The 114,417-nt window shown below is 59.7% G+C and carries 101 protein-coding genes and 1 tRNA gene (2 of these 102 running past the window's edge); 45 read left to right on the top strand and 57 right to left on the bottom strand.

The features are described 5' to 3' along the window. Positions 1-112, top strand: partial view of a cell envelope integrity protein CreD gene (gene creD / locus ACA058_RS28475; RefSeq protein ID WP_497636876.1) — the 3' end only. 1,259 nt of this gene lie to the left of the window's left edge; the window shows 112 of its 1,371 coding nt (coding positions 1,260-1,371); its start codon lies beyond the left edge, outside the window; the stop codon is at positions 110-112. A 217-nt stretch (positions 113-329) separates the two neighbouring features. Here creD and ACA058_RS28470 read toward each other — a convergent pair whose 3' ends face one another. Continuing rightward, positions 330-1,199: an RHS repeat-associated core domain-containing protein gene (locus ACA058_RS28470; RefSeq protein WP_497636875.1), complete on the bottom strand. Its 870-nt coding sequence runs from the start codon at positions 1,197-1,199 to the stop codon at positions 330-332. A gap of 103 nt (positions 1,200-1,302) precedes the next feature. Further along, positions 1,303-1,932, bottom strand: coding sequence for a glutathione S-transferase (locus ACA058_RS28465; RefSeq protein WP_497636874.1), 630 nt, complete (start codon positions 1,930-1,932; stop codon positions 1,303-1,305). A gap of 668 nt (positions 1,933-2,600) precedes the next feature. Between ACA058_RS28465 and ACA058_RS28460 the strand changes: the two genes are divergently transcribed. Continuing rightward, a complete protein-coding gene (locus ACA058_RS28460) occupies positions 2,601-3,596 on the top strand; it encodes an IS110 family RNA-guided transposase (RefSeq protein WP_497634894.1) in 996 nt (331 codons plus the stop codon). Positions 3,597-3,686: 90 nt separating this feature from the next. Continuing rightward, a protein-coding gene (locus tag ACA058_RS28455) for an IS3 family transposase (RefSeq protein ID WP_497636873.1) occupies positions 3,687-5,239 on the top strand; the annotation gives its coding sequence in 2 pieces (ribosomal slippage) (positions 3,687-4,149 and positions 4,149-5,239; 1,554 coding nt in all). A gap of 116 nt (positions 5,240-5,355) precedes the next feature. On the opposite strand, the gene ACA058_RS28450 is transcribed toward ACA058_RS28455, so the two are convergent. The 8 genes from ACA058_RS28450 to ACA058_RS28415 form a co-directional block, all read right to left on the bottom strand. Next, positions 5,356-5,535 carry a hypothetical protein gene (locus ACA058_RS28450; RefSeq protein ID WP_497636872.1) on the bottom strand — a complete coding sequence of 60 codons (180 nt, stop codon included), beginning with the start codon at positions 5,533-5,535 and terminating at the stop codon, positions 5,356-5,358. After that, the gene (locus tag ACA058_RS28445; RefSeq protein ID WP_497636871.1) at positions 5,532-6,662 is read right to left on the bottom strand and encodes a PepSY-associated TM helix domain-containing protein; all 1,131 of its coding nucleotides are present in this window, start codon (positions 6,660-6,662) and stop codon (positions 5,532-5,534) included. The genes ACA058_RS28450 and ACA058_RS28445 overlap by 4 nt, the downstream gene beginning before the upstream one ends. A 72-nt stretch (positions 6,663-6,734) precedes the next feature. After that, entirely contained in the window at positions 6,735-9,164 is a 2,430-nt protein-coding gene (locus ACA058_RS28440) for a TonB-dependent siderophore receptor (RefSeq protein ID WP_497636870.1), read from the bottom strand. Positions 9,165-9,558: 394 nt separating this feature from the next. Then, positions 9,559-10,617, bottom strand: coding sequence for an IS110 family RNA-guided transposase (locus ACA058_RS28435; RefSeq protein WP_497640017.1), 1,059 nt, complete (start codon positions 10,615-10,617; stop codon positions 9,559-9,561). 219 nt (positions 10,618-10,836) lie between these two features. Beyond that, on the bottom strand, positions 10,837-11,811 hold the full coding sequence (locus ACA058_RS28430) for a FecR domain-containing protein (RefSeq protein ID WP_497636869.1): 975 nt from the start codon (positions 11,809-11,811) through the stop codon (positions 10,837-10,839). Then, complete coding sequence (locus ACA058_RS28425; RefSeq protein ID WP_497636868.1) at positions 11,808-12,326, bottom strand: RNA polymerase sigma factor; 519 nt, start codon at positions 12,324-12,326, stop codon at positions 11,808-11,810. Before ACA058_RS28425 ends, ACA058_RS28430 begins: the two co-directional genes overlap by 4 nt. A 187-nt stretch (positions 12,327-12,513) precedes the next feature. Next, on the bottom strand, positions 12,514-13,221 hold the full coding sequence (locus ACA058_RS28420; RefSeq protein ID WP_497636867.1) for a 3'-5' exonuclease: 708 nt from the start codon (positions 13,219-13,221) through the stop codon (positions 12,514-12,516). Further along, on the bottom strand, positions 13,218-15,158 hold the full coding sequence (locus ACA058_RS28415; protein ID WP_497640016.1) for a putative nucleotidyltransferase substrate binding domain-containing protein: 1,941 nt from the start codon (positions 15,156-15,158) through the stop codon (positions 13,218-13,220). Before ACA058_RS28415 ends, ACA058_RS28420 begins: the two co-directional genes overlap by 4 nt. Positions 15,159-15,411: 253 nt before the next feature. Here ACA058_RS28415 and ACA058_RS28410 point away from each other — a divergent pair, with 253 nt between their 5' ends. Next, positions 15,412-15,855, top strand: a complete 444-nt coding sequence (locus ACA058_RS28410) for a response regulator (RefSeq protein ID WP_497636866.1) — start codon at positions 15,412-15,414, stop codon at positions 15,853-15,855. A 386-nt stretch (positions 15,856-16,241) separates the two neighbouring features. Further along, the gene (locus ACA058_RS28405; RefSeq protein WP_497636865.1) at positions 16,242-17,150 is read left to right on the top strand and encodes an EamA family transporter; all 909 of its coding nucleotides are present in this window, start codon (positions 16,242-16,244) and stop codon (positions 17,148-17,150) included. Positions 17,151-17,212: 62 nt separating this feature from the next. Here ACA058_RS28405 and ACA058_RS28400 read toward each other — a convergent pair whose 3' ends face one another. Continuing rightward, a complete protein-coding gene (locus ACA058_RS28400) occupies positions 17,213-19,417 on the bottom strand; it encodes a malate synthase G (RefSeq protein ID WP_497636864.1) in 2,205 nt (734 codons plus the stop codon). A 618-nt stretch (positions 19,418-20,035) separates the two neighbouring features. Here ACA058_RS28400 and ACA058_RS28395 point away from each other — a divergent pair. Beyond that, positions 20,036-20,554, top strand: coding sequence for a glycine cleavage system transcriptional repressor (locus tag ACA058_RS28395; RefSeq protein ID WP_497636863.1), 519 nt, complete (start codon positions 20,036-20,038; stop codon positions 20,552-20,554). A 215-nt stretch (positions 20,555-20,769) separates the two neighbouring features. Here the strand turns inward: ACA058_RS28395 and rarD are convergent, their stop codons facing one another. From rarD to ACA058_RS28370, 5 genes are all read right to left on the bottom strand, one after another. Next, on the bottom strand, positions 20,770-21,657 hold the full coding sequence (gene rarD, locus ACA058_RS28390) for an EamA family transporter RarD (RefSeq protein ID WP_497636862.1): 888 nt from the start codon (positions 21,655-21,657) through the stop codon (positions 20,770-20,772). 184 nt (positions 21,658-21,841) lie between these two features. Then, complete coding sequence (locus ACA058_RS28385; protein ID WP_497636861.1) at positions 21,842-22,816, bottom strand: serine/threonine protein kinase; 975 nt, start codon at positions 22,814-22,816, stop codon at positions 21,842-21,844. A gap of 188 nt (positions 22,817-23,004) precedes the next feature. After that, on the bottom strand, positions 23,005-24,906 hold the full coding sequence (locus ACA058_RS28380; protein WP_497636860.1) for a PhoX family protein: 1,902 nt from the start codon (positions 24,904-24,906) through the stop codon (positions 23,005-23,007). 153 nt (positions 24,907-25,059) lie between these two features. Then, entirely contained in the window at positions 25,060-25,824 is a 765-nt protein-coding gene (locus tag ACA058_RS28375; RefSeq protein ID WP_497636859.1) for a TOBE domain-containing protein, read from the bottom strand. Between the two features lie 63 nt (positions 25,825-25,887). After that, on the bottom strand, positions 25,888-26,628 hold the full coding sequence (locus ACA058_RS28370; protein ID WP_497636858.1) for a ComFC family protein: 741 nt from the start codon (positions 26,626-26,628) through the stop codon (positions 25,888-25,890). A gap of 94 nt (positions 26,629-26,722) precedes the next feature. Between ACA058_RS28370 and bioB the strand changes: the two genes are divergently transcribed. From bioB to ACA058_RS28315, 11 genes are all read left to right on the top strand, one after another. Further along, on the top strand, positions 26,723-27,778 hold the full coding sequence (gene bioB, locus ACA058_RS28365) for a biotin synthase BioB (RefSeq protein ID WP_497636857.1): 1,056 nt from the start codon (positions 26,723-26,725) through the stop codon (positions 27,776-27,778). A gap of 137 nt (positions 27,779-27,915) precedes the next feature. Then, positions 27,916-29,094 carry an 8-amino-7-oxononanoate synthase gene (bioF, locus tag ACA058_RS28360; RefSeq protein ID WP_497636856.1) on the top strand — a complete coding sequence of 393 codons (1,179 nt, stop codon included), beginning with the start codon at positions 27,916-27,918 and terminating at the stop codon, positions 29,092-29,094. Continuing rightward, positions 29,087-29,818, top strand: coding sequence for an alpha/beta fold hydrolase (locus ACA058_RS28355; RefSeq protein WP_497636855.1), 732 nt, complete (start codon positions 29,087-29,089; stop codon positions 29,816-29,818). The genes bioF and ACA058_RS28355 overlap by 8 nt, the downstream gene beginning before the upstream one ends. After that, positions 29,811-30,623 (top strand): malonyl-ACP O-methyltransferase BioC, encoded by an 813-nt coding sequence (gene bioC, locus ACA058_RS28350; protein WP_497636854.1) that lies wholly within the window; start codon positions 29,811-29,813, stop codon positions 30,621-30,623. Before ACA058_RS28355 ends, bioC begins: the two co-directional genes overlap by 8 nt. Then, on the top strand, positions 30,620-31,300 hold the full coding sequence (bioD, locus tag ACA058_RS28345) for a dethiobiotin synthase (protein WP_497636853.1): 681 nt from the start codon (positions 30,620-30,622) through the stop codon (positions 31,298-31,300). The genes bioC and bioD overlap by 4 nt, the downstream gene beginning before the upstream one ends. A 125-nt stretch (positions 31,301-31,425) precedes the next feature. Then, complete coding sequence (locus tag ACA058_RS28340) at positions 31,426-31,722, top strand: pyrroloquinoline quinone biosynthesis protein PqqE (protein WP_497636852.1); 297 nt, start codon at positions 31,426-31,428, stop codon at positions 31,720-31,722. Between the two features lie 250 nt (positions 31,723-31,972). After that, complete coding sequence (locus ACA058_RS28335; protein ID WP_497636851.1) at positions 31,973-33,778, top strand: phenylacyl-CoA dehydrogenase; 1,806 nt, start codon at positions 31,973-31,975, stop codon at positions 33,776-33,778. Positions 33,779-33,941: 163 nt separating this feature from the next. Then, a complete protein-coding gene (locus ACA058_RS28330) occupies positions 33,942-35,234 on the top strand; it encodes a GGDEF domain-containing protein (RefSeq protein WP_497636850.1) in 1,293 nt (430 codons plus the stop codon). An 86-nt stretch (positions 35,235-35,320) separates the two neighbouring features. Further along, positions 35,321-37,117 (top strand): acyl-CoA dehydrogenase C-terminal domain-containing protein, encoded by a 1,797-nt coding sequence (locus tag ACA058_RS28325; RefSeq protein WP_497636849.1) that lies wholly within the window; start codon positions 35,321-35,323, stop codon positions 37,115-37,117. 190 nt (positions 37,118-37,307) lie between these two features. Beyond that, entirely contained in the window at positions 37,308-39,086 is a 1,779-nt protein-coding gene (locus ACA058_RS28320; protein WP_497636848.1) for an acyl-CoA dehydrogenase C-terminal domain-containing protein, read from the top strand. A gap of 508 nt (positions 39,087-39,594) precedes the next feature. Continuing rightward, positions 39,595-39,753, top strand: coding sequence for a YqaE/Pmp3 family membrane protein (locus ACA058_RS28315; RefSeq protein WP_033050408.1), 159 nt, complete (start codon positions 39,595-39,597; stop codon positions 39,751-39,753). A gap of 9 nt (positions 39,754-39,762) precedes the next feature. Here ACA058_RS28315 and ACA058_RS28310 read toward each other — a convergent pair whose 3' ends face one another. From ACA058_RS28310 to ACA058_RS28265, 10 genes are all read right to left on the bottom strand, one after another. Beyond that, complete coding sequence (locus ACA058_RS28310; RefSeq protein WP_497636847.1) at positions 39,763-41,589, bottom strand: S9 family peptidase; 1,827 nt, start codon at positions 41,587-41,589, stop codon at positions 39,763-39,765. Next, on the bottom strand, positions 41,555-42,727 hold the full coding sequence (gene pqqE / locus ACA058_RS28305; protein ID WP_497636846.1) for a pyrroloquinoline quinone biosynthesis protein PqqE: 1,173 nt from the start codon (positions 42,725-42,727) through the stop codon (positions 41,555-41,557). The genes ACA058_RS28310 and pqqE overlap by 35 nt, the downstream gene beginning before the upstream one ends. Next, complete coding sequence (gene pqqD / locus ACA058_RS28300; RefSeq protein WP_497636845.1) at positions 42,699-42,974, bottom strand: pyrroloquinoline quinone biosynthesis peptide chaperone PqqD; 276 nt, start codon at positions 42,972-42,974, stop codon at positions 42,699-42,701. Before pqqD ends, pqqE begins: the two co-directional genes overlap by 29 nt. Then, a complete protein-coding gene (gene pqqC / locus ACA058_RS28295) occupies positions 42,971-43,723 on the bottom strand; it encodes a pyrroloquinoline-quinone synthase PqqC (protein ID WP_497636844.1) in 753 nt (250 codons plus the stop codon). Before pqqC ends, pqqD begins: the two co-directional genes overlap by 4 nt. A gap of 128 nt (positions 43,724-43,851) precedes the next feature. Next, the gene (gene pqqB / locus ACA058_RS28290; protein ID WP_497636843.1) at positions 43,852-44,763 is read right to left on the bottom strand and encodes a pyrroloquinoline quinone biosynthesis protein PqqB; all 912 of its coding nucleotides are present in this window, start codon (positions 44,761-44,763) and stop codon (positions 43,852-43,854) included. An 81-nt stretch (positions 44,764-44,844) separates the two neighbouring features. Continuing rightward, a complete protein-coding gene (gene pqqA / locus ACA058_RS28285; protein WP_003444522.1) occupies positions 44,845-44,919 on the bottom strand; it encodes a pyrroloquinoline quinone precursor peptide PqqA in 75 nt (24 codons plus the stop codon). Positions 44,920-45,077: 158 nt separating this feature from the next. Continuing rightward, positions 45,078-47,519, bottom strand: a complete 2,442-nt coding sequence (pqqF, locus tag ACA058_RS28280) for a pyrroloquinoline quinone biosynthesis protein PqqF (protein ID WP_497636842.1) — start codon at positions 47,517-47,519, stop codon at positions 45,078-45,080. Positions 47,520-47,567: 48 nt separating this feature from the next. Further along, positions 47,568-48,362, bottom strand: a complete 795-nt coding sequence (locus tag ACA058_RS28275) for a carbon-nitrogen hydrolase family protein (protein ID WP_497636841.1) — start codon at positions 48,360-48,362, stop codon at positions 47,568-47,570. 12 nt (positions 48,363-48,374) lie between these two features. Further along, on the bottom strand, positions 48,375-50,057 hold the full coding sequence (locus tag ACA058_RS28270; protein ID WP_497636840.1) for a flavin monoamine oxidase family protein: 1,683 nt from the start codon (positions 50,055-50,057) through the stop codon (positions 48,375-48,377). Between the two features lie 170 nt (positions 50,058-50,227). Beyond that, complete coding sequence (locus tag ACA058_RS28265; RefSeq protein ID WP_046029956.1) at positions 50,228-50,689, bottom strand: Lrp/AsnC family transcriptional regulator; 462 nt, start codon at positions 50,687-50,689, stop codon at positions 50,228-50,230. Positions 50,690-50,873: 184 nt separating this feature from the next. Between ACA058_RS28265 and ACA058_RS28260 the strand changes: the two genes are divergently transcribed. The 3 genes from ACA058_RS28260 (at position 50,874) to ACA058_RS28250 (ending at position 54,812) form a co-directional block, all read left to right on the top strand. Continuing rightward, the gene (locus tag ACA058_RS28260) at positions 50,874-53,231 is read left to right on the top strand and encodes a glucose/quinate/shikimate family membrane-bound PQQ-dependent dehydrogenase (protein ID WP_497636839.1); all 2,358 of its coding nucleotides are present in this window, start codon (positions 50,874-50,876) and stop codon (positions 53,229-53,231) included. 184 nt (positions 53,232-53,415) lie between these two features. Further along, the gene (locus ACA058_RS28255) at positions 53,416-54,069 is read left to right on the top strand and encodes a glycosyltransferase family 25 protein (protein ID WP_497636838.1); all 654 of its coding nucleotides are present in this window, start codon (positions 53,416-53,418) and stop codon (positions 54,067-54,069) included. Positions 54,070-54,158: 89 nt separating this feature from the next. Continuing rightward, positions 54,159-54,812, top strand: coding sequence for a zinc metalloprotease (locus tag ACA058_RS28250; RefSeq protein WP_497636837.1), 654 nt, complete (start codon positions 54,159-54,161; stop codon positions 54,810-54,812). A 31-nt stretch (positions 54,813-54,843) separates the two neighbouring features. On the opposite strand, the gene ACA058_RS28245 is transcribed toward ACA058_RS28250, so the two are convergent. After that, positions 54,844-55,152, bottom strand: coding sequence for a DUF3077 domain-containing protein (locus tag ACA058_RS28245; RefSeq protein WP_497636836.1), 309 nt, complete (start codon positions 55,150-55,152; stop codon positions 54,844-54,846). A gap of 671 nt (positions 55,153-55,823) precedes the next feature. On the opposite strand from ACA058_RS28245, the gene ACA058_RS28240 reads away from it, so the two are divergent. Then, complete coding sequence (locus ACA058_RS28240) at positions 55,824-56,171, top strand: type II toxin-antitoxin system RelE/ParE family toxin (protein WP_497636835.1); 348 nt, start codon at positions 55,824-55,826, stop codon at positions 56,169-56,171. Here ACA058_RS28240 and ACA058_RS28235 read toward each other — a convergent pair. The 6 genes from ACA058_RS28235 to rpsU all read right to left on the bottom strand — a co-directional run bounded on the left by ACA058_RS28235 (position 56,168) and on the right by rpsU (position 65,201). Continuing rightward, entirely contained in the window at positions 56,168-56,491 is a 324-nt protein-coding gene (locus ACA058_RS28235) for a helix-turn-helix domain-containing protein (protein WP_497636834.1), read from the bottom strand. The genes ACA058_RS28240 and ACA058_RS28235 overlap by 4 nt on opposite strands. Positions 56,492-56,650: 159 nt before the next feature. Further along, a tRNA-Ile gene (locus tag ACA058_RS28230) sits at positions 56,651-56,727 on the bottom strand. A gap of 13 nt (positions 56,728-56,740) precedes the next feature. Continuing rightward, entirely contained in the window at positions 56,741-60,487 is a 3,747-nt protein-coding gene (locus ACA058_RS28225) for a bifunctional diguanylate cyclase/phosphodiesterase (RefSeq protein WP_497636833.1), read from the bottom strand. Between the two features lie 122 nt (positions 60,488-60,609). After that, positions 60,610-62,457, bottom strand: coding sequence for an RNA polymerase sigma factor RpoD (gene rpoD / locus ACA058_RS28220; protein ID WP_497636832.1), 1,848 nt, complete (start codon positions 62,455-62,457; stop codon positions 60,610-60,612). A gap of 67 nt (positions 62,458-62,524) precedes the next feature. Continuing rightward, entirely contained in the window at positions 62,525-64,504 is a 1,980-nt protein-coding gene (dnaG, locus tag ACA058_RS28215; RefSeq protein ID WP_497636831.1) for a DNA primase, read from the bottom strand. A gap of 481 nt (positions 64,505-64,985) precedes the next feature. After that, positions 64,986-65,201: a 30S ribosomal protein S21 gene (gene rpsU / locus ACA058_RS28210; protein ID WP_002551877.1), complete on the bottom strand. Its 216-nt coding sequence runs from the start codon at positions 65,199-65,201 to the stop codon at positions 64,986-64,988. A 199-nt stretch (positions 65,202-65,400) separates the two neighbouring features. Here rpsU and tsaD point away from each other — a divergent pair, with 199 nt between their 5' ends. After that, complete coding sequence (gene tsaD, locus ACA058_RS28205; protein ID WP_497636830.1) at positions 65,401-66,426, top strand: tRNA (adenosine(37)-N6)-threonylcarbamoyltransferase complex transferase subunit TsaD; 1,026 nt, start codon at positions 65,401-65,403, stop codon at positions 66,424-66,426. 23 nt (positions 66,427-66,449) lie between these two features. Here the strand turns inward: tsaD and plsY are convergent, their stop codons facing one another. Further along, positions 66,450-67,019, bottom strand: a complete 570-nt coding sequence (plsY, locus tag ACA058_RS28200) for a glycerol-3-phosphate 1-O-acyltransferase PlsY (RefSeq protein WP_497636829.1) — start codon at positions 67,017-67,019, stop codon at positions 66,450-66,452. A gap of 74 nt (positions 67,020-67,093) precedes the next feature. Here plsY and folB point away from each other — a divergent pair, with 74 nt between their 5' ends. After that, the gene (gene folB / locus ACA058_RS28195; protein ID WP_497636828.1) at positions 67,094-67,450 is read left to right on the top strand and encodes a dihydroneopterin aldolase; all 357 of its coding nucleotides are present in this window, start codon (positions 67,094-67,096) and stop codon (positions 67,448-67,450) included. Continuing rightward, the gene (gene folK, locus ACA058_RS28190) at positions 67,441-67,959 is read left to right on the top strand and encodes a 2-amino-4-hydroxy-6-hydroxymethyldihydropteridine diphosphokinase (RefSeq protein ID WP_497636827.1); all 519 of its coding nucleotides are present in this window, start codon (positions 67,441-67,443) and stop codon (positions 67,957-67,959) included. The genes folB and folK overlap by 10 nt, the downstream gene beginning before the upstream one ends. An 85-nt stretch (positions 67,960-68,044) precedes the next feature. Here the strand turns inward: folK and ACA058_RS28185 are convergent, their stop codons facing one another. The 11 genes from ACA058_RS28185 to ACA058_RS28135 all read right to left on the bottom strand — a co-directional run bounded on the left by ACA058_RS28185 (position 68,045) and on the right by ACA058_RS28135 (position 82,174). Next, positions 68,045-69,274 carry a multifunctional CCA addition/repair protein gene (locus ACA058_RS28185; protein ID WP_497636826.1) on the bottom strand — a complete coding sequence of 410 codons (1,230 nt, stop codon included), beginning with the start codon at positions 69,272-69,274 and terminating at the stop codon, positions 68,045-68,047. A 63-nt stretch (positions 69,275-69,337) separates the two neighbouring features. Continuing rightward, entirely contained in the window at positions 69,338-70,900 is a 1,563-nt protein-coding gene (locus ACA058_RS28180; protein WP_497636825.1) for a SpoVR family protein, read from the bottom strand. Then, a complete protein-coding gene (locus ACA058_RS28175) occupies positions 70,897-72,168 on the bottom strand; it encodes a YeaH/YhbH family protein (RefSeq protein WP_497636824.1) in 1,272 nt (423 codons plus the stop codon). The genes ACA058_RS28180 and ACA058_RS28175 overlap by 4 nt, the downstream gene beginning before the upstream one ends. A gap of 141 nt (positions 72,169-72,309) precedes the next feature. Further along, the gene (locus ACA058_RS28170; protein ID WP_008061555.1) at positions 72,310-74,232 is read right to left on the bottom strand and encodes a PrkA family serine protein kinase; all 1,923 of its coding nucleotides are present in this window, start codon (positions 74,230-74,232) and stop codon (positions 72,310-72,312) included. 295 nt (positions 74,233-74,527) lie between these two features. Next, positions 74,528-74,857, bottom strand: coding sequence for a thiosulfate sulfurtransferase GlpE (gene glpE, locus ACA058_RS28165; protein WP_008061556.1), 330 nt, complete (start codon positions 74,855-74,857; stop codon positions 74,528-74,530). Positions 74,858-74,890: 33 nt separating this feature from the next. Next, on the bottom strand, positions 74,891-75,775 hold the full coding sequence (locus ACA058_RS28160) for a symmetrical bis(5'-nucleosyl)-tetraphosphatase (RefSeq protein WP_497636823.1): 885 nt from the start codon (positions 75,773-75,775) through the stop codon (positions 74,891-74,893). Beyond that, complete coding sequence (gene apaG / locus ACA058_RS28155) at positions 75,775-76,155, bottom strand: Co2+/Mg2+ efflux facilitator ApaG/CorD (protein ID WP_497636822.1); 381 nt, start codon at positions 76,153-76,155, stop codon at positions 75,775-75,777. The genes ACA058_RS28160 and apaG overlap by 1 nt, the downstream gene beginning before the upstream one ends. A 122-nt stretch (positions 76,156-76,277) precedes the next feature. Then, on the bottom strand, positions 76,278-77,096 hold the full coding sequence (gene rsmA / locus ACA058_RS28150; protein WP_008061562.1) for a 16S rRNA (adenine(1518)-N(6)/adenine(1519)-N(6))-dimethyltransferase RsmA: 819 nt from the start codon (positions 77,094-77,096) through the stop codon (positions 76,278-76,280). After that, positions 77,093-78,082, bottom strand: a complete 990-nt coding sequence (gene pdxA, locus ACA058_RS28145; RefSeq protein WP_497636821.1) for a 4-hydroxythreonine-4-phosphate dehydrogenase PdxA — start codon at positions 78,080-78,082, stop codon at positions 77,093-77,095. Before pdxA ends, rsmA begins: the two co-directional genes overlap by 4 nt. Next, positions 78,079-79,395 carry a peptidylprolyl isomerase SurA gene (gene surA / locus ACA058_RS28140; protein ID WP_497636820.1) on the bottom strand — a complete coding sequence of 439 codons (1,317 nt, stop codon included), beginning with the start codon at positions 79,393-79,395 and terminating at the stop codon, positions 78,079-78,081. The genes pdxA and surA overlap by 4 nt, the downstream gene beginning before the upstream one ends. Then, on the bottom strand, positions 79,376-82,174 hold the full coding sequence (locus tag ACA058_RS28135) for an LPS-assembly protein LptD (RefSeq protein ID WP_497636819.1): 2,799 nt from the start codon (positions 82,172-82,174) through the stop codon (positions 79,376-79,378). Before ACA058_RS28135 ends, surA begins: the two co-directional genes overlap by 20 nt. Positions 82,175-82,304: 130 nt before the next feature. On the opposite strand from ACA058_RS28135, the gene ACA058_RS28130 reads away from it, so the two are divergent. Genes ACA058_RS28130 through ACA058_RS28120 form a run of 3 tightly spaced genes read left to right on the top strand, consistent with a single transcriptional unit; the run spans position 82,305 to position 84,761 of the window. Then, the gene (locus tag ACA058_RS28130) at positions 82,305-83,324 is read left to right on the top strand and encodes an aminoglycoside phosphotransferase family protein (RefSeq protein WP_497636818.1); all 1,020 of its coding nucleotides are present in this window, start codon (positions 82,305-82,307) and stop codon (positions 83,322-83,324) included. Next, a complete protein-coding gene (gene murU / locus ACA058_RS28125; protein ID WP_497636817.1) occupies positions 83,321-83,992 on the top strand; it encodes an N-acetylmuramate alpha-1-phosphate uridylyltransferase MurU in 672 nt (223 codons plus the stop codon). Before ACA058_RS28130 ends, murU begins: the two co-directional genes overlap by 4 nt. 1 nt (position 83,993) lies before the next feature. Continuing rightward, positions 83,994-84,761: a DnaJ domain-containing protein gene (locus ACA058_RS28120; protein ID WP_497636816.1), complete on the top strand. Its 768-nt coding sequence runs from the start codon at positions 83,994-83,996 to the stop codon at positions 84,759-84,761. Between the two features lie 110 nt (positions 84,762-84,871). Here ACA058_RS28120 and ACA058_RS28115 read toward each other — a convergent pair whose 3' ends face one another. Then, positions 84,872-85,864 carry an alpha/beta hydrolase family protein gene (locus ACA058_RS28115; RefSeq protein ID WP_497636815.1) on the bottom strand — a complete coding sequence of 331 codons (993 nt, stop codon included), beginning with the start codon at positions 85,862-85,864 and terminating at the stop codon, positions 84,872-84,874. A gap of 73 nt (positions 85,865-85,937) precedes the next feature. Here ACA058_RS28115 and ACA058_RS28110 point away from each other — a divergent pair, with 73 nt between their 5' ends. The 10 genes from ACA058_RS28110 to trpE all read left to right on the top strand — a co-directional run bounded on the left by ACA058_RS28110 (position 85,938) and on the right by trpE (position 98,252). Next, entirely contained in the window at positions 85,938-88,337 is a 2,400-nt protein-coding gene (locus ACA058_RS28110) for a PAS domain-containing sensor histidine kinase (RefSeq protein ID WP_497636814.1), read from the top strand. Next, a complete protein-coding gene (locus ACA058_RS28105) occupies positions 88,338-88,967 on the top strand; it encodes a response regulator (RefSeq protein ID WP_008061576.1) in 630 nt (209 codons plus the stop codon). A 322-nt stretch (positions 88,968-89,289) separates the two neighbouring features. After that, on the top strand, positions 89,290-90,414 hold the full coding sequence (locus ACA058_RS28100; RefSeq protein ID WP_497636813.1) for an ABC transporter ATP-binding protein: 1,125 nt from the start codon (positions 89,290-89,292) through the stop codon (positions 90,412-90,414). A 48-nt stretch (positions 90,415-90,462) separates the two neighbouring features. Continuing rightward, positions 90,463-91,506 (top strand): ABC transporter substrate-binding protein, encoded by a 1,044-nt coding sequence (locus tag ACA058_RS28095; RefSeq protein ID WP_497636812.1) that lies wholly within the window; start codon positions 90,463-90,465, stop codon positions 91,504-91,506. 160 nt (positions 91,507-91,666) lie between these two features. Continuing rightward, complete coding sequence (locus ACA058_RS28090; RefSeq protein WP_459730600.1) at positions 91,667-92,914, top strand: ABC transporter permease; 1,248 nt, start codon at positions 91,667-91,669, stop codon at positions 92,912-92,914. A 12-nt stretch (positions 92,915-92,926) separates the two neighbouring features. Further along, positions 92,927-93,751, top strand: coding sequence for an ABC transporter permease (locus tag ACA058_RS28085; protein ID WP_497636811.1), 825 nt, complete (start codon positions 92,927-92,929; stop codon positions 93,749-93,751). A 231-nt stretch (positions 93,752-93,982) separates the two neighbouring features. Continuing rightward, positions 93,983-95,131, top strand: coding sequence for an iron-containing alcohol dehydrogenase (locus ACA058_RS28080; protein ID WP_497636810.1), 1,149 nt, complete (start codon positions 93,983-93,985; stop codon positions 95,129-95,131). Between the two features lie 80 nt (positions 95,132-95,211). Further along, a complete protein-coding gene (gene rpe, locus ACA058_RS28075; protein WP_008061583.1) occupies positions 95,212-95,886 on the top strand; it encodes a ribulose-phosphate 3-epimerase in 675 nt (224 codons plus the stop codon). Continuing rightward, positions 95,883-96,701 carry a phosphoglycolate phosphatase gene (locus tag ACA058_RS28070; RefSeq protein ID WP_497636809.1) on the top strand — a complete coding sequence of 273 codons (819 nt, stop codon included), beginning with the start codon at positions 95,883-95,885 and terminating at the stop codon, positions 96,699-96,701. The genes rpe and ACA058_RS28070 overlap by 4 nt, the downstream gene beginning before the upstream one ends. A gap of 69 nt (positions 96,702-96,770) precedes the next feature. Continuing rightward, complete coding sequence (gene trpE, locus ACA058_RS28065; protein ID WP_497636808.1) at positions 96,771-98,252, top strand: anthranilate synthase component I; 1,482 nt, start codon at positions 96,771-96,773, stop codon at positions 98,250-98,252. A gap of 66 nt (positions 98,253-98,318) precedes the next feature. Here trpE and estP read toward each other — a convergent pair whose 3' ends face one another. Both estP and ACA058_RS28055 read right to left on the bottom strand, forming a co-directional pair. Beyond that, positions 98,319-100,226 carry an esterase EstP gene (gene estP, locus ACA058_RS28060; RefSeq protein ID WP_497636807.1) on the bottom strand — a complete coding sequence of 636 codons (1,908 nt, stop codon included), beginning with the start codon at positions 100,224-100,226 and terminating at the stop codon, positions 98,319-98,321. Between the two features lie 16 nt (positions 100,227-100,242). Continuing rightward, a complete protein-coding gene (locus ACA058_RS28055; RefSeq protein WP_497636806.1) occupies positions 100,243-100,587 on the bottom strand; it encodes a hypothetical protein in 345 nt (114 codons plus the stop codon). 45 nt (positions 100,588-100,632) lie between these two features. On the opposite strand from ACA058_RS28055, the gene ACA058_RS28050 reads away from it, so the two are divergent. The 4 genes from ACA058_RS28050 (at position 100,633) to ACA058_RS28035 (ending at position 103,920) form a co-directional block, all read left to right on the top strand. Then, positions 100,633-101,226, top strand: coding sequence for an aminodeoxychorismate/anthranilate synthase component II (locus ACA058_RS28050; protein ID WP_020798793.1), 594 nt, complete (start codon positions 100,633-100,635; stop codon positions 101,224-101,226). Positions 101,227-101,235: 9 nt separating this feature from the next. Next, positions 101,236-102,285 (top strand): anthranilate phosphoribosyltransferase, encoded by a 1,050-nt coding sequence (gene trpD / locus ACA058_RS28045; RefSeq protein WP_497636805.1) that lies wholly within the window; start codon positions 101,236-101,238, stop codon positions 102,283-102,285. Further along, positions 102,282-103,118, top strand: a complete 837-nt coding sequence (gene trpC / locus ACA058_RS28040; protein ID WP_497636804.1) for an indole-3-glycerol phosphate synthase TrpC — start codon at positions 102,282-102,284, stop codon at positions 103,116-103,118. Before trpD ends, trpC begins: the two co-directional genes overlap by 4 nt. 100 nt (positions 103,119-103,218) lie before the next feature. After that, positions 103,219-103,920 carry a lipoate--protein ligase family protein gene (locus tag ACA058_RS28035; RefSeq protein ID WP_497636803.1) on the top strand — a complete coding sequence of 234 codons (702 nt, stop codon included), beginning with the start codon at positions 103,219-103,221 and terminating at the stop codon, positions 103,918-103,920. 10 nt (positions 103,921-103,930) lie between these two features. On the opposite strand, the gene crp is transcribed toward ACA058_RS28035, so the two are convergent. Then, entirely contained in the window at positions 103,931-104,575 is a 645-nt protein-coding gene (crp, locus tag ACA058_RS28030; RefSeq protein WP_497636802.1) for a cAMP-activated global transcriptional regulator CRP, read from the bottom strand. A 228-nt stretch (positions 104,576-104,803) separates the two neighbouring features. Here crp and ACA058_RS28025 point away from each other — a divergent pair, with 228 nt between their 5' ends. Continuing rightward, entirely contained in the window at positions 104,804-105,226 is a 423-nt protein-coding gene (locus tag ACA058_RS28025; protein WP_008061600.1) for an OsmC family protein, read from the top strand. A 111-nt stretch (positions 105,227-105,337) separates the two neighbouring features. Here the strand turns inward: ACA058_RS28025 and coq7 are convergent, their stop codons facing one another. The 6 genes from coq7 to hemJ form a co-directional block, all read right to left on the bottom strand. Then, on the bottom strand, positions 105,338-105,985 hold the full coding sequence (coq7, locus tag ACA058_RS28020; RefSeq protein WP_497636801.1) for a 2-polyprenyl-3-methyl-6-methoxy-1,4-benzoquinone monooxygenase: 648 nt from the start codon (positions 105,983-105,985) through the stop codon (positions 105,338-105,340). A 186-nt stretch (positions 105,986-106,171) separates the two neighbouring features. Then, positions 106,172-106,510 carry a histidine triad nucleotide-binding protein gene (locus tag ACA058_RS28015; protein ID WP_497636800.1) on the bottom strand — a complete coding sequence of 113 codons (339 nt, stop codon included), beginning with the start codon at positions 106,508-106,510 and terminating at the stop codon, positions 106,172-106,174. Between the two features lie 80 nt (positions 106,511-106,590). Beyond that, positions 106,591-107,379, bottom strand: coding sequence for an SDR family NAD(P)-dependent oxidoreductase (locus ACA058_RS28010; RefSeq protein ID WP_497636799.1), 789 nt, complete (start codon positions 107,377-107,379; stop codon positions 106,591-106,593). A 61-nt stretch (positions 107,380-107,440) separates the two neighbouring features. Then, positions 107,441-108,388, bottom strand: a complete 948-nt coding sequence (locus ACA058_RS28005) for a DUF805 domain-containing protein (protein ID WP_497636798.1) — start codon at positions 108,386-108,388, stop codon at positions 107,441-107,443. Positions 108,389-108,450: 62 nt separating this feature from the next. Next, entirely contained in the window at positions 108,451-109,419 is a 969-nt protein-coding gene (locus ACA058_RS28000) for an NAD(P)H-dependent flavin oxidoreductase (protein ID WP_497636797.1), read from the bottom strand. A gap of 33 nt (positions 109,420-109,452) precedes the next feature. Continuing rightward, positions 109,453-109,881 (bottom strand): protoporphyrinogen oxidase HemJ, encoded by a 429-nt coding sequence (gene hemJ / locus ACA058_RS27995; RefSeq protein ID WP_497636796.1) that lies wholly within the window; start codon positions 109,879-109,881, stop codon positions 109,453-109,455. 135 nt (positions 109,882-110,016) lie between these two features. On the opposite strand from hemJ, the gene argC reads away from it, so the two are divergent. Together argC and erpA are read left to right on the top strand one after the other, a co-directional pair. Further along, on the top strand, positions 110,017-111,051 hold the full coding sequence (argC, locus tag ACA058_RS27990; protein WP_497636795.1) for an N-acetyl-gamma-glutamyl-phosphate reductase: 1,035 nt from the start codon (positions 110,017-110,019) through the stop codon (positions 111,049-111,051). A gap of 167 nt (positions 111,052-111,218) precedes the next feature. Further along, entirely contained in the window at positions 111,219-111,569 is a 351-nt protein-coding gene (gene erpA / locus ACA058_RS27985; RefSeq protein ID WP_007906865.1) for an iron-sulfur cluster insertion protein ErpA, read from the top strand. A gap of 67 nt (positions 111,570-111,636) precedes the next feature. Here the strand turns inward: erpA and ACA058_RS27980 are convergent, their stop codons facing one another. Both ACA058_RS27980 and ACA058_RS27975 read right to left on the bottom strand, forming a co-directional pair. After that, a complete protein-coding gene (locus tag ACA058_RS27980; protein ID WP_497636794.1) occupies positions 111,637-112,728 on the bottom strand; it encodes an anhydro-N-acetylmuramic acid kinase in 1,092 nt (363 codons plus the stop codon). A gap of 3 nt (positions 112,729-112,731) precedes the next feature. Then, entirely contained in the window at positions 112,732-114,162 is a 1,431-nt protein-coding gene (locus ACA058_RS27975; RefSeq protein WP_497636793.1) for a peptidoglycan DD-metalloendopeptidase family protein, read from the bottom strand. Between the two features lie 213 nt (positions 114,163-114,375). On the opposite strand from ACA058_RS27975, the gene tyrS reads away from it, so the two are divergent. After that, on the top strand, positions 114,376-114,417 hold the beginning of the coding sequence (tyrS, locus tag ACA058_RS27970) for a tyrosine--tRNA ligase (RefSeq protein ID WP_497636792.1). It continues 1,158 nt past the right edge of the window; only the first 42 of its 1,200 coding nucleotides appear in the window; it begins with the start codon at positions 114,376-114,378; its stop codon lies off the right edge, out of view.

Raw genomic sequence — 114,417 nt, 5'->3', positions numbered from 1 at the left:
GCTGTTCGGCTTGCTCGGGGTGTTCATGGTGCTGACCCGCAAATTGGATTGGTACGGGGTCGGACAGAAGGCGACCAAGCCCCTGCAGTTTGATATTGGAGCGGTGGAATGAGCCGGTCGCTGGGGTTGAGGGATGATCAGCGGGAGGGCCGGGTTTTGGCGTTACTAATTGCCGAGCTGTTTCCGGCATTCAGGAAAATGAATAGGATATAGCGAAACGACGGGGAAAATTTATTGATTTAAAATAAATCCGTCCCCTTATTCGCTTATTCGTCCCTTATTCGTCCCTTATTCGTTCTTATCAGTCCTTGTTGCTCAGGCGTCAAGGATTAATAACCGCTCTTATTTGCCCAGCGTTCTTCCTCCTGTCTTTTGTATGCTTTAGTTAACTTAAATTGTGTCTCTTTTTCTTTGCGGATTCTATCCAGGTTATTTTGTACGAGATCGCGTTTATCTCTTGTATTACGAATTGTTGAATGTAATTCTGGGTGATCGTACGGAAGTTTTTGGGTAGTCAGCTTTTTTTGAAGTTGGCCAATGAATTGCATGTCCGAGTGAGAAATATTGTTTAGCGGTCGGATGCTAACGATATTTTGCGTAAGCGAAGCTCCGTTAATTGTCATTACATGATATTCGGAAATTTCGTTTCTCCACTTATCGTACATAAACGATATATTTTTAGATTTGGTTGGCTCTACGTGGCTACTTATATACTGGCCTTGCGTTATGCCGGCTTCACTGAACTTATTAGAAACGAAGAATGTGTGTTTTGCGGGGGTTGGGTGGGAAAATTCGGTCATGTTTGCCGTTGATGTTGTTGATTTTTTAGACTTGCGAAAAAGTCTAGCGATCCACCCAGGTTTATGCCCGTTACGATCTTCCTTATTGATCGGATCACCTGTGCAGTACGCATATGCATTCAATCCACCCTTCCCAAACGGACTCCAACTATCCGGACTATTAAACCGCATCAACACCGGATTGAACTGCCGATAACCATTCCCCAAATGATAATGCCCGGTCAGCGGATCCGGCGGTTCGCCGTTAAACCCGAGCAGGCTGAGCAAGCCGTTTTCCGGTGGGCGAAGACCGTACGCTGTGTAAGCGATGGGATGAGGCCCATGCGCGCTCAGGGCGCTCAACACCGAGCGCTGTTGATCGGTTGCCAGCAAGATTGTATTGCGTGAATGCGTAGACATTGGCTGAAACTCCGAGACAGGTCGATGGAACCGAACCCTCAGCATCGGAGTTTTTTCAGCGTTTGCCCACTATCAGAACTGATAGGGTGCCGGCGCAGCTACATCAAACCTTCGGCATCGTCGACAACATCGAAGACCGCTGACTCACCTCGAAATACCATGCCGCCAGCTGCGGATTTGCCACGCGCCATTGCAGATCCGGATGGCGCAAATCCAGGTAACCCAACGCACACGCCACGCTGATTGCTGCCACATCAAAATGGCTGGTCAGCTCGGCCATCGCATCTTTTTCCAGCAACGCCAGGGCACGGCGGATTTTGTCGCGCTGGCCGTCGAGCCATTGGTCCCAGTGTTTTTCCGGGGCGCGCAGGGCAACTTCGTAACGCACCAGTACCGCAGCGTCCATGATGCCGTCGGCCAGGGAGGCGAGGGTCAGGCGCCGCCAGCGGGCCGAGCCTTCGCGGGGGATCAGCGGGTTGCCGACGTGTTGATGGTCGAGGTAATCGAGAATCACCCGGCTGTCGTGGATGATGGTGCCGTCGGCCAGGCGCAGGGCGGGGATCTTGCTCAGGGGGTTGTCGTTGATCAGCGTCTGGTCCGGGTCGACCGGCGTGAGTACGCAGTTCTGCAGGGCGACGCGGTTCTGTTGCCCGGTTTCATGCAGCAGTACCATGACTTTGCGGACAAAGGGTGAGAGGGGGTTGTGGTACAGGGTCATGCTCGGGGCGGACATGGCGACGTCTCGGTCAGAGGGGGTGTCGGGCAGCATAGCGCGTTGATGCGAGAGCTCAAGATGAGCCCTGTGGGAGCGACCTTGCTCGCGATGGCGGCATAGCAGTCACTTTCAATGTTGACTGAGCGATCGTCATCGCGAGCAAGCTCGCTCCCACAGGTTTTTTGTGGCTTAGCTGACTGGTTGCAGCTTGTGATCCTGCCTGTGGGCCCGGAGCAGCCTGCAGGCTTGAGTTCGCGGGCAACTGTCCAGACGATGAACGCGGCGACGATGTCGAAAATCGCCAAGGTCACGAACAGCGGGGCTGTAGGAGCGAGCATGCTCGCGATGGCCGTCAACGATGACGCTGGAAGGCTGACACCCCGAGGAGCTCTCAGGTTTATCGCGAGCAGGCTCGCTCCTTGTATGTTGACCTTGATTCCATGAGAGAGGTTACGCTCAAGGATTCATTCAACAGCAAGTACGTTTCTGGGGGAGGCCGATCGCTCCTGAAGGCAGGATTTGCTCCTGACCTTGTCTGTAGAGAGGCCCCCCCGCCTCATTGCCCACCACGAAGAGTATCGAGAAGCCGACAAGTCGGACTTCGCATTACAAGGTTGCAGTGGCATGAAGTTCGAGGTCGGGGGAACCAGGTGCAATCTTACCTAAAGCCAAGGAAGTGAAAAGCAATGAATGCGCATGTCGGCATAGATATCAGTGCTCGCAGTTCAGCCATGGGATGGCGGCAGAACGGCAAAGCAGCAGGCAATGGAGACATTCTGCACACGCCCAAAGGTCGCAAGGCCGCTGTGGAAAAGCTGCTACGTCTCAAGCCGCTGAGCGTTGTCATGGAGGCTACCGGTATTTACTACCTGGATCTTGCGATGGAATTGCACGCCGCCGGCTTGCCGGTCTCGGTGATCAACCCCAAAAGCTTCCACAACTTTGCCAAGCTGATGTTGCAAAACAGCAAGACTGACCAGATCGATGCCCAACTGCTGGCCGAATACGGCGAGCGTATGGGGCCTAGGCTGTGGGTCCCGCCCACTGCGGAACAGATGATGCTGCGTGCGATTGGTCGCCACATCAACCGACTGATTGGCCATCGGACGCGAGCCAAGAACGAGCTGCATGCGCTACAAGCGACAGAAACGAGCATCGCACTGCTGATCGAGGATGAGAAAGACGCGATAAGCGCGTTGGACGCTCGAATCGATCGATTAAAACAGGCTGCGCGCGACGCCATCGCCAAATGCCCTGATCTGAGCCTGCAATTTCGCTGCATGATGGCGGCGCCCGGCGTTGGAGAGGCCTCGGCCATCGCCGCACTGGCTGAGCTGACGACCCTTCCAGTGACGCTTAAATCGGCACAGGTAAGCCGCTATGCAGGCCTGGATGTCAGACTGACCCAGTCAGGCACCAGCGTGAACCGGCCAGGACGAATGTCCAAGTGCGGTAATGCTTACTTGCGTGCAGCGATGTTCATGCCGGCGATGACGGCAATCCGTTGTGATGAGAATGTGAAGGCCTTCTACGAGGCACTGGTAGCGCGCGGCAAGAAGAAAATGCAGGCCATCGGCGCGGTCATGCGCAAATACCTAACCGGGTTATGGGCATGCATGCGCTCTGGAGAAGAATTTAATACGGCCAAGCTTTTTAGCAAAAAACATCTCGCGAAAGCTTGACCGTGAACAGAGTATCCCCCGGTGTCAGGATAGTTGTCGCCTCTCCGATTTTTCCTGAAAAAGCATATCGGGGGCGGAAAGAGACTGGTCGTGCCGTACTATTCACCTGAACGCAGAGCCGCATTACTCAAGATGCTGCTTCCCCCGCTGAACCTGTCGATGGCCGAGGTTTCCCGGCGCGAAGGGGTCAGCGAAATGTCTTTGTCCAACTGGCGCAAGCAGCTCAGTTCTGAAGGAAGTGCAGTGTCCGAAAACAAGCCGTTCACCGAGAACTGGTCAGCCGAAACCAAGTTTGCTGTCGTCCTTGAAGCCGCCGGTTTGTCCGAGATCGACCTGGGCGAGTATTGCCGCCGCAAAGGCCTTTACCCCGAGCAAATCACTGCCTGGCGACAAGCCTTCATCACCGGCCAGAAATCGGACAAGGCCCAGCAAAAAGAAGATCGGGAGCAGTCTCGCAAAGATAAGAAACGCATCCAGGAACTTGAGCGCGAACTGCGCCGCAAAGACAAGGCGCTCGCTGAAACAGCTGCGTTGTTGGTGCTGCGAAAAAAGCTCAACGACTACTGGGGGACCGACAACGAGGACAACTGACGTCTTTGCCAGAACGGCAGTTACTCGTTGGCTGGCTGAGCAACGCGGTCGTGGCGGGAGCCAGAAAAATCAGGGCCTGCCGGGAAATCGGACTATCGCTGCGGACCTTGCAGCGGTGGACTGAAACAGACGTTATCCAGGCTGATGCCCGAACGACTGCCACACGGCCAACGCCGCGAAATGCGCTGAGCGAGGCTGAGCGACAGACCATTGTGACGCTGTGCAACAGCCCGGAGTACGCCCACCTGCCGCCGAGCCAGATTGTGCCGCGCCTGGCCGATCAAGGGCGCTATCTGGCGTCGGAGGCAACGTTTTATCGCGTCTTGCGAGCGACGGGTCAACAGCAACATCGAGGCCGTAGTCAGCGCCCCAGGCGGCACGCGGCCCCAACGACGCATGCGGCTGAAGCGCCCAATCAGGTGTGGTCATGGGACATCACGTATCTGCCGTCGCCGATACGCGGCCAGTATTACTACCTCTATCTGATCGAGGATATTTACAGCCGCAAGGCCATGGGCTGGGAGGTCTACGACGCGGAAAGCGGCGAGAAAGCCGCCGTGCTGCTGCAACGCAGCGTGATCGGCGAGCAGTGTTTACACGAACCGCTGGTGCTGCACTCGGACAACGGAGCGCCGATGAAATCGGTGACGCTGTTGAGCAAGATGTACGAACTGGGCATCACGCCCTCGCGGGGCCGACCGCGGGTGAGCAACGACAATCCATACTCAGAGTCGTTGTTTAGAACGCTGAAATACTGCCCGCAATGGCCGCAGGATGGCTTTGCCAGTCTGGACGCCGCACGAGCTTGGGTGAGGGATTTCATGCGCTGGTACAACAACGAGCACCGGCATAGCCGAATCCGGTTCGTCACACCGGCTGAGCGGCATCGAGGACTGGACCATCAGGTCTTGGCCCGGCGACATGAGCTGTACGAACGAGCCAAGGAGAAAACGCCAGAACGGTGGTCGGGTCAGACACGTAACTGGGAGCCGATCGGCACCGTGTTGTTGAACCCCGATCGAGAGCAACAGGTCGAGAAAAGAGCGGCATAGTTAGACGGTTGATGCGACAACTACCTTGAAAAACGCCGGTATCTACAGGGTGAACTGCCCCCCAAAAGTTGGACACCGATCCTGACTTTTGGGGGTCAGTTCAGGGAAATGAGTTACTACCGGCGTTGCCGGAGCCCGCGTAGGGCGAGGACGGCCGGAATGCCTAGCCCAAGCCAGCTCAAGGCATCCCACAGTCCATCGCCAAGCAGCGCGGCAAACAAACCCGCCGCGCTGAACAAGGCGATAACGGTAGGGGTGCTGAACACCTTCCAGAAATTCGATTGCCGGGGCCTCATGCCACGCTCTCCACTTTTTCCAGCACGGGTTTCGCAGCCTTGCGCCGTACCACCCACAGGTAAACGCCACTGCCGAGCACAATGATCGTCAGCACGTCCAGGGTCGCCCAGAGGATTTGCATCGGCATGCCGCCGTAGTCACCGAAATGCAACGGCTGCGACATGCCCATGGCGTCCATGTACCAGGGGCGCTCGGCCACGGCGGTGACTTGCAGGATGCTGGCGTCGATCAGCACCGGCGTCAGCAAGTGTGAGGTCAGGTGAGTGCTGCCTTTCATGAACACCGCGTAATGGTGCTCGCTGGAGAACCGCGTGCCAGGGAAGGCGATGAAATCCGGCTGCATGTCGGGTGCGACTGCTTTGGCGATGTCGAGCAAACGCGTGGCCGGTGCCAGATGCGTCAGTGGTGGCGCGTCGCGGTATGGTGCAACCATCGCGCTCAGGCTGTCGTTGCGCCACGCGGCGATCAGCAGGTCGGCGCAGGCACTGATCACGCCGGTCACGCCGACCACCAAGGCCCAGGTCAGGGTCACCACCCCGATCAGGTTGTGCAGGTCGAGCCAGCGCAGGCGGGTGGACTTGTCCTGGCGCACGGTGGCGAACTTCAAACGGCGCATGAATGGCAGGTACAACACGGTGCCGGACACAATCGCGACGACGAACAACAAACCCATGAACGCCAGCAACAACTTGCCCGGCAGTCCGGCGAACATGTCCACGTGCAGGCGCAGCATGACCATCATGAAGCCGCCATTGGCCGACGGCATCTCCAGCGCTTCGCCGGTTCGGGCGTCGAGCATGAAGGTGTGGGACGAGTTCGGCTCGGTGCCGGCGGTGGCCGCCATGATTGCGATCGCGCCGTTGGGCTCGTCATCGTCGAAACCGAAATACTGCATGACTTCGCCGGGACGATGTTTTTCAGCCGCCTGCACCAACTGCTGCAAATTCAGCTGCGGGGTGTCCGCCGGCATTTGCTTCAACTCGGCGGCATCGCCCAGCAAATGGTCGATCTCGTGATGGAAGATCAACGGCAGGCCGGTTATTGCCAGCATCAGCAGGAAGACCGTGCAGATCAGGCTGGTCCAGGTGTGGACGAAGGACCAGCGGCGAATTGTTTTACTTTTCATTTCGTAGCCTTCAGAAACACCAAAGCCGTCCTCGAAGGACGGCCTGGTCGTTGGGCATGTCAGGTCAAGTGGTTACCACTTGTAGGTGGCACTGGCGACGACACTGCGTTGGTCGCCGTAGTAGCAGTAGAAACTGTCGCAAGTCGAGATGTAGTCCTTGTCGAACAGGTTGGTCGCGTTCAGCGCCAGCGAGGCACCTTTGAGGCTGTTGTCCAGACGTCCCAGGTCGTAATGGACGGCGGCATCGAATACGGTGTAGGCGTCAGCTTTGCCCAGCTCGGTATTGGCTTGGTCGCCGTAGGTGTTGCCGGTGTAGCGAACGCCACCGCCTACGCCGAAACCGTCCAGGACACCGTTGTGCCAGGTGTAATCGGTCCATAGCGAAGCCTGTTGGTTGGGCATCAGTTGCAGGCGATTGCCCTTGAATGCGCCATCTTGGACTTCGGACTTGGCCAGAGTGTAAGCAGCGATGACCTTGAGGTTCTCGGTCACGTCAGAAACGGCTTCCAGCTCCAGGCCCTTGACCTTTACTTCACCGGTCTGGCTGGTGATCGAGACGCCGTCGGAATTGGTCGTGGTGACGGAGACGTTTTTCTGGGTCAGGTCGTAGATGGCGGCGCTCAGCAAGGTATCGCTGCCAGGCGGCTGGTACTTGATGCCCAGTTCCCATTGCTCGCCTTCGGTCGGCTTGAACGAATCGGTCGGCGAGGCGGTGGCATTGCTGGTCGGCTGGAATGACTCGGCGTACGACAGGTACGGCACGATGCCGTTATCGAACACGTAGCTGATCGCAGCGTTACCGCTGAAGTTGGTATCGCGTTCGGTGTTGGTGGCGTCGCCGACGTTGAAGAACTTGGTGCCGGTGTGGACCCAGTCTTCGCGGCCGCCCAGGGTCAGGCGCCATTGGTCGAGTGCCATCTGATCCTGAACGTACAACCCGGTCTGATAGGTCTTCTGGTCGTAGTCATAGAACGCCGCGGAGCGTGGCGGACGCACGATTGGCTGGCCATAGATCGGGTCGTTGACGTTGGTGGTCAGGCCGTCGCCGAAGATCGAGGTGTAGTTGGTGTTGCTGCGCTGGTGATCGAGGCCAAGCAATAGCGTGTGCTGAACATCGCCGGTTGCGAAGTCGGCCTGGAAGTTGTTGTCCACGGCGAACTGGCTGATGTCTTCGTCGACACTCGTGCTCATGCGACCTACGTTGCCATTGGCGTCGACCGGGGTGAACGGGTAGGCACCGACGGTGAGGGCCTGGAAGGACAGGTCTGACTTGGTGTAGCGCAAGTTCTGCCGGAACTGCCAGACATCGTTGAAGCGATGTTCAAAGGCATAGCCCAGCGCGTAGTAGGTCCGGTCGTAATATTCCCAGTCCGGATCGCCCAGGTTCTTGTGGTGGGAAATATCACCCAGCGGCGAATGAATCCTGGTGCCCTGGATCGGCAGGAACTGGCTGGTGATCCCGGTATCGTCGCGAGTGAACTGCGAGAGCAGGGTAAATTTGGTGTCTTCGTCGATGTTCCAGGTCAGGCTCGGTGCAATGTTGTAGCGCTTGTTGTCGATGTGGTCGATCTGAGTGCCGCTGTCGCGCACCACACCACTCAGGCCGTAGAGGAATTGCCCTTCATCGTCGATCTTGCCGGTGCTGGCGAAGTTGATCTGGCGATGATTGTCGCTGCCGTATTGCACCTGGATCTCGTTGCTCGATTCCGCACTGGGACGGCGGCTGACCATGTCCAGCAGGCCGCCCGGCGGGGTCTGGCCATAGATCGACGAAGCCGGGCCGCGCAGCAGGGCCAGGCGGTCGAGGTTCCAGGTTTCCTGTTTCGGGTTGGCGTACACGCCTTTGGGCAGTGGAAGGCCATCGAGGAACTGGGTCGGTTCGAAGCCGCGCACGCGCAACCAGTCGGCGCGGGTATCGCTGCCGTAACTACTGGCGGTAATGCCGGGCATGTAGCGCACGGCGTCGTCGAGGCTGTGCACGCTGCGGTCGTCCATCTGGTCGCGCGTCGCAATCGAAATCGAACGCGGCACTTCGACCAGCGCGGTGTCGGTCTTGGTGCCGGCGGCCGTGCGCTTGGCCAGGTAGCCTTGCACCGGGCCCCAGGCGTTTTCAGTGTCTGCTTCCACACCGATCACGCTGGTCGCCGGCAAGGCCATCACGCCCTCGGGCACAGCCACCAGGGTGTAGGTGCCGCCGCTTTGTTCCAGTTGCAGTCCGGTGCCACGCAGGGCTTCGCGCAGGGCGCTGGCTGCGTCGAACTGGCCTTTGACCGGAGCCGAAGTCTTGCCTGCCGCAAGCGACGGGTTCAACGACAGCGCCAGACCGGCCTGGCTGGCAATCTGGTTCAGGGTGCTGGCCAGTGGCGCGGCCGGCAAGTTGTAAGCGCGAACGCTGGACGCCTGTTCAGCGGCGATCAGTTGGCTGCTGGCCAAAGGGCTGCAAAAGGCAATGGCAAGCGCCAGCAAACTGGGGCGCAACAAGGTACCTGGCGAACGGGACATACAGCGGCTCCTGAAAGTGAATACTTCTCAATTGCCTAGGTGCCGGACGAAAATCAAAAAGTGATAGGGCTGGATGAAAATAATTTCGATTCATCAATTGCGCTGAGGCTGATGGCCCTATCGCGGGCAAGCCTTGCTCCTATGTATGGACTCGCCCCCACTGTCTACCCGCTTTTGAAAAACTGTCGCCCCGTTGCATCTATGTATCAGGCCTATTCATGGAAGCCGTCTTCGGCATCTGGCCAAAATTGGAAGAGCTCGTGGTATGCCGATTACAGTCAGGCCTCGAAGGCCAGTAGGAGCTTAGGCATCAATCCACGCCGGTCTTACCTGGGGTCAATTTTTTTCAACAAAGGGTCGGACAGTCAGTACCTCGGTGGCAGAACTCTGTCGCTCAGTGGCTCATCGTCGCTTGCTGGCCATCACCAGCGTGGCGACGATAAGTCTGATCATTCTGTAAAAGCACCCAGACGATTCGCAGGTTGCGGTTGGCTAGCCTGATCGCAGCCTCCTTACGGCCCAGCCGGCTCATCCAGCGCAACAAGCGGCGGTCATCGGGTTGCTGGGAATCAGGTCGTAGTTGTTGCAGCACCGCATGGGCTCCCTGGATCATCAGGCTGCGTAAATAGACATCACCTCGCTTGGTCATGCCCCCCAGCCGGACCGTCTGCCCGCTACTGTGCTGGTCAGGCACCATGCCAAAGTACGCGGCAAACTTGCGGGCATTGGGAAATCGCTCAGGCTTGCTTTCCTTGGCCACCAGTGCCGTGGCAATGACTGGGCCGATGCCGCGCACAGTCATCAGTCGCTTCGCCGTCATGTCGGCGTTGGCGGCCACTTCCAGGCGTCCCGTCAGCACGCTGATGCGCTCGCCCAAATGGCGCCACTCGGCCAACAGTTCGTCGATCAGTTCACGCAGCAGGCCCGGCACCGGCTGGGTAGCATCCTCCAGTACCCGCGGTATTTTCTGGCTGATCGCAACATCGCCCTGCGCCAAAGCCACGCCGTGCTCGAGCAGCAGGCCGCGCATCTGATTACTGACGGCCGTGCGTCGACGCACATAGCCCTGACGAGCGCGATGCAACGCCTGCATTGCCAGTGCCGCAACGCTTTTGACCGGTACTGCGCAGATTTTTTCATCGCGACCCGCCCGCAAAATCGCCAGTGCATCGTTGCGATCATTTTTAGGCCCGCTGCGATGGGTGGCCACCAAACCGGCTGGAAGAATCCGCGCCAGGTTGCCTTGGTCTTGCAGCTGCCGGGCCCAGGCTTGAGCACCCGGACCGGTCTCCATCAAAATCACGACATGAGGCGGCAGCTGCCGGAGAAACTCATAAAACGCCTCACGCGACTTGATCCGCTGCTCGTAGCGCACTTGGCCAAGGACATCTTCACCGGCGACCTGAAAGACCTGCTTGGCCAGATCCACCGCTAAGGTTGTGCAGGCCGACAAATCGGAAGAAGACAGGGATTGATCAATCGAACTATGATGTTTCATGGACTCGCCCTCGCTGTCGTTGGCTGTTTAGACTGCCAGCGTGGCGCATTGACGCCTCGGCTGGGGCGAGTCCATCCAATTACAAGTTTGGTGTCGTTCGATAGTTTTGTGAACGACACCAAGCTTGTAGGAGCAAGGCTTGCCCGCGATGGCGTCGGTCCAGACTCCATAAAATCAGGGCTTGGCCTCGGTCTTCGCCGCCACCGTCACCCACCATTGCGTATGGTGCTCAATCTGCACCGGCAGTGTCGGCAACAGCGCGTTCAGGGCCAGGTCGGTGTCTTGCAGCGGGAAGCTACCGGTGATCCGCAGGTTGGCCACTTCCGGCGCCACACCCAGATGACCCGGGCGATAACGACCGATTTCACGCACCAGATCTTCCAGCCGCGCGTTGTCCACCACCAGCATGCCGCGGGTCCAGGCATCGGCGCCCATGTTAAGCGCGGCAATCGGCCCCAGGCCGTCATTGCGGATCAGTATTTGCTGGCCTTCGCGCAGAATCTGTTCGTCAGGGCTCGATTGCGGATGGGCGGCCACCGCGGACTGCAACACGCTGAGACGCGTGCCTTGTTCTTCGCGCTTGACCAGGAACCGCGTACCCAGTGCACGCATGCTGCCTTCGCGGGTCTCAACGATAAACGGCCGGGCATCGCCATGACCGGTTTCGATAAGGATTTCGCCTTGCTGAAGGATGACCAGCCGCTGCTTGTCATCGAAGCGCACGTCCACGGCACTGTGGGTGTTGAGGTTGATCAGGGTGCCATCGTCCAGGCGAATCGTGCGTTGCTCGCCGGTGGCGGTGCGCTGGTCGGCCAGCCAATAGTCGATCGGCAGGTAACGCTCACCGGCAAACAGCGCCAGGCCAATCACTGCAACGACACTGGCCAGGCCGCTGCCGAGCTTGCGCACCCGGCGGCGAATGCCTTCGCGCGATTGCAGCAGGGCGGTGCGAGCCGGACCGCTGGCGACGCTGAAACGCTGGTCGAGCATGCCCAATTGACGCCAGGCGCGGGCATGTTCTTCGTGGGCGGCGTGCCATTTGGCGAACTCTTCACGTTCCACCGGGTTGCCGGAGTCCAGGGACAGTTGCCAGGCGATGGCGGCATCGAGCACCTGCGCCGATACCGGCTTGGAACTGACCGGGGTCATGTCGGCTCCCCGTACAAGGCGATGTAGCACTGACGGATGCCCTGGGCCAGGTACTGGCGCACCCGTGGCAACGATACACCGAGGCGCTCGGCGATTTCCGCGTGGCCAAGGCCATCTAGACGATTGTAGAGAAATGCCGCACGGGCCTTGCTCGACAGCTTGCCCAGCAGGCGATCGATATTTTTCAGGTCTTCGAGGATCATTTGCTGTTCTTCCACCGACGGTTGTTCGGCTTCTGGAATCAGCATCAGTTCGGTGAGGTAGGCCTGTTCCAGCGCGGCGCGGCGGAAGTAGTCGAACAGCAGGCCCTTGGCAATCGCCACCAGAAACGCCCGCGGCTCGCGCGGTTCTTTCAGTTCCTCACGCCCGAGCAAGCGCACGAAGGTGTCCTGGCTCAGGTCCTCGGCCCGCTGCGGGCAGGCGACATTGCGACGTAGCCAGGCCAATAGCCAGCCGCGATGGTCGCGATATAGCGCACCGACGAGCTCACTTTGGGGGCTTGGGACTGACGACACGCAGCATCACCGATTGGGAAGTGTTAACTAACGAGAATTGTTCGCGATTGTGTCAGAGGCGGGGGAGGTAAAGCAATTGGCGTTGGTCGGGTGTAGGAGCTGCCGCAGGCTGCGATCTTTTGATTTTGAAAAATCAAGATCAAAAGATCGCAGCCTGCGGCAGCTCCTACACGGGACGGCGTGACTGTTAGAAGGAATGCGTTTGCTGCCGCCGCTTCCACTGATTCAACCGCTGTTGCAGGTTCAACGGGCTATGAATCTGCTGTTGCCGCGCGCGGCTGAACAGGATCAGCGCCAGTTCGGCGGTAGCCAGGGCGTCGGCACTGGCGTTATGACGCTTGAAGACTTCCAGCTTGAACCAGTCGATCCACTCGTCCAGGCCGGCCTCGCGGATATTGGCCTGCGGACACACCAGCGGGGCGATGTCTGCCACATCCAGAAAAACATGCTGCAACTTGTAGCCCAGGTGATCTTTCAATGCGCGTCCAAGCATGTGCTGGTCGAATGGCGCATGAAAGGCCAGCACCGGGCTGTCGCCGACAAACTCCATGAATTCGAGCAACGCCTGGGCCGGGTCACTGCCGGCAGCAATTGCACTGGGCCCCAGGCCGTGAATGAGCACACTGGGACCGAGCTTGAGTTCGTCGCATTGCAAAGTGCGCTCGAACTGCCGACTGAAATCGATCGCGCCATCCTCGATCACCACGGCGCCGATGGACAGTACCTGGTCCTTGTTCATATTCAGCCCGGTGGTTTCCAGGTCGAGCACTACCCAGCGCTGCTCGCGCAGGCTGCATTCACTCAATCCGGTTACCGCCGGCAGATTTTGAAGGCGTTGTTGCAGGTCTGCGGACAAGCTCGGGCCGGCGGGGCGCAGCCATGAAAACAGGCTCATAGTTGATACCGCAAGCTCAGACTGCTTTGCAGGCGTTGGGCCTGGCGCAGGGATTCACGCAAGATGCGTCGATCCAGATGATTGAGGCTGTCGGGGTCGACCCGGTTGGAGTAGGGCAAATTCTCCCGGGTCTGTAGCTGGTGTTGCTGCATGCGGGTTTGCTGGATGAAGTGATAGGCCTCTTCGTACGCCGCGCCGTCCAGTGGCTCGATGACCTCTTTGGCCACCAGCTGGCGAAAGCGCTCCAGGGTATTGTTCGCTTCGATGCCGTGGGCGAGGGCGAGTAACCGCGCCCCGTCGACGAAGGGGGTCAGGCCCTGAATCTTCAGGTCCAGCGTGGCTTTTTCGCCATTTTTGCGTGCCAGCACGAACTCGCGCAAACGTCCTACGGGAGGACGATTGCGCAGCGCGTTTTCAGCCATCATTCGCTGGAACAGGCGGTTGTCGGCCACCTGGTCGAGAATCGCACGGCGTAATTGTTCGCAGCCTTGCTCGCTGCCCCAGACCACGCGCAAATCGAAATAGATGCTCGAACCCAGCAGGTTCTCCGGCGTGGCTTCGCGAATGAACGCGGAAAAGCGTCGCGCCCATTCGACCCGCGACAGGCACAACTCGGGATTGCCGGCCATGATGTTGCCTTTGCACAGGGTGAAACCGCAGAGCGCCAGGCTGTGGTTGATCTGATGGGCGATGGGCAGCAATTTCCCGCGAATCTCGGCAGCGTGGGCCGCGTCCCGTGCTTCGAACAGAATGCCGTTGTCTTGATCGGTGTGCAGCGTCTGTTCGCGGCGCCCTTCGCTGCCGAAACACAGCCAACTGAACGGGATGCCGGGATCGCCTTTCTCGGCCAGGGTCAGCTCGATCACCCGGCACACGGTGTGGTCGTTGAGCAGGGTGATGATGTGGGTGATCTGGGTCGAAGACGCACCGTGGGCCAGCATGCGCTCCACCAGTTGACCAATCTCGCCACGCAGCAGCACCAGGTTTTCCACACGCTGGGCGCTGCGGATGGTGCGCGCCAGGTGCACCAGGTCGACCCGTTGCAGGGAAAACAGATCGCGTTCCGAGACCACGCCGCACAGGCGCTGATCCTTGACCAGACAGACGTGGGCGATATGCCGCTCGGTCATCGCAATCGCGGCATCGAAGGCGCTGTGGTCTGGAGACAGGAAAAACGGCGATCGGGTCATGTGCCGCTCGATCGCCTCGTTGAAATCGCCGGTGCCGTTGGCCACGACATGGCGCAAATCGCGCAGGGTGAAAATCCCCAGCGGCGCTTTATGTTCATTGACTATCACAATGCTGCCGACCTGCTGCTCGTGCATCTGGGTCACGGCTTCACGCAGGGGCGTGGTTGGGCTGCACGTCACCGGATGGCGCATGGCCAATTCACCCAGGCGGGTGTTGAGCGAGTACTGGGTGCCGAGGGTTTCCACGGCTTTCTGCTGGACCTGCTGATTGACCTGATCCAACAGGCTGCTCACGCCACGTAAGGCAAAGTCGCGGAAGGTACCGGAAATGGCGAACAACTTGATGAATGCAAGTTTGTTCAGCTGTAGGCAAAAGGTGTCTTCGGCGGCCAGGTGTTCGGTGCGTGTCGCACGCTCCCCCAGCAGTGCGGCGAGGGGGAAGCACTCCCCCGTAGTGATTTCGAAGGTGGTTTCGGTCCCGCCCTTGGCCGAGTGCGGACGTTCACCGACAACTCGACCCTGTTTGACGATGTAAAAGTGCTCAACCGGGCCGTCCGCAGGCTTGATGATGCTCTCGCCGGGGGCGTAGAAGCGCAGTTGGCATTGTTCGACCAGATACGCCAGGTGGGCGTGTTCCATCTGGTTGAAGGGCGGGAAGCGCTGAAGGAATTGCAAAGTGCCCTGGATGTTCTGCAACACCGCGGTTTTCCCTGCCTGTGTGAAGGCGTCCGCTTTACTCATAACCATTACCGCAGTCTTTTTTGAATTGTTGTTGTCGGATGACTCAGTCATGGTCGACCCCTTCGGTCGGGGTGCCCATTGGACGTAAGTCTAGGTAGGCAGTTCGGGTGTCGGTATTTGGGAAATGTCTGACGCAACTGTGGGAAAAACCTCCTACATTGGCTATAGGAATATCTTCCGACGAAGTGCACATTGAAGGTCTGCTTAGCGATGTCTGACGGATGTGCTAGGGAATAGAAATGAAAACGTAGAGTAAGCCATGTCCGACCACGATATTTTGAGTGACGACGAGCGCCAGGCGCTCAGTGACGTCATGCTGGAACCCGACCTGCCGCCGCAGCGGGTGCTGATCGTCGACGACGACAAGGACGCCCGAGAGTTGCTGTCGGAGATTCTGGCGCTGGATGGCATTCGATGCATGACGGCAGCCAGTGGCGAAAGCGCCCTCAAGATGTTGGAAGAGAAACCCTCGATTGGACTGGTCATTACCGACTTGCGGATGGGGCATATCGATGGCCTGGATCTGATCCGACAAGTGCGGGAATCGGTACGGGCGGCGCTGCCGATCATCATCGTTTCCGGCGACGCCGACGTGAAAGACGCCATTGCCGCGATGCATTTGAGCGTGGTCGACTTTTTGCTCAAACCGATTGATACCGACAAGCTGTTAGCGCTGGTCAAGCATGAGTTGGGGATTGAGTAACCAAAGATTTGTAAATGATAGTTGCCTATAAACCCAGGAGCAGGCGTATATGAGTTGAGTTTGCTTCTGCTGGGTGTAATTAAGTTTGTCTGCCTGGGTTGAGAAATATCCATTCATAAATGACTGGCAGTGGCGGCTGCAGTTTCAGATATCTTCCTGAGGATTGAAATACGGATGGCTGTTTGTAGTCGCCGTTTGTTTCAATTAAATTAAAAAAAATAATAATTAATTATTCCACGCTGAAATTTACGCCCATAGAAACGAGTTCCCTGAGGGGCGTTATTGAACGAGCGCTTGTTCTCATGCTGCTGAAAAAAAACTGTAGCTTGACCAGGAAGTTCGACTTTCCTGGGTTGCATGCGTGTGAATGATAATCAGGAAACAACATGATAAAAATGGATTTGCGCGACCTGCTCCTGATTCTCCTAGTGACTGTCATGTGGGGAAGTAACTACTCGCTCATTGATATCAGTCTCGATGGTATAGACCCATTTATGCTGACTGCGTTGCGTTTTACTTTTTGTGCATTTCCGTTGGTGTTCTTCGTTCGCAAGCCGAAAAACATCAGTTCTCCAACTATCGCTCTATATGGTGTGTTGTTTGGGGTCGGGATGTCCTGGCTGATGAACTATGGCATGTTTCTTGGAGTCAGTGCCGGTGTGACTTCTTTGCTCCTGCAATTCAGTGCCTTTTTTACGGTCATCTGGGGGGTAATGTTGTTCGGCGAAAAAATGTCGGGGATACAAGTGGCAGGAATTCTCCTGGCATTGGTGGGGCTGATGTTCATTATTCATGTGACCGAGACGCAGGGCCAGAGCCATGGTCTGTTTCTGATACTGCTGGCAGCCTTGTGCTGGAGTCTTTGCAATGTCCTGATCAAGAAAAGCAAGGTAATCGACATCTTTTCCTTTGTCGTCTGGTCGAGTTTGTATGCAATTCCGCCGCTGTACTTGATGACTTACTGGGCTAAGGGGTCTGCGCCTTTTCAGGCGTTGTTGACGGACTTCAACGCCCCGGTGCTGCTGTCCATCCTGTTTCAGGCGTATGTGGCGACGATTTTCGGTTATTGGGCATGGAACCGCTTGATCAGAAAATATCCGGCGAGCCAGGTTGCCCCGTTGTCGATCATCATTCCGATATCCGGCATCGTGACCTCCTGGTATGTGCTCGACGAACCCATTGGGGGCGAGAAACTGTTTGCCCTCGTGCTTACGGTCCTGGGTATTGCCCTGTTCATGTGTGCACCGAAAATCGCGAACTGCATCACTGAAAGCGCCTCGCGCCACAGGAAATAACGGGTCAGAAACAACAATCCCCCGGCCGTTAGGTCGGGGGATTGTTGTCGAGCAGGCTATTTTTACAGCGCGTTCCTGGCCTTGAACTCGCGACGACGACGGTGCAGAACCGGCTCGGTATAGCCGTTCGGCTGCTTGGTGCCTTCCACCACCAGTTCGACTGCCGCCTGGAAGGCGATGTTACTGTCGAAGTTCGGTGCCAGCGGACGGTACAGCGGGTCGTTGCCATTCTGACGGTCTACCACCGGCGCCATGCGCTTGAGGCTTTCCATCACTTGTTCTTCGGTGACGATGCCATGACGCAGCCAGTTGGCGATGTGCTGGCTGGAAATACGCAGCGTGGCACGGTCTTCCATCAGGCCGACGTCATTGATGTCCGGCACCTTCGAGCAACCAACGCCCTGATCGATCCAGCGCACCACATAACCAAGAATGCCCTGGCTGTTGTTGTCCAGTTCGTTCTGGATCTGTTCGGCGGTCCACTGCGGGTTCACTGCCAGCGGGATGGTCAGGATATCGTCCACCGACGCATGGGCACGCTTGGCCAATTCGGCCTGACGGGCGAACACGTCGACCTTGTGGTAGTGCAGCGCGTGCAGCGCAGCGGCGGTCGGCGAAGGCACCCACGCGGTGTTGGCACCCGCCAGCGGGTGAGCGATTTTCTGTTCCAGCATCGCCGCCATCAGGTCGGGCATCGCCCACATGCCTTTACCGATCTGCGCACGGCCTTGCAGGCCGGTGCTCAAGCCGATATCGACGTTGGAGTTCTCGTAGGCGCCGATCCATTTTTCCGCCTTCATGTCGGCCTTGCGCACCATCGGGCCGGCTTCCATGGAGGTGTGGATTTCGTCGCCGGTGCGGTCGAGGAAGCCGGTGTTGATGAACACTACGCGCTCGCTGGCAGCCTTGATGCAGGCCTTGAGGTTGATCGTGGTACGGCGCTCCTCGTCCATGATCCCGACTTTCAGGGTGTTGCGTGGCAGGCCCAGCACATCTTCGATGCGCCCGAACAGCTCGTTGGTGAACGCCGCTTCTTCAGGACCGTGCATCTTCGGCTTCACGATGTAGACGGAGCCGGTGCGGGTATTTTTGCGCGAGGTGTTGCCGTTAAGGTTGTGCAGCGCCGCCAGGCAAGTCACCAGGCCATCGAGGATGCCTTCCGGTACTTCGTTGCAATCTTTATCGAGGATCGCGTCGATGGTCATCAGGTGACCGACGTTGCGCACGAACAACAACGAACGACCATGCAGGCTCAGTTCGCTGCCGTCGACGGCGGTGTAGGTGCGGTCGGCGTTCATGGTGCGGGTAAAAGTCTTGCCGCCCTTGGCGACTTCTTCCGACAGGTCGCCCTTCATCAGGCCGAGCCAGTTGCGGTAGATCACCACCTTGTCATCGGCGTCGACGGCAGCGACGGAGTCTTCGCAGTCCATGATGGTGGTCAGTGCGGCTTCCATCAGGATGTCTTTGACACCGGCAGCGTCGGTCTGGCCGACCGGAGTGCTGGCATCGACCTGGATTTCGAAATGCAGGCCATTGTTCTTCAGCAGGATCGCCGTCGGTGCCGAGGCATCGCCCTGGAAACCAATCAGCTGAGCGTCGCTGCGCAGGCCAGAGCTCTTCAAAACCGAGTCGCTGCCGCCTTTGAGGGCGACGACCAGTTTGCCGTCAACGATTTTGTAGTTTGTCGAATCGACGTGGGAGCCGGCCGCCAATGGCGCCGCTTCGTCGAGGAAGGCACGGGCGAAGGCGATGACCTTGTCGCCGCGAACCTTGTTGTAGCCTTTGCCTTTATCCGCGCCATCAGCCTCGCTGATGGCGTCGGTACCGTAGAGCGCGTCGTACAGCGAACCCCAGCGGGCGTTCGAAGCGTTGAGCGCGAAGCGGGCATTCATCACCGGCACCACAAGCTGTGGACCGGCCATGCGGGCGATTTCTTCATCGACGTTTTGTGTCGTTGCCTGGAAATCGGCCGCTTCTGGCAGCAGATAACCGATGTCTTGCAAGAAGGCTTTATAGGCCACGGCGTCGTGCACCTGAGCTGTCCCAAGAGCTTTGCGCTCCTGGTGCCAGCCATCGATACGAGCCTGGAAATCATCGCGTTTGGCGAGTAGGGCTTTGTTCTTCGGCGCCAGGTCATGAATGACCTTGTCGGCACCGGCCCAGAACTTATCGGCGGTGAGGCCGGTACCGGGAATGGCTTCGTTGTTCACGAAGTCGAACAGGACTTTGGCGACCTGCAGGCCACCGACTTGAACGTGTTCAGTCATTGCTTGCCTCACTCTGCTCAGCTATTTCGCTTTTCAGCTCTTCAATTTAACAATGAAGCCTCTGGCCATTTAAACCACAAACCCTGCGACCAGTACATGCCATTTCTGACGGCTGGGTGGGGACCAATCAACGGCTTTAGGGCCTTGCTGACAGGGCTTTCAGGGATGCGACTGCGCCTGTGGCGGACATCGATCCAACGTTATGTAGTGCGCGCTGCGGCATACTACATGATGAGTAGCGGTTGTGAAAATTAGACTAATTACGTCGTTCTGCGACCCCATGACGCATTGCAGTCACGTCGGGGATCGGGATGTTCTCAAAAAACCATGAGATTGTTCCAGTTAAATATAAAAAGTTGTACACGATTAGTGGTTTGGCACGATTGCCGTGTCTTGTGGCGAGGGGATTTAGCGAAACGTCGCACCGCCCCGTTGGGCTGCGAAGCGGCCCTGCATTTTTTCAGACAACTGCATTTGCTAAAGCTACGACTGCTTCGCAGCCGAACGGGGTGGTGCGGCATTCCGATAAATCCCCTCACCACAATTAGCCCTTGCCCACTAAGCACCTTGCCTATACTTGGTTTTTCATAACAAAAATCATGACCTGAGGGCTGCGCCATGGACCACCTCGTACTTACTGTTTTTGCACCGGACAAGCCTGGGCAGGTCGAGCGCATAGCCCAATGCATCGCCGAACATGGCGGCAACTGGCTGGAAAGCCGCATGTCACGCATGGCCGGGCAATTCGCCGGGATTCTTCGGGTCGGGGTACCTGCGGAAGCCTACGATTCACTGGTCGATGCCCTGCAAGGATTGTCGACCCACGGTATTCGCGTATTGATCGCCGAAAGCGGTATCGAACAATCGTGCACCTGGAAACCGATCGCCATGGAGTTGGTGGGCAATGACCGGCCGGGGATCGTGCGTGACATCACTCGCTTGCTCAGTGAGCAGGGGGTAAACCTGGAAAGCCTGGTGACTGAAGTGCGTCCGGCCCCCATGAGCAGCGAGCCGCTGTTCCACGCCGAAGCGATACTGGCGGTACCGTTGACGCTGTCTCTGGACGTGCTGCAATCGCGCCTGGAAACCCTGGCGGACGATCTGATGGTGGAATTGGTGCTGCGCATTGAGCCTTGATCAGGTTATCCAGATTAAACGCGCACCTGCCTGTGGATAACCTGTAGAGACAGCCCGCCAGCCCACGCCGGCCGGGGCTCCTCAAAGATTGATCAAAAAACCAGCAGTTTCAGTGACTTGCGCACAAACGGCGGGGATCACGCTGTGGATAACCTTGGGAAGGATCGATGCAGGCCACGGAGAACGTGGCCTGCAGAGGGTTGAGTGTTTTTTGATCAGCTGCGACGGCGCAGGCTGAGCCAGGCATCGATGCTGTAAACCGCCAGGCCGGCCCAGATAAAGATGAACGCCACCAACGTACTGGACGACAAGTGCTCGCCAAACAGCAGGACGGCCTGCAGCAGCACCAGCGTCGGCGCCAGGTATTGGAGGAATCCCAGGGTCGTATAGGGCAGATGCCGCGCGGCGGCGTTGAAACACACCAGCGGCACCAGCGTCACTGGACCGGCAGCCACCAGCCACCAGGCTTCGGAGGTGGTCCAGAATTCAGTTTGGGCGCTGCTGGCGGTTGGATTGAGTAGCAACCAGGCCAGCGCGATTGGCACCAGCATCCAGGTTTCGACCACCAATCCCGGGAGTGCCTTGACCGGCGCCTGCTTGCGAATCAGCCCGTAGAAACCGAAGGTCAATGCCAGCACCAGCGACACCCAGGGCAGGCTGCCGACTTGCCATACCTGTTGCGCCACGCCGACCGCCGCCAGCCCCACCGCAAGCCATTGCATGCGTCGCAGCCGTTCGCCGAGTATCAGCATCCCCAACAGGACGTTCACCAAGGGGTTGATGTAGTAACCGAGGCTGGCCTCCAACATGCGCCCGTTGTTCACCGACCACACATACGTCAGCCAGTTGGCGGCGATCAGCGTGCCGCTCAGGGCCAGGATCGCCAGTCGACGGGGATTCTCCCGCAGCTCGCGCCACCAGCCTGGGTGTTTCCAGACCATCAGCAGCAAGGCGCCGAACAGCGCCGACCACAGCACGCGGTGAATGATGATCTCCACCGCGGGCACATTGGCGATGGCTTTGAAATAGAGCGGGAAAAGTCCCCAGATGATGTAGGCGCTCAGGCCCAGAATGTACCCGCGACGCGGGTTGGCGGCTTGCATGCAGAATCCTTGCTTAGGCAGCTAACAAAAGAAGGGATTGTAAGGAGATTTGCCATGATGTGCTGGTACATGTAGGAGCGAGCATGCTCGCGATGGTCGTTAACGATAACGCGGGGAACCTGATGCCCCGCGGTGTTCTCAGGTTTTTCGCGAGCAGGCTCGCTCCTACAGAGGACGGTGGTGTTCAGAAAAGTTTCAGCGGTTCTTCATTGAGTGCAGCGAGTTGCTCGCGCAACGCCAACACCTGATCGCCCCAATAGCGCTCCGTGCCGAACCACGGAAAGCTGCGCGGGAATGCCGGGTCGTCCCAGCGGCGGGCGAGCCAGGCGCTGTAGTGCATCAGGCGCAGCGCGCGAAGGGGTTCGATCAGCGCCAGTTCCCGGGGATTGAAGTCGTGGAATTCGTTGTAGCCGTCCATCAATTCCGACAACTGACCCAGGCAGTCCTGGCGATCGCCGGCCAGCATCATCCAGATGTCCTGCACCGCCGGGCCCATGCGGCAGTCGTCGAGGTCGACGATGTGGAACATCTCATCACGGCACATCATGTTGCCGGGGTGGCAGTCGCCGTGCATGCGGATGTTCTGGTGCGGCGTATTGCTGTAGGCATCTTCCACACGCTTGAGCAGATCGCGGGCCACGGACTCGTAGGCCGGCAGCAGGCTGCGGGGGATGAAATTGCCTTCGAGCAAGGTCGTCAGCGAATCATGGCCGAAGTTTTTCACCGCCAGCGCCTCACGGTGCTCGAACGGCTTGGTCGAGCCCACCGCATGCAGACGGCCGAGCAGTTGTCCCAGGCGATACAGCTGATCGAGATTGCCGGGTTCCGGTGCGCGGCCGCCGCGGCGGGGGAACAGGGTGAAACGAAAGCCGTTGTGCTCGTGCAGGGTTTCACCGTTGTGGATCATCGGCGCGACGACTGGCACCTCGACCTCGGCGAGTTCGAAGGTGAACTGGTGTTCTTCCAGAATCGCTTCGTTGGTCCAGCGCTGTGGGCGGTAGAACTTGGCGATCAGCGGCTCGGCGTCTTCGATACCGACCTGGTAGACACGGTTTTCATAGCTGTTGAGCGCCAGGATGCGGGCATCGCTGAGAAAACCGATACTTTCGACGGCATCGAGCACGAGGTCTGGGGTGAGCGTTTCAAACGGGTGGGCCATGCTGACTCCTGCGCGCAGCAGGCTGCTGCGTCCGGCCAGGCATGGTAGCGCAGACGGACGCAGATAGGTGGTGACTGTACTGACGCCTTCGCGAGCAGGCTCGCTCCCACAGTTGATCTCCTGTGTGGCACAAATCACAGGCTCACCGCTTACCCTGTGGGAGCGAGCCTGCTCGCGAAGAGGCTCTATCAGGCGCCGACTATCCCGCCATCTTCACGGGTAATGGCAATCACCGAAGACCGCGGCTTGCCATTGGGCAGATGCTCGGGAAAGGTCGAACCACCGCTTTCCCCCGGATGCTGAATCCCGACAAACAATGTCTTCTGGTCCGGCGAGAAACTGATGCCCGTCACTTCGCAGCCAATCGGCCCGACCATGAATCGACGAATTTCCCCGGTCACCGGGTCGGCGCAGAGCATCTGGTTGTTGCCCATGCCAGCGAAATCACCGGCATTGCTCGAATCGCCGTCGGTTTGAATCCACAATCGCCCGGCATTATCGAACGCCAACCCATCCGGACTGTTGAACATGTTCTGCGGGGTGATGTTCGACGAACCGCTCTTCGGCGTTCCGGCATGCACTTGCGGGTTGCCGGCGACCACGAACAGATCCCAGGCAAAGGTGTTCGAGGCGTGGTCGTCGCGGTCGGTGCGCCAGCGCAGGATCTGCCCGTAGACGTTCTTCTCCCGCGGGTTCGGCCCGCCCACCGGTTGCCCGTCTTCGCCGCGTTTGGCGTTGTTGGTCAGCGTGCAGTAGACCTGACCGTCCCTGGGGCTGACGACAATCCATTCCGGACGATCCATGCGCGTGGCCTTCACCACGCTGGCCGCCAGACGCGCGTGAATCAGCACTTGGCCCTGGTCGGCAAAACCACTGCTTGCGTCGATGCCGTTTTTGCCGTGGGTCAGTTCGATCCATTGCCCTTGGCCTTTGGGGTGATCGGCATTGCCGTCGCCCGCGTCGAAACGTGCCACGTACAGGGTGCCGTGGTCCAGCAGGTCGCGGTTGGCCTTGGGGTTCTGGTGATTGATCTTGTCGCGGCTGACGAACTTGTAGATGAACTCGCCGCGCTCATCGTCACCCATGTACACCACGGCGTGGCCGTCACTGGTTTCAGCCAGGGCGGCGTTTTCATGTTTGAAGCGGCCCAGTGCGGTGCGCTTGACCGGGGTCGATTGCGGGTCGAACGGGTCGATTTCGACCACCCAGCCGTGACGGTTGAGTTCGTTGGGATTGTTCGCCAGGTCGAAGCGCGGATCGTGTTGATGCCAGTTGATGTCTTTGCTGGTCGCCACCGCGCCGTAGCGTTTTTGCGCGGCATCGAATTTCTGTTCGGCATCGCTGCTGCCAAAGCAGTCGGTAAAGTTCTCTTCGCAGGTCAGATAGGTGCCCCATGGCGTCTTGCCGTTGGCGCAGTTCTGGAACGTGCCGAGGACGGTTTTACCTTGCGCATCGGCACTGGTTTTCAGCAGTGCGTGACCGGCGGCCGGGCCGCTCAGATTGATCGGCGAATTGCCGTGAATGCGCCGGTTATAGCGCGAGCCCTGAACAAACTGCCAATGACCGTTCTCGCGCTGCACCTCGATCACCGACACGCCTTCGCAGGCCAGCGCCTTGTGCACTTCTTGCGCCGATTGCGGCATGCCAGCGTGGGGGTAGAGGTAACGGTAATTGGTATATTCGTTGTTGATCGCCATCAGCGCCCGGTTGTTGTCATCGGGGAAGGCGAACAGGCTCATGCCGTCGTTGTTGTCGCCGAACTGGACTTCCTGATGCTCGGCGGTGCCATTGCCACTCATGTCGAACGCCGGACCGTTTTTCTGCAAGGGCTGACCCCAACTGATCAGTACCGAAGACTTGTAGCCGGGTGGCAGGCTGATCGCGTCGCTGGTCGCGGCGGGAATGCTTTCGAAACCCAGCAACTGGCTGGTGCCGGCGCTGACACTGGCGGCCAGTACGCTGCGGCTCAGCAGGTTGCCGCCGAGGAACATGGCGGCACCGCACAAGGCGCCTGCGCTGATAAAGCCACGACGGCTGAGGCCGACCATTTGTTCGAGGTCGGTGGACTGGTTTTCTTCTAATAGGCTCACATCAGGCTCCCTGCGAATTTTGCAGTCACCTTAATCGTGGGCGATGAAGCTTTTGTTGCAGTAGGAGCTGCCGAAGGTTCGGGCCGCGTGCGGACGATGTTTTGATCTTGATCCTGAAACGCAAAGTCAAAAGATCGCAGCCTGCGGCAGCTCCTACAGTGGCGTACCGAGCAATACGTTGGAGGGCGAGAACTGCGCGCGTACCGGTTTTCCGCTGGTCAGCTTGCGCGATTGCAAATGCCAGGGCTCCGCCAGAGCGCAGAGAGTCTGGCCATTAGGCAGGCCGATTCGCACTTCGCAGGGGCCGTCTTCGGCGTCGAGGATCTCCTCGATGACGCCTTCGAGGCAATTGTGTCCGGGTGTTGCTTCGTCGCCGCTGCCGAGCACATCGAGCCAACCGGCCTTGATCAGGGCGACGACTTCGGTGCCGGTTTGCAGGTCCAGGCGCACGGTGCTGTCGTGGGTGATCTGCGCAGCGATGCTCAAGCCTTCGGCCAGTTCAAGGCGAATCCGATCGTTATGGCCCTGGGTTTCAATCGCCGCGACCTTCCCGTGCAACTGATTGCGTGCGCTGGTCCTGAGCATCAGGCGACCGAGCAGGTCGAGGTCGCTGGCGTCTTCAGCGGCTTCCAGTACCTGGGCTTGCAACGCCTGCAGCTTTTGATAGAGGCGCAGCACCCGCTCGCCTTCGGCGGACAGTTTGGCGCCGCCACCCCCTTTACCACCGACACTGCGTTCCACCAGCGGTTTCTGCGCAAGGTTGTTCAGCTCATCGATAGCATCCCAGGCGGCCTTGTAGCTGAGGCCCGCGCTTTTCGCCGCGCGGGTGATCGACCCCTGCTCGGCGATGTGTTGCAGCAGGGCAATGCGTTGCGGGCGGCGGACAATGTGCTGGGACAACAACGTAGGCAAGGACATGGCAAGACGCTTTGGGCTATGACGATGGGAAGGACGTTGGCGGCTCGGGGCCCGGGAGTCAAGTCACGGCGACTCGCCAGGTTTGGGTGTGCGCGCCAGGCAATAGACGTCGACCCGTGTGGCGCCTGCGTCTATCAGCAGGCTAGCCAGTGCTTGCGTCGTGGCCCCAGTGGTCAGTACGTCGTCCACCAGCGCCAGGTGGCGACCCTTCACCGATGCGTCGGGTGCCAGGGCGAAGGCGTGGTGCAGATTCTTTTTGCGTGCTGCGGCGTTCAGGTCTTGTTGGGCGTTGGTGTCTTGGGGTCTCACTAGCAGCCGTTCATCGCAAGGTACGTCGAGGTGCTCGCTGAGCCAGCGCGCCAGCATCGCCGCTTGATTGAACCCTCGTTGGCGCAGACGCCGGGTAGCCATCGGCACGGGTACCAGCGCATCGGGTCGCGGCAGGTCATCGTCGAAGTGATGTTGCAGGGATTGAGCGAGAAGTTCGCCGAGCAGGTGACCAAACGGCCATTTTGCGCTGTGCTTGAAGCGGGTAATCAGGCTGTCGATCGGGAAGCTGTAAGTCCAGGGAGCGACCACCCGCTCGAAGGCCGGCGGCTGCTTGAGGCATTGGCCGCACGTCAGGCCGGCAGCGGGCAAGGGCAGGGCGCAGGTCTGGCAGTGATCGCCGAGCCAGGGCAGCTCGGTTTCGCAGGCCATGCAAAGGGGCGTGGTGCCATCGGCGGCTTCATCGCACAGCAAACAGTATTGGTTGTTTTTTAACCAGATGTAAACCTGCTCATCGTATCGTGGTTGACAGCGCATAACTCTTCCTTAAATATGCCGAAACATCTGTGATGCGCCTGTGGAAATTCCATTTCCCGGTCGCCTGCCAAAGCATTAAACAAAGGAAACGCCCATGAGCGCCAGCACCTCTGCAACCCTGCGTCATGACTGGTCTTTGGCCGAAGTCAAAGCACTCTTCGTTCAGTCATTCAATGACCTGTTGTTCCAGGCGCAGACGGTGCATCGCGCGCATTTCGACGCCAACCGCGTCCAGGTGTCGACCCTGCTGTCGATCAAAACCGGTGCCTGCCCGGAAGATTGCAAATATTGTCCGCAGTCCGGTCACTACAACACCGGCCTGGAAAAAGAAAAGCTGATGGAAGTGCAGAAGGTCCTCGAAGAGGCCGCGCGTGCCAAGGCCATCGGATCGACCCGTTTCTGCATGGGCGCGGCGTGGAAACACCCGTCGGCCAAAGACATGCCTTACGTGCTGAAGATGGTCGAAGGCGTTAAAGCCCTTGGCCTGGAAACCTGCATGACCCTCGGTCGCCTCGATCAGGACCAGACCGAAGCGCTGGCAAAAGCCGGCCTTGACTACTACAACCACAACCTCGACACCTCGCCTGAGTTCTACGGCAGCATCATCACCACCCGCACGTACAGCGAGCGCCTGCAAACCCTGGCCTACGTACGTGATTCGGGGATGAAGATCTGCTCTGGTGGCATCCTTGGCATGGGCGAGTCCCTCGATGACCGCGCCAACCTGCTGATCCAGCTGGCCAACCTGCCGGAGCATCCGGAGTCGGTGCCGATCAACATGCTGGTGAAAGTCGCCGGTACGCCGCTGGAAAATGCCGACGACGTCGACCCGTTCGACTTCATTCGCATGCTCGCGGTAGCGCGGATCCTGATGCCCAAATCCCACGTGCGCCTGTCCGCTGGCCGCGAAGCCATGAACGAGCAGATGCAGGCCCTGGCGTTTTTTGCCGGCGCCAACTCGATTTTCTACGGCGAAAAACTGCTGACTACCGCCAACCCGCAGGCAGACAAGGACATGCAACTGTTCTCGCGTCTCGGCATCCTGCCGCAAGCCCGCGAAGAACACGCCGACGAAGTGCACCAGGCCGCCATCGAACAGGCGCTGGTGGAGCAGAAGAGCAGCGAGCAGTTCTATAACGCGGCTGTTTAAGGGCTCTCACCACCTGTAGGAGCAAAGCTTGCTCGCGATAGGATCGCCGCGTTCTTTCAGTTAGACCGAGGCGCCTTGATCGCGAGCAAGCTTTGCTCCTACAGAGGCCAAATATTTTTCCTGCCCGCGAGGCCTGCATGTCTTTCGATCTCGCCGCACGCCTGGCTGCCCGTCGTGCTGAAAACCTCTACCGCCAACGTCCATTGCTCGAAAGCCCGCAAGGCCCGCAAGTGGTGGTCGACGGCCAGCCATTGCTGGCTTTCTGCAACAACGACTACCTGGGCCTGGCCAATCACCCGCAAGTGATCGAAGCCTGGCGCGCAGGGGCGGCAAAGTGGGGCGTGGGTGGCGGGGCTTCGCATCTGGTCATCGGCCATAGCGGCCCGCATCACGCCTTGGAAGAAGCCTTGGCCGACCTCACCGGTCGCCCGCGTGCCCTGCTGTTCACCACCGGCTACATGGCCAACCTCGGGGCGGTCACGGCGCTGGTGGGGCAGGGCGATACGGTGCTCGAAGACCGACTCAATCACGCCTCGTTGCTGGACGCCGGACTGTTGTCCGACGCACGTTTCAGCCGCTACCTGCACAACGACGCGACAAGCCTGGCCAGGCGCCTTGAAAAAGCCACCGGCAACACGCTGGTCGTCACCGACGGCGTGTTCAGCATGGACGGCGATATCGCTGATCTGCCAGCGCTGGCCCGGGAAACCAGGGCCAAAGGTGCGTGGTTGATGGTCGATGACGCGCACGGTTTCGGTCCCCTGGGTGCCCACGGTGGCGGCAGCGTCGAGCATTTCGGCCTGAGCCAGGAAGATGTGCCGGTACTGGTCGGCACGCTCGGCAAAGCGTTCGGAACAGCGGGTGCTTTTGTAGCCGGCAGCGAAGAGTTGATCGAGAGCCTGATCCAGTTCGCCCGCCCCTACATTTACACCACCAGCCAACCACCGGCCCTGGCCTGCGCGACCCTGAAAAGCCTGGAACTGCTGCGCAGCGAGCATTGGCGCCGCGAGCATTTGCAGACGCTGATCCGCCAGTTCCGCCAAGGCGCCGAGCAGATCGGCCTGGAACTGATGGACAGCTTCACGCCAATCCAGCCGATCATGATCGGTGACGCCGGGCGCGCGGTGCGCTTTTCGCAGATGCTGCGTGAGCGCGGTTTGATGGTGAGCGCGATCCGCCCACCCACCGTGCCAGCCGGCAGCGCCCGACTGCGCGTGACCCTGACCGCCGCCCATAGCGAAGCGCAGGTACAGCTATTGTTAGAGGGACTGGCCGATTGTTATCAACGATTGGGAGCGGAGCCTGGCCATGCGTGATCGACTGATTCTGTTGCCCGGCTGGGGCCTCGGAATTTCGCCTCTGCAACCCTTGGCCGCAGCCTTGCAAGGCCTGGACGAACACCTGCGGGTGGAAATCGAGCCGCTGCCTGCGCTGGACTCGAGCAGTCTTGAGCTGTGGCTCGATGAACTCGACGCCAGCGTGCCACAGGACGCCTGGCTGGGCGGGTGGTCGCTGGGTGGCATGCTCGCGTCCGAGTTGGCGGCGCGCCGTGGCGACCGTTGCTGTGGCCTGCTGACCCTGGCGAGCAACCCTTCTTTTGTCAGCCATGAACAATGGCCATGGGCAATGCCTGGCGAAACGTTCGATGCCTTTATGGCGGGTTGCGCTGCCGATCCGCGCATGACCTTGAAGCGCTTTTCATTGCTCTGCGCCCAGGGTGCGCAAGACCCGCGCGGCTTGTCGAGGCTGTTGCTCGGGGGCGCGCCACACTCTGCCGGGGCGGTGCTGATGAGTGGCCTGGAGTTGCTCGCGCAACTGGACACCCGGCAGGCCCTGCAGACATTCCGCGGTCCGCAATTGCATCTGTATGCCGGCCTTGACGGGCTGGTGCCGGCCGAAGCCGCCGAGGCATTACTGGCGTTGCTACCGGATGTCGAAATCGGTCTGATCGAACAGGCCGGCCACGCGTTTCTCCTGGAAAATCCCCACGGTGTCGCGGGGGCGATCCAGGCCTTTTTACATGAGTGCGGTGATGACTGATTTATCCTTTCCCACATTGCCCGGCGGTTTGCCCGACAAACGCCAGGTAGCCGCCTCGTTTTCCCGTGCAGCGGCAAGCTACGACAGCGTGGCCGAGTTGCAACGTGAGGTTGGTGGCCAGTTGCTCCGCCGTTTGCCGCAGGCGTTCGTGCCGCAGCGCTGGCTCGATCTTGGCTGCGGCACCGGCTATTTCAGTCGTGCACTGGGTGAGCGGTTTCCCGACGGCCAGGGCGTGGCGCTGGACATCGCCGAAGGCATGCTCAATCACGCCCGGCCGTTGGGCGGCGCCACGCACTTCATCGCCGGCGACGCCGAGCGAATGCCGTTACGCGATGCGACGTGCGACCTGGTTTTCTCCAGCCTGGCCGTGCAGTGGTGCGCGGACTTTGCTTCGGTGCTCAACGAAGCGCATCGGGTGCTCAAGCCGGGCGGTGTCTTTGCATTTGCTAGTCTCTGTGTGGGCACGTTGTTCGAGCTGCGTGACAGCTGGCGTCAGGTGGATGGCATGGTGCACGTCAACCGCTTCCGCGAGCTCGCCGTTTATCAACAGCTGTGCGCGGCCAGCGGCTTGCGGGTGATCAGCCTGGAAAACCAACCGCATGTACTGCATTACCCGGACGTGCGCAGCCTGACCCATGAACTCAAGGCCTTGGGGGCGCACAACCTGAACCCTGGGCGTCCGGGTGGCTTGACCGGTCGGGCGCGGATTCTCGGCCTGATCGAGGCTTATGAGCAGTTTCGTCAGGCCCCAGGACTGCCGGCGACTTATCAAGTGGTGTACGCCGTTTTGGAGAAACCCTTATGAGCTCCGCGTATTTCATCACCGGTACCGACACCGATGTCGGAAAAACCACGATTGCCGCAGGTCTCTTGTATGCCGCGCGATCAGCCGGGTTAAGCACGGCAGCGGGCAAGCCGGTCGCCTCTGGCTGCTCGGTGACGCCCAAGGGCCTGCGCAATGCCGACGCGCTGGCGCTGCTGGCGGAGTGTTCGGTGCCCTTGACCTACACCCAGGTCAATCCGGTGGCACTGGAGCCGGCGATTGCGCCGCACCTGGCCGCGCGTGAGGCAGGCATCGTGTTGAACGTGCAATCGCTGTTGACACCGATGCGAGAGATACTCGACATGCAGGCCGACTTCACCCTGATCGAGGGGGCAGGAGGCTGGCGCGTGCCATTGGCGGACCAGGACAACCTGTCGGACCTGGCGATGGCGCTGGACCTGCCGGTCATCCTGGTGGTCGGCGTGCGCCTGGGATGCATCAATCACGCGTTGCTGACGGCCGAGGCCATTGCCCAGGACGGTTTGCAACTGGCGGGGTGGGTGGCGAACATCATCGATGCGAAGACCGCGCGCCTGGAAGAAAACCTCGCGACCCTAGCCGAACGCCTCCCGGCGCCATGCCTGGGTCGGGTGCCGAAGCTCAAGATGGTCACGGCTGAAGCGGTGGCGGAGCATCTGCAACTGGACCTTCTGGACTAGGTATTGGCTATGGCACTGCACTGTGCCATTAGCGTTTTTGACGGGCCATTTCTCGGTATGTCTGCTTCAATGAGTGTTGATAGCTCTTTGAAGACTGATGACTCTTTGCAAGGACGAGCGCTTCCATGGAAATCTCAGGAAATACCGCTTTTTATGCCGGTCTGAGCACTGTTCAGACGGGGCAGAACCGTGTCGATCAAGCCGCCGGACAAATCGCCAATACCACGATCGAGCGATCGGTGACCAGCCAGTCCTCCGAGGCTCAGGTCGATCGACTGCGTTCGGTCGACCGCAGTCGGCAGTCGGACCTCGTGAGCCATAACATCGAAATGGCCGAAGGCCGGTTTCAGGTGGAGCTGGGCGCCAAAGTCGCCAAGGCTTCCGATGAAGTGCTCGGCACCCTGATCGACACCTACGCCTGAACTCACGCTGAAAGCGCACCGCCTGACGGTACGCTTTCAGCGTGAGTCCTGTACCCATCATCTTTCTCGCGCTGCGCGTTGCTCGGTCAACGGCGTCAGGCCTGCGTGCGCATTGATTGGTCGTCAAATGACGAATGGCAAAAGATCGGTGCTTGACAAGGTTTGGACGTAAACGTATGTTTCAAACAACTGTTTGATCGTTTCGACAACGGTCGCTCATTCCCGGTTACATCAGCAGAGGTTTATCGCTATGCCTGACTACAAGGCCCCCTTGCGTGATATTCGCTTCGTTCGTGACGAACTGCTTGGCTACGAAGCGCACTATCAGAGCCTTCCGGCTTGTGCGGACGCAACTCCGGACATGGTTGACGCCATTCTCGAGGAAGGCGCCAAGTTTTGTGAGCAGGTGTTGGCTCCGCTGAACCGTGTGGGCGACATCGAAGGTTGCACCTGGAGCGAGTCCGGTGTTAAGACCCCGACCGGCTTCAAAGAAGCCTACAAGCAGTTCGTCGAAGGTGGCTGGCCAAGCCTGGCCCACGACGTAGAGCACGGCGGCCAAGGCCTGCCGGAATCTCTGGGTCTGGCGGTCAGCGAAATGGTTGGCGAAGCCAACTGGTCGTGGGGCATGTACCCGGGCCTGTCCCATGGCGCGATGAACACCATTTCCGAACACGGCACGCCTGAGCAACAAGAGGCTTACCTGACCAAGCTGGTTTCCGGCGAATGGACCGGCACCATGTGCCTGACCGAACCGCACTGCGGCACCGACCTGGGCATGCTGCGCACCAAGGCCGAGCCTCAGGCCGACGGTTCCTACAAAGTGTCCGGCACCAAGATCTTCATCTCGGCCGGTGAACACGACATGGCCGACAACATCGTGCACATCGTGCTGGCCCGACTGCCGGATGCGCCGGCTGGCACCAAAGGCATTTCGCTGTTTATCGTGCCGAAGTTCCTGCCAAACGCCGATGGTTCGATCGGTGAGCGTAACGCCGTGTCCTGTGGTTCCCTGGAACACAAGATGGGCATCCACGGCAACGCTACCTGCGTGATGAACTTCGACGCGGCCACCGGTTTCCTGATCGGCACGGCGAACAAAGGCCTGAACTGCATGTTCACCTTCATGAACACCGCACGTCTGGGTACCGCGCTGCAAGGTTTGGCCCACGCCGAAATCGGCTTCCAGGGCGGCCTGAAATACGCTCGTGATCGTCTGCAAATGCGCTCGCTGACTGGCCCGAAAGCGCCGGAAAAAGCCGCTGACCCGATCATCGTGCACCCGGATGTACGTCGCATGCTGTTGACCATGAAGGCATTCGCCGAAGGCAACCGCGCGATGGTCTACTTCACCGCCAAGCAAGTCGACATCGTCAAGTACGGCGTGGACGAGGAAGAGAAGAAGAAGGCCGATGCACTGCTGGCGTTCATGACTCCAATCGCCAAGGCGTTCATGACCGAAGTCGGTTTCGAATCTGCCAACCACGGCGTGCAGATCTACGGCGGCCACGGCTTCATCGCCGAGTGGGGCATGGAGCAGAACGTTCGCGACAGCCGCATTTCGATGCTGTACGAAGGCACCACCGGCATCCAGGCACTCGACCTGTTGGGCCGTAAAGTACTGATGACTCAAGGCGAGGCCCTCAAAGGCTTCACCAAGATCGTCCACAAGTTCTGCCAGACCAACGAAGGCAACGAAGCTGTCAAAGAATTCGTCGCGCCGCTGGCTGCACTGAACAAGGAATGGGGCGAGCTGACCATGAAGGTCGGTATGGCCGCCATGAAAGATCGCGAAGAAGTCGGCGCGGCCTCCGTGGACTACCTGATGTACTCCGGTTACGCCTGCCTGGCCTACTTCTGGGCTGACATGGCACGCCTGGCCGCCGAGAAACTGGCTGCCGGCACTTCCGACGAGGCGTTCTACACCGCCAAGCTGCAGACCGCGCGCTTCTACTTCCAGCGTATCCTGCCGCGCACCCGCACTCACGTTGCAACCATGCTGTCGGGCGCCAACAACCTGATGGACATGAAAGAAGAAGACTTCGCGCTGGGCTACTAAGCCTTAACGTCGTTCTTCAAAAAAGCCGCTGTTCCTTCGGGAACAGCGGCTTTTTTTATGTTTTAAAAAAAATCTCGGCAATTGACTCAGCAAGTCGGGGTTTGTGCCGTTACAGTTGTTGGCACATTGCCATCAATTTAAATGACGGGTTGGAGCTTTACCCTTGCCGCGTTCTTCCGCTGTCCGTGTGAGTCATTTTTTGCCGTCGTTGCTGCTGTTGCTGGCGGGGCTCGCGGCTGCCTACATCAAGGACCTGAACGTTTTCTTCACGTCGTTGTTCCACGTGCTTCCAACCCTTGTGCTGTTGCTCGGTGGTACTTACTGTGCGGTTTACCGACGCCAGCGTGAGCTGTTTCTGATGGTCACGGTGTACATCGCCTATTTCCTGCTTGACACCCAGACCGATTACTACCGTGACAACGGCACGGTGCGTGACGACGCCGCGGTGGTTTTTCATTTGTGTTGTCTGCTGTTGCCGTTGCTGTTCGGCGTATTCGCCGCGTGGCAGGAGCGCACGCATCTGTTCCAGGACATGGTCGCCCGTTTCGCCGTGTTGCTGGCCGTCGGTAGCGTCGCATTGGCGCTTGAACAAAGTTACCCACAGGCGTTGCTGGTGTGGCTGGCGGAGATTCGCTGGCCTGCCTTGCACGGCACCTGGATGAGCCTGATCCAGCTGTCCTATCCGGTGTTCATCGCATCGTTCGTGCTGCTGGCCTACCAGTATTGGCGCCACCCCAGACCTCTACATGCGGCACAGCTGGTGGGATTGCTCGGGCTGTTCTGGATGTTGCCGAAAACCTTCATCTTGCCCTTCACCCTGAACATCATGTGCAGCCAGGTGATGCTGATGATCGCGGCCGCCGTTGCCCATGAGGCCTATCAAATGGCCTTCCGTGACGAACTGACCGGGCTGCCGGGGCGCCGTGCATTGAATGAGCGCATGCAGCGCCTGGGGCGCAACTATGTGTTGGCCATGAGTGACGTCGACCACTTCAAGAAATTCAACGACACCCACGGTCATGACGTGGGTGACCAGGTGCTGCGACTGGTTGCCAGCAAACTGTCGAAAATCGGCGGGGGCGGTAAGGCGTATCGCTATGGCGGTGAGGAATTCGCCCTGGTGTTTGCCGGAAAGACCCTCGAAGAGTGCATGCCTCACTTGGAGGTCATTCGCGAATCCATCGCCACCTACAACATTCATCTGCGCAATCAGGACAGCCGTCCACAGGACGATAATCAGGGCCGCCAGCGTCGCGCCGGCGCCAGCGCCTCGAGTGTGTCGGTCACGGTCAGCATCGGCGTTGCCGAACGAGTGGAACAACGCACGCCCGAGCAAGTGCTCAAGTCCGCTGACCAGGCGCTGTACAGTGCCAAGGGCGCCGGGCGTAACTGCGTGATGGCGTTCGGTCAGAGCCGCCGTGGCGCCGTGCGCATGGACGCCGCTGCGGCTGAGTGATGACGGCGCATTCAGCGTCTGGACTGTGATTGTGAAGGGCGGGCGGCGGCAGTAGGTTTGAGTCATCTGCTGCCGGAGAAATGACCATGCCCCACTACAAGGCTCCCCTGCGCGACATGCGCTTTTTGATTGACCACGTCTTCGATTTTCACAGCAACTACGCCACCCTCGGCGCCACCGATGCCAGCCCGGACATGATCAGTGCGATCCTCGAAGAGGGCGCGAAGTTCTGTGAGAACGTGCTGTCGCCGCTCAACCGTAGCGGCGACGAAGAGGGCTGCCATTTCGACAACGGCGTGGTCACGACACCGACAGGCTTCAAGCAGGCTTTCGCCCAATACGTCGAGGGTGGCTGGCATGGCCTGGCGGCTGATCCGGCGTATGGCGGTCAGGGGTTGCCCAGCTCACTGGGGCTGGTCATCAGCGAAATGGTGGGTTCCAGCAACACGTCCTGGGGCATGTACCCCGGCCTGACTCACGGCGCCATGTCGGCGATCCACGCCCATGGCACTCAAGAGCAGAAACAAACCTACCTGAGCAAACTCACCGCCGGCCAATGGACCGGCACCATGTGCCTGACCGAAGCCCATTGCGGCACCGACCTGGGCCTCATCAAGACCCGCGCCGTGCCTCAGGCCGACGGCAGTTACGCGATCTCCGGCAGCAAGATTTTCATCTCCGCCGGCGAGCACGACATGAGCGCCAACATCATTCACCTGGTGCTGGCGAAACTGCCGGATGCACCGGCCGGGACCAAAGGCATTTCGCTGTTTATCGTGCCCAAGTTCCTGCCCGATGCCGAGGGTGAAGCGGGCGAGCGCAATGGCGTTTCCTGCGGTTCCATCGAGCACAAGATGGGGATCAAGGCCTCGGCCACCTGCGTGCTGAACTTCGACGGGGCCAAAGGCTTTTTGATCGGGGAAGCGAACAAGGGCCTCAACTGCATGTTCACCATGATGAACCACGCGCGGCTCGGCACGGGCATGCAGGGTTTGTGTCTGGGCGAGGCGAGTTTCCAGGGCGCGATCAAGTACGCCAATGACCGTTTGCAGATGCGCGCATTGACAGGTCCCAAAGCCCCGGAAAAAGCCGCCGACCCTATCATCGTGCATCCGGATGTACGTCGGATGTTGCTGACCATGAAAGCCTTCAACGAAGGTAACCGGGCACTGACTTACTTTACTGCGCAATTGCTCGACGTTGCGCATCTGAGCGTGGATGAAGCGACGCGCCAGGACGCCGAAGACCTGCTGGCGTTCCTGACGCCGATCTGCAAAGGCTTCATGACCGAAACGGGACTGGAAGTGACCAACCATGGCATGCAGGTGTTTGGCGGCCATGGCTTCATTCGTGAGTGGGGTATGGAACAGCTGGTCCGCGACTGCCGCATCGCGCCGATTTATGAGGGCACCAACGGCATCCAGGCGCTGGACTTGCTCGGGCGTAAAGTCCTCGGCAGCCAGGGCAAGCTGCTGCGCGGCTTCACAAAAATCGTCCACAAGTTTTGCGCGGCCAACGTCGGGCATCCACAGTTGGCCAGCTATGTGGCGCAGCTCAATGAGCTGAATCAGCAATGGGGCGAGTTGACGACCAAGGTCGGCATGGCGGCGATGAAAAACCCGGATGAAGTCGGCGCCGCATCGGTGGATTACCTGATGTACAGCGGTTACATCATCCTTGGCTATTTGTGGTTGCGCATGGCGTTGGTGGCTCAGGCTCAACTGGATTCGGGCAGCGGTGACGCCGATTATTGTCAGGGCAAGCTCGCGACCAACGAGTTTTACTTCAAGCGTTTGCTGCCGCGCACTGCCGCTCATCGGGCAGCAATCGAGGCAGGCAGTGATTGTCTGATGAAGCTGCCAGCGGAATTGTTCGCGCTTTAATCTTTTAAAAATGAACCACAAAGGAAGCCCGCTGAATTGTGGGCTTTTTTATGACCGAATAGTCAGTGACTAAACATTACAAAACGGTCACTGGCTGACCCTATGTGTCACAAAAGTTGTTGGGTTACACTCGGACCCAACGAAAACACAACTCCTACGATTCACCTGTTTAGATCTTGCGAGGTTTGCCATGGCTGACTACAAAGCGCCCCTGCGCGATATGCGCTTCGTTCTCAATGAAGTTTTCGAGGTCGCCAAACTCTGGGCCGAGCTGCCAGCACTGGCCGATTCCATTGATGCTGAAACGGTCGAAGCCATTCTCGAAGAAGCCGGCAAGGTCACCAGCAAAAGCATCGCGCCCCTGAGCCGTGCCGCTGACGAAGAAGGTTGCCACTGGGCGGACGGTGCCGTCACCACGCCGGCCGGTTTCCCACAGGCTTATCAGACCTACGCCGAAGGCGGTTGGGTCGGTGTCGGTGGCGACCCGGCTTACGGTGGCATGGGCATGCCCAAAGCCGTTTCGGCCCAGGTCGAAGAAATGGTCAACTCCGCGAACCTGTCGTTCGGTCTGTACCCGATGCTGACCGCGGGCGCCTGTCTGTCGATCAACGCCCACGCCAGTGAAGAACTGAAGGCTGCCTACCTGCCGAACATGTACGCCGGAGTCTGGGCCGGTTCCATGTGCCTGACCGAGCCGCACGCCGGTACCGACCTGGGGATCATCCGCACCAAGGCCGAACCTCAGGCCGACGGTTCCTACAAGGTCAGCGGCACCAAGATCTTCATCACCGGCGGCGAACACGACCTGACCGAAAACATCATCCACCTGGTTCTGGCCAAACTGCCAGATGCACCGGCCGGTCCTAAAGGGATTTCGCTGTTCCTGGTGCCCAAGTTCATGGTCAATGCCGACGGCAGCCTGGGCGCGCGCAACCCGGCAAACTGCGGCTCGATCGAGCACAAGATGGGCATCCAGGCCTCTGCGACCTGCGTGATGAACTTCGACGAAGCCGTGGGTTACCTGGTCGGCGAGCCGAACAAAGGCCTGGCGGCGATGTTCACCATGATGAACTACGAGCGTCTGGGCGTCGGCATCCAGGGTTTGGCCACCGGCGAGCGCTCCTACCAGAACGCCGTCGAGTACGCCCGCGATCGTCTGCAAAGCCGGTCGCCGACTGGCGCACAGAACCAGGACAAGGTCGCCGACCCGATCATCGTTCATCCGGACGTGCGTCGCATGCTGCTGACCATGAAAGCCTCGAACGAAGGCGGCCGCGCCTTCTCGACCTACGTGGCCATGCAACTGGACACCGCCAAGTTCAGCGAAGACGCCACCACCCGCAAGCGCGCGGAAGACCTGGTGGCCTTGCTGACCCCGGTGGCCAAGGCGTTCCTGACCGATCTCGGCCTGGAAACCACGGTTCACGGCCAGCAGGTGTTCGGCGGCCACGGTTACATCCGTGAGTGGGGCCAGGAGCAACTGGTGCGCGACGTGCGTATCACCCAGATCTACGAAGGCACCAACGGCATCCAGGCGCTGGACCTGGTCGGGCGCAAGATCGTTGGCAGCGGCGGGGCGTTCTACAACCTGTTTGCCGACGAGATTCGTCACTTCACCGCAACGGCCAGCGCTGACTTGGCAGAGTTCACCAAGCCCCTCAACGATGCGGTGACGACCCTTGACGAGCTGACTGCATGGCTGCTGGACCGGGCGAAAAACAACCCGAATGAAATCGGTGCGGCGTCGGTCGAATACCTGCAAGCCTTCGGTTACGTGGCCTATGCCTACATGTGGGCGTTGATGGCCAAGGCCGCCTTGGGCAAAGAAACGCAGGACGATTTCTACGTCAGCAAACTGGGTACCGCACGCTTCTATTTCGCCCGCTTGCTGCCGCGTATTCACTCGCTGAGCGCGTCGGTGAAGGCCGGCAGCGAGTCGCTGTTCCTGTTGGATGCCGGGCAATTCTGACGTTGTAACCTAATGTAAGCATTCTCTTACATGACGTGCTGCTGTTCTCCCATAGTCGTAAATTGGATCCACGGCTAATCTACTTCTCATGGACGTAGCGCAGGAAGCGCAAAGTAACAACACGGACACGTAGGATTCTGCCAGGACGGCGGAGTGAAATGGATGTCAGGGAAACAGTCTGCAAAGCCCCGCTTCGGCGGGGTTTTCTTTGGCCTTGAGAAAAGTGTTCTCGAGAAAAGTGTTCAGCTCAGGCCATCCAGTGCAGGCGGGCTGTTCAAGCGCTCATCCGGCCGGTTGATCACCTCCTCCAGCAACGTGCGCAGCAAGGCCAGCGATACCACTGCGTTATTTCGTCGCGGTCTACGAAGGCGTTTTTTTTGGCGGTTGCATCGTTCCGAAACATCGCCTGGTTACACTTGCCTGGAAAATCGGGCTGAACCCTGACCAACGGTACAGGTCGATTGGCTATGGGGCTCGCGTGAGCCCACTTCAATCAGGAGCTGCTTCCATGGACATTATCCGCATCATCATCGCCATTCTGTTACCGCCACTGGGTGTGTTTCTGCAAGTGGGGTTCGGCGGAGCCTTCTGGCTGAATATTCTGCTGACGCTGTGTGGCTACATTCCCGGGATCGTGCATGCGGTGTACATCATTGCCAAGCGCTGAGGGGCGTTTTCAATTTGGCAACGCCATCACCCGCCGATAGAACAACCATTCCTGCTCCAGCGCATGCGCCTGATTACCGGCTTTGCGAAAGCCGTGGCGTTCGTCCGCGTAGTAATGGGCTTCGACCAGAATACCGTTGTGCTGCAAGGCCTCGACCATGTCGCGGGTCTGCTGCGGCACTACCACGGCATCCAGCTCGCCTTGAAAGAAGATCACCGGCACGCGGATGTTGCTGGCATGCAGCAACGGCGTGCGTGCGGCATAGCGTTCGGCATCCTGTTGTGGATCACCGATCAGCCAGTCCAGGTAGTCCCCTTCGAACTTGTGCGTCGCCCGGCCTAGTGCCACAGGGTCGCTGACTCCATAAAGACTGGCGCCGGCACGAAACACCTGGTGGAACGCCAGCGCGCACAGCGCGGTGTAGCCACCGGCGCTGCCACCGCGAATGAAGGCCTGGTCGCCGTCGATCAAACCACGTTCAGCGAGATGGCTGACCACCGCGCAAGCGTCTTCAACATCGACTTGGCCCCAGCGCAAATGCAGGGCCTGGCGATAGTCCCGGCCGTAACCGCTGCTACCGCGATAGTTGAGATCGGCCACGGCGAAACCGCGTTGCGCCCAGTACTGGATGCGTGGATCGAGCATCGGATAGCACGCCGAAGTCGGGCCGCCATGGATGAACACCACCAATGGCGGCTTGGCGTCGCCGGTCATCGCCGGGTAGAAGAAACCGTGGGCTTCACCCGAACCGCTTGAGTAACGCAGGGTTTGCGGGCGACTGATTTGCTCGGCGGGCAGCGGTGCAATACCGCCTGCGAGGACCTTCACTTGCCGGGTTTGGCGATCGATGGCGATCACTGCCGATGAACTGACGGGGGAAGCCGCAATGCAGTAGATGAACTGATCATCCACGGCAAGATGGCGGAAGCGGCTGTAGTCGCCGGTAAAGTCGTCGCACGCGGTAGCGCAAAGCCCCAATCGACCGAAACCGCCTTCTGTCCAGCTGGCCAGAAAACTACCTTCGTTCAGTGGTAACCAGGTGCAACCGCCCAGTTGCCAAGGCGCCGGGCCGTGGTCGGCGGCGGCGCTTGGCAATGGGGTCAGGCCATCGGCAGATTCCATCCAGGGCTGCCAGTAACCAGCGCGATCGGTCAGGCAGAACAAGCGGCCGTTACCATCGAAGCGAGGTTGTTGCAGTGACTCTTGCGTCTGGTCGCCAGCTACGCAGCAGGGGGGAGCGAAGCCGCCATCAGCCTGGCGTTGGGCGACCATCAAACGGGTCGCGGTCCACGGCTGATCCGGGCGACTCCACTCGATCCAGGCCAGTCGTTGCGCATCGGGGCTCAAGGTCGGTGCGGCGTAAAAGTCCGCGCCTTCGGCCAGCAAATGCCGCGCGCCATCCACCAGGTCGATCGCCACCAGACGGTGTTCATTGCGGTTTTCCTCGACCGCCAGCACCTGACCATTGGCGAACTGCAGATCGCCGTATCGACACACGCCTGACGTTAGCACCTCGGGCGTCTCGCCTTGCAGTGATTGGCGATACAGCTGCTGATCGGCCTCATTGACGAACACCACGCCGTCGTCGGTCAGGCAAAACGCACCACCACCATATTCGTATACCCGACTGCGCACACTGAACTGGGGTGGCGTCAGGCAGTTGGCCACGCCATCACGCCAGTGCCAGATCCGACACGCGGCATCCTCCGGGCGGTATTCGTTCCAGAACAAGCCATGGGGGCCGATCTGCAGTTCGGCAAAATCGATGCCGGCCGCGACGGCATTGGCGGCGCTGAAGAGTTCAGTTTTTGGCGATGAGGCGTGAGTTTCGTTCATTGCGAAAGGCCAGTTGTTCAATGGTCTGGGTCGCGTGCTCCGCCTCTTCGCGGGCCTTGAGGATCACGCCGTGTTGAGGCGACTTGCTGCACACCGGGTCGGCGTTGCTCGCGTCACCGGTGAGCATGAACGCCTGGCAGCGACAGCCGCCGAAATCCTTTTCCTTCTCGTCGCATGAGCGGCACGGCTCGGGCATCCAGTCGTAACCGCGAAAGCGGTTGAAGCCGAACGAGTCGTACCAGATGTGCTGCATGCTGTGGTCGCGTACGTTGGGAAATTGCACCGGCAGCTGTCGGGCGCCGTGACAGGGCAGCGCGGTTCCGTCCGGTGTGACCGTCAGGAAAATACTGCCCCAACCATTCATACAGGCTTTTGGACGTTCTTCGTAATAGTCCGGCGTGACGAAAATCAGCTTGCACGGATGGCCTTCGGCTTCGAGTCTGGCGCGGTACTCGTTGGTGATGCGTTCGGCGCGCACCAGTTGTTCCCGGGTCGGCAATAGCCCGACTCGATTGAGCTGTGCCCAGCCGTAGAACTGGCAGGTGGCGAGTTCCACAAAGTCAGCTTCAAGGGCAATACACAGCTCGATAATGCGGTCGATCTTGTCGATGTTGTGCCGATGGGTCACGAAGTTCAGCACCATCGGATAGCCATGGGCTTTCACTGCGCGGGCCATTTCCAGCTTTTGCGCGAAGGCCTTTTTCGAGCCCGCCAGCAGGTTGTTCACCTGCTCGTCGCTGGCCTGGAAACTGATCTGGATGTGATCGAGGCCGGCTTTCTTGAAATCGCTGATTTTCTGCTCGGTCAGGCCGATGCCGGAGGTGATCAGGTTGGTGTAGAAACCCAGCTTGCGCGCCTCGGCAATCAGCTCGGCAAGGTCCTGGCGCACCAGCGGCTCACCGCCGGAAAAGCCCAGCTGCGCCGCGCCCATCTCGCGTGCCTCGCGGAACACCTTGATCCATTGTTCGGTACTGAGTTCTTTGCCTTGTTCAGCAAAATCCAGCGGATTGGAGCAGTACGGGCATTGCAGCGGGCAGCGGTAGGTCAGCTCGGCCAGCAGCCACAGGGGCAGGCCGATCTCGGGTTTGGGCGGCACTTGCCTCGATGAATCAGGCAAGTTTGATCCAGTGCTGAGCACGGGCAACCTCCATGAATTGCTCGATGTCGTCACCGAGCTCAGGCACGCCCGGAAACTGTTTGTCGAGCTCATTGATAATCGCGGCGACATCCCGCTCGCCATCGATCAAGCCGCCAATCAGCGCGGCGCTTTCATTGAGTTTAATCATTCCTTCGGGATACAGCAGCACGTGGCCTTTCTGCGCCGGTTCGTACTGGAAACGGTAGCCAGGGCGCCAGGTCGGGGTCTTGCTGCGATCGAAACTCATAGGGTGATTCCTTTATGCCAGACCCGATGCTCGGTCACGCTGTGATACGGCGGGCGATTGAGTTCGTAGGCCATGCTCATGGCATCGAGCATGCTCCAAAGAATGTCCAGTTTGAACTGGAGAATTTCCAGCATGCGTTCCTGGCCTTCCCGGGTCTTGTAGTGCTCGAGGGTGATTGCCAGACCGTGCTCGACATCGCGCCGCGCCTGGCCCAGGCGCGTGCGGAAATACTCGTAGCCGGCGGGGTCGATCCACGGGTAATGCTGCGGCCAACTGTCCAGGCGCGACTGATGGATCTGCGGTGCGAACAGTTCAGTCAGCGAGCTGCTGGCAGCTTCCTGCCAACTGGCCCGGCGGGCGAAGTTGACGTAGGCATCGACGGCGAAACGCACACCGGGCAGCACCAGTTCCTGGGAGCGCAATTGGTCCGGGTCGAGGCCGACGGCCTCGCCCAGGCGCAGCCAGGCTTCGATGCCGCCGTCTTCGCCGGGGGCGCCGTCATGGTCCAGCAGGCGTTGAATCCATTCGCGGCGGATCTCGCGGTCCGGGCAGTTGGCCAGGATGGCGGCGTCCTTCAGGGGAATGTTCACCTGATAGTAAAAACGGTTGGCGACCCAGCCCTGGATTTGCTCGCGGGTCGCCCGGCCTTCATACATCGCCACGTGATACGGGTGATAGATGTGGTAGTAGGCGCCCTTGGCGCGCAGGGCGGCTTCGAATTCGGCGGGGGACATCGGGGTGTCGGTCATTGCTGCTCTCCGGGTACAACCGGTGGATTCTTTGGTGTCTGGGCTGGCCTCATCGCGAGCAAGCTTTGCTCCTACAGGTCATGGCACAGCCCTGTAGGAGCAAAGCTTGCTCGCGATAGGGCCAGCCGTTACAACACAATACTCATGCCGTCATACGCCACTTCAACATCGCGCCGATCCAGCTCCGCCCGCTGCGGCGAGTCCTCATCGAGAATCGGGTTGGTGTTGTTGATGTGGATAAGTACTTTGCGCTGCCTGGGCAGTTGCTCCAGCACTTCGAGCATACCGCCAGGTCCGTTTTGCGCCAGATGGCCCATCTCCCGGCCGGTACGGGTGCCGACACCACGGCGCTGCATTTCGTCGTCGTCCCACAGCGTGCCGTCGACCAACAGGCAATCGCTGGCAGCCATGATCTCCAGCAGCGGCGCGTCGACTTTGCCCAGGCCCGGTGCGTAGAACAGCTTGCCACCGGTATTGAGGTCTTCGACGATCAGACCGATGTTGTCGCCCGGATGCGGGTCGAAGCGATGCGGCGAGTAGGGCGGAGCGGCGCTGCGCAGGGGCAGCGGGGTGAAACGCAGGTTCGGGCAGGCCGCAATGGTGAAGCTCTGGTCGAGTTCGATGCGGTTCCAGCTCAGGCCACCGTTCCAGTGGGTCAGCATGTTGAACAGCGGGAAGCCGGTGCTCAGGTCTTCGTGGACCATGTCGGTGCACCAGACCTGATGCGGGCAACCCTCGCGCAGGCTGAGCAGGCCGGTGGTGTGGTCGATCTGGCTGTCCATCAGGATGATCGCGCTGATCCCGGTATCACGCAGTGCACGTCCCGGTTGCATGGGCGCGAAGCTCTGGAGCTGGGCACGGATGTCCGGGGAGGTGTTGCACAGCACCCAATTCAAGCCGTTATCGGAAATCGCGATGGACGATTGGGTGCGCGCCTTGGCCCGCAGGCTGCCGTTGCGAAAACCTGCGCAGTTCTCGCAATTGCAGTTCCACTGTGGAAAACCACCGCCAGCGGCGGAACCTAGGATCTGGACAAACATGGGCGCTCCATCATTTCAACGCTGAAAATAAAACGCCTCGGATAACCGAGGCGTTGTGCTGCAATCCTGCCAGGGCAGAGATCAGCGGCTTGCGAAGTACATGGTGACTTCAAAGCCGATACGCAGGTCGGTGTAAGCCGGTTTGGTCCAGGCCATCAGTTGAACTCCTTCAGGTAGGGTTGGACAGCGCTATCTATATGTATAGTCCACCTCCAGTAAGAGATGTTCCAAATAGTTAGGCTGCTATGTTACTCAAAATTTCACAGGGATTACCCGTGAAACTTTGAAAAAGCTCCTTACAGTCTGGGTAATGATCATTTTGTCACTTGCCAGGGTGCGCCGGGTGCAGGGCTGTTCGCCAGGCAGCGCCAGCCGCCTTCAGCCTGGTTCAAGCGCTGAACCGCGGCCAGCAATGCAGCGCGGTCGGTCAGGAGAATGGCCTGGGGCAATTGCGTCAGATAATCCGACGGGTGGCCAGCCAATTTGCCCTGCCAGAGCAATTCGGCGGTTTGACTTGTGGTCAGGGCGGCGTTGGAAAATTGATCCACCAGGGCTTGGCGTTGGCTGATGAAGGCGCTCTCGTCGAGGGACTGGATCAGCGCTGGCAGCCCGTGCAGGAACTGTTCGATGTGCTGCAAGAGGACCGCCGCGGCAACATTCGGCGATTGCACACCGAACAGCAGCCCGGTCTGCCCGTGAACCTGTCGCAGGGCACTGAACACCGCGTAGCCCAGTTGCAACTCCACCCGCAGGCGCTGATAGAACGGGGTCTGACAGACATGGGCGAGTAAACGCAAGGCGGCTTCGTCGGCCAGTTCCTGGGTGGCTGTCGGACAGAACAACAACAGCGCATGCTCGTTTGAGTCGGCGCTGGAATCGGCCTCTACGGTGCTCCACAGGTGCTGCGCATGAATTGACGATGTCGGTGCCTGTTGCGTGTCCGCAGTCCCCGGCACTCGACTCAACGCAAGCCCCATGGCCGCTTGAGTCTGGGCGCAGAAACCTATCGCCAGGCCGGTCCAGCGAGCACTCGACCACAGTTGCGCCAGGTTGTCCGATTCGGCCGATGGCTCAAGGCAGTGATCGGGCAGCACCTTGAGTAGCTGTCGAATCGGCATCAAGGCGGGGCGGGCCGGTGTTTGCTGGGAGAGCGCTGTCTCAGGTTGGGTCAGCAGGTTCAGCGCGTGTTCGAGGATGGTGGGCATCGGCGCTTGGAGGCCGGTCATTTTCAACAGCCATTGATTGCCCGATGCGTCGAAAGAAAAATCCACGCCGGCCTGACCTGCGTCTTCGCGCAACGCTTGCAGGTTGTTGTCCAGGCGCGATTGAAGGCTGGCGCCGGGGGCCGCCTCCAGGCGCCAGCGCAGGTACACCGCGCCTTCAGCGCCGTTATCCGGCAGCGCCTGGCAAAATTGCATCGGCGAACGTTCGCGGCGACTGCGTGAGCGATCTTGAGCAAAGGTGCGCAGGCCTCGGTGGGCGCTGGTTTGTCCGCGAATCAAGCCGGCGTTGGGAGCCGCTGCTTCGGTGTGCAGGAACGGATTGGGCGCGGGGAGTTGCCACGGGCCGCTGAAGTTATCCACAGCGCCGATTTTTTCCAGAATAGCCTTGAGGGCGGTCACACCGACTTCGGATAACCCTGTTTCGCGATCTTCGCTGTCCTGCCGAGCCAGCTGCAAAGCACTGCTGATACCTTGCTGGCGCTGGTGCAGCGCTGCGTATTCCTCGCGTAACCCGCTCCAGTCCTGTCGGGCGAAAAAGCCCAGCCAGTCCTGCAATTGCTCGCCAATGCCGGTCGTCGGTGAATTGGCAGGCAGCGTGAACTCAATGTGCAGCAAGGCTTGTCCGGCGAACTGATACAAGGGGTGCGCCTTGAGATTTTCAGCCCGGCCCTGTTTGCGCAGTTCAGCCAGCAGCCCACCGGGTTTCGCGCTGTTCAGCCAATGGCACAGAAAGTCCAGCGCTTCTGGCGATGAGTCGGGCAGTGCTTCAAGGGAAAACAACAGGTCCATCCGATGCTCACCGGCCTGTTGATAACGGTTGCCCGCCCCAGCCATCAGCGGTGTGGGAACTTGTTGCGCGACCTTCTCGCCCTTGGCAATGACCTTGCCGAATGCTTCGGCCAACAGCCTCAACTCATCAAGGCTCTGGGGACCGGCAAGGCTCAAGGTCATTTGTGCGGTCTGGTAATAGCGCTGGTAAAAATCCTGCAAGGCCTGCTGGAATTCGGGTTGCGGCACCGGCAGGCTGTCGCGGTTGCCAGCATGAAAACCGCGCAATGGATGAGCCTCGCTAAGCCCGCCCAGCAGGGCCAGCCGCTGCTGCGCCGCGGCATCCTGCGACCAGGCGATGAATTCCGCGTGCAGCACTTCCCGTTCCCGGCGCTGCTCGTCCAGATCCATCCGTGGATGGGCGAGCATGTCTGCCAGCCGCTCCAGGCCCTCGGCAAACGCCTGGGGTGGCAGCTCGAAAAAGTAATCGGTGGTGCGCTCGCAGGTTTGCGCATTGACCTGGCCACCGTGACGCTGGACGTAGGCCATCAGCCCTTGATCGGCGGCAAAGCGCTCGGTACCGAGAAACAGCAGGTGTTCCAGAAAGTGCGCCAGGCCTGGCCAGGCCAGCGGCACATCATGGCTGCCGACAGCAACCCGCAACGCCGCCGCGCAGCGCTTCAAGTCCGGGGCATGACGCAGCGTCACCCGCAAGCCGTTGGCCAGGGTTTCAGTGTGGGGGCGAGGGTGATTCAGCGCAGGCATGAGCACTTCCAGAACAGAGAAGTGCCAATGCTAGCGGATAACGGTGGCTCAGCGCTTGTTCAGCGCGCCGTAAAGCTCGGGGCGGCGATCGGTCAGGTAGCGATTGGCGGCGCGGGATTCGACCATCAACTGGCGGTCCAGCTCACCGACAATCAGTGCCTCATCGAGCCCCGCCTGGGCGATGCGGCTGCCATCCGGTGCGGCGATGCTGCTTTGGCCACAGTAGTGGATATCGCCTTCGTGGCCGCAATAGTTGGCATACGCCACATAGCACTGATTCTCGAAAGCCCGGGCGCGGACGGTGACGTCAGCGATGAAATCGAACGGGATCATGTTGGCCGTCGGTGCCAGTATCAGTTCGGCACCGGCCAGGGCCAGGCGCCGGGCGTTTTCCGGAAACTCGAGGTCGTAGCAGATCAGGAACCCGAGCTTCCAGCCGTTGAGCTCAACGATAGGGAAATCGTCGGTACCGGCGCTGAACATCGAACGGTCGAGGTCACCGAACAGGTGCGTCTTGCGGTAGTTGCACAGACGCTCGCCATTGGCGTCGATCAGTTGCACGGCGTTGTAGATCTGTCCGTCCCCGGTGCGTTCGGGATAGCCATACAAAATGGCGATCCCGGCGGCCTTGGCAATACGCGCAATCTGTTGCGCCGATTCACCGTTGTGCACCTCTGCCAGCACACTGACAGCATCGACGCCGATGTTGTAGCCGGTCAGGAACATCTCCGGCAGTACCAGCAAGTCGGCGCCCTTTGCCTCCAGGGCCAGCTGATGCAGGCGCTGAAGGTTGCCGGCGACATCCAGGGGCAACGGTGGACATTGGTAAAGGGCTACGCGCATTTCGGATTCCTCTTACTCGGGCAGGGCGATCGGACCGATCTCGTTGAACACATCTCCTGGACCCGGATTCTCGGCGTGAGTTGCACCGCCGAAGTGCTTCATGATGCCCCACACCGCATTGAGCGAGGTCTGCACCGCGCCTTCGACCCAGGCGGGCGTCCATGAAACGTCGTCGCCGGCGATGAATATTCCGCGCTGTTCGGCCGGCATGTCGTCCTGCATGAAATGCGCGTACATGCGCTGGTTGTAGCGGTAGTGGCCGGGCAGGGCACCCTTGAAGGCGCCGAGGAAATGCGGGTCGGCTTCCCAGGACACGGTGATCGGATCGCCGATGATTCGCGCGGCGATGTCGACTTTCGGGTAGATCTTTTTCAGCGCATCCAACGCCAGTTTTACGCGTTTTTCCACCGGGTGCGGGAGCATTTTCAAGGCGTCGCTCATCCACGAATACGACAGGCAAATCACCCCGGGCTTGTCGTCGCCGTTATCGAACAGGTACGTGCCACGGGTCAGGCGATCGGTGAGGGTCATGCTCATCAGGTCGCGGCCGGTTTCCGGATCTTTGTCCTTCCAGAACGGGCGGTCGACCATCACGAAGGTTTTCGACGACTGCATGTAGCGGGTGCGGTCCAGGGCCATCCACATCTTCTGCGAGAACAGGGTTTCGTCGCATTCGATCTGGGTCGTCAGTAGCCAGCTCTGGCAGGTGGTCAGTACCGCGGCGTATTCGCGGGTGTCGCCGTTGTTGTCGGTGACCGCAAAACGGCCGTCCGGCGCGTGGGCGATTTTCTTCACGCCGGAACGTGGAGCACCGCTGTGCAACGACTTGAGGCTGGTGCCCTGCGGCCAGTGCACGCAGCGTTGCGGGACATGGCGCCAGATGCCCTGCGGCACTTGTTCCACACCACCGACCACCAGATGCTGGTGATCGTCGCAGTTGGTCATCACCACGCGGAAGATTTCCAGCATCGAGTTGGGGAAGTCCGAGTCCCAGCCACCGGTACCGAAACCGACCTGGCCGAACACTTCGCGGTGATGGAACGACAGCTTGGCGAAGGCTTTGGAGGTGGCAACGAAATCGTAGAAGGTGCGGTCGTCCCACAGCGGCACGAGGGTGTTCCATAGCTCCTTGAGGCGCGGTACGTCGCGATCGCGGATAGCCTGCTGGATATCAGCGAACTGCGAGCCGGCTTCCAGGGCATCGGCCCAGGCGTCGGCGACTTCCTGGAACAGTGCAGGAAGATCCGCCAGTTTCTGTGCGTAATGGGTCTTGCCTTCCAGATCGATAACGGTGCTGCCGGAGGCAGGTGTCAGCGGGTTGGGGAAGGGTTTGGTTTCAAGGTTCAGCTTGTCGACGTAGTGATAGAACGCGGTAGACGATACCGGAAAGCGCATGCCGCCCAACTCGGCGACGATGCCATCGGTGCCATTGAACGCTTGGGAGCGCAGGCGGCCGCCCAGCTTCGAGGCCTCATAGACCACGGGCTTGAGGCCAAGCTTCATCAATTCGTACGCGGCCACCAGCCCTGCAATACCGGCGCCGACAATCGCCACTTCGGCACCGTGATTGTGCTCGGGAATGCTGCCCAGGCCGGCCGGGTGTTCGATCCAGTCGTCGAAGGCGAAAGGAAAGTCCGGACCAAAAATGGTGACTGGTTTTTTACCGTCTGCAGGATGGCGATTGTTCTTGTTCATGGCTGACCTTGCTGTCGACCCGACGCGGAATGCGCATCTGAGTATAGGAAAAGATGTCAGCCATTCTAGAGAGCGTAGAACACGTTAATAAGACGCAATATGTCGTCGTTTTGCCAGTTAATTGATCAATATGACGATCTATTGCTACACACCGTCAAATTTGGGGGTACTTAAACCGGCTGCCCCCGATCAATTTTGCTGCTCAATATGATCGACGTCGTCGTCTTCTCCACCCCATCGACACTGCCAATCTGATCCAGCAACTGATCCAGCTGCTCCGGCGAATCAGTGCGCAGCCACGCCACATAATCAAATTCGCCACTTACCGCACATAGCTGCTGCACTTGGGCCATCGCACTCAGGCGCCGCAGCACTTCCTTGCCGGAACGCGGCTGCACGGTAATCCCCACATACGCCTGCAGCCCGCCATCTACCACGCGCTGGCCGAGCCGTACGCCATAACCCGTAATGACCTTGGCCTTTTCCAGCCGAGCCAGGCGCGATGTGACGGTGGTGCGGGCGATGCCCAGTTGCCGGGCGAGCATGGCCACGCTTTCGCGGGCATTGATCTGCAGGGCCGCAATCAACTGACGGTCGATTTCGTCAAGAACGGGCGGGCGAATGTCAGGCAAGGGCGGTCTCCAGCGGCATGGATCAATGTCCAGGCATGTTACAGGCACATCCCGCACAGCGCTCGCGACGGCTATCTGATCGAGCCTCAGTACCGTTCATGACATTTCTGCCTGCGACAAATTGCCATAAGTAACTAGGTAGTACATTATTCCGCCCTTGTCACAAATGGGGAAAATTTCCGACATGAATAATTCTGGGGCTGCCGCCGGCAGCAAATGGCTGCTGACGGGGCTGGGTGTCCTGATTGCACTGATCGGGCTTGGCCTGGCCGGTGGCGGCGGCTATCTGATCGCGCTCGGCGGCAGCTGGTATTTCCTGCTGATGGGCCTGGCGATGCTGGTCTCGGGGCTGATGATCGCCCGGCGTAGACCGCTGGGGGCGTGGCTGTATGGTCTGGCGCTGCTCCTCACGGCCGTCTGGGCAGTGTGGGATGCCGGTTTCGAATATTGGCCACTGGTCTCGCGCGTGCTGACCTTTGCCGTCATCGGCCTGGTCGTCGCCTTGATTTATCCGACGCTGGTGCGTGCTTCGGGCGCAACCGCAGGGCGCGGCGCCTATGGCCTGGCCGGGCTGCTGGGTGTCGGCGTTGTCACCACGTTGGCTTACATGTTCGTACCGACCCCGGTGGTCAAGGCCACCACTGAGCCGGCCGTAACGCCGGTGGTACCGGGTACCGAACAGAAAGACTGGGCGCACTGGGGCAACACCACCGCCGGCAACCGCTTTGCCGCGCTGGACCAGATCAACAAAGGCAACATCGACAAGTTGCAAGTGGCCTGGACCTTCCGCACCGGCGATATCCCGCAAAGTACCGGCGCCGGTGCCGAAGACCAGAACACCCCGTTGCAGATCGGTGACACGGTCTACACCTGCACCGCGTACGGCAAGGTTTTCGCCCTGGACGCCGACACTGGCGCCCAGCGCTGGAAGTTCGACCCGCAAGGCACCGCGCCCAACTGGCAGCGCTGCCGTGGCCTGGGCTACTTCGATGCTGGCGCTGCACCCGTAGCCGAGCAGCCAGGCGCTTGTACGAAACGTCTGTTCCTGCCGACCGGCGATGCCCGCCTGATCGCCATCAATGCCGATACCGGCAAGCCGTGCGAAGAGTTCGGCAACCAGGGCACCGTCGACCTGACCACCGACATGGGTGAAGTGAAGCCCGGTTACTACCAGCAGACCTCGACGCCGCTGGTCGCAGGGGACGTGGTGATTGTCGGTGGCCGAGTCGCCGACAACTACTCCACCGGCGAGCCGCCAGGTGTGGTCCGCGCCTACGACGTGCGCAGTGGCGAGCTGGTGTGGGCGTGGGATCCGGGTAACCCGAACACCACCAAACGCCCACCGGCCGGCGAGACCTACACCCGAGGTACGCCGAACGTATGGTCGGCGATGTCCTACGACGCCAAGCTCGGTCTGGTCTACCTGCCAACCGGCAACGCGACACCGGACTTCTTCGGCGGTCAGCGTACTGCCATGGACGACAAGTGGAACTCGTCCATCGTTGCCATCGACGTGAAAACCGGCCAGGTACGCTGGCACTTCCAGACCACCCACAACGATCTGTGGGACTTCGACCTGCCCGCACAACCGCTGCTGTATGACGTGTCCGACGACAAGGGCGGCACCCAGCCTGCCTTGGCGCAGGTCACCAAGCAGGGCGAGATTTTCCTGCTCAACCGCGAAACCGGCGTGCCGATAGCGCGGGTCGAAGAGCGTCCGGTGCCGCAGGGCCATGTGCCTGGCGAACGCTACTCGCCGACCCAGCCGTTCTCGGTGGACATGCCGTCAATCGGCAACAAGACACTGACCGAATCCGACATGTGGGGCGCCACACCGTTCGACCAGTTGATGTGCCGCATCCAGTTCAAAGGCATGCGCCATGAGGGCGTCTACACCCCGCCGGGCATGGATCGCGCCCTGCAGTTCCCGGGCTCGCTGGGCGGGATGAACTGGGGCAGCGTCTCGGTCGACCCGAATACGAACTACATGTTCGTCAACGACATGCGCCTGGGCCTGGCCAACTACATGATTCCGCGCGACAAGATCGGCGCTGGGGCCAGTGGCATCGAAATGGGCGTGGTACCCCAGGAAGGCACGCCGTTCGGCGCCATGCGCGAGCGTTTCCTTTCTGCTGTCGGGATTCCGTGTCAGAAACCACCGTTTGGCACCATGTCCGCCATTGACCTTAAAACCCACAAACTGATGTGGCAGGTGCCGGTCGGTACCGTGCAGGACACTGGCCCGATGGGCATCCGCATGCACTTGCCGATCCCGATCGGCATGCCGACCCTCGGCGCCTCGCTCGCGACTCAGTCGGGCCTGCTGTTCTTCGCCGGCACCCAGGACTTCTACCTGCGCGCCTTCGATACCGGCAATGGCAACGAAATCTGGAAGGCGCGGTTGCCGGTGGGCAGCCAGTCCGGGCCGATGACCTATGTTTCACCGAAAACGGGCAAGCAGTACATCCTGCTCACCGTTGGCGGCGCACGCCAGTCGACGGACCGTGGCGATTATGTGATTGCCTACGCTTTGCCTAAATAAAGGCTGAGTCCCTTGTACGAAAAAGCCGCGCAATGTCGCGGCTTTTTCGTGGGCGATAATCGGGGAGAAAAAAGCAACGCCATTTCAGGACGTGTCTGACATACGTGGCGGGCCCACTTACCGATCATTGATTTTTTCCGTGGCGTCGTGTCGCGGAGAGGTCTGTGAAGGTGCCAAGGGGCGGATGAAAAGGCTCTCGTTCGATGTTGATCACGTGTACTGCATATCCCTGAATGAGCGCCATGACCGGCGGCAACTATTTCGCAGCACTGTCGCAACGCTCATTTCCAATCCGGTCGAGTTCTTCATTGCGCAACGCTGCAGCGACCCGATCCAAGGCTGTTACGAGTCGCATCAGGCACTGGCCAGAAAAGTCCTGGCCGAAGGTTGGCAACGGGTGTTGATCTTCGAGGACGATGCCAAGCCCTACAGGTTTCATCCGATACTGGTGTACTGGGTGAACCGGTTTATTCGCAGCCACAGGTTTCAAGCGCTGCACCTGGGGTACAGCATGGGTCGCACCTGGCTGACCTGGTTCCCGTTCATTGCCCGTGGCAACGTGGTGGCGCTGCACGCCTACATCATCTCCCGCGAAGGCTGCAGAGTACTGGCGCAAACGCCCTATGTCGGAGATCCGGTCGATGTCCTGTTCAAACGGCAGATCAAACAACATTGTGTGTTTCCCATGTTGTTTCGCCAGCACGCGGCGGCGGTGGCAGGCAGCGACATCGAGGCGCTCGCCATGAATGAAGACGAGTGGTGGGAGCGCAACTGGAAGAAACACAAACGCTCGGTGTGGAAAAACATCTGGCGAACGGTGGTTCGATTCAGGTTTTGATGATTGACCCTGGACCTGCATTGGGTCTGTGATGTATGACAATTCGTAAAGGAATGCTCTATTGAGGCCGTGGCGCGAGGGGACAGGTCATGACGAAGAAATTGCCTCCTGCTGTGCGGGAACATGCCTGGGAGATTGCCCATCACGAAATGGGCCACTACGTCGTGGCTCGTGCCTTGGGTTTTGCCACCGGCAGCGTGAGCCTGACAGTGACCATGGACTTACGCCATCAAGGCGGGGCGTCCATTAGCCTGGTGCGGGCGATTTCGTCGATCGAAGCCATGAAGCAACATCTGGAGGCCCGAATGATGGTCCTCCTGGCTGGCGCGATGGCGCAGACACTGCCTTCAAAATACTCAGCCGGGCAACGCGTCGACAAGTCGAAAGCGACGGCCATCCTTAAGGGCGAGCAGGGGGCGCAACAGGATTACGCAAAGATCAGGGAGCTGCAGCATCTGCTGCGCAATATCCTCTACCCCGACACCGATCCGGCTTCATCTGAGCGCATAACGGCTGAGCTTAAAACGCTGACGGATCGCGCGTGGCAGCGGACTCAAGACATCGTAGAAGAACTGTCCGGGATCATTGCCGAATTGGCGGCGGCCTTGGTAGATGGCATGGCTATCGTGGAGCAGTGGGGGCGAGCGTCGGATACGTATGAGGTTGTGTACACCGGGCCGATGCTGGAGCGGCTGCCGGCAGTGCAGGCCATTCCACCTATTAGAATTGGAGGCCCCGAATAGTCGGGGCGTGTTTTCGATAGATGAGCCACCACTAGCCCTTGGGGTTCGTCGCCGCTCGAACGGGACTTCGCGTCAGCACCTTCACCACATCATCAATCACCGCCTTGCTCATCGTTGTCAGGTAATGCGCAGCCCAGGCGTGGCGATCGGAGTCTTGTGCGTAGGCGGCATCCACGGTGAGGGACTTGGCGAGGAACAGCAGGTCGGAGGCTTGGGCCAACGCGTCGGCGATGGGGACGCCGCGGCAGACGTGGAACAGCGGTTGGTCTGAGAGAAACAGGAAGGGGGTGAAGCCGAGGGTTTTCAGTTCTGACGGTGAGGGCGAATCTGTTTTAGTCATGGTCTTACTCCTGGGTTCTGGGAGTCGCCAAATTCGTTTCCAAGCGAATGGGTGACGACTGTACGCAGGTTGGAAAACCGGGAACCTAGGAACCGGCACGCCCGAAGGCGTCCCACGCACAGCCGTCATAACTCAGGATCACAAAAATACATGCAATCGTGATGGGGACGCTGTTGCGGCTAGTGTTCGACGGGTTTCCAAGCCCGATCGCTGATGGGCAGCGACCCCCGGAGAGTATCCCGTCGAAGAAAAGCACAACAAGGCGGCAAAGTGCCCAAGCGCACGATTCGGATTTTGCCTACAAGATTTACGGACGTCATCCGATATTGCGACACCCTCATTAAATCAAAACTAGTGCGGCGAGCGATTTTCCAGGCCTGCGCATCCCTTTATTCCTTTGGTGGCGGCCGAACGCCTGTATGACGAGCACTTGGAAACATTCAAGAAAGAGGGCTATGGCAATGGCTAAAAAATTTACTGATTTGATAGCGCATCGCGCTCCTGAGTCTCAAGCGCGTATCGAGGTCTTGCATCAGAAGCTACGAGCAGAATTGTCGTGGCACGAGTTGCGCCAGGCTCAAGCATTGAGTCAGGACACTAACCTGGGCACTGCAAGTCAACCAGGCGGCGATCTGAGCGTCCATCAGCCATAGGGAAGGCCGGATCCATTGATGAAAAAATTTGCGTTTGTAAGTGCCGCCGCAACACGCGAGTACAAAGATCTGCCCGAGTGGGTTCAGGATGAATTCGGCAAAGATTTGATGCGTGTGCAGTACAGCGGGGATCCCGAGTTATCAATCAAGCAGCTGAGCTCTGTGGGCGCAGGGGCTACTGAGCTGATTATCAATGGAAGCCCAGCATATCGATGCGTCTACATTGCCAAGTATGCGGACACCGTTTTCATCCTGCATTCGTTCGTCAAAACGACGAATGGAACCGATCGCCACGCAATGGCTGTTGCGCAAGATCGATTGAAGGAGCTGAAGAGGGAGCTTCGAGAGCTTGGATACAACGTCTAGCGGGCCTGTGCCTGAGCAATGACGATTTGAGGTGATGCGCCGGTATCGTTGGAAGCCAAGGTAAAGGTGGTGCGAAAGCCCAGTTTATCCAGCATGTCCATCATAGCGTCGATGGTGAATTTCTCGATCTTGCCGTTGGCAAGTTCGGAAACGCGCGATTGAGTCACGCCTAACCTGGCTGCGGCCTCGCTCTGTTTGAGGCCCAGCTTTTTGATGCAGTCAGTGATGAAAATGGAAAGCTCCATTTTTAACGCCATCTTGCTGGCGGTTTCTTCATCGTGTGTGACGTGGAACGGGCTATCGAAAAATTGAAGTGCCATGAGCATTACCCCCTTTAGGGTGGTATCTAAAATTTACGATAAAACTTTAGCAGTTTGCTAACGACAGTTGCAAACAAAAATGCTCAACGGCAGATTGCAGAAGCGACATTAAAAACCATTCAGACACGAAAAAGCCGCGCATTGCGCGGCTTTCTTGTTTGGTGGGCCCACACGGACTTGAACCGTGGACCAAAGGATTATGAGTCCTCTGCTCTAACCAACTGAGCTATAGGCCCCAGTGGTCGCGGATTATAGCGATGGTTTCGCGGCTGTGCTATCCGAAAAATCTATTACTGCTGTACGAAGAAACGTCGCGGCGAATTCGTCGGGGGGCAGGGGCAGGCTGACGATGTAGCCCTGGATCTGCTCACAGCCTTCGGCGGCCAGGAATTGCTGCTGCGCCTGGGTTTCGACGCCCTCGGCGATGACCGTGAATTGCATGCTGCGGCCGAGCGCGATGATGGCGCGCACGATAGCGGCGTCGTGGGGGTCGTCCGGCAGGCCGCGGACGAAGGACTGGTCGATCTTGAGAATGTCCAGCGGCAGGCGCTTGAGGTAACTCAGTGAGGAGTACCCGGTCCCGAAGTCGTCGATCGCCAGTTGCACGCCCAGGTGCTTGAGTTGGTGCAGAACAGCAAGCGCTTCTTCGGCCTGGCTCATGATGAAGTTTTCGGTGATTTCCAGTTGCAGGTAACCGGGTTTGAGGCGGTTGTCCTTGAGCAGTTGCTCGATGCGCCCCAGCAGGTTCGGTTGGCGCAGCTGGGCACCGGCGAGGTTGACCGACAGCGGGCCGAGGCCTTCGTACATCTGGTTCCATTCAAACATCTGCCGGCAGGCTGTCTCGAGTACCCAGTCGCCGATCTGCAGGATCATGCCGTTTTCTTCGGCAAGCGAGATGAAGTGTTCGGGCGGTACGTCGCCGAAGGTCGGATGCCGCCAGCGAATCAGCGCTTCGGCCCCCACCAGGCGATAGTCGTCGAGGCTGATTTTGGGTTGGTAGCACAGGTGCAGCTCATTGCGCTCGAGGGCGCGTCGCAGTTCGTGCTCCAGCGCCACACGTTCGCTGGCTTGTGCGGTGAGGTCGCAGGTATAGCTTTCGACACGGTTGCGGCCTTTGGCCTTGGAGCGGTACATCGCCGCGTCGGCGTTTTTGATCAGCGTGGCGACGTCGCAGCCGTCCTTGGGATAGAGGCTGGTGCCAATGCTGGAGCTGATGAAAAACTCATGTTCGCCGGCCTGGAACGGCGCGGTGAAGCAATTGAGCAGTTTGGTGGCGATGTTGTCGGCGTCGCTGGCTTGCTGCAGGCCGGGGAGCAGGATGATGAACTCGTCGCCGCCCAGGCGCGCGACGGTGTCGATGTCTCGTAACTGCTCCTTGAGGCGCACGGCAATGCCCTTGAGCAAAAGATCGCCGACCGGGTGACCGAGGCTGTCGTTGATGTGCTTGAAACGGTCCAGATCCAGGAACAGCACTGCACCCTGACCGCCGTTTTCCTTCTGGTGACTGAGCGCGTTGAGCAGGCGGCTTTCGAACAGCGTGCGGTTTGGCAGGCCGGTCAACGGGTCGTGGTGAGCCTGGTAGTCGAGTTTGGCCTGGGCGTGTTTGAGGCTGGAGATGTCGGCGAACACGGCCACAAAGTGAGTGATGAAGTTGTCACGATTGCGCACGGCGCTGATGGTCAGCCAGCTCGGATAGAGCTCACCATTCTTGCGTCGGTTGGAAATCTCGCCTTGCCAATGACCTTCGTCGGTCAGTTGATGCCACATGGCGGCGTAGAAGGCACTGTCATGCAGGCCCGAGGCAAGCAGGCGCGGGGTATGGCCCAGTGCTTCGCTTTCGTTGTAGCCGGTGATTTCGGTAAACGCGCGGTTGACTGCACTGATGTGTTGCTGGGTATCGGTGATCAACACGCCTTCTGCGGTGCTCTCGAATACCGTGGCAGCCTGTTGCAGTTTTTCCTGCATCAAGTGGCGTTCGGTGATGTCCCGAGCGATGGTCAGCATGCAGTCGTCGTCACCGATCGGCAGTGGACGGCTGGAGACCTCGCAGAGGCGGATCTGCCCGTCGCTGCGGCGGATATGGCAGCTGAAATCGCGGACGAAACCGTCCCGGTGCAACAGGTCGAGCATTTGTTTGCGCTCGTTGAGGTTGACCCAGATCCCCAGGTCCAGGGCCGAGCGATCCACCGACATCGCGCTGTTGAAACCGGTAATGCGGCTGAACCCCTCGTTAACCTCCAACAGCAAGCCATCGCTCTGACGCGACAGCAGCAAGCCGTCGGGGGAGGCGTGGAAGGCCTTGGCGAACTTTTCTTCGGAGGTTTGCAGTTGTTGCTGGGTTTCCTTGAGCTGGGTGATGTCTCGCACCACGACCACCAGCGCCGGGGTCGTATCGAGGTCGAACGGCTCGGCAGAGATCAGGCCGGTGAACACCTGGCCATTGCTGCGGCGAAAGGGCATCTCCAGGTTGCGGATGCTGCCGGCTTGCAAGCGCTGTAGCAGCCCTGGCCCGACACCCGGGATGCCCCAGATGTTCAGGTTGGTCGCGGTCTGGCCGATGACGTCTTCGGCCCTGAGGCCGATCTGCTCTTCGAACGCCTCGTTGACCTCCAGCAGGCAGCCGTCGCTCAGGCGTGCGATCACCAGGATGTCCGGGCACTGCTGGAACACCGAGGCAAACTTCTGTTCAGACAGGCGCAGTGCTTCTTCGGTGCGCTTGGTTTCGCTGATGTCGATCATCAAGCCGCGCATCACCGGCTCATGACCGTGTTCGATCAGGCTGACGATGTCGCGGACCCACAAGCAACGCCCGTCAGCGGTGATGACCCGATAATCGAGACTGTGGTCTCGCCCAGCCAACACTTCGTGGTCGCAGAAGCTCTGCGCGCGGGTGAGATCGGCAGGGTGAATGATGTTGCGCCAGAAGCCCGGAATCAGCCAGTGGGACAGGGGGTAGCCGAGCAGGTCTTCGGCGTGGGGCGACACATAGCTGTAGGTGAAGTCGCTCATCCGCGCTTCCCAGGCGATGGCCGACAGGCTCTCCACCAGCCCGCGATAGTGGTATTCGCTACTGCGCAGTTCCTGCTCAAGGTCGACCCTGCGGGCGATTTCCGAGCTCAAGCGGCGGTTGACGCGGATCACGGCTGCCAGCACGGCGATCAGCAGCAGTAGCCCAGGCAAGCCGTAGATCAGCAGATCGGACCAGAACGTTCGATGATCGAGGACGTTGCCGACCCACTGCTCCTGGATCGAACTGATTTCAGCAGGCGACATGTCGGCCAGGGCTTTATCCAGAATGCCGACGAGTATTTTGTTGTCCCGTGGTACACCCATGGCCAACTGATAGCGGTAGGGAGTTTCGCCGCTGACGTACAGCCCGTCGAGTTTGAGCTGGCGCAAACTCCAGACGCTGGAGGCAAGATCGCCCACCACGGCGTCCACTTCATCGGTGGCCAGCGCCTGCAAGGCCGAGCTGACGTTGGGCATCGCCACCAGGTTCAAATCGGGATTGTGGGTGCGCAACAGTTCGTGAGGTGCGTAGTTTTCCACTACGGCGATTTTCAGCCCGTACAGGTCTTTGAGTTTGCGTGGTTGGGCGCCTCCGACGTGCGCCAGGATGACGATCGGGAAGTCCAGGTAGGGACGAGTGAATGACAGGTAGGCCTGGCGTTCCGGGGTTGACATGATGCCCGGCAAAAGGTCCAGCTTGCCTTGTTTGGCCTGGTCCAGTACGACCGACCAGCTCACGGGCTCGATGGGCGTGAGCTTGATGGCCAGTCGCTGGCGAATACGGTCGATATAGTCTGCCGCAAGGCCCTGGTAACGCCCCTGGTCGTCGCGAAACTCAAAGGGCGGCCATGACGCATCGACACCCAGGCGCAGGTCCGGGTGGGCCGCAAGCCAGCTACGTTCTTCGTCGGTTAGAGTCAGCGCGCCAGCCGTTGCGGTCCAGGTTATCAGCGACAGCAAAAAAAACACGGTCGGCAGTCTGGGCATAACGGTCTCGTTATGGCTCTGGGAATGTTTCGAGTGTAGACGGGCAAATCGGCGGGTGGGGCGGAACGGGGGATTTAATCTGCATAAAACAAAACCCCCGGCCTGGGCCGGGGGTTTTGGTGTCACTCGTCGAGGAAGGAGCGCAGGTGCTCGCTTCTCGTCGGATGGCGCAGCTTGCGCAGCGCCTTGGCTTCGATCTGACGAATCCGTTCACGGGTCACGTCGAACTGCTTACCAACCTCCTCGAGGGTGTGGTCGGTATTCATGTCGATACCGAAGCGCATGCGCAGTACCTTGGCTTCACGGGCAGTGAGGCCGGACAGCACTTCGCGGGTCGCTTCCTTAAGGCTCTCAACGGTCGCGACATCGATTGGCGACTGCATGGTCGAGTCTTCGATGAAGTCGCCCAGATGGGAGTCTTCGTCATCACCGATCGGGGTTTCCATGGAGATCGGCTCTTTAGCGATCTTCAATACCTTGCGGATCTTGTCCTCAGGCATTTCCATGCGTTCGCCCAGCTCTTCCGGGGTCGGTTCGCGACCCATTTCCTGCAACATTTGACGGGAAATGCGGTTGAGCTTGTTGATCGTCTCGATCATGTGCACCGGAATACGGATGGTGCGGGCCTGGTCGGCGATCGAGCGGGTGATCGCCTGACGGATCCACCAGGTGGCATAAGTCGAGAATTTGTAGCCGCGGCGGTATTCGAACTTGTCTACCGCTTTCATCAGACCGATGTTGCCTTCCTGGATCAGGTCGAGGAATTGCAGGCCACGGTTGGTGTACTTCTTGGCGATGGAGATCACCAGACGCAAGTTCGCTTCGACCATCTCTTTCTTCGCGCGGCGGGCCTTGGCCTCACCGATCGACATGCGACGGTTGATGTCCTTGATCTCGGCGATCGTCAAACCGGTTTCGGTTTCCAGCGCGGTCAGCTTCTGCTGGCAACGAATGATGTCCGGCTGCAGGCGACCAATGGCTTCAGCGTATTTGCTTTTGCCTTTGGCCAGTGCATCGCTCCAGCTTTCGTCGACTTCATTGCCCGGGAACTGGCGCAGGAAGTCGGCACGCGGCATGCGGGCATCACGGACGCAGAGCTGCATGATTGCACGCTCTTGCTGACGCAGACGATCCAGAGCACTGCGCACACGCTCGACCAGGCCTTCGAATTGCTTCGGAACCAGTTTGATCGGCATGAACAGGTCGGCCAGGGCCAACAGTTCGGCAATCGCCAGCTTGTTGTGGCGACCGTGCTTTTTCAGCGCCTTGCGGGTGATTTCCATCTGATCGGCGACGGCACCAAAACGCTGGGCGGCGATGACCGGATCCGGACCGCTTTCGGCTTCTTCTTCGTCATCGGAAGATTCGGCGTCATCGTCGTCGGAATCGTCCTCCGCTTTCGCGGCCTTGGCGTCGATCGGCGGCGGCACTTCCGCTGCAGGCGGCGCAATACCGTCGTCCGGGTCGATATAACCGCTCAGGACGTCGGACAGGCGGCCACCTTCGGTGGTGACGCGAGTGTATTCGGAGAGAATATGATCAACCGTGCCAGGGAAGTGCGCGATTGCGCTCATCACTTCACGGATGCCCTCTTCAATACGCTTGGCGATTTCGATTTCGCCTTCACGTGTGAGGAGCTCGACCGTACCCATTTCGCGCATGTACATGCGCACCGGGTCGGTAGTGCGACCAATGTCGGTCTCGACCGCTGCCAACGCAGCAGCTGCCTCTTCGGCCGCGGCTTCGTCGGTATCGGCGTCGGCCAGCATAAGGGAATCCTTATCTGGCGCAACCTCGAATACGTTGATCCCCATGTCGTTGATCATGCGGATGATGTCTTCCACCTGTTCCGGATCTGAAATATCCTCCGGCAGGTGGTCGTTGACCTCCGCGTAAGTCAGGTAGCCCTGCTCACGACCAAGTGTGATCAACTCTTTGATACGAGACTGCTGTTGCGCTTTTCCGGACATAACACCCTATCCACTGAAGGTCTTGGCGGGCAAAAAACAAGCCGAGGATTATACCTGAGCTATGACCTCACGCGCCAGTTGAGGTCGGGTTTGGTACAGCCATATTGCGTTTTAATAGGTCGCGCATCTGATTTGCGATCTGATTTGCTTCCTCGGCAGTCAATCCTGGCTGCTTTGCTTTTCTGATGAGTTCTTCCAGGCTATCGGTGTGTTGACCCGCTGATAACCTAGTAATGGTGTCTAAAAACTGTTGTTCAAGGTTGTCGCCGTCAATCAGCCATTCCTTTTCTGCCAGGGCCTTGAGCAAGCGGCCTTGCTCGGTCCCGTGCCAGCGGGCCATTAGCTGAATAGAGTTTAGCTTAGGATTTTTTTGCACAGCCTCGATGAGGGCTACCAGCAGTTGCCCATATGTGCTGCTCTCATTGGCGAAGTGATTGGCGGTTTCTACCTTGCCAGCCAGTTGCGGATGATGAATGAGCGTGCGCAGCGCAATCAGTGTAGGAGCTTCGACGGCAATCGGTTTGCGCGGGGCGTTCTGTTGATCACGATCACCGCCGCGTTTGCCGTTCTTGTCCCAAGGCTTCTTGTCCCATTTCTTGCCGCCGGCGCCGGGTTTTTTCGGCGTCCATTCCTGCTGTGGCGCATACATTTCTTGCGCTTGCGGCTGATGATAGTCGCTGTAATCGGGCATCGCGTCGTAATCGATGCCGGGATCGTAGGCCGGTGGCGCTTCTTGCGGGGCGCTCTGCACCAGCTGACTGACGGCTTCCCCGCTCAGGCCGGTGATTTCACTCAGGCGCTGACGCATCAGGATGCGCAGGTTGGCGCCCGGGACCTTGTCGATCAACGGTGCTGCCAAGGTGACCATGTGGGCCTTGCCTTCGAGTGAGCGCGGGTCAGATTCTTCGGTCAGCTGCTGAAAGAAATAATCGGCCAGCGGCTGGGCATGCTGGTTGATGCGTGCACGGAAGGCGTCGGTGCCTTCGGAGCGGACCAGGGTGTCCGGGTCCTCGCCTTCGGGCAGGAACAGGAATCGGGCACGACGACCATCCTGCAGGCTCGACAGCGTGGCTTCCAGGGCTCGCCAGGCGGCGTTGCGGCCGGCCTGGTCGCCGTCGAAGCAGAACAGCACGCTGGGTACGACGCGAAACAGCCGTTTCATGTGCTCTTCGCTGGTGGCGGTGCCCAGGGTTGCGACGGCATTGCGCAAGCCTTGCTGGGCGAGGGCGATGACGTCCATGTAGCCCTCGACGACGATGATTTCGTCGAGGTTGCGGTTGTTCTTGCGCGCTTCGTACAGGCCGTAGAGTTCCTGGCCTTTATGAAAGACCGGGGTTTCCGGTGAGTTGAGGTACTTGGGCTTGTCGTCGCCCAGCACCCTGCCACCAAATGCGATGATGCGCCCGCGACTATCGCGGATCGGGAACATCACGCGATCACGAAAACGGTCGTAGCGTTTGCCGGTTTCGGCGTTCTCGATCAGCAGGCCGGCATCGATCATGGCTTTTTGTTGCAGGGTGTCGCTGCTCAAGTGCTTGAACAGGTTGTCCCAGCCAGGTGGTGCAAAGCCGAGGCCGAAGTCCCGGGCGATTTCACCGGTCAGCCCGCGACCTTTCAGGTAGTCCACGGCGGCTTTGCGCGCCGGATGGCTTTTCAGGGCCTGACGATAGAAATCGGCGGCGGCTGTGAGCAGTGGGTACAGCGGCGAATCGGTTGGCTGGCGCGGCTTGTGCGGGCGCCCGCTTTCTTCGCGGGGGATTTCCATCCCGGCGGCTTTGGCCAGTTCCTCGACAGCCTGGGGGAAGTCCAGGTTGTCGTGGTCCATGATGAAGCCCAGGGCGTTGCCGCCAGCGCCGCAGCCGAAGCAGTAATAGAACTGCTTGTCGGGGCTCACGCTGAAAGAGGGGGTTTTCTCTTTGTGGAACGGGCAGCAGGCCGTGTGGTTCTTGCCGGCCTTTTTCAGTTGCAGGCGCGAGCTGACCACGTCGACGATGTCGGTGCGGTTCAGAAGGTCGTCAATGAAGCTCTGGGGAATTAGCCCGGCCATGGCGTTCTCGTCATCTGCGCTGAAAAGGAACCGAAGTGAAGGCTAGCTGAGCGCGGGTCATTGCTTTAGGCGCGCAAAATGTGCGGCTCGACCGGTATCGCCTGCATGATCGCTGTCGGGAAGTGTATCTGCCGAAAATCCACTGACGTTAATGCCATCAGTATTCGACTATTTGAAAATGTTGCGCTGAATCCGGCTGCGACCAGTCAATGGTCTCGGATAGCTCGTTATTCGGCACGCAAACAGGTGCCTTGGGCTGATCGTCGTGAGAGGAATCAGTGGGTGTGCTCGTCAGTAGCCTTGAAAGGCTCGTCAGAAAAGACGTGCACCGCTGGCAAAAGAGCCAGGTCTGACGCAGTGAAGCAGATTTGTCTCGGTCGCGTCTGCGGCTTCGACGGTGAAGCATCAAGCGTTTTACGCAAATGCCATTAGCCCGGCTTGGAGCCGGGCTTGGCAGAAGCTTGCTACGATCGTCTGTGTATTAGTACAGACGAACGGCGCGGCGCTGTTCGCGCTGAACTTTCTTGGCGTGACGCTTAACAGCGGCTGCTGCTTTGCGCTTACGCTCAGAAGTTGGCTTCTCGTAAAATTCGCGGCTACGAACTTCAGCCAGTACACCGGCTTTTTCGCAGGAGCGCTTGAAACGACGCAGAGCTACGTCGAAGGGTTCGTTCTCTTTTACTTTGACGGCTGGCATCCAGAGCTACCTTCATTCATTACCGGGGTCAACATCCTCGCGGCAAAAGAGCACTTGAAGACGTCGGTTTTTAAGGGTTGCGGATGTTAACCCCTCATCGCACGGAATGCAAAGCCTCTGATCGAAAACCGCTGGTCGGGGCATCACGCGACGACTATTATGCGCGCCTTCGAATTCAGCCTAAACAAGGCGCAAACCCATGCTAGTACTGGGATTAGAAACCTCTTGCGACGAAACCGGTGTCGCACTTTACGACAGTGAGCGCGGCCTGCTGGCCGACGCGCTGTTCAGTCAGATCGACCTGCACCGTGCGTATGGTGGCGTAGTGCCGGAGCTGGCCTCGCGTGACCACGTCAAGCGCATGCTGCCCTTGATTCGTCAGGTGTTGGCCGAAGCCGGCTGCGTGCCGACCGAGATCGACGCCATCGCTTATACCGCGGGCCCTGGCCTGGTCGGTGCGTTGCTGGTCGGTGCTTCCTGTGCTCAGGCACTGGCCTTTGCCTGGGGCATTCCGGCGCTGGGCGTGCACCACATGGAAGGTCACTTGCTGGCGCCGATGCTGGAGTCGCAACCACCGGAATTTCCGTTCGTCGCTTTGTTGGTGTCAGGCGGCCATACGCAGTTGGTTCAGGTCGACGGAATCGGCCAGTACACGCTTTTAGGTGAGACCCTGGACGATGCCGCGGGCGAAGCCTTCGACAAGACCGCGAAGATGATGGGGCTCAATTATCCGGGCGGGCCGGAAATCGCTCGTCTGGCAGAACAGGGCGCTGCAGGACGTTTCGTCTTCCCGCGTCCGATGTGTGACCGTCCTGGTCTGGACTTCAGCTTCAGCGGCTTGAAAACCTTCGCCCTGAACACCTGGCAGCAGTGTGTGAGCGCCGGGGACGACGGTGAGCAAGCCCGTTGCGACATCTCGCTGGCGTTCCAGCAGGCCGTGGTGGAAACTTTGACCATCAAGTGCAAGCGCGCCCTGAAAGCGGCTGGCATGAAGCGTCTGGTGATCGCTGGAGGCGTCAGTGCCAACAAGGCGTTGCGCGCTTCCCTGGAAAAAATGCTCGGCGACATGAAGGGCGATGTTTTTTACGCTCGTCCGCAATTCTGCACCGATAATGGCGCCATGATTGCGTTTGCCGGCTGCCAGCGCCTGCAGGCCGGTCAGCAGGAAAGTCTGGCGATCAGTGTGCAGGCGCGGTGGCCGATGGAGCAGTTGTCGCCCCTGTGATGAAGGGCGCTCACGGCTGGCCGCTAAAAATGCCGTTCGCGCCCGGCAAACAGGTCGCGTAGATTGCCCCGGTGGCGCCAGACGATCATGCCGGTCAGGGCGCACATGGGCAGCAGTGCCGCCGGTTCTTGCCAGGCCAGCAGTGGCAGGGTCAAGGGCGTGGCGATCAAGGCGGCCAGCGAGCTGGTACGGGTCAGGTAGAACGTCAGCAGCCAGGCGCAGACCGCCATCAAGGCCGCAGGCGGGTATAGCCCCAGCAGCATGCCGGCAGCGGTGGCGACACCCTTGCCACCGCGAAAGCGGAAGTACAGCGGGAACAGGTGACCGATGACGGCGCAAACGCCGATCCAGGCCTGGTCCTGCAGTGACAAGCCAGCGAGGCCGGCGACCAATACGGGCAGCAGGCCTTTGCAGAGGTCGCCGAGCAGGGTAAGGATGGCGAGTTTCTTGCCGGCCAGGCGCAACATGTTGGTGGCGCCAGCATTACCTGAGCCACTCATTCGCGGATCGGGGTTACCGGTCAGGCGGCTGAGCAAGATGGCGAAGGACAGAGAGCCGAGCAGGTAGGCGAGGATCGCCAGTAACCAAAACATGCTAACTATTCCGGGCGAGGACGCCCTGATTCTAACGGCGCATTGCGCCCTTGTCGTGTAGCGGAGAAAAGTGCTTGGACAGAGTGTTTATCGAGGGCCTGGAAGTCGACACCGTGATCGGTGCCTATGACTGGGAGCGAGGCATCCGACAGTGCTTGCGGCTTGATCTGAGTTTCGCTTGGGACAATCGTCCGGCCGCCGCTGGCGATGACCTGACCCTGGCGCTTGATTACGCGAGCGTTTCGTCGCGCATCCAGGCCTTTGCCGAGCAGGCACAGTTCCAGCTGGTCGAGACCTTTGCCGAGCGCCTGGTCGAAGTGCTGATGAGCGAATTCAAGATCACCTGGATACGCCTCAAACTGACCAAGCCAGGTGCGGTTCCTGCCGCTACAGGTGGCGTGGGCGTGGAGATCGAGCGCGGATGTCGCTGACTCAGGTGTATCTCGGGCTCGGCAGCAACATCGAGCGCGAAACCCATTTGCAGGCTGGCCTGGAAGCCCTGGCGGGTTTTCTGGTGGATATACGTTGCTCGGCGGTCTTCGAAAGCCAGCCAGTGGGGATCAAGAGTGGGCCGTTCTTCAACTTCGTGGTGTCGGCTTATACCGACTTGCCGCTGATGGAACTGGATCGCCGGCTGAAGTTCATCGAAGCGGACAATGGGCGTTACGCACCCGATCGCCGAGGTTTGCCCCTGGATATCGACGTTTTGCTGTTCGGTGACCTGGTGGGCAACTTCGATGGCCTGGTACTGCCGAGGGCGGAAATTCTTAAAAATGCCTTTGTGTTGTGGCCGTTGTCGCTGATTGCGCCGGACAGGGTGCATCCAGGTGTAGGCAAAAGCTTCGCGACCTTGTGGGCTGAAGCGCAGATTGATCAAGTGTTGGCGCCGGTGGCTTTCGAGTGGCGCGGTGAGCAAATGACACCTTCAGATTTGTTGTGACAGTTATGGCGCTATCGCGGGCAAGCCCGCTCCCACAGGTACGATGCAATTCCTGTGGGTGCGGGCTTGCCCGCGATGGCGTCAGTCAGGTCGACGCAGTCTCTTTGTAAGCCTTCAAAGCCTTGAGCCGCTCACGCTTGATCGCCTCACCCAGCTCGGGCCCCTTGAATCCCTTCTCCAACAACGGCTGAACCGCCACGCCGCGCGCCGCGTTAGCCGCCCCACGCAAATAATCCGCCTGTGGATAACTTCTCTGCTCCAGCCCCTTGCGCCCACGTGCATCCATTTCGCACGCGGCAATAAACTCTTCAAAACGTTGCGGTCTACGGTAAACGTCAAAGCGCTGCAGTAGCTCGAGCAAGGTCGAAGGCTTCAGCTCCAGTGCCCGATGGCCGTGGGTGTGATATTCGCCCACCAGCAACGCCAGCTCCTGGCAATCCTTCGGCGCCTTGAAGCGTTCGTTGACCGCTTTGATCAGTTTTAATCCCTTGGACTCGTGAGCGATGTGGCGCGGCCATTGCTCCTCTGGCGTCAGCCCTTTACCCAGGTCATGCAGCAGGCAGGCCCAGCGCACGGTCAGCGGTTGTTGGTGTTGTGCCGCTTGCTGCAGCACGCTCAGGGTGTGGGCGCCGGTGTCGATTTCCGGGTGGTGAGTCGTGGGCTGCGGGACACCGAACAGCGCGTCGACTTCCGGCATCAGCACTTTTAGCGCGCCGCAGGCACGCAACACCTCGACAAACACCTGTGGCTGATTTTCCATGAGGGCGCGGGATATTTCTTTCCAGCTGCGCTCCGCCGTCAGCGCTTGGAGTTCGCCTGACTCACTGAGCTGGCGCATCAGTTCGAGGGTTTCGGGGGCGACGGTAAAGCCGAGTTCAGCATAGCGCGCCGCAAAGCGGGCAACGCGCAGAACCCTGAGGGGATCTTCGGCAAACGCCGGGGAAACGTGGCGGAGTACACGGGACTCGAGATCGCGCTGGCCGTGGTAGGGATCGGTCAGGTTCTGCTGATCGTCTTCGGCCATCGCGTTGATCGTCAGGTCGCGGCGAATCAGGTCTTCTTCGAGGGTCACATCGGGGCTGGCGTGGAACGTGAACCCGCCGTAACCGCGTCCGCTTTTGCGTTCGGTGCGGGCGAGGGCATATTCCTCGCCGGTTTTCGGATGAAGAAAAACCGGAAAATCAGCACCTACCGGCCGAAAACCCTTGGCGAGCATTTCTTCCGTGGTCGCGCCGACCACGACTCGGTCGATATCGGTGACAGCTATGCCGAGCAGGCGATCGCGCACGGCACCGCCAACTTTATAAATCTGCATGAAAAACCTCCGTTAGCTCGACAGGATAACCGTTACGTCGAGCGTTCGGAGGCACAAACAGGATCACAAATGGATGACAGCCAGGTCCAGCCGGCCGTAATCGCCTTCGCTGTGTTCCCCTCTGGGTGGCACATGGTGGGTTTTCATGACCTGGTCACCCTGCAGGGTTTCCAGGTGAATATCGAAGCCCCAGAGACGATGCAGGTGCTTGAGCACTTCCTCGGTGGACTCTCCCAGGGGTTTACGGTCGTGCTGTTGGTGGCGCAGGGTCAGGGAGCGGTCGCCGCGTCTGTCGATGCTGTAGATCTGCACGTTGGGTTCGCGATTGCCCAGGTTGTACTGTGCCGCCAGGGTTTCACGGATGATGCGATAACCGCCCTCGTCGTGAATGGCCGGTACCAGCAGATCGTCCTTCTGGTCGTCATCGAGAATGCTGAACAGCTTCAGGTCGCGGATCACTTTGGGTGAAAGGTACTGCAGGATGAAACTCTCATCCTTGAAGCTGCTCATGGCGAACTTGATGGCTGCCAGCCAGTCGGTGCCGGCAATGTCCGGGAACCAGCGGTAATCCTCTTCAGTAGGTTCTTCACACATGCGACGGATGTCGCGGTACATGGCAAAGCCCAGGGCGTAGGGGTTGATGCCGCTGTAGTAGGGGCTGTCGAAGCCAGGCTGGAAGACCACGCTGGTGTGGGATGTCAGGAACTCCATCATGAAACCGTCGGTAACCAGGCCTTCGTCGTACAGGTCGTTCATCAGGGTGTAGTGCCAGAATGTGGCCCAGCCTTCGTTCATGACCTGGGTCTGGCGCTGTGGATAAAAATACTGGGCGATCTTGCGTACGATCCGCACGATTTCCCGCTGCCAAGGCTCCAGCAGCGGCGCATGTTTTTCGATGAAGTACAGGATGTTTTCCTGCGGTTCGGCGGGGAAGCGCGCGTTGTCCTTGTCGCTGTACTTGTCCGCGCCTTTGGGTATGGTGCGCCACAGATCGTTGATCTGCTTCTGCAGATGTTCTTCCCGGTCCTTTTGCCGGCGCCGTTCTTCCTCCGCGGAAATAGGGTAGGGGCGTTTGTATCGGTCGACCCCGTAGTTCATCAATGCGTGGCAGGAGTCGAGCAAATCCTCGACCGCATCGATGCCATGGCGCTCTTCGCATTGCATGATGTACTGCTTGGCAAACACCAGGTAATCGATGATCGAGCTGGCATCGGTCCAGGTGCGGAACAGATAGTTGCCCTTGAAAAAGCTGTTGTGTCCGTAGCACGCGTGCGCCACCACCAGCGCCTGCATGCAGATGGTGTTTTCCTCCATGAGGTAGGCGATGCACGGGTCGGAGTTGATCACGATTTCATAGGCCAGTCCCATCTGACCGCGTGAATAGGACTTTTCGGTACTGAGAAAGTGTTTGCCATAGGACCAGTGGTGATAACCCAGCGGCATGCCGACGGAGGCATAGGCGTCCATCATCTGTTCAGCGGTGATCACTTCGATCTGGTTAGGGTACGTATCGAGCGCGTAGCGAGCTGCAATACGACTGATTTCACGGTCGTACGCCTGGATCAGCTCGAACGTCCACTCCGATCCGGTGGATATGGGTTGGCGCTTCAGCTCTTTGGCGGTCATGTCACTAACCTGCGCTGGAAGAGTTCACGGAAGACCGGATAGATATCCCCGGCCGAGACCAGTTGTTGCTGGGCAAAAGTGTCGGAAAAGGCTTCGGCGATACGCTCGTACTCGAACCACAAGGCCTGATGTTCCCGTGGGGTGATCTCAACGTAAGTGTAGTACTGCACGAATGGCATGATCTGGTTGATCAGGATGTCGCGGCAAATCGGCGAATCGTCGTTCCAGTTGTCGCCGTCGGAGGCCTGGGCGGCGTAGATGTTCCATTCGTTGGCCGGATAGCGCTCGGCCATGATCTCTTGCATCAACTTCAAGGCGCTGGACACGATGGTGCCGCCAGTTTCGCGGGAGTAGAAGAACTCTTCCTCGTCCACTTCGCGGGCACTGGTGTGGTGACGGATGAACACCACGTCGATCTTGTCGTAGTTACGCTTGAGAAACAGGTACAGCAGGATGAAGAAGCGCTTGGCGATGTCCTTGGTCGCCTGGGTCATGGAACCGGAAACGTCCATGAGGCAGAACATCACCGCCTTCGAGCTGGGGTTGGGTTGTTTGATCAGCAAGTTGTATTTGAGGTCGAACGTGTCGAGAAACGGTACGCGATGAATGCGCGCGCTGAGTTTTTCGATTTCTGCCTCAAGATCCTGAATATCGCCGAAGTTGTCCGGTTCTTCCAGCTTGAGTCGCAGAAGTTCATCCTTGGCTTCGCGCAGTTTCGCCCGGCTGCTGCCCGAGAGGGCGATTCGCCGTGCATGGGCTGAGCGTAGGGTACGGATGATGTTGATCCGCGACGGGTTGCCCTCGTTGCTGATCCCCGCACGCACAGTCTTGAAGGTGTCGGTGCCGGTCAGGTTGCGCTTGACCAGGTTCGGCAGCTCAAGGTCTTCGAACATGAATTCGAGGAATTCTTCCTGGGTGATCTGGAAGACGAATTCGTCCATCCCTTCGCCCGAGTTACCGGCCTTGCCAGGCCCTCTGCCGCCGCCACCCCCAGGTGGGCGGGCAATATGTTCGCCGCTGGTGAATTCCTTGTTGCCCGGATGCACGACGGTCTGTTTGCCACCGCGACCGTGGTGAAGCACCGGTTCGTCGATGTCGCGCCCCGGGATGCTGATTTGCTCGCCGTGTTCCATATCGGTTATGGAGCGCCGGCTGACCGCCTCTTCGACAGCCTTTTTGATGTGGTCACGATAACGCCGCAGAAACCGCTGGCGGTTCACCGTGCTTTTGTTCTTGCCATTGAGACGTCGGTCGATCACATAGCTCATAGGCCCTCCGGGGAGCTTCGAGTCATAAGCTTCAAGCTGCAAGACAGAAGCTTGAGAAACAAGCGGCGCGCGACATATGGCCACAATTACGCAAACAACGCGTTCGCGGTGGTGCAGTGTCGCTTGCCGCTTGCAGCTCCCTTACTGGGACTTTCTGACCCTCAAGTACCACTCGGACAGCAGTCGTACCTGTTTGTCGGTGTAACCGCGTTCGACCATTCGTGTGACGAAGTCGTTGTGTTTCTGCTGGTCCTCTTTGCTGGCCTTGGCGTTGAAGCTGATGACTGGCAGCAAGTCTTCGGTGTTGGAGAACATTTTCTTCTCGATGACCACCCGCAGTTTTTCGTAGCTGAGCCAGGTCGGGTTCTTGCCGTTGTTGTTGGCACGGGCGCGCAGCACGAAGTTGACGATCTCGTTGCGGAAATCCTTCGGATTGCTGATGCCGGCCGGTTTTTCGATTTTCTCCAGTTCTTCGTTCAGTGCTACGCGGTTGAGAATCTCGCCGGTTTCCGGGTCGCGGTACTCCTGATCCTGAATCCAGAAATCCGCGTACAGCACGTAACGATCGAAGATGTTCTGGCCATACTCGCTGTAGGACTCGAGGTAGGCGGTCTGGATCTCCTTGCCGATGAATTCGATGTACCGCGGTGCCAGGTACTCCTTGAGGAAGCGCAGGTAGCGTTCGCGGGTTTCAGCCTGGAACTGTTCCTGCTCGATCTGTTGCTCCAGTACGTAGAGCAGGTGCACCGGGTTGGCGGCGATTTCGTGGGGATCGAAGTTGAAGACTTTGGACAGGATCTTGAACGCGAAGCGGGTCGACAGACCGTTCATGCCTTCGTCAACACCGGCGTTGTCGCGATACTCCTGGATCGACTTGGCCTTCGGATCGGTGTCCTTGAGATTTTCGCCGTCATACACCCGCATCTTGGAGTAGATGTTGGAGTTTTCCGGCTCCTTCAGGCGTGAAAGCACAGTGAACTGGGCGAGCATTTTCAAGGTGTCGGGCGCGCAATGGGCTTTGGCCAGCGAGCTATTGAACAGCAACTTGTCGTAGATCTTCACTTCGTCGCTGACCCGCAGGCAATACGGCACCTTGACGATGTAGATCCGGTCGATGAACGCTTCGTTGTTCTTGTTGTTGCGGAAGGTGTGCCATTCAGATTCGTTGGAGTGGGCCAGCAGGATCCCGGTAAACGGAATAGCCCCGAGGCCTTCGGTACTGTTGTAGTTGCCTTCCTGGGTGGCGGTCAGCAGGGGGTGCAGTACCTTGATGGGCGCCTTGAACATTTCGACGAATTCCATCAGGCCCTGGTTGGCCCGGCACAGTGCGCCCGAATAGCTGTAGGCATCGGCGTCGTTCTGTGGGAATTCTTCCAGTTTGCGGATATCGACCTTGCCCACCAGTGCCGAGATGTCCTGGTTGTTTTCATCTCCAGGTTCGGTTTTGGCCACGGCGATCTGGTTGAGGATCGACGGATAGAGTTTGACCACGCGGAACTGGCTGATGTCGCCGCCGAATTCGGCCAGGCGCTTGGTGGCCCATGGCGACATGATGGTATTGAGGTAGCGCCGCGGGATGCCGAAGTCTTCCTCGAGGATCGCGCCATCTTCAGTGGCGTTGAACAGACCCAGGGGCGATTCGAATACCGGCGAGCCCTTGATCGCGTAGAAGGGCACTCTTTCCATCAGTTGTTTGAGTTTTTCGGCCAGGGACGACTTACCGCCGCCGACGGGGCCGAGCAGATAAAGGATCTGTTTCTTCTCTTCCAGGCCTTGGGCGGCATGTCGGAAATACGACACGATCTGGTCGATGCATTCTTCCATCCCGTGGAAGTCTTCAAAGGCCGGGTAGCGACGGATCACCTTGTTGGAGAAGATTCGCGACAGCCTCGAGTTGGTCGAGGTGTCGAGCAGCTCCGGTTCACCGATGGCCAGCAACAGACGCTCGGCGGCGGAAACGTAGGCGCTACGGTCCTTTTTGCACAACTCCAGATACTCTTGCAGAGAGAGTTCTTCCTGGCGTGTGGACTCGAAGCGTTGTTGGAAGTGGCTAAAGATACTCATGACGTCACCTCGCTCGATACGTGGAGCCGACGCCGGATCATTCAGTCGATGCTGGCAGCAACCGAACAGGCAGTCGCTGTTTACCCCCCAGAACTCTTTCGAAGCTGACTACCCCGAAAGCTACTCCCGATGACCCGTGCGCCGGTGTACCGGCTCTCCCCTGTTTTGGATGGCCTGCGCTTAAGGATAGTTGGGAATTCGGGAGGTAAAGGCGAGATACGTAATTAGTTGTGGCTGACCGTTCGTCTGCCACCGCGCGAGCCCGCGGTAGCCGGGGCTTGCGCATGACAAAAAATTATTCGCTGGTGCCTTGCGCCGTTTCCGCAGGATAAGTCGTACGCCACAGCTCAAAACCGCCATCCATGCTGTAGACGTCGGAGAAGCCCTGGCTGATCAGGTAGGCAGCGGCACCCTGGCTGGAGTTGCCGTGATAGCAGACCACCACGGTTGGCGCGTCCAGATCGGCGCCCTGGATGAAGGCGTGCAGGGAATGGTTGTCCAGATGCTTGGAGCCGCTGATGTGCAGGGCGGCAAAAGTCGCAGGATCCCGGACGTCGACCACCACTGCGCCTTGTTCGCGCAGGGCCTGGGCCTGTTCCGGGGGGATACGTTTGAATTCGCTCATGGCGGGCTCCTGTGGCTCGGCTGAAAGCGCAGTCTAGCGCGGGGCGCCGGCTGGCGATGGTTCGGAAATCTGTGGGGCGACTGGTGGCACGGCGACATGGCCATGTTCGTCACATTTGCAGGCCAGGCGTTCGCCCGTGTCGACATTCATCAGGGTCAGGGCGCCGCCCCAGACACAGCCGGTGTCGAGGGCCGAGATGCCCGGCTCCTGGATCTTGCCTTCCAGTGCTGCCCAGTGGCCGAAGATGATCTTCAGGCCCTTGGTCTTGCGTTCCTGGTGCTGGAACCAGGGCTTGTAGCCTGCAGGTGCCGTGCCCAGGCCTTCCTTGCTCTTGAGGTCAAGCTTGCCCTCGGCCGTACAGAAGCGCATGCGCGTGAAATAGTTGGTAATTACCCGCAGGCGCGTGACGCCCTTGAGGTCGCTGTCCCATTTCGCCGGATCGTTACCGTACATGCCATCGAGGTAGGACGGCAGCAGGTTGTCGTCGCGCAGGGCCGTCTCGACTTCGGCCGCGCATTTCAGCGCTTTGCGCAGCGACCATTGCGGCGGAATGCCGGCATGCACCATCGCAATGTTGCGCTGTTCGTCGTAATGCATGAGTTTTTGCTGACGCAGCCATTCCAGCAACTCGGCGCCATCCGGGGCTTCGATAATCTCGCGCAGGGTGTCGGCTTTCTTCAGGCGCTCGATGTTCTTCCCGGCCGCCAGCAAGTGCAGGTCGTGGTTGCCGAGTACGCACACCAGCGAGTGACGGATGCTATAGAGGAAGCGCAGGGTTTCCAGCGACTGCGGGCCGCGGTTGACCAGATCGCCTACCAACCACAGACGATCTTTTGCCGGGTCGAAGGCGACCTTCTTGAGCAGGCATTGCAATGCATCGAGGCAGCCTTGCAGGTCGCCGACGGCATAGGTTGCCATCAGTGCAAGGCTCCGGGCACCGCCAGGCGGAATGGGGCGATGATGGCATCGAAGTGTTTGCCGTCGTCGGCGCGCATCTCGTAGGTGCCCTGCATGGTGCCGACCTTGGATGTCATGACGGTGCCGCTGCTGTAGGTATGGCTTTCACCCGGCTCGATCAGCGGTTGCTGGCCAACCACGCCCGCACCGCGAACTTCCTCGACATGCCCATCGCCATCGGTGATGACCCAATGCCGTGACAGCAGTTTGGCCCGTAGCAGGCCGTTATTTTGCACGGTGATAGTGTACGCGAAGGCAAAACGCTCTTGCTCGGGTTGCGATTGTTCTGCCAGATAGCGGGTGACGACGCTGACGTCGACCTGATAACGAGGATCGGACATGCAAGAGGCCTTAAAAACGAAGCGGGACGCGGGGCGTAGCTGATGGAGTCAGTCTAGGCCAGGTATCGGATAGTAAACCAGACATAGGCGCTGGTGTCCTATCCGATAACGCTTCAGTTCTGTCAGGCGTCCGCGGCTTTCTGTAGGACTTGTTCGCTAAGCTTGTCGGCAAGGCGCACGAAGGCCGCCAGATCGAGCTGCTCGGGACGCAAGCTGCCATCGACGCCAGCGGCTTCGATTTCGGCGTTGCTCAGCAACAGCTTGAGGGTGTTGCGCAGCGTTTTGCGGCGCTGGTTGAAAGCCTCGCGCACGACGCGCTCCAGCAAGCGGTGGTCCTTGGCCGGGTGCGGCAGCACTGCATGGGGCACCAGGCGCACGATGGCCGAGTCGACTTTCGGTGGTGGATTGAACGCGCCAGGACCTACGTTGAACAGATGTTCGACCCGGCAGTGGTACTGGACCATGATCGACAGCCGGCCCCAGTCACCGCCGCCAGGCCCTGCCGCCAGACGCTCGACCACTTCCTTCTGCAGCATGAAGTGCATGTCGCGAATCAGGTGGGCGTTGTGCAGCAGATGGAAAATCAGCGGTGTGGAGATGTTGTATGGCAGGTTGCCGACCACGCGCAGGCTGCCAGGTGCGGCATTCAGGCTGGTGAAATCGAACTTCAATGCATCACCCTGATGCAGGTTGAAGTTGCTCTTGCCGGCGAATTGCTGGTTGAGGATCGGGATCAGGTCCTTGTCCAGTTCCACCACGTCGAGCTGGGCGCCGCTGCTGAGCAGGCCCTGGGTCAGCGCGCCCTGGCCAGGGCCGATTTCCAGGAGACGGTCTTCTGCCTTGGCATGGATGGAGCGCAGGATGCGGTCGATAACGCCAGCATCGTGCAGAAAGTTCTGGCCAAAGCGCTTGCGCGCCTTGTGTTGGTATTGCTCGGTCATAAACGGGTCTCGGCCATCTGGTAGGCGGTTTCCAGGGCGACTTGCAGGCTGCCGGTGTCGATTTTGCCACTGCCGGCCAGGTCCAGGGCGGTGCCGTGGTCGACCGATGTGCGGATGATCGGCAAGCCGAGGGTCACATTGACTGCTGCGCCGAAGCCTTTGTATTTCAGCACAGGCAGGCCCTGGTCGTGGTACATCGCCAGCACTGCATCGCAGTGCTCCAGATATTTGGGGGTAAACAGAGTGTCGGCGGGCAAGGGGCCGCGTAGGTCCATGCCTTCGCCGCGCAGGCGCTCTAACGTGGGTTCGATGATATCGATTTCTTCATGGCCCAGGTGTCCGCCTTCACCGGCATGGGGGTTGAGCCCGCACACCAGGATGCGTGGCTGGGCGATACCGAATTTGTCTTGCAGATCGGCGTGCAAGATTCGCGTGACCCGTTCCAGGCGCTCCGGCGTGATCGCGTCGGCAATCTCGCGCAGGGGCAGGTGAGTGGTGACCAGCGCCACGCGCAGACCGCGGGTGGCGAGCATCATGACCACTTGCGCGGTATGGGTCAGGTCGGCGAGGAATTCCGTGTGCCCGGAAAACGCGATTCCGGATTCATTGATCACGCCTTTGTGCACCGGGGCGGTGATCATGCCGGCAAAATGCCCGTCCAGGCAGCCCTGGCCAGCGCGGGTCAGGGTCTCCAGGACGAAAGCGGCATTGGCCTTGTCCAGTTGCCCGGCGACCACCTTGGCGTTGAGCGGTGTATCCCAGACATACAGACTATTGGCGGGAGCGGGAACATCCGGCCAGTTGTCCGGCGTGACGGGCAGCACATCGACAGCCACACCCAGCTGTGCGGCCCGCTCAAGGAGCAGGTCGCGGCTGGTAATGGCAATCAGGGGATGTGGCTGGGCGTGCGCGGCGAGCAGCAGGCACAGGTCGGGACCTATGCCGGCCGGTTCGCCGGGTGTCAGCGCGAAACGTTTGGGTTTCACTGCGTTGCCTGGTCGGCGCCAGGGAGCTTGATTTCCACGTACGCTTCGTCACGGATCTGACGCAGCCAGGTTTGCAGCTCTTCGTCGTACTTGCGGTTACGCAGCACGGTCATCGCTTGCTGTTCGCGAGCCTGGGTCGTGCTGTCGGTGGCGCGGCGACCAAGGACTTCCAGGACGTGCCAGCCGTATTGAGTCTGGAATGGCTTGGACAGCTGACCTTGCGGGGTCTTGGCCATCACTTCGCGGAACTCCGGAACCAATACATTCGGGTCGATCCAGTTCAGGTCGCCGCCATTGAGGGCGGAACCCGGATCTTCCGAGAAGCTTTTTGCCAGTTCGCCGAAATCTTCGCCTGCTTCGATGCGGGTGTAGAGCGACTCGGCCAGGGCCTTGGTTTTTGCTTCGTCACGGATCGGGCTTGGTTTGACCAGGATGTGCCGTACGTGCACTTCGTCACGCACCTGCGCCTCACCGCCACGCTTTTCGGTGATCTTCAGGATGATGAAACCCCCGGGCGTGCGCATGGGTTGGGTGATGTCGCCAACAGCCATGGTGCTCAACAGGCGATCGAAGGGTGGCGGCAGCTGAGCTGCTTTACGCCAGCCCATGTCGCCACCTTCCAGTGCGGTTTCGCTGGCGGACTTGGCGATTGCCAACTGACCGAAGTCAGCGCCTTGCTTGAGCTGCTGGTAAACCGCGTCAGCCTGCTTGGCGGCATTCTGGATGGCGTCGGAGTTGGCGCTTTCCGGCGTAGGAATCAGGATGTTGGCCAGGCGAAACTCTTCGGACAGCTGCATTTTTCCAAGATCCGACGCCAGGAAGTTCTTCACTTCCTGCTCGGACACCTGGATGCGCTCGGCGACGCGGCGCTGACGCACGCGACTGATGACCATTTCGCGACGAATCTGGTCACGTGCGTCGTCGTAGGACAGGCCGTCACGAGTCAGGGCGGCGCGGAATTGCTCGACCGACATGTTATTGCGCTGGGCAATGGTGCCAACAGCCTGGTTCAGTTCTTCATCGGTGATACGGATACCGGAACGTTCGCCGATCTGCAGTTGCAGGTTCTCGACGATCAGGCGCTCAAGCACCTGTTGCTCCAGTACGCTGGCCGGTGGCACGGCGGTGCCGCGCTTGGCGATGGTTTGCTGAACTTCATGAACCCGTTGGTCCAGTTGGCTCTGCATGACCACGTCGTTGTCGACAATGGCCACCACTTTATCGATGGACTGTACCGCGGCGTTGGCCGCGGTACCCAGGAACAGCGCGCCCAGCAACAGCGGGCGCAGACAATCAGAAAGCTTGGTCTTCACGTTCACGATAACCTTGGATGCCTTTGTCGAGGAAACTCTCTACTTTGGAGCCAGTGAGGCCGCCGAGTCCCTTCAGAACAATTTGGAGGAAGACGCCATGGTCGCCTTTTTCATTTTCCGGAGCGTCTTGACTGGTTTCGTCATAATCGACCCAGTAACGGTTGATCAGGCGCAGTTTCCAGCAGCAGTTGTCGTACTCGAAGCCACCGAAGGCTTCCAGGGTACGGTTGCGGTTGTAGTCGTACTGCCAGCGGCTGATGACGTTCCATTGCGGCACGACCGGCCAGATCACCGAGAAGTCGTGCTGTTGGATCTTGTAGTAATCCTTCACGTAGCCAGGCTGGCCCGGGGTGCCGTAGTCACCGCCGCCCACTTGCCATGTGCCGGAGTTCTGGTCGTAACGAACCTGGTCATTGCGATAGCGATAGCCGGCGTTGATGACCTTGTTCGGGTTGTCTTCTGGCTGGTAGTGGAACATCGCGCTACCCGAGCGAGGGCTGCGGCTGTCCGGGTCCCAGTTGTAATCGGCAGTGGTGCGCCAGTCGCGGTTCCAGCGATATTCGTACTCCAGCGCATAAGGAGAAACGTCAGAGTGCGCGTCTTCGCGGGTTTTTGCATCGATGCCCGGCAGCTGGACTTCGCGATCCTTGAAGTAGAAAGCCTGGCCGACGGCAATGCGTTGGCGCTCGAAGCCGTTTTCTTCGATCCAGCGGCTGGTCACGCCCAGGGACAGTTTGTTCTCGTCGCCGACACGGTCGGAGCCAGAGAAACGGTTGTCACGGAACAGCGACGCATAGTTGAAGGTGTATTCGCTGGTGTCGAATACCGGAATGTCTTCCTGGTCCTTCTCGGGGACGTAAAGGTAGAACAGGCGTGGCTCAAGGGTCTGGTTATAGTCTTTGCCAAACCAGTTGGTCTTGCGATCGAAATACAGGCCGCTGTCGATGCTTGCGATTGGCACGCCACGGTTCTGGTTGCTGTCGAACGTGCCGTTGAGCCGGTCCTGTTCTGCAGACTGCGCGGCAACCTGGCTTTTCCCGATGCTGTCCAGATCCAGTTGGTACTGCGTGTACTGGTACTTGAGTTTTGGTGTCAGGAAGCCATAGCTCGCTTCCATTGGAAAGCTGACGGCTGGCGCAAGGTTGAGGCGATCGCCATTGGCGCGGGCCAGGCCCTGAACGTTGGTGTCGAGGCGCGGCTCTACATTGCCGTCTTCATCGGTGAAGTTGCCGTTCTTCAAGTCCCGGTCGAACCGCACGAGCTCAGTGTCATAGGTGAAATTCAGGCCACCTGGACGATCCGGCAGCGCACCGTTGAAGGTGATCTGCGGCAAACGGTCGTACGGAGTGATGTTCGACACGGTCGCCAGCTGATAAGCCTGGGCATTCACCCGGGCGGTGTAGCTGTCGCCGCGGTAGGTAACGGCACCCTGCTGGTTGACGAAATCCGCGCTTTTCACACCGATCTGGTCGGTTTGCAGATCCTGGAAGTAATAGGGGTCGCTGATCTTGGTGTAATCGACTTCCGAGAGTACACGCGAATCGAGACCACCCTTGTGCTGCCAGTTGTACATGTAGCGGGTTTTTTCGTAATCGGTCTGCAGCTTGCGATCGTCGTTCTCGTCGTTGAGGTACGCGGCACCGAGCTGACCTTCACTGGACTTGGTCAGGTAGCGGAATTCGCCTTCCATCAACAGGCCCCGATCGCTCATGTAGCGCGGGTACAACGTGGCATCGTAGTTCGGTGCCAGGTTGAAGTAGTACGGCGTGACCAGCAGGAAGCCGGTATCGGTGCCGGTGCCGATGGTCGGCGGCAGAAAGCCGGATTGACGACGGTCGTCGATCGGGAAGTAGATATACGGCGTGTACAGGACCGGAATGTCCTTGACCCGCAGTGTCACGTTGGTCGCCGTACCGAAGCCGGTAGCCGGGTTCAAGGTGATGTTGTTGCCCTTGAGCTGCCAGGCGTTGCTGTTCGGTTCGCAGGTGGTGTACGTACCATCCTTGAGGCGGATGATCGCGTTCTCCGCACGCTTGGCGTACAGCGCACTACCGCGGATGCGGGATTTATGCATCACGTATTCGGCGTTATCGACCTTGGCTTCACCGGTATCGAGCTGCACGTCGGCGTGGTCGCCCACGATCAGTGCGCCGTTGTCGCGAATGCGTACGTTGCCGGCCAGTTCGCCACGGCTCTCGGCCTGGTAAAGGTTGGCCTCGTCGGCTTCGACCTGCATGCTGCCCTGGCGCATGACCACGTCACCGGCCAGGGTGGCGACTTGCTCATCCTGCTTGTAGCGGGAGGCTTTGGCGCCGATAAAGGTTGGGGCGTCACTTTTATTCGTCTTGTCATTCATGCCAGGACGAGTCGGTTCGATATAGGAACCAGAGCAATAAGGACCGGTTTCGGCCAATTGTGCTGCAGTGAGCTGCTCGCGCGGAACCCAGTCGAGGTGGCTGTAGTCTGCGCTACGCGACTTCAGGCCACGGCCTTTGGATTCGGTGACCAGTGCAGGTTTGGCACCCGTGTCTTCGCTGGCGCCCGTCTCGGCAGGTGTCTCGCCGGGGGCGGTGACTGCGCTGCCCTCATGGACTGGACGCGGTGGCAATGCAGCCGCCTGCGATTTTGGCGCACAATTCCAGGCACCCGAAGCGGAGACCGAGCAGTCATACTGTTCCGCGGCGACCACGAAAGGGGTGGCCAGGGGTTGCAGAGCCAGCAAGCTGCCGGTCATCAACAACGGAAATTTTTTACGAAACGCGGGGGATTTCAATGCCATCTTATTAGTCCGGGCTTCCTGCGTGCCATCTGCCCGCGGTGTGGGCCGCACGCCTCTCGATGGTCTGAAAAAGATGCTGGATAATAAAGCATGACCCGCTTGACGGCTAGCGCCGTCGGAGACCCTTGCAATGCCTGACCAAGATATACGTTTGCAACACCTGAAAGTTTGGCTCGATGAACAATTGGCAATCCTTTTTGCGCAACAGGGCTGGGGTGCCGTACCCCCGTCCACGTTGACTGCGGCCAGCAGCGACGCGAGTTTTCGGCGCTATTTCCGCTGGGAAGGCGCAGGCAGAAGCTTGATCGTGATGGATGCGCCACCACCCCAGGAAAACTGCAAGCCTTTCGTGGATATCGCGTTTCTGCTGGCGAAATCCGGAATAAATGTGCCGAAAATCTACGCCGAAGACCTGGAGCGCGGATTTCTTTTGCTCAACGACCTGGGCAACAAGACGTACCTGGACGTGATCGACAGCGCAAATGCCGACGATTTGTTCAAGGATGCCCTGCAAGCGCTATTGGCATTCCAGCAGTTGCCGATGGTTGCGCCACTGCCGAGTTACGACGTGGCGTTGTTGCGACGTGAGCTGGAATTGTTCCCCGAGTGGTACGTCAAGCATGAGTTGGGCATCGAGTTCGTTGCGGCGCAGCAAGTTCTCTGGCAGCAGGTCAGCGATCTGTTGATCGACAGTGCCCTGGCCCAGCCGAAGGTCCTGGTGCACCGCGACTACATGCCGCGCAACCTGATGCTCAGCGAACCCAATCCCGGTGTGCTGGATTTCCAGGACGCCGTCTATGGTCCTGTCACCTACGACGTGACCTGCCTGTTCAAGGATGCTTTCCTCAGTTGGCCCGAGGAACGCGTGCGCGGCTGGCTGAAAGATTACTGGCAACAAGCGGGTGCGCTGGATATTCCGGTGCAGCCCGACTTCGAGGACTTCCTGCGCGCCAGCGACCTGATGGGTGTGCAGCGTCACCTGAAAGTGATCGGAATCTTCGCGCGCATTTGCCACCGCGACGGCAAGCCGCGCTACCTGGGCGATGTGCCACGCTTCTTTGCGTATATAGATGCAGTGATCGCGCGTCGTCCTGAACTGGCTGAACTGGATGTATTGCTGGCCAGCCTACGTGCTGGAGTGACGGCATGAAGGCGATGATTCTGGCGGCAGGCAAGGGCGAGCGCATGCGTCCCTTGACCCTGACCACGCCCAAGCCGCTGGTTCGCGCCGGTGGCGTGCCGCTGATCGAGTATCACCTGCGAGCCCTGGCTGCGGCAGGGTTTACCGAGATCGTGATCAATCATGCCTGGCTGGGTCAGCAGATCGAAGACTATCTGGGCGATGGCTCGCGCTACGGCGTCAGCATTGAGTATTCGGCCGAAGGCGAACCCCTGGAAACCGGTGGCGGAATCTTCCGCGCGTTGCCGTTGTTGGGTGACGAGGCTTTCCTGGTCGTCAACGGTGATATCTGGACCGACTACGACTTCAGCGTGTTGCATCAACCCATCACTGGGTTGGCGCACCTGGTGCTGGCCGATAACCCGCCCCATCACCTCGCCGGTGACTTCAGCCTGACCGGCGACCAGGTCCGGGACGGTCAGCCGGACACCGCAACCCTGACCTACAGTGGTATCGCCGTGCTGCATCCACAGTTGTTCGATGGCTGCGCGGCAGGGGCTTTCAAGCTTGCGCCGCTGTTGCGCAAGGCCATGGCTGACGGGCAAGTGACCGGCGAACGCCTGAAGGGGCTTTGGGTCGATGTCGGCACCCACGAGCGCCTGGCCGAAGCTGAAACCCTGATTGAAGCGAGCCGCTGACATGCTGTGGCCAGGGACTCTGATCGGAGCGGGAGCGGGCTTTGCCATCGCCAGCATTCCGGGGGCCATGCTCGGTGCCTTGCTGGGGCAGGTGCTGGATAGGCACCTGCATCTTCAAAGCTGGGCGCATCTGCGCGAAAAGCTCGGGGGTCGACCTGTCCTGCGCAACGACGAGTTGTTATTTGTCTTGCTGGGGCGCCTGGCCAAGTGTGATGGACGGGTAGTGGAGGGACATATCCAGCAGGCTCGCGCGGAGATGCGTGCTTTGGAAATGTCCGAATCTGTACAGCGCCGGGCGATAGCCGCGTTCAATCGTGGCAAATCGGGCAGTGACCGGTTGCGTAGCCATTTGCGCCGGCTGCGTTCTCAGCCTTTTGCCGCAGAAGGGGTTTTGCGCGCTTGTTGGCGGATGGTTTGGGCCGATGGTCATGCGGGCACCCGCGAACGTGAACTGCTGCTCCAGTGGGGCCATTGGCTGGGGTGGACCGAGCGACAGGTCAAGGCGTTGGCGGCCGATTACGAGCCACAGCAGCGTCCGTTGGTCAGCAGTGTTGTAACCTATCAGGACGCCTTGCGGCTGTTGGGTGTGTCTGCCACCAGTGAGCCCGCCCAGATCAAGCGTGCCTATCGACGCCTGCTCAGTCGCCATCACCCGGACAAGATTGCCGGCAGTGGTGCAACGGCGTCGCAGGTTCGCGAGGCCACCGACAAGACGCGCGAGCTGCACAACGCCTATACGTTGATTCGCCAGCGGCGGGATTTTCGCTAGCATCAGAGAGTTGTGTCGCCGGTGATGCCGCCATCGTCGGAACGCCGTCCGGAGCAGGCTCGCTCCCACAGGGATATGTATGGACTACAGATCAATGGGGGGCGACTCGGTCAGTCCGCCGCATTCTGCGGATTCAACCAGCCCCGCACCCGGCGCACCAATTGGTCCTGTTGTGCCTTGTTATTGCCCGGCAAAGCCTTGAGCGAGACCTGGCTGAAGGCCGAAGTCTTCAAGCGTTTGCTGGCCTGCAAGCGGGCCAGCGCCGCGTTGCGATCCAGCGGCTTGTCCATATAGAAGAGGTCGGCGGTGGGCAGCTTGAGGGTTGGCGCGAGTTCGTCCAGTTCAGGTGTCACTTTGGCCGGCGTCTGCGCGGCGACCATGACGAAGCGCTCGACTTGCGCCGTCTGCTTCTCGCTCAGATACCGCGCGGCCCAATAGGCGCCCGTGCCATGCCCCAGCACGACAATGCTGCGAGCGCTTTGCTGCTCGGCAAAAGCGATGGCCGCGTCGATTCGGGCGAAGATTCGCTCGGCGTCAGCCTTGGTCTGCTCGTCGGCGGTTTCAGCGACGGCCTTGTCCGCCACCTCGGCTTCGCCGCCCGCCGCCTGTTCGATGGGGGCCGCAGTGGTCGAGTCTTTGCTGCCGACGTCTGGCGCCTTGGGTGCTGGCACGGCTTCCACCATGCGTGGCGCCATGGCATCACGTTGCAAATCAGGCAGGGTGATACTCAGGCTGCTCCATTGGGCATCCGGCAATTGGCGGCGCAGCGGACCGATTGCTTGTGGCCAGTCAACGGTTTCGCCAGCGCCGGGGATGAGAATGACTGCGCCTTTGGGTTCAGCGGAGTTGGCCGGCTTCCACAGGGCGAGGAATGTATCGGCGCCCGCTTGCAATGGTTGCTGTTCCTGGAGCGGAATTTTTCGCTGCAGTGCAGTGGCTTCTTCCTGACTACGCTCAGGCAACGGCTGGCGTTCGAGCGGTTTTTCTTCAGCGGACTTTTCCGCTGCGGTAGCTGCCGGGTCGGCCGCCTCAACGGAAAAAGCCCATGGCAGGATCAGCGACAGGCACAATGCTGGCAGTGCCAGGCGGTAGACAGGGAGCATCGGATATTCCAGGCCAGAAGTGATTCCGGCAGCCTAATGGGTTGGTCAGTATTTGTCAGTGTGTGAGAGTTCGATGATGCGTTTTCGCTGCCTGTGGGTTATCGGCTGTTTGTGGTTGCCCTTGATGGGCTGGGCGGCGGCCGCGCCACCGGCGCATGTCGCGCCATTGTCGGCAGGCCAGCAACAATGGCTGGCGCAGCAGGGCGATTTGCGCGTCGGACTGGTGTTGCAAGCGCCCTACGCCCAGTACGACCGCCGCTTGCAGCGCCTGTCGGGGGTCAATGTCGAGCTGATGAAGTGGCTGGCCAAGTCGCTCAAGGTCGAACTGAGCTGGCGCAACTTTCCCGATCTCGAGCAATTGGAAGCGGCCGCGCGCGCAGGCGAAATCGACATCGCCCCGGGGCTGACCCAGACCCCTGGCGGCCTGCGCCTCTGGCAGTTTTCCGATCCGTACATGCGGGTGCCGCAGCTGGTGGTCAGCGACCAGAAAAGCACCGGTGCGGTGGAGCTGGAAAAACTCGACAGCCAAACCCGCGTCGCCGTGCGCATGCCCAGTGCCACCGCCGACTACCTGCGCGGCAACTATCCCCATTTGAACCTGCAGGGTGTACCGATCGAACGCCAGGCGTTGCAACTGTTGCTGAGCCAGCAAGCCGCCTACGCGGTGGTTGACGAAGCGCAATTGGGGCGCCTGTCCGTCGAACCTGAGTTCTCTGGGCTGGTGGTGGTCGGTGATGTCGGCTTGCCACAGCTGCTGCGGGTGGCCACACGGCGAGACCTGCCGGAGTTGGCCGGTATTGTCGAAAGCGCGCTGCGGGCGATCCCTGCCAAGGACCTGGAGGCGCTGCACAACCAGTGGCTGCAACCCAAGTACCCACGGCTCAGCGAATCCCCGGGGTTCTGGCAAAACCTCTGCCTGCTGTTGTTGGTGCTGGCGCTCAGCGGCATGGCCATCGTGTTCTGGCAGCGGCGCCAGCAGCATAGCCTGGAGCAACGACTGGCGGCGGCGCAGGCAGACATTGCCTTGCGCGCCGCCAGCGAAGAGGCCCTGCGGCTCACGCAGTTTTCCATCGACCAGAGCACCGTCGGCATTCTGTGGGTGAACTGGGACAGCCATGTGCGCTACGCCAACCGCGCTGCCGAAAGCATGCTGGGCTATCCGCCGGGTGGGATTATCGACCGGCCATTGATCGAGTTCGAGCCCGACCTGCACATGGATCGCTGGTTGAACCTGTGGAAGCGTGCCAGGGCCAGCGACGACGCGCCGCAAAGTTTCGAAACCAATTGCCTGCGGGCCGATGGCAGCATCCTGCCGGCCGATGTCTCCTTGAGCTTTCTGCGCTTTCGCGAGGGTGAGTACCTGGTGGTCTATCTAACCGATGTCACCGAACGTCGCCGCGCCCTGGCAGCGTTGCAGGAAAGTGAAGCGCGCTTGCAAGGGATCGCGGCGAATGTGCCTGGCCTGGTCTTTCGCCTGGAGCGGGCGCCGGTGACAGGTCAGATCGATTTTGCCTACATCAGTGAAGGCAGCGAGAGTCTGGTGGGTTACTCGCCGGCGACCCTGGCCCATCGTGACAAAGGCCTGCGCAGCCTGGTGCACCCAGACGACAAGGCCAGCTATCACCAGACCCAGGACCATGCGCTGGACACTGACAGCGACTGGTCCTGGCAAGGGCGAATTCTGACGCGTCAGGGGGAACAACGCTGGGCGGAAATCAAGGCGATTACCCGTCGACTTGAGGACGGCGCCTACGTCTGGGATGGCATTGTCTGGGACATCAGCGAGAGCAAGCGCATCGAACTGGAACTGGCCAGCTCGCGTGAGCAATTGCGCGAATTGTCCGCGCACCTGGAGAGCGTGCGCGAAGAGGAGAAGGCGCGCATTGCCCGGGAAGTTCACGACGAACTGGGCCAGATGCTGACGGTGCTCAAGCTGGAAACGTCTATGTGCGAGCTGGCTTATGCGCAACTCGACCCCGGATTGAACGAGCGCTTGAACAGCATGAAGCGTTTGATCGCCCAGCTGTTCCAGCTGGTACGCGATGTGGCGACGGCGTTGCGACCACCGATTCTGGATGCTGGGATTGCCTCGGCCATCGAATGGCAGGCGCGCCGTTTCGAGGCGCGCACGCAGATTCCGTGTCTGGTTCAGGTGCCGGAAAATTTACCGGTGCTCAGTGATGCCAAGGCCATCGGCCTGTTTCGTATCCTTCAGGAAGCGCTGACCAATGTCATGCGTCACGCCCAGGCGCATACTGTCGAACTGACACTGGCCCTTGAAGGCGATGACCTGTGTCTGACTGTCAGTGATGATGGCGTAGGATTTGTCGCCTCAAGCGGCAGGCCAACATCCTTTGGGGTGGTCGGCATGCGCGAGCGGGTGTTGATCATGGGCGGGCAACTGTCCCTTGAGAGTGAGCCGGGTGAGGGCACGACCCTGACTGTGCGAGTACCGTTGGATAAGGAGACGTAAGTGATCCGTGTACTGGTTGCTGAAGACCACACCATCGTCCGCGAAGGCATCAAGCAATTGATCGGCCTGGCCAAGGACTTGTTGGTGGTGGGGGAGGCGAGCAATGGCGAACAGTTGCTCGAGACCTTGCGGCATGTGCCCTGCGAAGTGGTGCTGCTGGATATCTCCATGCCGGGTGTCAACGGCCTTGAGGCGATTCCGCGGATTCGTGCCTTGAACAATCCGCCGGTGATCCTGGTGTTGTCGATGCATGACGAGGCGCAGATGGCGGCACGGGCCTTGAAGGTCGGTGCGGCGGGCTATGCCACCAAGGACAGTGATCCGGCCCTGTTGCTGACGGCCATCCGTCGGGTAGCAGCGGGAGGGCGTTACATCGACCCGGACTTGGCCGACCGTATGGTCTTCGAGGTCGGCCTGACCGATTCGCGGCCGTTGCACTCATTGCTCTCGGAACGTGAGTTTTCCGTGTTCGAACGCCTGGCCCAGGGCGCCAATGTCAACGAGATCGCCCAGCAACTGGCATTGAGCAGCAAAACCATCAGCACCCACAAGGCGCGGTTGATGCAGAAGCTCAACATCACCTCGCTGGCGGAGCTGGTGAAGTACGCGATGGAGCACAAGCTCCTCTAAAGAACACCGCTACCCCCTGTAGGAGCACAGCTTGCTGGCGATGGCGTCCTTGAGATCGCCATCGCCAGCAAGCTGTGCTCCTACAGGGGCGCGCGTTGCCATGCCCAATTGCGACATGCCTGAACAACCGCTGTTGCTCGTTCTTGCGGCTTGTAGCTGACAGCGTGCCGTTGCGTTTGCCAAAACGCGCCATCCTTGTAGGGCAATCCCTACCCCCAACCTTCCATCCGGCTGAGGCGATTCTCTCTTGCCTCCCGATTTGCGTGGTCCCCAGTGTCCACTAGGCTTAGTCCACAGCAGTCATCACAACAAAGGTGTGGGTATGAGCCAGGTCGATTCAAGCGCAGGGGCCAATGATGTTCTAGTCAGCTTTCGTGGAGTGCAGAAGAGCTACGATGGCGAGAACCTGATCGTCAAGGACCTCAACCTGGACATTCGCAAGGGCGAATTCCTCACCTTGCTCGGGCCCTCCGGCTCCGGCAAGACCACCAGTCTGATGATGCTCGCCGGTTTCGAAACACCGACAGCGGGCGAAATCCTGCTGGCCGGACGCGCCATCAACAACGTGCCGCCGCACAAGCGTGACATCGGCATGGTGTTTCAGAATTACGCGTTGTTCCCGCACATGACGGTCGCCGAGAACCTCGCGTTCCCTCTGACTGTGCGCGGGCTGAACAAAAGCGACGTCAGCGAAAAGGTCAAAAAAGTCCTGAGCATGGTGCAGCTCGATACGTTCGCCCAGCGTTATCCGGCACAACTATCCGGTGGCCAGCAGCAGCGCGTGGCCCTGGCCCGGGCTTTGGTGTTCGAACCGCAGCTGGTGCTGATGGACGAACCCCTCGGCGCACTCGATAAACAGCTGCGCGAACACATGCAGATGGAAATCAAGCACCTGCACCAGCGTCTGGGCGTGACCGTGGTCTACGTGACCCACGACCAGGGCGAAGCTCTGACCATGTCTGACCGTGTGGCAGTGTTCCATCAAGGCGAAATCCAGCAGATCGCACCGCCGCGCACCCTTTATGAAGAGCCGAAAAACACCTTCGTCGCCAACTTCATCGGCGAGAACAACCGCCTAAATGGCCGTCTGCACAGTCAGACCGGCGACCGCTGCGTGGTCGAACTGGGCCGTGGTGAAAAAGTTGAAGCACTGGCGGTGAATGTCGGCAAGACCGGCGAACCCGTCACATTGTCGATTCGTCCGGAGCGCGTGAGCCTTAATGGCTCCAGCGAGTCCTGCGTCAACCGCTTCTCGGGAAGGGTGGCGGAATTCATCTATCTGGGCGACCACGTCCGGGTTCGCCTGGAAGTCTGTGGCAAGACCGACTTCTTCGTGAAGCAACCGATTGCCGAGCTCGATCCCGGGCTGGCGGTTGGAGATGTGGTACCGCTTGGCTGGCAGGTCGAACACGTTCGTGCGCTCGACCCACTTCTAGAGGCGAACTGATCGCCCCGGCTTCAACAACACCAACCCTGCACGTGGAGAGAACAATAAATGTTGAGATCCCTGAAATTCACCGCTCTGGCATTGGGCATGATGGGGGCAGCAAGCGCAATGGCGGCTGGCCCGGACCTGACCGTGGTGTCCTTTGGCGGGGCGAACAAGGCCGCGCAGGTCAAAGCCTTCTACGCACCGTGGGAAGCGGCAGGCAACGGCAAGATCGTGGCGGGCGAGTACAACGGCGAAATGGCCAAGGTCAAGGCCATGGTCGACACCAAGAGCGTGTCTTGGGACCTGGTGGAAGTTGAATCGCCAGAACTGTCCCGCGGTTGTGACGAAGACATGTTCGAACAGCTCGACCCGGCGCTGTTCGGCAAAACTTCAGACTATGTCAAAGGCGCTATCCAGCCATGCGGCGTGGGTTTCTTCGTGTGGTCGACCGTTTTGGCGTACAACGCCGACAAGCTGAAAACCGCACCGACCAGCTGGGTGGATTTCTGGGACACCAAGCAGTTCCCGGGCAAGCGCGGCCTGCGCAAAGGCGCCAAGTACACCCTGGAGTTCGCACTGATGGCTGACGGCGTTGCGCCGAAAGACGTCTACAAGGTGTTGGCCGGCAAAGACGGTCAAGACCGCGCGTTCAAGAAACTCGACGAACTCAAGCCCAACATCCAGTGGTGGGAAGCCGGCGCACAACCGCCGCAATACCTCGCTTCCGGTGACGTGGTCATGAGCTCGGCCTACAACGGTCGCATCGCTGCCGTGCAGAAAGAAAGCAACCTTAAAGTGGTGTGGAACGGCGGCATCTACGACTTCGACGCATGGGCCATTCCAAAAGGTCTGGACGCCAAGCGCGCCGAAGCGGCGAAGAAATTCATCGCCTTCTCGGTACAGCCGCAACAGCAGAAGACCTACTCGGAAAACATCGCCTACGGCCCGGCCAATACTCAGGCCGTTCCACTGTTGTCCAAGGATGTCCTGAAAGACATGCCGACCACCCCGGAAAACATCGCCAACCAGGTGCAGATCGACGTCAGCTTCTGGGCTGACAACGGCGAGCAACTGGAACAGCGCTTCAATTCCTGGGCTGCCAAATAAACGCACGACCCTGTGGGAGCGAGCCTGCTCGCGAAAGCGGTAGATCTGACGGCAATGATTTCGGATGTGCCGACGCCTTCGCGAGCAGGCTCGCTCCCACACTAAAAGTTCGAGGTGATATGTCACCTCTGTAACGATCAAAAGATTTCCGGAGTACGCCATGGCTATCGCCGTTCCCGTGAACGCGGGCACTGACCCCACCTTGAAGCAGCGGCTCAAGCATGCCGAGCGGGTCAACCGCTGGAAGGCCCAGGCGTTGATCGCGCCGCTGGTGCTGTTTCTGTTGCTGGTGTTCCTGGTGCCAATCGTGGCGCTGCTTTACAAAAGCGTGGGTAACCCGGAAGTGGTCGGCGGCATGCCGCGCACCGTGGCGGCCATTGCCAGCTGGGACGGCCGAGGCCTGCCTGCCGAACCGGTTTACAAGGCGGCCAGCGAAGACCTCGCCGAAGCACGCAAAAATCAGACCCTGGGCGATTTGTCCAAGCGCTTGAACATGGAGTTGGCCGGCTATCGCAGCCTGCTGACCAAAACCGCCCGCGCGTTGCCATTCGCCACTGAGCCGGCCTCTTATAAAGAAGCGCTGGAAGGTCTCGACGAGCGCTGGGGCGACCCGGCCTACTGGCAGGCCGTACGCCGCAACACCAGCAGCATTACGCCGTACTATTTGCTGGCCGCCGTCGATCATCGCATCGACGACCTCGGCGAAATCGCCCCGGCCACCCCGGATCAGGCAATTTACCTCGACATCTTCGCCCGCACCTTCTGGATGGGCCTGATCATCACCGTGATCTGCCTGGTGCTGGCGTATCCACTGGCCTACCTGCTGGCCAACCTGCCGTCGCGCCAGAGCAACCTGCTGATGATTCTGGTGCTGCTGCCGTTCTGGACCTCGATCCTGGTACGTGTCGCAGCGTGGATCGTGTTGCTGCAATCGGGTGGCTTGATCAACAGCGGCCTGATGGCCATGGGCATCATCGATAAGCCGATCGAGCTGGTGTTCAACCGGGTCGGCGTCTACATCTCCATGGTGCACATCCTGCTGCCGTTCATGATTCTGCCGATCTACAGCGTGATGAAAGGCATCTCGCCGACCTACATGCGCGCCGCCATTTCCCTCGGCTGCCATCCGTTCGCCAGCTTCTGGCGGGTGTACTTCCCGCAAACCTATGCCGGTGTCGGCGCCGGTTGCCTGTTGGTGTTCATCCTCGCCATCGGCTACTACATCACCCCGGCGTTGCTGGGCAGCCCGAACGATCAGATGGTCAGCTACTTCGTCGCCTTCTACACCAACACCAGCATCAACTGGGGCATGGCGACCGCACTTGGCGGGCTGCTGCTCCTGGCGACCGTGGTGCTTTATCTGATTTACAGCTGGCTGGTGGGCGCCAGTCGCCTGCGCCTGAGCTAAGGGGAGAATGAAATGCTGAGTCCTTATATGTCGCCCGTCGAGCGGGTGTGGTTCTACAGCTTGCGGATCCTCTGCGGCTTGATTCTGCTGTTCCTGATCCTGCCAGTGCTGGTGATCATCCCGTTGTCGTTCAACTCCGGCAGTTTTCTGGTGTACCCGCTGCAAGGCTTCTCGCTGCAGTGGTACCACGACTTTTTCGCCTCGGCGGAATGGATGCGCGCCCTGAAGAACAGCATCATCGTCGCCCCGGCGGCCACGGTGCTGGCCATGGTTTTCGGTACGCTGGCGGCCATCGGCCTGACCCGTGGCGACTTCCCCGGCAAACCGCTGGTGATGGCGCTGGTCATTTCGCCGATGGTGGTGCCAGTGGTAATCATCGGTGTGGCCAGCTATCTGTTCTTTGCGCCGTTGGGTCTGGGCAACAGCTTCTTCTCGCTGATCGTGGTGCATGCGGTGCTGGGCGTGCCGTTCGTGATCATCACCGTGTCGGCGACATTGCAGGGGTTTAACCAGAACCTGGTGCGCGCCGCTGCCAGTCTGGGTGCTTCGCCGCTGACGGCGTTCCGTCGGGTGACCTTGCCGTTGATCGCGCCCGGGGTGATTTCCGGTGCTTTGTTCGCCTTCGCCACTTCGTTCGATGAGGTGGTAGTGACGCTGTTCCTCGCCGGCCCTGAGCAAGCGACCTTGCCACGGCAGATGTTCAGCGGCATCCGCGAAAACCTCAGCCCGACCATCGCCGCCGCCGCGACGTTGCTGATTGCCTTCTCGGTGATCCTGTTGCTGACCCTGGAATGGCTGCGTGGGCGCAGCGAGAAACTGCGTACCGCGCAGGTTTAAGGTTTCACACCGATCAACTGTGGGAGCGAGCCTGCTCGCGATGGTCGTTAACGATAACGCTGGAAGCCTGACTCCCCGCGTCGTTCTCTAGTCCATCGCGAGCAGGCTCGCTCCTACAGGTGTTTGTGCGTGGTTTTCGGGACACCGCTCATTCACGGCCTGAATACCATACACCCGCAAATCCCCAGCTACTATTGTGCCCAGCTCCCACAACTATAAGAGGCTGCGCACATGGGTCTTTGCTCTTTCAAAATCGCTCACAAACTGATCACCGGCGCAGAGGCCATCGAGCAACTGTCCGCCGAGCTGACACGGCTGGACATCGACCATCCGCTGATCGTCACCGACGCCGCCCTGGTCAAGTCCGGTACGGTTGAGCTGGCGCTGGCGCAGTTAGGTGGCCGCACCTGTGAAATCTTCGACCGGGTGCTGCCGGACCCGGAAATCGCCATCGTCGAAGACTGCATGCGGGTTTACCGCGACGGTGGGCATGACGGCCTGATCGGCCTGGGCGGCGGGAGTGCCATCGACATCGCCAAAAGCGTGGCGGCCTTCGCCGGCTACCACGGCGCGCTCGAAGATTTGTTCGGTGTCGACCAGGTGCCGCGCAAAGGCCCGCCATTGATTGCCATCCCGACAACTGCCGGCACCGGCTCGGAAGTCACCAACGTGGCGATCCTTTCCGACAAGGTCGCGCAGTTGAAGAAAGGCATCGTCAGCGACTACTTGTTGCCGGACGTGGCATTGGTAAGCCCGCAGATGACCCTGACCTGTCCGCGCGGTGTCACGGCGGCCAGTGGTGTCGATGCGCTGGTGCATGCCATCGAGTCCTATCTGTCGGTCAATGCCTCGCCGATTACCGACGCTCTGGCCATAGGCGCCATCAAACTGATAGCCAAGGCGCTACCCAAGGCCTACGCCAACCCGTCCAACCTGCAGGCCCGTGAAGACATGGCCACCGCCAGCCTGATGGCCGGCATGGCGTTCGGCAATGCCGGGGTGGGTGCGGTGCATGCGCTGGCCTACCCGTTGGGTGGGCGCTTCAACATTGCCCATGGCGTGAGCAATGCCTTGCTGCTGCCCCATGTCATGACCTGGAACAAGATGGCCTGCGTTGAACGCATGCAGGATGTTGCCGAGGCCATGGGTGTACGGATTGCTCAACTGAGCGCCAATGAAGCGGCCGACAAAGCCGTGGAGGCCATGACCGAGCTGTGCGCAGCCGTGGAAATCCCCCAAGGGCTGCGCAGTTTCGGGGTTCCCGAGGATGCCATTGCGGCGATGGCCGTGGAGGCGGCGGGGATCGAGCGCCTGATGCGCAACAATCCGCGCCGGTTGAGTGCTGTCGATATCGAGAAAATCTACCGGGCGGCCTACTGATCATCGTGCTTTCGGTGCGCGGGCCAAAGCAGGAGGTATACAATGCGCGCCATCGTGATTCTGCTCAGAAAAGGTGCGTCATGCAGCCCTTCGTAATTGCTCCGTCGATTCTCTCCGCCGACTTCGCCCGCCTGGGCGAAGAAGTGGACAACGTCCTGGCCGCCGGTGCCGACTTCGTGCACTTCGATGTCATGGACAACCACTACGTGCCGAACCTGACTATCGGCCCGATGGTCTGCTCGGCGCTGCGCAAGTACGGCGTGACCGCGCCAATCGACGCGCACCTGATGGTCAGCCCGGTGGACCGCATCGTCGGTGACTTCATCGAAGCCGGCGCGACCTACATCACCTTCCACCCGGAAGCCACCCAACACGTCGACCGCTCCCTGCAACTGATCCGTGAAGGCGGCTGCAAGTCGGGCCTGGTGTTCAACCCGGCAACGCCCCTGGACGTGCTCAAGTACGTGATGGACAAGGTCGACATGATCCTGCTGATGAGCGTCAACCCGGGTTTCGGCGGGCAGAAGTTCATCCCTGGCACCCTCGACAAGCTGCGTGAGGCGCGGGCGCTGATCGATGCTTCGGGTCGTGATATTCGCCTGGAAATCGACGGCGGCGTCAATGTGAACAACATTCGTGAAATCGCTGCGGCGGGCGCCGACACCTTCGTTGCCGGTTCGGCGATCTTCAATGCACCGAACTACCAGGAAGTGATTGAAAAAATGCGTTCCGAACTGGCGCTGGCTCGCCCATGAGTGGCTTTGAGCAGCTGTTCCCGGGACGCCTGCCACGGCTGGTGATGTTCGATCTGGATGGCACCTTGGTCGACTCAGTCCCGGACCTGGCGGTGGCTGTGGATAACATGCTGCTCAAGCTCGGCCGCGCACCGGCCGGCATCGCGTCGGTGCGCGAGTGGGTCGGCAACGGCGCCCCCGTGCTGGTGCGCCGTGCGCTGGCCGGTGGCATCGACCACTCTGCGGTCGATGAAGCCGAGGCCGAAAGCGCCCTGGAGATTTTCATGCAGGCTTACAGCGAAAGCCATGAGCTGACCGTGGTCTATCCCGGGGTGCGCGATACCCTGAAATGGCTGCACAAGCAGGGCGTAGAAATGGCGCTGATCACCAACAAGCCGGAGCGCTTCGTCGCGCCCTTGCTGGATCAGATGAAGATCGGCCGCTATTTCCGCTGGATCATCGGCGGGGACACCCTGCCACAGCAAAAACCGGACCCGGCCGCGCTGTTTTTCGTGATGAAAATGGCCAATATCCCGGCCTCGCAATCCTTGTTCGTCGGCGACTCGCGCAGCGATGTCCAGGCGGCGAAAGCGGCGGGGGTCAAGTGTGTGGCCTTGAGCTACGGCTATAACCACGGACGTCCAATCGCCGAAGAGTCACCAGCACTGGTAATCGACGATCTGCGCAAGCTAATTCGCGGTTGCCTGGACCCGGCCGCTGAGATAACGTTGTCCGACGCTGTTCAACCCCCTTCTGGAAACGCCATCGTGGTGGTCACTCGCAAACTCTGGATGAAAGTCATCAAGGCCCTGGCCCGCTGGCGTTGGCGCGCCTGACTGATCCTGGCCGGTTGTCCGGCGCGTTTGCATACCTGACTGTTTGACCCTCAAGCCACGAGGCACCTCATGATCCGCGAAGAATTCCTGCGTTTGGCCGCTGCTGGCTACAACCGTATCCCGCTTGCCTGCGAAACCTTGGCCGACTTTGACACGCCGCTGTCGATCTACCTGAAACTGGCCGACGAGCCCAACTCCTATTTGCTGGAGTCCGTGCAGGGCGGCGAGAAGTGGGGCCGTTACTCGATCATTGGCCTGCCGTGCCGCACCGTGCTGCGGGTTCATGACCATCACGTCAGCGTGACCATCGACGGTGTCGAGACCGAAAGCCACGATGTAGAAGACCCACTGGCCTTCGTCGAAACCTTCAAGGCCCGTTACAACGTGCCGACCATCGCCGGTCTGCCGCGCTTCAATGGCGGCCTGGTGGGCTATTTCGGTTATGACTGCGTGCGTTATGTGGAGAAGCGTTTGGGCAAGTGCCCGAACCCGGATCCGCTGGGCGTACCGGACATCCTGCTGATGGTGTCCGACGCGGTGGTGGTGTTCGACAACCTCGCCGGCAAGATGCATGCAATCGTCCTGGCGGATCCGGCCCGGGAAGACGCCTTCGAGCAAGGTCGCGCGCGTCTGGAAGAGTTGCTGGAAAAACTCCGTCAGCCAATCACCCCGCGCCGTGGCCTGGACTTCAGCAAGCAGCAAGCGGCTGATCCGGTGTTCCGCTCCAGCTTCACCCAGGACGACTACGAAAAGGCCGTCGACTCCATCAAGGAATACATCCTGGCCGGTGACTGCATGCAGGTCGTGCCGTCCCAGCGCATGTCGATCGACTTCAAGGCAGCACCCATCGATCTGTACCGGGCGTTGCGTTGCTTCAACCCGACGCCTTACATGTACTTCTTCAACTTCGGCGACTTCCACGTCGTCGGCAGTTCGCCGGAAGTGCTGGTGCGGGTAGAAGATAATCTGATCACCGTGCGCCCGATCGCCGGCACCCGTCCACGGGGCGCGAACGAAGAGGCCGATGTGGCACTGGAAAAAGACCTGCTGTCGGACGACAAGGAAATCGCCGAGCACCTGATGCTGATCGACCTGGGCCGCAACGACACCGGTCGAGTCTCGGAAATCGGTTCGGTGAAACTCACCGAGAAAATGGTCATCGAGCGTTACTCCAACGTGATGCACATCGTGTCCAACGTCACCGGCCAATTGCAGGCCGGTCTGACGGCGATGGACGCACTGCGGGCGATTCTGCCAGCGGGCACCTTGTCCGGCGCACCGAAGATCCGTGCGATGGAAATCATCGACGAACTGGAACCGGTCAAGCGCGGTGTCTACGGCGGCGCCGTCGGCTACTTTGCCTGGAACGGCAACATGGACACCGCCATTGCCATCCGTACGGCGGTGATCAAGAACGGCGAACTGCATGTGCAGGCCGGTGGCGGCATCGTCGCCGACTCGGTGCCGGCGCTGGAATGGGAAGAAACCCTGAACAAACGCCGCGCGATGTTCCGTGCGGTGGCCCTGGCTGAACAAACCCCGGAAAACTGATTTAAAACAAACGCGGCACCTGAGAAGGGCGCGCCGCGTTATTTTGTGCCTGCGGTTTACCCAGGATCAGAAGTCCAGCGCGACCCCAACGGTAATCCCTTGCTGGGTAAAGTCATCGTCCTTGCGCAAGGTGTACCCGCCACGCAGCGCCAGATCGGCCGTCAACTTGTGGCTGATCCCCAGGCTCACGCGATTCAAATGGCTCTGTGGTGTATAGCCATCAAGCGTGAAGTCGAGAGTCGGCAAGCTATTGAGGGCGATGTTCACCTTCTGCACGTCATCTTCATACTCACGCTCGTAGGCATATTCGCCAAACACTTGAGTCTGCGCGGTGATCTGGTATTTACCCTGCAGCCCGGCGCCGAGACGTTTCGAATCGCGTTTCTGGTCATCAAAGGTCAGCGCCGTGGAACGACTGGTGTTTTCCGAGTAACCGTCGACTTCCACTTTGGCATAATCGGCGCTGATGAACGGCGACAGGTGCCACTCACTGCCCGGCTGTGCAATGTCATAGCCCAGGCGGGTACTGAAGCCCCAGAGATAGCCGTCGGTGTCGCCTTTCTCCGCACCTTCACCCGCGCCTAGATCAAATTTGCGTTTGAGATTGTCGTAATCCAGCTTGCCGCCGGTCAGTGCGGCATCGGCCCACCAACGGTTCTGCTGGAACTGGGCGAATGCCGTGGCCAGGTAGCTGTTGAGTTTGTAGTCCGAATCGTTATTGCCTGCCTCCAGATCCTGACGATAGAAGCCTGCTGCCACACCCACGCGCCAGGCTTCATTGAGGCGATAGCTGCCGCCGATGTTCAAGCTGTAGCCGCTGCCATCGGCATCGGCGCCGCTGCTTTGATGGTCCACATCGAGATGCTGGCCACCCCCGGCCACAATGGCCCGCCATTGGCCGACCGCCTGCCAGTTCTCCCAGTCGGATTGCCATTGGCTACGCAGTTCATCCTGATGCGCGCGTAGCGTGGCGTGGGCCATTTCCGGCAGCAGCGTCAGCTCCCAGGGCGCAGCGAGCAAGGAATAGGCGTAGTCGGACACCAGCTTTTGCCCGGCTTCGGTCGGATGCACCCCATCGTTATAAATCAGCTGGCTGGGGTCCGGGGTGGCGCTGTTGATGCCAAAGGTTGCGTTTTCGGTGCAGCCGTCGCCGCTGAAGCAAGTCGCCGTCAGGTTCTGACCGGTAGCAAAACCGAATCGCGCTGGATCGGCGACGGCTTCCTGCAACAACAGTGGAATGTTCAGCGGTATGATTTCGGCATCGATCCCCGCCAGTCGAGTGACCAGTTGCCGGTTGAAGGCCGCGCTCAGTTGCGAGGTAGGCCCCTGCTGAGGGCTGCCATTGATGGCAGGTGTCAATCCCAGGTCAGGCAACAGCCAGACCATGATGTATCGGGCGCCGGCTGTTTGCAGAACCTGAACGCTGTTGGCCAGTCGGTCCGCAGCAGCATTCGCCTGGGCGCCACTTTGCACACGTCCCTGAAGAAAGTCGTTGCCGCCGCCGGAGAGGTAATACAACGCGTTTGGATCGGCGCGTAAATTATTGGCCGGCAAGTAACCCGCTCGCACACGTTCACCCGTGGCAGATACCGTGGTGATTGATTCGAGGATCTGATCGGTGCGGTAGCCGCCGACGGCCCAATTATTGCCATCTGGCAGACCCTGGGCGGCGCGTGCGGCTGAAGTCGAAGCGGCGGTCTGGTCCGCTGAGAATCCAAGCCTGTCACCAAGCAACTGGGTTGAGTTGGCGGAATACGCTTCGCCGCTGCCGTCCTGATAAGTCGGCCCGCTCCGGTTGGTGAAGCGCAGGGGCGAGCCGGGAGGGCCGCCGGTGTCGGTAAACTGCCCCGCATCGTTGAGGCTGTCCCCGAAGACAATGAAGTTCGAATAAGGATTGGGCGCCGCGATCGCCTGAGCGCAGGCCATGGCGAGCAAGCAAACGGCCAGTGGTGCAAACAGCGTCTGTCTGATCATGAGCAAGTCCCGTTGTTTATTGTTTCAGTGGGTGAAACGACAGTGCCAAAAAACTATAGAGCCTGATGCCATTCGGCGCGAACCTGCCGAATGTTTCACTTGCTTCGATCGCCCCATATTGCACGCTCTGCCCAGCTAAGTTACTGTGCCAAGACGTATAAATGAGACCTTCTCCGTGTTGATCGTCAGCAAACTTCTGGATCAAGTCATCAAGGCACACGCCCGTTGGCGTTGGCGCGCCTGAATCCTTCTGCCGGCCCGGCCGGATCTTTACCGCTTCGCCTTCTTTACTCGCAAGACATTGCCCTTTGCTTCGCGATTCCAGCGACCGCCAAAGTGCAGGACGCTGCGGGTAAATCATTCGAAGGCTGTATTAAGTCAGTGAATTCAAGAGGTTCTTAACGCCATGTTGCTGATGATCGATAACTACGACTCTTTTACCTACAATGTTGTGCAATACCTTGGTGAGCTGGGCTCCCAGGTCAAAGTCGTGCGCAACGATGAACTCACCGTTGCCGAAATCGAAGCCCTCAATCCTGAGCGCATCGTCGTCTCTCCCGGTCCTTGCACCCCGACCGAAGCTGGCGTCTCGATCGACGTCATCAAGCACTTCGCCGGCAAACTGCCGATTCTCGGTGTCTGCCTGGGCCATCAGTCCATCGGCCAGGCCTTTGGTGGCGATGTGGTTCGCGCGCGCCAGGTCATGCACGGCAAGACCAGCCCGGTGTTCCACGAAGACAAAGGTGTTTTCGAAGGCCTGAACATGCCGCTGACGGTCACCCGCTATCATTCATTGATCGTCAAGCGCGAAACCCTGCCTGATTGTCTCGAGCTGACTGCCTGGACCCAACTGGAAGACGGCTCGGTCGACGAGATCATGGGTCTGCGCCACAAGACCCTGAACATCGAAGGCGTGCAGTTCCACCCTGAGTCGATCCTCACCGAACAGGGCCACGAACTGTTCGCGAATTTCCTCAAACAAACCGGCGGCACGCGCTAAGGACCTCTCATGAATATCAAGACAGCCCTGAGCCGTATCGTCGAGCAGCTCGACCTCAGCACCGATGAAATGCGCGACGTGATGCGCGAAATCATGACAGGCCAATGCACGGACGCGCAGATCGGCGCGTTCATGATGGCCATGCGCATGAAGAGCGAAAGCATCGACGAAATCGTCGGTGCCGTGTCGGTCATGCGTGAGCTGGCGGACAAGGTCGAACTCAAGACCCTCGACGGTGTAGTCGATGTGGTCGGCACTGGCGGTGACGGTGCCAACATCTTCAACGTGTCGACCGCGTCGTCCTTCGTGGTCGCGGCGGCCGGATGCACGGTGGCCAAGCACGGCAACCGCGCGGTATCGGGTAAAAGCGGCAGTGCCGATTTGCTGGAGGCAGCCGGTATCTACCTGAACCTGACCCCGGTCCAGGTGGCGCGCTGCATCGATAACGTCGGCATCGGTTTCATGTTTGCCCAGACTCATCACAGTGCGATGAAGCACGCCGCCGGCCCGCGCCGGGAGCTCGGTTTGCGCACCTTGTTCAACATGCTCGGCCCGCTTACGAATCCGGCAGGCGTGAAACATCAGGTGGTGGGCGTATTCACTCAAGCGCTATGCCGGCCATTGGCCGAAGTCCTGCAGCGTCTGGGCAGCAAGCATGTGCTGGTGGTGCATTCGAAGGATGGCCTGGACGAATTCAGCCTGGCGGCACCGACCTTTGTAGCGGAACTGAAAAACGACCAGATCACTGAATATTGGGTCGAGCCGGAAGATCTGGGCATGAAAAGCCAGAGCCTGCATGGCCTGGCGGTGGAAAGCCCGGCTGCGTCCCTGGAGCTGATCCGCGATGCCCTGGGCAAGCGCAAGACCGAAAACGGTCAGAAAGCTGCCGAAATGATCGTGCTCAATGCCGGTGCCGCGCTGTATGCGGCCGACCATGCCAGCAGTCTGAAAGAAGGCGTTGCCCTGGCGCACGATGCGCTGCACACCGGCCTCGCTCGGGAGAAACTCGAGGAGCTGGGTGCATTTACCGCGGTATTCAAAGTGGAGAATGAGGGATGAGTGTACCGACGGTTCTGGAAAACATTCTGGCGCGCAAGGTCCTGGAAGTTGCCGAGCGTAGCGCTCGCGTCAGCCTCGCCGAGCTGGAAAGTCTGGCCAAGGCGGCCGATGCACCCCGTGGTTTTGCCCAGGCTTTGCTGGCTCAGGCCAAGCTGAAAGAGCCGGCAGTCATTGCTGAAATCAAGAAAGCTTCGCCCAGCAAGGGCGTGATCCGCGAGAACTTCGTTCCCGCCGATATTGCCCAGAGCTACGAGAGGGGCGGCGCGACCTGCCTGTCGGTGCTCACCGATATCGATTACTTCCAGGGCGCCGACCTGTACCTGCAGCAGGCCCGCGCGGCTTGTAAACTGCCGGTGATCCGCAAGGACTTCATGATCGATCCATACCAGATCGTCGAAGCCCGTGCCCTCGGCGCCGACTGTGTGCTGTTAATCGTCTCCGCCCTGGACGACGTGAAAATGGCCGAACTGGCGGCCGTAGCCAAAAGCGTCAACCTCGATGTGCTGGTGGAAGTCCACGATGGCGACGAGCTGGAGCGGGCCTTGAAAACCCTCGACACGCCGCTGGTCGGCATCAACAACCGCAACCTGCACACCTTTGAGGTCAGCCTGGAAACCACCCTCGACCTGTTGCCGCGTATCCCGCGCGATCGTCTGGTGATCACCGAAAGCGGCATCCTCAATCGCGCCGATGTCGAGTTGATGGAAATCAGCGACGTCTACGCGTTCCTGGTTGGCGAGGCGTTCATGCGCGCCGAAAATCCGGGTACTGAACTGCAACGCTTGTTCTTCCCTGAGCGCGGCATTCCTGTCAGCGGTTCTACACTCGACTGACCCGGTCATTGCAGGCAGCCCTATTCCCCTGTGGGAGCGGGCTTGCCCGCGATGAGGCCATCAAATTCCCCAAAGACGTGAAGTCTGCCGGAGTCGCCCCATGTCGCTGCCAACCTCTCTGACCATCGAAGCCGGCCTGCAGGCCGAACAGGATCTGTTGGCATCGATCTGTGCCGGCGACGCGGAGTTCGGCCTGCTGTTCTGGCAGCCAAGGGATCGCGCATTGGTCATGCCACGCCGTTTAAATCGCTTACCGGGTTTCGAACATGCCTGCGAAGTCTCCGCCGCTGCCGGCTGGCCGGTGCTATTGCGCGAAACCGGCGGCGAACCGGTGCCGCAATCCGCCTCGACGATCAACATCGCCCTGGTTTACGCGCCGCCGCGTAGCGAAGGGGATCTGAACCGCATCGAGACCGGCTACCGGCGTCTGTGCGATCCGATCTGCCAGTTGCTGGATGAGCTGGGCGGCACTTCGTCTCTTGGGGAAATCGAAGGCGCATTCTGCGATGGCCGCTTCAACGTCAACCTCGATGGCCGCAAGATGGTAGGCACCGCCCAGCGCTGGCGCCAGAGTCAGGGTGGTCAGCGCCCGGTAGGACTGGTGCACGGTGCAATGCTGCTGGATAACGAGCGCGAATCGATGGTCGCGGCGGTCAATCGCTTCAATGAGGCCTGCGGTCTGGAGCAACGGGTGCGCGCTGAAAGCCACATTGCCTTGCATGAGAAGTTCACCGCGCCGGATGCGCTGGAACGTCTCGATGAACTCTACCGACTAATGCTCGCGCACATGTTCAACGGCTAAATTTACGAGCTTAGCGCGTACCGAAGACCACCATGGTCTTGCCTTTGACATCGACCAGGTTGCGCTCTTCCAGATCCTTGAGCACACGTCCGACCATTTCCCGGGAACAGCCGACGATCCGTCCGATTTCCTGACGGGTCACCTTGATCTGCATGCCATCGGGATGGGTCATGGCGTCTGGCTGCTTGCACAGTTCAAGCAGGCAGCGGGCGACGCGACCGGTGACGTCGAAAAACGCCAGGTCACCGACCTTGCGGGTGGTGTTGCGCAGGCGTTGCGCGATTTGTCCGCTTAATACGTAAAGAATGTCCGGGTCCTGCTGCGACAATTCGCGGAATTTCGCGTAGCTGATTTCCGCCACTTCGCATTCGACTTTGGCCCGCACCCATGCGCTGCGTTCCTGTTCCAGGCCGGCCTGCTCGAACAGACCCAGCTCACCGAAAAAATCCCCGGCGTTCAGGTAGGCGATGATCATTTCCCGACCGTCGTCGTCTTCGATCAGGATGGTGACCGAACCCTTGATGATAAAGAACATCGACTCCGAGCGGTCGCCGGCACAAATGATGTTGCTCTTGGCCTGATAGCGACGGCGCTGGCAATGCATCAACAGCTTGTCGAGGTTTTTCATCTTGGGGGTGGGGGCAATAGCAACCATGGTTGTATCCCGAAAAGACTGCACGGTGTGTTGGGTTTGTTATGAATTGCGGAAATTGCGGCACAGTTGGCCAGGCGCCAGCGAATTGGCGCCAGCTTACCAGACACTTCTTGCAATATTCGATATTTTACCTACAGCGTCGATGGTTATGTCCCAGGACGCCAATCACTGTCAATCAAGGGGCCTGTGCTAAGCTGGCGACCCTTTTTAGACAGTGGAGTCTTGGCGATGAAGGCACGCATCCAATGGGCTGGCGAAGCCATGTTCCTCGGCGAATCCGGCAGCGGTCATGTCGTGGTCATGGACGGTCCGCCCGATGCTGGCGGTCGTAACCTGGGTGTCCGGCCGATGGAAATGCTCCTGCTGGGTGTAGGCGGTTGCAGCAATTTCGATGTGGTCAGCATCCTCAAGAAGTCCCGTCAGGCGGTCGAGAGTTGCGAAGCGTTCCTTGAAGCCGAGCGCGCGACTGAGGATCCGAAGGTTTTCACCAAGATCCACATGCATTTTGTGGTCAAGGGGCGTGGCCTGAAGGAAGCGCAGGTCAAACGCGCCATCGAACTGTCTGCTGAAAAGTATTGCTCGGCTTCGATCATGCTCGGTGCGGCAGGTGTAGAGATCACTCACGACTACGAGATCATCGAACTCGGTTGATTGACATCAAAAAAAGGCGACTACCTCACGGCAGTCGCCTTTTTCATGTCTGTCGCAAACCTTGTGGGAGCGGGCTTGCCCGCGATGGGGCCCGGACAGACAAACGAGAGCTCAGATCCGATAAGTGCTCTTGGTCATCACCTTGGCCATCAAACTCATCCCGAACTTCACGGGTGCCGGAAAGCGGAAACCGCCAGCCTCCAGTGCGCTTTCGGCATGCTGCTCTTCATCAATGCGCATCTGCTCCAGGATCGCCCGGGATTTTTCATCCTCGGCTGGCAGTTGCTCAAGGTGTTCATTCAAATGCTTGCACACCTGATCTTCCGTCGCTGCGACAAAACCCAGGCTGACTTTGTCGCTGATCAGGCCCGCAACAGCACCAATTCCGAACGACATGCCATAGAACAGCGGATTGAGAATGCTGGTGTGGCTGCCCAACTGATGGATGCGTTGCTCGCACCATGCCAGATGGTCGACTTCTTCTTCGGCGGCGTGCTCCATCGCCACGCGCACCTGCGGTAGCTTGGCAGTCAGGGCCTGCCCCTGATACAGCGCCTGGGCGCAGACTTCACCGGTATGGTTGATGCGCATCAGCCCGGCAACGTGTCGGGTGTCTTCGTCGCTCAATTTCGCATCGGGCTGGACGATGGCGGGCGACGGACGGTATGGCTGGCCACTGAAAGGCAGCAGGGTCCGCATCGCGGCGTCGGCTTGCAGCAGAAGGCGGTCAATCGGCGAGTAGTGACGTTGGGTAGTCATGCTGACCTCCGGAGGAATCTCGGCGGCCAGTTTAACCCAATCGGCCGGGGAAGGTTTGCGCTGGGACATTGCGTCGCACCGCCGAACGTGTAGGAGCAAGCGGTGCGGCGATCCGACTTGCCCGCGATAGCGTCCTGGAGATCGCCATCGCGGGCAAGCCTTGCTCCTACAGGGTTTAGCGGTGAATCAGCCTGGTGGCCAATGCATCTGGCGCTGACCCAGCACATGCATATGAATGTGATAGACAGTCTGCCCACCTTCTTCATTGCAGTTCATGACAACGCGGAAACCTTTTTCGCAACCGAGCTCCTTGGCCAGGCGCTGGGCGGTGAACAGGATGTGTCCGGCCAATGCCTTGTCGTCCTCGGTCAGGTCGTTCAAGGTGCGGACCGGTTTCTTCGGAACCACCAGGAAATGCACCGGTGCCTGCGGGGCGATGTCGTGGAAGGCCAGTACCTGGTCGTCCTCGTAAATGATATTCGCCGGGATTTCCCGGTTGATGATCTTGGTGAACAGAGTATCCACAGCTGTTTTCTCCGTTGTTTGGACTGGCCCGAGTGTACCCATGGTGGGTGTACCAGCCCAGTGTTTTACCGTAGGGCAATTCAGCGCGGGCAGTGAGCCTTGATGACCATGCCGGTGATTGTCCGGATCAACCAGCGCGAGCCGAACCGGGGCAGGCTGGCGAACCAGCGGTTGCGCCGCCCGGGGATAATGATTGCGCGATTTTTCTCCAAAGCGCGCACGGTATAGAGCGCGACTTCCTCCGGACTCATCAGCATTTTACTGTTCGCCAGTTTGTCGTTGTTCAGTTGCGCGGTGCGGAAAAAAGCCGTGCGAGTCGGGCCGGGGCAGAGCACCGACACCTTGACCGCGCATTTTTTCAGTTCGACGCGCAGGCCTTCTGAAAAGTGCAGCACATAGGCCTTGCTGGCGTAGTAAGTGCTCATCCACGGGCCCGGCTGGAACGCCGCGACCGAAGCGACGTTCAGAATTTGTCCGCCACCCTGCAACGCCATGCTGTTACCGATGGCATGGCACAGGCGAGTGAGTGCCAGGATGTTCACTTCGATCAGGTCCTGCTCGGTCATCCAGTCCTGAGCCAGGAACGGGCCGCAAGTGCCGATGCCGGCGCAGTTGACCAGCAGGTCGATCTGCCGGTCACCTTCCTCCAGTTCCAGCAGGAAGCCCGACAGGCGCAGCGGCTCGCCCAGATCGCAGGCACGGAACAACACTTCCACGCCAAAACGCTGGGTCAGTTCAATCGCAATGCTTTCCAGCTGATCACGCTGTCGGGCCACCAGAATCAGGCTGCGGCCGCGCCGGGCCAGCGCTTCGGCCATCGCCAGGCCGATGCCGCTGGAAGCGCCAGTGATCAGAGCGTAACGGGTCATGCCATTCTCCATCGCAACAGCTCCGCGCCGCGACGCAGGTGTCACGGGCGGGGAGCGCTGTTCATTCTTTCGCAGAGTCTACAGGGGGCGGGGCTTCTTCGGCTGCCTCGGCTGGCGAATTTGCTTGAGGTTCGACTTCGACATCGATTTCGTCGGTGCTCAACGAGCCGCTTTGGTAGCTGCTTTCGAGGGTGTCTTCATACTCTTGCTGGATTGCCGAGATTCCACCCACCATCGCACCGACGGAAAACAACCCGATAAACACAATCCACAATAAGCACAAGATCTTGACCGCCGTGCTGTTAGGCGGGGGAGGCGGGCCATAGCGGTTAGCGCCGGCGTTGCCAGGCATAACCATGATCACCAGCGGGAAGAAGCTGCCTACGAACGGCACCAGGTTAAGGAGCCAGAGCCAGCCCGACCAGCCGATATCGTGCAAGCGCTGAACGCAGAACAGAACACTGACAACCAGGAACGCGAGGAACAGGAAGAAGGCAAAGAGGCCGCCGATGATCAGCCCTGTGGTGGAATTGTCACTGACCAGTCCCAGGCCGATGAGCGCAAACACGCCGACAATGGGCAGTGTCACCAGGCTCAGCACCATCGTCCACGCCAGAAAACGCAGGCGTCCGATTCGACCTTCGACGCCGAAGGGTTTGAGTGCGGCGAACTCAGGCAGTTTTTCGCCGACGATGGCCTGTGGCGGCGAATAAGGCGATTGCGGCTCAGTCGCGGCGGCATGGTCGTGAACATCGGCCAGGTCAAGCTCGATCGACGGTTCCGTCTCGATCCGGGCATCGATGCCAGTGTTCTTCAGTGCTTGAAGATAGGTCTGCGCATCAGCCTGTGACAGGTCGCGCTTGAGTGCTACCGGTCGACCATTGAACAGGCGCTCGATGGCGCTGACGTCGCTCTTGAACAGCGCAGCGAGATTGAGTTTGGCGGTGTTGATATCAACACCCGGCAACAGAGCGCCGTCGAACACGATCTTGTAACGGTTTTCGCTCATTGCCCAGGCATCCTTGTCGCGAGTCATCGATACGAATGGCCAACCACGGCTGGCCCGCTTTTTCAGCGCGGCCAGTGTCGGCGCAGCTGCTCTGCTTGTTCCTGTGCCTTGCGGTACTCGGCGTCGAGGCGCGCTACCAGCTGCTCGACACTCGGCAAGTCATCGATTTCACCCACGCCCTGGCCCGCGGACCACACGGTTTTCCAGGCTTTGGCTTCATCGCTGATGGGTTTGAGCTTGGAGCCGAAATTGACCTCTCCCTTGTTTTGCAGCGCTGCCATGTCGAAACCGGCGGCCTCCAGACTCTGGCGCATGAAACTCGCCGGTACACCCGACACTGCTGGAGTATGGATGATGTCTGCTGCTCTTGATGTCAGCAGCATCTCTTTGTAGGCGTCAGGCGCATGACTTTCGGTGGTACCGATAAATCGTGTGCCGAAGTAGGCCAGGTCCGCACCGAGCAATTGCGCGGCGAGAATTTCGTGGCCGTGGTTCAGGCACCCGGCCAGCAGTAGCGTTTTGTCGAAGAACTGGCGGATCTCGGCGATCAGCGAGAACGGGCTCCAGGTGCCGGCATGTCCGCCGGCACCCGCAGCGACGGCAATCAGCCCGTCCACACCCGCCTCGGCGGCTTTCTCGGCATGGCGGCGGGTCGTCACATCATGGAACACCAGGCCGCCATAGCCGTGGACCGCGTCGACCAGTTCCTTCACGGCACCGAGGCTGGTGATCACGATCGGGACTTTGTGTTCAATGCAGATGTCCAGGTCCGCCTGCAATCGCGGATTGCTGTTGTGCACAATCAGGTTCACCGCGTAGGGCGCGGGGTTCTCCAAGGTCGCCAGTCCAGCCTCGATTTCCTCTAGCCAGGCCTTGAAGCCGCTGCTCTCACGCTGATTCAGCGCAGGAAAACTGCCCACTACGCCGTTGCGACAGCAGGCAAGTACCAGTTGCGGGTTGGAAATCAGGAACATCGGCGCGGCCACCACTGGCAAGCGCAAACGTTGTTCAAGCAGAGCGGGCAGCGACATTGGAAGTACCCCGGTGAGTTGTGCCTATTGGATTTAGAACGGCCGAACGACGACCAGAATGATGATGGCCAGCAATATCAGGACCGGCACTTCATTGAACCAGCGATAAAAGACATGGCTGCGGGTGTTTTCGCCACGGGCAAAACGCTTCACCTGCGCACCGCACATATGGTGGTAGCCAATCAACAACACCACCAGGGTCAGTTTGGCGTGGATCCAGCCGCCCTGGCTGAAGATGCCTGGATTGAGGTAGATGAGCCAGCCACCGAAGATCAACGTGGCGATCATCGCCGGTCCCATGATGCCCCGGTACAGCTTGCGCTCCATGATGCTGAAGCGCTCCTTGCTGACCGTGTCCTCGCTTTGGGCGTGGTAGACGAACAGGCGCGGCAAGTAGAACAGGCCGGCAAACCAGCAAACTACGCTGATGATGTGGAAAGCTTTGAGCCACAGATAAAGCATTTTTGGTTATTCCCAAGTTCACGGTAGCCCGAATAGTAGAGGCTTGAGCGCCCGCACGTCACCTTGACGGTTGTCGCAGGGGCGCGCGGCCCCTATTATCGACGGCTTTCCAGTGGGTTCGTTGAGGGCAGGTTTATGGTCAAGGTCGGTATCGTCGGCGGCACGGGTTACACCGGTGTCGAACTGTTGCGTCTGTTGGCACAGCATCCGCAAGCAGAAGTGGTCGTCATCACTTCCCGATCCGAGGCCGGCCTGGCCGTGGCCGACATGTACCCGAACCTGCGAGGCCACTACGACGGCCTGGCGTTCAGCGTTCCGGACATCAAGACCCTGGGCGCCTGCGATGTAGTGTTCTTTGCAACTCCTCACGGCGTCGCGCACGCCCTGGCGGGTGAACTGCTGGCGGCCGGGACCAAGGTCATTGACCTGTCTGCGGACTTCCGCCTGCAGGATGCTGATGAATGGGCCAAGTGGTACGGCCAGCCGCACGGTGCGCCGCAGTTGCTGGAAGAGGCGGTCTACGGCTTGCCGGAAGTCAATCGCGAGCAGATCAAGCAGGCACGCCTGATTGCGGTTCCGGGTTGCTACCCGACCGCTACACAATTGGGTTTCCTGCCGTTGCTCGAAGCGGGCCTGGCCGATGCTTCGCGCCTGATCGCCGATTGCAAGTCCGGCGTCAGTGGTGCCGGTCGTGGCGCTGCCGTAGGTTCGCTGTACTCCGAGACGTCGGAAAGCATGAAGGCTTACGCCGTCAAAGGGCATCGCCACCTGCCGGAAATTCGCCAGGGCCTGCGTCGTGCCGCGGGCAAGGACGTTGGCCTGACCTTCGTACCGCACCTGACGCCGATGATCCGTGGGATTCACTCCACGCTCTACGCGACCGTCGTGGATCGCTCGGTGGATTTGCAGGCGCTGTTTGAAAAACGTTATGCCAACGAACCGTTCGTCGACGTCATGCCTGCCGGCAGCCACCCGGAAACCCGCAGCGTGCGCGGCGCCAACGTGTGCCGTATTGCCGTGCACCGTCCACAGGACGGCGATCTGGTGGTCGTGTTGTCGGTGATCGACAACCTGGTCAAAGGTGCGTCGGGTCAGGCCGTGCAGAACATGAACATCCTGTTTGGCCTGGATGAACGCCTGGGTCTGTCCCATGCGGGCATGTTGCCGTAAGGCTGTATCGCGCACAGCAAAAGGCCCGTTGAACGGGCCTTTTGCATTTCAGGGCGGGCGGTTGGGTTGGTTGATATACCATAACAATAGTTGACCGCTTTTCTAGGAGAAGCGGATAATGCGCGTCATCACGCAATATGACGGCGTAACGCCGGGAGATAGTCAGCATGAGCGTCGAATCCTTCACCCCCACGGCTTTGCAATTCACCCACGGTGCCGCGCACAAGGTGAAGAGCCTGGTCGATGAAGAGGGGAATGATCGCTTGAAGCTGCGCGTATTCGTTACGGGCGGCGGTTGTTCAGGTTTTCAGTACGGCTTCACTTTCGATGAAGAAGTGGCCGATGACGACACCATCGTTGAGCGCGAAGGTGTGAGTCTGGTTGTCGATCCGATGAGCTTCCAGTACCTGGCAGGAGCCGAGGTGGATTATCAGGAAGGTCTGGAAGGTTCGCGTTTCGTCATCAAGAACCCGAACGCTACCACCACCTGTGGCTGTGGCTCTTCGTTCTCGATCTGATCAGCGCGTCTGTATCATCAAAACGCCGCATGGCCTCACGGTCCTGCGGCGTTTTGCTGTCCGGCGTTTATGCGGGGTAGATAGCGCCGAGTACGCGCAACCCACGGGCACCAGTGACGCTCGGGCGATTGGCCGCGATACCTTCCAGGCAGCAATGGGCCAACCAGGCGAAGGCCATGGCTTCGACCCAGTCCGGGTCTACGCCGTGAGTGGCAGTGCTGCTGACCGTCGCATTCGGTAGCAGGCTGGCCAGGCGCTTCATCAGCGCGGCGTTGTGCGCGCCACCGCCGCAGACCAGCAACTCCCGGGTATCTGCCTGGGCACTTTGCAGCGATTCGATGATGGTCAATGCCGTCAGTTCCAGCAGCGTTGCCTGAACATCCTCGGCAGCGAAGGTCGGCAGCTCTGCCAGATGCCGGGTCAGCCATGGCAGATTGAAGACTTCCCGGCCGGTACTCTTCGGACCCTTTGTCACAAAGAAGGGGTCGCTGAGCAGTGCCTTCAACAGTACCGGCTCGATCTTGCCGCTGGCAGCCCATTGGCCATCATGGTCAAAGTTGTCACCGCGCTGTTGGTGAATCCAGGCGTCCAGCAGCACGTTGCCCGGGCCGCAGTCGAAACCTGCAACAGGCTTGCCGGGTTCAATCAGGCTGAGGTTGCTGAAACCACCCACGTTCAGCACGGCGCGGTTGCCGTACCGTTCTTCAAAAAGCGCTTCGTGAAAGGCTGGAACGAGGGGCGCGCCTTGCCCGCCAGCGGCGACGTCACGGCTGCGGAAATCACTGACCACCGTGATGCCGGTCAGCTCGGTCAGCAGGGCCGGATTGCCGATTTGAACCGTGAAGCCGCGCGCGGGCTCATGGCGAATGGTCTGGCCGTGACTGCCAATCGCGCGAATGTCTTCAGGCTTGAGGTGCTGTTGGGCAAGGAGGGCATTAACGCCCTGCGCCGCCAACTTCACCCAGTTCTGTTGGGCGATGGCGGAGCGCGCGATCTCGTCCGGACCGCTGGCGCACAAACCAAGCAGCTCGGCGCGCAGGGAGTCGGGCATCGGGATGTAGTGGGTGGCGATCAGCCTGATCGCCGGGGCTTGCTCGATCAGCGCTATGTCCAGGCCATCGAGGCTGGTCCCGGACATCACACCTATATAGAGCGCCATGGCTTAGCGCTTGGCCGAAGCCAGTTGGGTGGATTTTTCCTGGTCCATGCGGGCCATCAGTGGCTGGCTCTGCGCCAGGAAGCGTGCGCGTTCCGCTTTGGAAATCGGGTCGGCCATCGCTACTTTCTGGCCCAGCGGATCGACGTGTACGCCATTGACCTGGAACTCGTAATGCAAATGCGGACCGGTGGAAAGGCCGGTAGTGCCAATGTAGCCGATGACCTGGCCTTGTTTGACCGTGCCTCCAGTCTTGACACCTTTCGCGAAGCCCTGCATGTGGCCGTACAGCGTGCGGTAGGTATTACCGTGCTGGATAATTACGGTGTTGCCGTAACCGCCGCGGCGACCCGCCAGCAATACTTTGCCGTCGCCGGCCGCCTTGATTGGCGTACCGCGCGGTGCTGCGTAGTCCACGCCTTTGTGGGCGCGGATCTTGTTCAGGATCGGGTGCTTGCGGCCCATGGAAAACTTCGAGCTGATGCGGGCGAAGTCCACCGGGGTACGGATGAATGCCTTGCGCATGCTGTTGCCATCAGCCGTGTAATAGCTGCTGTTGCCTTGTTTGTTGGTGTAGCGCACGGCGGTGTAGGTTTTGCCGCGGTTGGTGAAGCGTGCGGACAGGATCGGGCCGTTGCCGACCGCTTTGCCGTTGACCACTTTCTGTTCATAGATCACATCGAACTCGTCGCCCTGGCGAATATCCTGGGCAAAATCGACGTCGTAGCCAAACACGCTGGCCATGTCCATGGTCAGGCTGTGCGACAGGCCGGCGCGCGCAGCGGACTGTGACAGCGAGCTGTTGATCACGCCATGCACGTAGGCAGAGCGCACGGTGGGCTTGGCGGTAACGCGGTTGAAGCTATAACCCTTGTCGTTCTTGGTCAGGGTGATGGTCTCGACGTCGCTGACCTTGCTGTGCAGGTTGGTCAGTTGGCCGTCCGGACCCAGTTCGAATTCGAGTTTCTGCCCATGCTTGAGCTGGCTGAATTGCTTGGCCTGTTTGTCGCTGGCCAGCACGTCATGCACTGAGGTGGCTGGAAGGCCGACTTTCTCGAACAGCGTGGAGAGCGTGTCGCCTTTGGCGACGATCACTTCCCTGTGGTTTGGCGCCTTTTTTTCTTCGGCAACCGGCGCAGGTACTGGTGCGGGTTCGGCTTGAGCCGTTTCCTGGGGCTCTTGCGCGCTGTCCTCGATCTGCGCGAAAGGAGGCGCGACCGGCTCATTTGTGGCCTGGACGGCGTCCGCAGCGTCTTGTTCTTGTGTCAGTAGTTCAGCAGGGCTTTCCAGTTCAAGACTCAGGGTCGTCTTTTTGGCTTCGACATCACTGGAAGGAAATACCAGAAGCGCCAGGCTCAGCAGGGCGGCGATGCCACTCGCTGCGAGCAGGTGGGTCTTCGGGTAAAGCGGTGGCGCTTTAGACGATTCTTTGGTCATAAGTAGTGTTTTGACTTTGAAAAAGATGAATTGGAAAAGATGAATGACATGATGAAGATGAAATAACTGTATAAAATATAACCAAATCATCCCTGAAGCAAGTCCGTGCATGCTCTGCCAGCGGATTGGCGTCATTGCGCTGGCCAAACTTTGTATTTGACGCGCGATCTTGTATGGTTGGTCCCCTTTGAATTCGAGCCTTGCGGGTCTGTTATGAAGTCGGTTGAAGAGCAGCTAGCGCTGATTAAACGTGGT

The organism is Pseudomonas sp. LBUM1649 (assembly GCF_059716155.1).
Note: the sequence above shows the minus strand (reverse complement) of the source record. Positions and strands in the feature narration are given on the sequence as shown.

Excerpts from the sequence above, each read along its gene's own strand:
- ACA058_RS28405 (WP_497636865.1), top strand. The coding sequence starts at position 16,242 with ATGATAAAAATGGATTTGCGCGACCTGCTCCTGATTCTCCTAGTGACT.
- bioC (WP_497636854.1), top strand. The coding sequence starts at position 29,811 with ATGACTGATTTATCCTTTCCCACATTGCCCGGCGGTTTGCCCGACAAA.
- ACA058_RS28395 (WP_497636863.1), top strand. The coding sequence starts at position 20,036 with ATGGACCACCTCGTACTTACTGTTTTTGCACCGGACAAGCCTGGGCAG.
- ACA058_RS28325 (WP_497636849.1), top strand. The coding sequence starts at position 35,321 with ATGCCCCACTACAAGGCTCCCCTGCGCGACATGCGCTTTTTGATTGAC.
- ACA058_RS28270 (WP_497636840.1), bottom strand. The coding sequence starts at position 50,057 with ATGAACAAGAACAATCGCCATCCTGCAGACGGTAAAAAACCAGTCACC.
- ACA058_RS28175 (WP_497636824.1), bottom strand. The coding sequence starts at position 72,168 with ATGAGCTATGTGATCGACCGACGTCTCAATGGCAAGAACAAAAGCACG.
- estP (WP_497636807.1), bottom strand. The coding sequence starts at position 100,226 with ATGATCAGACAGACGCTGTTTGCACCACTGGCCGTTTGCTTGCTCGCC.
- folK (WP_497636827.1), top strand. The coding sequence starts at position 67,441 with ATGTCGCTGACTCAGGTGTATCTCGGGCTCGGCAGCAACATCGAGCGC.
- ACA058_RS28465 (WP_497636874.1), bottom strand. The coding sequence starts at position 1,932 with ATGTCCGCCCCGAGCATGACCCTGTACCACAACCCCCTCTCACCCTTT.
- bioD (WP_497636853.1), top strand. The coding sequence starts at position 30,620 with ATGAGCTCCGCGTATTTCATCACCGGTACCGACACCGATGTCGGAAAA.
- glpE (WP_008061556.1), bottom strand. The coding sequence starts at position 74,857 with ATGAGCGAATTCAAACGTATCCCCCCGGAACAGGCCCAGGCCCTGCGC.
- rsmA (WP_008061562.1), bottom strand. The coding sequence starts at position 77,096 with ATGACCGAGCAATACCAACACAAGGCGCGCAAGCGCTTTGGCCAGAAC.
- ACA058_RS28255 (WP_497636838.1), top strand. The coding sequence starts at position 53,416 with ATGAAAAGGCTCTCGTTCGATGTTGATCACGTGTACTGCATATCCCTG.
- ACA058_RS28050 (WP_020798793.1), top strand. The coding sequence starts at position 100,633 with ATGTTGCTGATGATCGATAACTACGACTCTTTTACCTACAATGTTGTG.
- ACA058_RS28310 (WP_497636847.1), bottom strand. The coding sequence starts at position 41,589 with ATGAACGAAACTCACGCCTCATCGCCAAAAACTGAACTCTTCAGCGCC.
- trpD (WP_497636805.1), top strand. The coding sequence starts at position 101,236 with ATGAATATCAAGACAGCCCTGAGCCGTATCGTCGAGCAGCTCGACCTC.
- ACA058_RS28315 (WP_033050408.1), top strand. The coding sequence starts at position 39,595 with ATGGACATTATCCGCATCATCATCGCCATTCTGTTACCGCCACTGGGT.
- ACA058_RS28055 (WP_497636806.1), bottom strand. The coding sequence starts at position 100,587 with ATGATTTACCCGCAGCGTCCTGCACTTTGGCGGTCGCTGGAATCGCGA.
- ACA058_RS28385 (WP_497636861.1), bottom strand. The coding sequence starts at position 22,816 with ATGGCCCACCCGTTTGAAACGCTCACCCCAGACCTCGTGCTCGATGCC.
- ACA058_RS28275 (WP_497636841.1), bottom strand. The coding sequence starts at position 48,362 with ATGCGCGTAGCCCTTTACCAATGTCCACCGTTGCCCCTGGATGTCGCC.
- bioB (WP_497636857.1), top strand. The coding sequence starts at position 26,723 with ATGAGCGCCAGCACCTCTGCAACCCTGCGTCATGACTGGTCTTTGGCC.
- coq7 (WP_497636801.1), bottom strand. The coding sequence starts at position 105,985 with ATGACTACCCAACGTCACTACTCGCCGATTGACCGCCTTCTGCTGCAA.
- ACA058_RS28335 (WP_497636851.1), top strand. The coding sequence starts at position 31,973 with ATGCCTGACTACAAGGCCCCCTTGCGTGATATTCGCTTCGTTCGTGAC.
- ACA058_RS28170 (WP_008061555.1), bottom strand. The coding sequence starts at position 74,232 with ATGAGTATCTTTAGCCACTTCCAACAACGCTTCGAGTCCACACGCCAG.
- crp (WP_497636802.1), bottom strand. The coding sequence starts at position 104,575 with ATGGTTGCTATTGCCCCCACCCCCAAGATGAAAAACCTCGACAAGCTG.
- tsaD (WP_497636830.1), top strand. The coding sequence starts at position 65,401 with ATGCTAGTACTGGGATTAGAAACCTCTTGCGACGAAACCGGTGTCGCA.
- ACA058_RS28135 (WP_497636819.1), bottom strand. The coding sequence starts at position 82,174 with ATGGCATTGAAATCCCCCGCGTTTCGTAAAAAATTTCCGTTGTTGATG.
- ACA058_RS28185 (WP_497636826.1), bottom strand. The coding sequence starts at position 69,274 with ATGCAGATTTATAAAGTTGGCGGTGCCGTGCGCGATCGCCTGCTCGGC.
- pqqB (WP_497636843.1), bottom strand. The coding sequence starts at position 44,763 with ATGTTTGTCCAGATCCTAGGTTCCGCCGCTGGCGGTGGTTTTCCACAG.
- apaG (WP_497636822.1), bottom strand. The coding sequence starts at position 76,155 with ATGTCCGATCCTCGTTATCAGGTCGACGTCAGCGTCGTCACCCGCTAT.
- ACA058_RS28130 (WP_497636818.1), top strand. The coding sequence starts at position 82,305 with ATGCCTGACCAAGATATACGTTTGCAACACCTGAAAGTTTGGCTCGAT.
- ACA058_RS28085 (WP_497636811.1), top strand. The coding sequence starts at position 92,927 with ATGCTGAGTCCTTATATGTCGCCCGTCGAGCGGGTGTGGTTCTACAGC.
- ACA058_RS28120 (WP_497636816.1), top strand. The coding sequence starts at position 83,994 with ATGCTGTGGCCAGGGACTCTGATCGGAGCGGGAGCGGGCTTTGCCATC.
- ACA058_RS28420 (WP_497636867.1), bottom strand. The coding sequence starts at position 13,221 with ATGAGCCTGTTTTCATGGCTGCGCCCCGCCGGCCCGAGCTTGTCCGCA.
- rpe (WP_008061583.1), top strand. The coding sequence starts at position 95,212 with ATGCAGCCCTTCGTAATTGCTCCGTCGATTCTCTCCGCCGACTTCGCC.
- pqqC (WP_497636844.1), bottom strand. The coding sequence starts at position 43,723 with ATGACCGACACCCCGATGTCCCCCGCCGAATTCGAAGCCGCCCTGCGC.
- ACA058_RS28445 (WP_497636871.1), bottom strand. The coding sequence starts at position 6,662 with ATGAAAAGTAAAACAATTCGCCGCTGGTCCTTCGTCCACACCTGGACC.
- ACA058_RS27980 (WP_497636794.1), bottom strand. The coding sequence starts at position 112,728 with ATGGCGCTCTATATAGGTGTGATGTCCGGGACCAGCCTCGATGGCCTG.
- trpE (WP_497636808.1), top strand. The coding sequence starts at position 96,771 with ATGATCCGCGAAGAATTCCTGCGTTTGGCCGCTGCTGGCTACAACCGT.
- ACA058_RS28355 (WP_497636855.1), top strand. The coding sequence starts at position 29,087 with ATGCGTGATCGACTGATTCTGTTGCCCGGCTGGGGCCTCGGAATTTCG.
- ACA058_RS28240 (WP_497636835.1), top strand. The coding sequence starts at position 55,824 with ATGAAAAAATTTGCGTTTGTAAGTGCCGCCGCAACACGCGAGTACAAA.
- ACA058_RS28415 (WP_497640016.1), bottom strand. The coding sequence starts at position 15,158 with ATGGTTATGAGTAAAGCGGACGCCTTCACACAGGCAGGGAAAACCGCG.
- ACA058_RS28450 (WP_497636872.1), bottom strand. The coding sequence starts at position 5,535 with ATGAGGCCCCGGCAATCGAATTTCTGGAAGGTGTTCAGCACCCCTACC.
- pqqF (WP_497636842.1), bottom strand. The coding sequence starts at position 47,519 with ATGCCTGCGCTGAATCACCCTCGCCCCCACACTGAAACCCTGGCCAAC.
- ACA058_RS28100 (WP_497636813.1), top strand. The coding sequence starts at position 89,290 with ATGAGCCAGGTCGATTCAAGCGCAGGGGCCAATGATGTTCTAGTCAGC.
- ACA058_RS28070 (WP_497636809.1), top strand. The coding sequence starts at position 95,883 with ATGAGTGGCTTTGAGCAGCTGTTCCCGGGACGCCTGCCACGGCTGGTG.
- rpoD (WP_497636832.1), bottom strand. The coding sequence starts at position 62,457 with ATGTCCGGAAAAGCGCAACAGCAGTCTCGTATCAAAGAGTTGATCACA.
- rarD (WP_497636862.1), bottom strand. The coding sequence starts at position 21,657 with ATGCAAGCCGCCAACCCGCGTCGCGGGTACATTCTGGGCCTGAGCGCC.
- ACA058_RS28235 (WP_497636834.1), bottom strand. The coding sequence starts at position 56,491 with ATGGCACTTCAATTTTTCGATAGCCCGTTCCACGTCACACACGATGAA.
- ACA058_RS28025 (WP_008061600.1), top strand. The coding sequence starts at position 104,804 with ATGAAGGCACGCATCCAATGGGCTGGCGAAGCCATGTTCCTCGGCGAA.
- ACA058_RS28460 (WP_497634894.1), top strand. The coding sequence starts at position 2,601 with ATGAATGCGCATGTCGGCATAGATATCAGTGCTCGCAGTTCAGCCATG.
- ACA058_RS28090 (WP_459730600.1), top strand. The coding sequence starts at position 91,667 with ATGGCTATCGCCGTTCCCGTGAACGCGGGCACTGACCCCACCTTGAAG.
- trpC (WP_497636804.1), top strand. The coding sequence starts at position 102,282 with ATGAGTGTACCGACGGTTCTGGAAAACATTCTGGCGCGCAAGGTCCTG.
- ACA058_RS28005 (WP_497636798.1), bottom strand. The coding sequence starts at position 108,388 with ATGAGCGAAAACCGTTACAAGATCGTGTTCGACGGCGCTCTGTTGCCG.
- ACA058_RS28400 (WP_497636864.1), bottom strand. The coding sequence starts at position 19,417 with ATGACTGAACACGTTCAAGTCGGTGGCCTGCAGGTCGCCAAAGTCCTG.
- plsY (WP_497636829.1), bottom strand. The coding sequence starts at position 67,019 with ATGTTTTGGTTACTGGCGATCCTCGCCTACCTGCTCGGCTCTCTGTCC.
- ACA058_RS28370 (WP_497636858.1), bottom strand. The coding sequence starts at position 26,628 with ATGCGCTGTCAACCACGATACGATGAGCAGGTTTACATCTGGTTAAAA.
- hemJ (WP_497636796.1), bottom strand. The coding sequence starts at position 109,881 with ATGCTTTATCTGTGGCTCAAAGCTTTCCACATCATCAGCGTAGTTTGC.
- ACA058_RS28320 (WP_497636848.1), top strand. The coding sequence starts at position 37,308 with ATGGCTGACTACAAAGCGCCCCTGCGCGATATGCGCTTCGTTCTCAAT.
- murU (WP_497636817.1), top strand. The coding sequence starts at position 83,321 with ATGAAGGCGATGATTCTGGCGGCAGGCAAGGGCGAGCGCATGCGTCCC.
- dnaG (WP_497636831.1), bottom strand. The coding sequence starts at position 64,504 with ATGGCCGGGCTAATTCCCCAGAGCTTCATTGACGACCTTCTGAACCGC.
- ACA058_RS28440 (WP_497636870.1), bottom strand. The coding sequence starts at position 9,164 with ATGTCCCGTTCGCCAGGTACCTTGTTGCGCCCCAGTTTGCTGGCGCTT.
- ACA058_RS28410 (WP_497636866.1), top strand. The coding sequence starts at position 15,412 with ATGTCCGACCACGATATTTTGAGTGACGACGAGCGCCAGGCGCTCAGT.
- rpsU (WP_002551877.1), bottom strand. The coding sequence starts at position 65,201 with ATGCCAGCCGTCAAAGTAAAAGAGAACGAACCCTTCGACGTAGCTCTG.
- ACA058_RS28470 (WP_497636875.1), bottom strand. The coding sequence starts at position 1,199 with ATGTCTACGCATTCACGCAATACAATCTTGCTGGCAACCGATCAACAG.
- ACA058_RS28250 (WP_497636837.1), top strand. The coding sequence starts at position 54,159 with ATGACGAAGAAATTGCCTCCTGCTGTGCGGGAACATGCCTGGGAGATT.
- argC (WP_497636795.1), top strand. The coding sequence starts at position 110,017 with ATGGTCAAGGTCGGTATCGTCGGCGGCACGGGTTACACCGGTGTCGAA.
- ACA058_RS28080 (WP_497636810.1), top strand. The coding sequence starts at position 93,983 with ATGGGTCTTTGCTCTTTCAAAATCGCTCACAAACTGATCACCGGCGCA.
- ACA058_RS27975 (WP_497636793.1), bottom strand. The coding sequence starts at position 114,162 with ATGACCAAAGAATCGTCTAAAGCGCCACCGCTTTACCCGAAGACCCAC.
- bioF (WP_497636856.1), top strand. The coding sequence starts at position 27,916 with ATGTCTTTCGATCTCGCCGCACGCCTGGCTGCCCGTCGTGCTGAAAAC.
- ACA058_RS28225 (WP_497636833.1), bottom strand. The coding sequence starts at position 60,487 with ATGCCCAGACTGCCGACCGTGTTTTTTTTGCTGTCGCTGATAACCTGG.
- ACA058_RS28340 (WP_497636852.1), top strand. The coding sequence starts at position 31,426 with ATGGAAATCTCAGGAAATACCGCTTTTTATGCCGGTCTGAGCACTGTT.
- ACA058_RS28115 (WP_497636815.1), bottom strand. The coding sequence starts at position 85,864 with ATGCTCCCTGTCTACCGCCTGGCACTGCCAGCATTGTGCCTGTCGCTG.
- ACA058_RS28160 (WP_497636823.1), bottom strand. The coding sequence starts at position 75,775 with ATGGCAACCTATGCCGTCGGCGACCTGCAAGGCTGCCTCGATGCATTG.
- pqqD (WP_497636845.1), bottom strand. The coding sequence starts at position 42,974 with ATGAGTTTCGATCGCAGCAAGACCCCGACCTGGCGCCCTGGCTACCGT.
- erpA (WP_007906865.1), top strand. The coding sequence starts at position 111,219 with ATGAGCGTCGAATCCTTCACCCCCACGGCTTTGCAATTCACCCACGGT.
- ACA058_RS28375 (WP_497636859.1), bottom strand. The coding sequence starts at position 25,824 with ATGTCCTTGCCTACGTTGTTGTCCCAGCACATTGTCCGCCGCCCGCAA.
- ACA058_RS28000 (WP_497636797.1), bottom strand. The coding sequence starts at position 109,419 with ATGTCGCTGCCCGCTCTGCTTGAACAACGTTTGCGCTTGCCAGTGGTG.
- ACA058_RS28180 (WP_497636825.1), bottom strand. The coding sequence starts at position 70,900 with ATGACCGCCAAAGAGCTGAAGCGCCAACCCATATCCACCGGATCGGAG.
- ACA058_RS28010 (WP_497636799.1), bottom strand. The coding sequence starts at position 107,379 with ATGACCCGTTACGCTCTGATCACTGGCGCTTCCAGCGGCATCGGCCTG.
- ACA058_RS28035 (WP_497636803.1), top strand. The coding sequence starts at position 103,219 with ATGTCGCTGCCAACCTCTCTGACCATCGAAGCCGGCCTGCAGGCCGAA.
- ACA058_RS28110 (WP_497636814.1), top strand. The coding sequence starts at position 85,938 with ATGATGCGTTTTCGCTGCCTGTGGGTTATCGGCTGTTTGTGGTTGCCC.
- ACA058_RS28245 (WP_497636836.1), bottom strand. The coding sequence starts at position 55,152 with ATGACTAAAACAGATTCGCCCTCACCGTCAGAACTGAAAACCCTCGGC.
- ACA058_RS28430 (WP_497636869.1), bottom strand. The coding sequence starts at position 11,811 with ATGACCCCGGTCAGTTCCAAGCCGGTATCGGCGCAGGTGCTCGATGCC.
- ACA058_RS28095 (WP_497636812.1), top strand. The coding sequence starts at position 90,463 with ATGTTGAGATCCCTGAAATTCACCGCTCTGGCATTGGGCATGATGGGG.
- ACA058_RS28260 (WP_497636839.1), top strand. The coding sequence starts at position 50,874 with ATGAATAATTCTGGGGCTGCCGCCGGCAGCAAATGGCTGCTGACGGGG.